The following is a 115,343-nucleotide window of genomic DNA, read 5'->3' as shown; positions in this document are numbered from 1 at the left end:
GCCGCGCTGGCGATGCCGATGATCACCAGGACCACCATCAGTTCGATCAGGGTGAAGCCCCGTTGCTGGTCCGACGGCATCGGATTGCACTCCTTGGCGATACGATCAGCCGGCTTTGCGCCGAGGATCGCGGGGTGAAATAAAACCGTGAGAATTGCTCTGTAGGCTGCGGGAACGGACAAACAGGAGGTCCCGCCAATGCTTGCCACCATGCTGCGTGCCGCAGATTTTTCCGCCCCTCGACTGGTGCAATACACCGCGCTGCTGGCGGCCCTGGCCGGGGTGGCCACCTGGTCGTCGCTGCTGCTGACCCCGGCCGAATCCCAGACCCCGGCCGTGGCGCCCCAGGTGCTCGCCGCCCGTTCCGACAGCCCGGCCCTGCAGTGGTTCGCCAACCAGCCCAGCAGCGTGGAGATCAAGGTGTCCGGGGTCATGGCCGGGGCCCGTGGCGCGGTGGCGATCCTGCGCCTGAACGACGGGCCGCCGCGCAGCTTCCTGGCCGGCGAACAGCTGAGCCCGGGCGTGCGCCTGGTCGCGGTGGAGGCCGACGGCGTGCTGATCGAGCGCGGCGCCGAGCAGTCGCGGATCAAGGTCAGCAAGCTGCCGGACTCGCCGCTGTTGCCGCGGCTGACCCGCTGACGCTCAAGGCCGTGGCCCCTGGGGCCGGCTGATCAGGGTTTCCAACCGGGCCAGGGGCGGCGCTTCGCGGCTGCGGTCGCGCACCTGGACGCTGACCCGCAGCAGCCCGGGCGCGGCTGCGGCGCCGATCGCCTGTTCGCAGCGCAGCTTCAGGCGCCCCTGGTCGCAATCGACGCTCTTCAATCCGCTGGGCAAACGGCCTTCCAGGCGCAGCTCGGCGAGCCGGCTCTGGGCCGCCAGCAGGGCCAGGGACTTGTCCCGCAACAGGCCGTTGCTCTGGGTCATCAGCGCGGCCACGCGCACCGCCGCGGACATCGCCACGGCAATGATGGCCAGGGCCACCAGCACTTCGATCAGGGTAAATCCAGCTTGTTTGCGCAGGGCTTGCATGGGCCGCTCGACACCGGGAAACAGCCTCGCAGCCTAGCCTGCGGGCTTGACCGAATGGCGACCGAAACTCCCGAGGTTTTTCAATACCACTGACATATCTTCTTGCAACACTGCGCGACGAATCGAACTCAAGCCAAGGAATGTCGAGATGGATATCGCGCCTGTAACGTCGACCGCCGCACCCCGAGGCCAGCGTGGCTTCACCCTGATCGAAATCATGGTGGTGGTGGTCATCCTCGGGATTCTTGCGGTGATGGTGGTGCCCAAGGTGCTGGACCGCCCGGACCAGGCGCGGGCCACCGCGGCCAAGCAGGACATCGCCGGGCTGATGCAGGCGCTGAAGCTGTATCGCCTCGATCACGGCAGCTACCCGAGCATGAACCAGGGCCTCAAGGTGCTGGTGGAGCGTCCGGCCAACGCCAAGGACAGCAACTGGCGCTCCTACCTGGAACGCCTGCCCAACGATCCCTGGGGCCGCCCGTATCACTACCTCAACCCGGGGGCCAACGGCGAAGTGGACGTGTTCTCCCTGGGCGCCGACGGCCAGCCCGACGGCGAAGGCGTGAATGCCGACATCGGCTCCTGGCAGCTCTAAGGCCGCCCATGAACAGTCATTCGCCCAGTGCGGCGAAGCAGCGCGGCATGGCCATCATCAGCGCCTTGCTGATCGCCGCGGTGGTGGCGGTGATCGCCGCCGGCATGCTGTCCCGGCAGACCGTCCTGACCCGCGCGGTGGAAGCCGAGCAGGCGCGGATCGTCGGCAGCGGGGTGTTGCAGGGCGGCCTGGAATACAGCCGGCAGTTGCTCTGGGAAGCCCGCCAGCGCGAGGTGCTGACCCGGCTCGACCAGCCCTGGGCGCGGCCCATCGACGACCCGGTGCCGGGCGCATCCGGCGGCCGTTTCCAGGGGCGCCTGCAAGACCTGCAGGGCAAGTTCAACCTGCGCAACCTGGTGTTCGATCAGCAGGTGGACCCGGAGCAGGTGCAGAGCTTCCAACAGCTGTGCCAGTTGCTCGGCGTCGACCCCGCCCTGAGCCGGCGCATCAGCCAGCGGGTGATCGCCTCGTACCCGCAGCGCGTGCCTGGTACGGCCGCCGCCGGCGGCGGCACCCCGGGGACATTCAACAGCGGCCGCCTGACCTCGCCGGGGGCGCTGGCCCAGACCTTGCCGCCGCGCCAGCCGATGCTGCGCGGCCTGGACGACCTGCGGGGCCTGCCGGGCGTCGATGACGCGCTGCTGGCGCGCCTTGAGCCCTACGTCGGCATCCTGCCGGGCAATACCTGGATCAATGGCAACACCGCCAGCGCCGAAGTGCTGGCGGCGGCGGTGCCCGGGCTGTCGTTGGCCCAGGCCCGGGCCCTGGTGGCGGAGCGCGACGCCGGGCACTGGTTCATCAACCGTGGCGACTTCGTCAATCGCCTGCACCTGCCCTTTGCCGCCCAGGAACGGATCAAGGTCGGCATCACCAGCGAGTGGTTCCTGCTCCAGGGGCAGGTCCGTCGCGAGCAGCGGCAGATCACCCTGCAAGCCTTGCTGCACCGCCCCGAGGACCGCATGCCCCAGGTGATCTGGTCGCGGGTGGGCGCATGAGCCGCGTGCGCCTCGCCTTGCCGCCCCTGGCCGAACTGTTGCAGGCGCCCCGGCCCCTGGCCGTGCCCCTGGAATGCGCCCGGCTCGACCGCGCCGGGCGGGTTACCGAGCTTGGCCCCAGGACGCTTGAGGCATTGGGCCAGGACGCCCGAGGGCTGGCACTGGAATGCTTTCTGCACCCGCAGGACAGTCTGCTGACCAGCATCGAGTTGCCGCCATTGCCGGCGGCGCGGATCAACACCGCGGTGGACTGCGCGGCCCAGGCGCTGATCCTCGGCGCCGGCGAGCAGATGCATGTCGCCCACGGCCCGCGGGATGCCCAGGGCCAGGTGACCTTGAGCTGGCTGCCCAAGCGCCGTTTGCAGGCCCTGGGCGAGCTGTTGCAACAGGCCGGGCTCAAGCTGTCGGGCCTGTACCCGGCGCCTTACGCCTTGGCGGTGCCGGCGCCGGGGCAGCACACCCTGTGCCTGCTGGACGGTCAGTTGCTGCTGCGCCACAGCGCCGCCCAGGCCAGCGTGCAGCCGCTGGTAGAGGAAACCCTGGAGCAGCTGCGCGCCTCCGGCATCGGGCTGGGCTGGATCGGTGACGACGCGCCCGAAGGCGTGCTGCAACGCCTGCCGATCGAACAGCGCTGGAGCGGCGCGGCGCCGGCCTGGGGCCTGCAGGCGGGGGCGACGGCGGCGCGCGGCGCGGTCCAGGGCTGGGGCCGGGCCCTGGGTTGCTGCGCCCTGGCCGTGGCCGTGTGGGTCGTGGGCCTGAACTTGTATGCCGCCCGTGAGGCCGAGCAGGGCCAGCGCCTCAAGAGCCAGATGAGCCAGCGGGTCCGGCAGGTGTTTCCGCAATTGCCGGTGGTGCTCAACCCCTTGCAACAGGCCCGCCAGCAACTGGCGGCGCAGCAGAGCGGGGCGGCGGACCCGGGCCAGGGTTTCGTCAACCTGCTGCTGCAGGCCGGCAGCGCCATGCCGTTCATGGTGGGCAGCGTGCAGAGCCTGAGTTATGCCGACCAGCGCTTGCAGCTGGAACTGCTGCCCGATACCCCGAAGCGCGCCGACAGCGGCTGGCAGGGGGCCCTGACCCAGGCCGGCTACAGCGTCCAGGCCCAGGTCAATGGCTGGACCCTGAGCCCGGCCGCGGGCGAGTCGGCCAATGGCGCCGACAACGCCCCGGGAGCTGAAGATGAATAAGGCCAGGCTGGTGCAGTACCAGGCGCGCTGGGCACGCCTGCGGACCCAGGCCCAGGGCCACTGGAACGCTCTGGCGCCTCGGGAGCGCCGTCTGCTGGGCGCCACCGCCCTGGGCGTGCTGGGACTGTTGCTGTGGTGGCTGCTGATTCAGCCGCCGCTGAAGAAGATCGACTACTGGCAAGCCGAGACGCCCAAGCTGCGGGCCCAGGCCGAGGCCCTGGAAGTGCTGTTGCACGAGGCGGCGGGCCCTGAGCGTCGCGGCGCGAGTCTTGAGCAATCCCTGCGCCAGACCCTGGACGGCGCCGGGCTCAAGGACCGCTACCAGTTGCAACGCACCGATCAAGCCGGCCCCGAGAGCTGGCGGTTGACCTTTGAGCAGGCCCCGGCGGATGCCGTGGTCGGCTGGCTGCTGGGGACGCCCCGACAGCTTTCACTGCAGGTGGTGGAGGCTCGTCTGCAACGCGCAGACGCGGCCGCCGCCCAAGACTCGGCAGGCACACTGTCCGGGACCGTTCGCATGGATCAGGCGCAGGGCGCTAAGGAAGCTTCATGAAGGGGTCAGGCTCCAACTACGTGCGCCAGTGCCGCAAGGTCGCACCGTTTCTGCTGCTGGCGCTGGGGGCCTGCAGCAACACCACCTCCACCGCGCCGCCGCCGTTGCTGGTGGACAGTGAACTGGGCCAGCCCCTGGCCGACACCCGGCGTAGCGGCGACGCCCTGGCGGACCGTGAACGCTTGCAGGCGCAACAGGCCCAGCGGCCCAAAGTCCTGCACCCGGTGACCAGCAGCAGTCGCGGCCACAGCGCGCCGCGCAGCAGCATGCCGCGCAATCCCCTGGGGGACCAGCCGGTGCAACTGAACTTCGTCGAGGCCGACATCCAGGCGGTGGTGCGCGCCTTGTCCCGTTCCACCGGCCAGCAGTTTCTGGTGGACCCGCGGGTCAAGGGCAACCTGACCCTGGTCAGCGAGGGCCAGGTGCCGGCCCATCAGGCCTACGACATGCTGCTGGCGGCCCTGCGCATGCAGGGGTTTGCCGTGGTGGACGTGGGCGGGGTGGCCCAAGTGGTGCCCGAGGCCGATGCCAAGCTGCTGGGCGGGCCGATCTACAGCGGCGACAAGCCGGCGGGCAACGGCATGCTGACCCGCACCTTCCGTTTGCAGTACGAAAACGCGGTGAACCTGATCCCGGTGCTGCGGCCCATCGTCTCGCCGAACAACCCGATCAACGCCTACCCGGGCAACAACAGCATCGTGGTCACCGACTACGCCGAGAACCTGCAGCGAGTCGCACAGATCATCGACGGCATCGACACCCCCAGCGCCATCGACACCGATGTGGTGGCGGTGCAGAACGGGATTGCCGTGGACATCGCGACCATGGTCGCCGAACTGCTGGAAACCCAGGGCGCCGACCCGACCCAGAAGATCAGCGTGATCGGCGACCCGCGCTCCAACTCCATCATCATTCGCGCCGGCAGCCCGGAGCGCACCGAGCTGGCGCGCAACCTGATCTACAAGCTCGATAACGCCCAGAGCAACCCCAGCAACCTGCATGTGGTCTACCTGCGCAACGCCCAGGCCGGCAAGCTGGCCCAGGCCCTGCGCGGGCTGCTCACCGGCGAAAGCGACAGCACCGGCAACGATGGCGCCCGGGCCATGCTCAGCGGCATGGGCGGCAACAGCCAGAGCGGCCAGAGCCCGACCCAGAACAGCAGCGGCACGCCCACCGGCAGCGGCAACGTCGGCAGCAGTGGCAGCAGTGCCTACGGCCAGGGCAGCAACTCCGGCAGCGGTTTGAGCGGCACTGGCCAGTCAGCGGACCAGAACACCGCCTTCAGCGCCGGCGGGGTCACCATCCAGGCCGACGCCACCACCAACACCTTGCTGATTTCCGCGCCCGATCCGCTGTACCGCAACCTGCGGGAAGTCATCGACCAGCTCGACCAGCGCCGGGCCCAAGTGGTGATCGAAAGCCTGATCGTCGAAGTGGGCGAAGACGATGCCAGCGAGTTCGGCGTGCAATGGCAGGCCGGCAACCTCGGCGGGCGCGGCGGCTTTGGCGGCGTCAACCTGGGCGGCAGCGGGCTGGTGGGGACACCGGCCAGCAAGACCAGCCTCGACGTCCTGCCCAAGGGCCTGAACATCGGCGTGGTCAACGGCACCGTGGACATCCCGGGGATCGGCAAGGTGCTGGACCTCAAGGTCCTGGCCCGGGCCCTGAAGAGCAAGGGCGGCACCAACGTGCTGTCGACGCCGAACCTTTTGACCCTGGACAACGAAGCGGCGAGCATTTTTGTTGGCCAGACCATTCCCTTTGTCACCGGCAGCTACGTCACCGGTGGTGGCGGCACCAGCAACAACCCGTTCCAGACCGTGCAGCGCGAAGAAGTGGGCCTGAAACTCAACGTGCGGCCACAGATTTCCGAGGGCGGCACGGTCAAGCTGGACATCTATCAGGAAGTCAGCAGCGTTGACCCCCGGGCCTCGGTGGACGCCGGCACCGTGACCAACAAACGGGCGATCGATACCAGCATCCTGTTGGATGACGGGCAGATCATGGTCCTGGGTGGGTTGCTGCAGGACGGCTACAGCCAGAGCAACGACGCGGTGCCGTGGCTGTCGAGCATCCCGGGGATCGGCGCCTTGTTCCGCAATGAGAAGCGCAGCGTGACCAAGACCAACCTGATGGTGTTTTTGCGGCCCTACATCATTCGCGACAGTGGCGCGGGGCGCAGCATTACGCTCAATCGCTATGACTTCATGCGTCGGGCCCAGGGGGCGTTGCAGCCGGAGCGCAGCTGGGCGCTGCCGGATATGCAGGCGCCGCAGTTGCCGGCGGCGAGCAAGGCGATTCCCGGGGTGGCGCCGGTGTCGTTGCAGACGCCAGGGCAGGGGCCTGGGCAGGGGCCGCGGGCGACGATTCGGGCGGTGCCGGTGCAATGAATGGGGCGTTGGTGGGGGATGGTGGGGGTATGGCGGCGGTTGCGGTGGCTGGTGGTTGCGCCTTTAGGGCACTGTGCCACGGGGTGCATATCCGTGGCTGCGGGTGCGGCTGCTGGAGGTTTCGCTCTTGCAGCGGTGGGTTGTGTACATATCCGTTGCTGCGGGTGCAGCCACTTGCGGTTTCGCCCTTACGGCGACTTACTTTTTTCAAACGCCAAAAAAGTAAGCAAAAACGCTTGCCCCTCCATACGGCCCCTCGCTGGGGCTCGGGGTGCCCGAGCTCCGGCATTGCTCCGGGGGCCCGCCGCCAACCGGCCATCCATGGCCGGGTGGCGGCTAGCTCGGCATCCATGCCGAGCTGCCCCCTACGCAACGCCTACGCTCGGCCTGCTGGGAAGGGGCCTGAAGATCAAGATCAAGATCAAGATCAAGATCAAGATCAAAAGCCAAAGCCAAAGCCAAGGTGCGCAGGCCGTCTCCTTGTAGCCGCTGCCGCAGGCTGCGAACGAGCGCTCGCGCTCGCAAAACCAGGCGGCGCGATATGTCAGGAATATCGGGGAGGCAGGTTTAGCGTCTCCTCCGGAGCCGTTCGCAGCCTTCGGCAGCGGCTACACGTAACGCTAACGGCAATGAAACAGGTCGGCCGGCAGGCCGCCGTCAGATTTTGCTTTTGCTTTTGCTTTTGATCTTGCTTTTGATCTTCCTGCCCCTTTAGACACGATGGCCGAACGCAGGCATTGAGCCGTGGGTAACCCGGCAGGACGCCGGGTTAGCCGCACTGGGCCAGGGATGGCCCATTGCGGCGGCCCACGGATCAATGCCGGAGTTCGGGCATGCCGAGCCTAGGCGAGGCACCGAGTGGAGGGGCAGAAGCGTTTTGCTTACTTTTGCGCTTTTCAAAAGTGAGTCGCTGTAAGAGCGAAACCATAAGTGGCCGTTACCGCAGAAATGGATATGTACACAGCCCACCGCTGTAAGAGCGGAACCGTAAGTAGCAGCACCCGCAGCAACGGATATGTCCCCCATCAGGAGACCCAAACAATGCTCCCCCAATCCCCCCAGCTCCCCTACGCCTGGGCCAAATCCCACCGCATCCTCCTGCGCCACAGCGAACAGGGCGCGGTCCTGCTGGTCTGCCCCTCGACCCCCGGCTGGTCCATCAGCGAAGCCCGCCGCCAGTTCGGCGCCGCGCGCCTGGAGCGCATCCGCGAAGAGGAACTCGACGGTCTGCTGGCCACCGCCTACGCCGACACCGGCAGCGCCGCCGCGGTGGTCGGGGCGGCGGAGAACGAGGTGGACCTGGACCGCCTGATGCAGGACATGCCGGAAATCACCGACCTGCTGGACACCCAGGACGGCGCCCCGGTGATCCGCATGATCAACGCCTTGCTCACCCAGGCCGCGCGGGACGAGGCCAGCGATATCCATATCGAACCCTTCGAGACCCACTCGGTGGTGCGCTATCGGGTCGACGGCACCCTGCGTGACGTGGTGTCGCCGCGCAAGGCGCTGCACGGCGCGCTGGTGTCGCGGATCAAGATCATGGCCCAGCTGGATATCGCCGAGAAACGCCTGCCCCAGGACGGGCGCATCGCCTTGCGGGTGGCCGGGCGGCCCATCGATATCCGCGTGTCCACGGTGCCCACCGGCCACGGTGAGCGGGTGGTGATGCGGCTGCTGGACAAGCAGGCCGGGCGTCTGCAGCTGGAAACCCTGGGCATGGACCCGGGCCTGCTGGCGCGCCTCGACAACTTGATCCGCCAGCCCCACGGCATCGTCCTGGTCACCGGGCCCACCGGCAGCGGCAAGACCACCAGCCTCTATGCCGCCCTGGCCCGGCTGAACGCCAGCACCAGCAATATCCTCACCGTCGAGGACCCGGTGGAATACGACCTGCCGGGCATCAGCCAGATCCAGGTCAACGCCAAGATCGACATGACCTTCGCCCTGGCCCTGCGGGCGATCCTGCGCCAAGACCCGGACGTGATCATGATCGGTGAGATTCGCGATCTGGAAACCGCGCAGATCGCGGTCCAGGCCTCGCTCACCGGGCACCTGGTGCTGGCGACCCTGCACACCAACGATGCGGTGTCGGCGGTCAACCGCCTGATCGACATGGGGGTGGAGCCGTTCCTGTTGGCTTCGTCGATGCTCGGGGTGCTGGCCCAGCGCCTGGTGCGCCGTCTGTGCCCGCACTGCAAGGCGCCCGATCCGCTTGCCCCCGGCACCTGGCGCCCGGTGGGCTGTGCGGCCTGCAACCAGATCGGCTACAGCGGGCGCACCGGCATTCATGAACTGTTCTGCATCGACGACGACATCCGCAGCCTGATCCACCAGGGCGCGGATGAGCAGGCCTTGCGCGCCGCCGCGCGCCGGGCCGGGATGCTCAGCATGCGCGAGGACGGTGAGCGCTGGGTCCGCAGCGGCGCCACCGCCGCCGAAGAAATCCTACGTGTGACACGGGACGCCTGATGAATCGCTATCGCTACGAAGCCGCCGACGCCCTCGGCAAGATCGAATCCGGGCACCTGGAAGCCGACAGCCAGGGCGCGGCCTTCGCCAGTCTGCGCAGCCGTGGCCTGACCGCGCTGCAGGTGCAGTTGGACAGCAACAATGGCGCCGGCGCAGCTGGGGGGATCTTCAGCCCCAGACTTTCGGACAACGACCTGGCCTGGGCCACCCGCCAGTTGGCCAGTCTGCTGGGGGCCAGCCTGCCCCTGGAGGCGGCGCTCAGCGCCACGGTGGAGCAGGCCGAGCGCAAGCACATCGCCCAGACCCTGAGCGCGGTGCGCGCGGATGTGCGCAGCGGCATGCGCCTGGCCGAGGCCCTGGCGGCGCGGCCGCGGGATTTTCCGGAGATCTACCGGGCACTGATCGCCGCGGGCGAGGAGTCCGGCGATCTGGCCCAGGTCATGGAGCGGCTGGCGGACTACATCGAGGAGCGCAACGGCCTGCGCGGCAAGATCCTCACCGCCTTTATCTACCCCGGGGTGGTGGGGCTGGTGTCGATCGGCATCGTGATCTTTTTGCTCAGTTACGTGGTGCCCCAGGTGGTCAGCGCCTTTTCCCAGGCGCGCCAGGACCTGCCAGGGCTGACCCTGGCGATGCTCAGCGCCAGCGACTTCATCCGTGCCTGGGGCCTGCAGTGTTTCGGCGCCATGGCGGCGGGGTTCTGGGGCTGGCGGCTGTACCTGCGCAACCCCCGGGCGCGCCTGAACTGGCACAGCCGGATTTTGCGCCTGCCACTGTTCGGGCGTTTTGTCCTGGGCTTGAACACCGCGCGTTTCGCCTCGACCCTGGCGATCCTCGGCGGCGCCGGGGTGCCGCTGCTGCGGGCCCTGGAGGCGGCGCGCCAGACACTGTCCAACGACCGCCTGAGCCAGAGCGTCAGCGAGGCCACGGCCAAGGTACGCGAGGGCGCCAGCCTGGCGGCGGCGCTGCGGGTGGAGAAGGTGTTTCCGCCGGTGCTGATCCACCTGATCGCCAGCGGCGAAAAGACCGGCGCCTTGCCGCCGATGCTGGAGCGCGCGGCGCAGACCCTGTCGCGGGATATCGAACGCCGGGCCATGGGCATGACCGCCTTGCTCGAACCGCTGATGATCGTGGTCATGGGCGGCGTGGTGCTGGTGATCGTCATGGCGGTGATGCTGCCGATCATCGAGATCAACCAGTTGGTCACTTGAACCGCACAACCCGATTCGACCTGGCCCGGTCCGATCCGATCCGGTCCGATCCCGCCGGGCCCGGTCCGTAGGAGCTGGCTTGCCAGCGAAGGCGTCGGCCCCGGCGATGCAGGTCGCGCGGGCCTCTTCGCCGGCAAGCCGGCTCCGAGGGGAGTAGCAAAGGCGGGGGCCGAAGGGCAGGGCAGCCATGAATTTTCACGCCGCTGGCTGCACTCCCGACCCGGCAAGCCGCCAACCTCGGGTTCCTCGTTCTGTCATGTTCAGACCCGGTGGCCAGCGCCGTCGGCCCTTGCCGCCCGACGCGCTTGTCCACCTTGGCAACCTGGCTGTCACCTTCCCGGGAAGGGCCGGAAAACCGGCGACAAACACCCGAGAATCTTTTGCAAAAACAGTCGGTTTCTCCCGAGGTTTTTTCCTTTATCTGTCACCGGAAACTGCGAACTTCTCTCCCCATGGCCTCACCCATCAAGCCGTCTGGATCAAGGCTTCTGGCCCGAGCGCCATGGCGTCATGCAAGAGCTATTCACCCAACGTACGAACACGACGAAAGGAGATTCTTCATGTTTAAGCGCAACGTTCTGGCGGCATCCCTGACCCTGGCTGCCCTGTGCTCGGCACAGGCGGCAATGGCTGATATCAACGGCGGTGGTGCAACCCTGCCACAACCGCTGTATCAGACCGCTGGCGTACTGACCGCCGGCTTCGCTCCCTACATCGGCGTAGGCAGCGGCAACGGCAAGGCGGCCTTCCTGAACAACGACTACACCAAGTTCGTGGCCGGCACCACCGGCAAGAACGTGCACTGGGCCGGTAGCGATTCCAAGCTCTCTGGCGCGGAACTGAGCGCCTACGCCAGCGCTCACGAAGCTGCCTGGGGCAAGCTGATCCAGGTGCCTTCGGTGGCCACTTCGGTAGCCATTCCGTTCAACAAGGCCGGCACCGCTGCGGTCAACCTGAGCGTCAATGACCTGTGCGGCGTGTTCTCCGGCCGTGTTTCCGACTGGAGCCAGATCGCCGGTTCAGGCCGTACCGGCGCCATCACCGTGGTTTACCGCAACGAAAGCAGCGGCACCACCGAGCTGTTCACCCGCTTCCTCAACGCCAAGTGCGCCGAGACTGGCACCTTCGGCGTGACCACCAACTTCGCCGCCAGCTACACCGGTGGCCTGCCGGCCGGCGCAGTGGCCGCTGTGGGCAGCCAGGGCGTGATGGATGCCCTGAACGCCGGCGACGGTCGCATCACCTACATGAGCCCGGACTACGCCGCGCCAACCCTGGCCGGTCTGGACGACGCCACCAAGGTGGCCAAGGTGGCCGGCGTTTCGCCTGCTCCGGCCAACGTGTCCGCCGCCATCGGTGGCGTTCCGGTCCCAGCCGTGGCCGATCGCGCTGATCCGGACAAGTGGGTGCCTGTATTCGGCAAGACCGGCGCCACCGGCACCGTGCCTTACCCTGATACCGGCTATCCGATCCTGGGCTTCACCAACCTGATCTTCAGCCAGTGCTATGCCGACGCCACCCAGAGCGGCCAGGTGCGTGACTTCTTCGCCCGTCACTACGGCGCGACCACCAACAACGACGCGGCCATCACCGCCAACCGTTTCGTGCCGCTGCCAACCGCCTGGAAAACCGCGATCCGCACCACCTTCGTCACCGCTTCCAACACCCTGAGCATCGGCAACACCAACGTCTGCAACAACATCGGTCGTCCGCTGTAACGGCCAACTCCACCGAGCGGCAACACCCGATCAGCAACGGTTTCGGCCGTTGCTGATTTTTTTCATCCAGCATCTGTTCAGAGCGCGCATCCAGCGGGCTTACGCCCTCCGAACGGCCAGTGACATCACCGGATAGGACAGGAGTCTTGTCATGCCCAAAGCTCAATGGTTGATCGCTTCACTGTTATACGGCGCGTTCTGCGTCCAGCAGGCCCAGGCGGATATCAACGGTGGAGGCTCGACCTTCAACCGGCCGCTGTATCAGAGCGCCGGGGTGTTGACCCCGGGGTTCGCGCCCTACATTGGCGCGAACCAGGGCCGGGAAAAAGTGGCTTTCCTGCTGAACGACTACAACGTGCTGGTGCCGGGCGCAGCCCCCAGGACCGTGCATTGGGTGGCCAGTGAGTCGAGGCTCAGCGCGGTGGAGCAGAGCAACTACGCCGTGGCCTATGGGGCGCAGTTCGGCAAGCTGATCCAGGTGCCTTCGGCCGCGACGAGCGTTGCAATTCCGTTCAACAAGCCCGGCAGCCAGGCACTGGACCTGAGCATCGACGCCTTGTGTGGGGTGTTCTCGGGGCGCCTGGCCGGTTGGGACTGGATCCAGGGTTCCGGACGTACCGGCCCGATCACCGTGGTGTATCCCAAAGGCAGCAGCGGTTTCACCGAGCTGTTCACGCGTTTCCTGAATGCCAAGTGCAATGAAACCGGGACCTTTGCCGTGACCAGCAACTTTGAGTACAGCTACTCGGGCGGGCTGCCGACCGGTGCGCTGGCGGCCAGCAGCGCGGATGCCATCATGGCGGCGGTGAATGCCCGGGATGGCGCCATCACCTTCATGAGCCCGGCCCTTGCGGCGCCGACCCCGGCCGGGCTGGATGACGGCAACAAGGTGGCCAGGGTTGCCGGGGTCTCGCCGGCGCCGGCCAACATCGTCGATGCCATCAACAGCGTTCCGCTGCCCTCCATCGCCGAGCGGACTAACCCGGACAAGTGGGTGCCGCTGTTCGGCAAGTACTGGGAGCCGGGCGTCGTGCCTTATCCGCAGACCGGCTATCCGATCCTGGGCTACACCAACCTGATCTTCAGCCAGTGCTATGCCGATGCCACTCAAAGCAATCAGGTGCGTGACTTCTTCGCTCGCCACTATGGCGCGCTTGAGGCCCGAAACAATGACCAGGCAATCAGGGCTCAGGGCATGCTGCCCCTGCACCCGTCCTGGAAAGTCGCCGTGCGTTCCAGCTTCCTGAGCGCCACCAATGCCTTGAGCATCGGTAATCCCAACGTCTGCAACGGCATCGGCCGGCCACTGTGAGCTGGCTCCGGCAGCGGCTTGGGCCGTTGCCGGAGCCCAACGTCGCCTGCATTACACCCGTTAGATGAATTTTCCGTGACATCCGTTCGGTCGCGCCCCGCGCCAACGGCCTATCCCCTAAAGCAGTGACGCGTGCCCTGGGCCCTACAAGCGTCGCGCTCCCGTGGGCGTCATAACAAAGGATGAGTAGTAATGGTTCGCTGCAAACCACCGGTCAAATCCCCAGCCCTGCGCCTTGATGGCGAGTTGCCGAGCCTGCGGCTCAAGCCCCTGGCCCAGGCCATTGCCTTGCTGATGGTGGCGGGCAGTGCCCATGGCGCCACGGCCTTCAGTTCCGGCTGGTTCGCCGACAAGGGCGCGTCCCAGGCCGCCACCGCCGCGCGCACCAACGGCCAGGTGCCGGGGATTCCGCCGCTGTCCCAGCAGACCCGGGTCAACCAGCAGTTGCAGCGTTCCCTGAGCAACCTCAATGCCAGCGTCGCCGCCATTGCCGCCCAGCAGGCCGCCCAGGCCGCCGCGCGCCAGGCGGCGTTCGGCACGGTGAGCACCATTCCCGATGGTCTCGGCGAAGGCGGGCTGAAGGTCGACAACAGCCTGACCCAGGGTTGGCTCAATGCCAAAGGCCCGGTGCAGAGCCAGTCCGGCGGCAAGACCACGGTGACCATCGAACAGACCGCCGACAAGGCCATCCTCAACTGGGAAACCTTCAACGTCGGGCGCAATACCACCGTGGATTTTCAGCAGCAGTCCAACTGGGCGCTGCTGAACAAGGTCAACGACCCCAATGGTCGGCCCAGCGAGATCCAGGGCCAGATCAAGGGCGCCGGTACGGTGATGATCATGAACCGCAACGGGGTGATCTTCAGCGGCACCAGCCAGGTCAACGTGCGCAACCTGGTAGCGGCCGCGGCCACCATCAGCGACGAGCAGTTCACCCAGCGCGGGCTCTATGTCGACGCCAACGGCACCCAGCCGACCTTCACCGATGCCTTGGGCAAGGTCCAGGTGCAGCGCGGCGCACTGATCCAGACCCATCCGGCGGCCAGCTCCACCGAGTCCGGTGGCTACGCCTTGCTCCTGGGGTCGGAAGTGGAAAACGCCGGCACCATCGTCACCGCCAAGGGCCAGACCACCCTGGCCGCCGGTGACAGTTTCTACATCCGCCGCGGGGTCGGCACCAGCGGCAACCAGCACTCCACCACCCGCGGCAATGAAGTTGCCACCTCGCTGAAGGCCGGCAGCAGCGCCGGCAAGGTCAGCAACAGCGGCCTGATCATGGCCGCCACCGGCGACATCACCCTGACCGGGCACCAGGTGCAACAGAACGGCGTGGCCCTGGCCAGCACCTCGGTGGACACCCGCGGCACCATCCACCTGCTCAACGCCGCCAGCGACAGCACGGGCAGCGTGACCCTGGGGCAGGGCAGCACCACCGCGATCCTGCTGGACAGCAGTGGCAGCACCGCCCTGGACAGCCAGCGCAACAACGGCCTGATCAACCTCGACGGCACCCCGACCAACCTGATCACCGGCCAGTTCAACAACTTGAGCAGCGTCGCCGACCGCAGCGATCAGTCGCGGGTGGAGATCGTCAGCGGTGGCACCGTGGACTTCCAGAATGGCTCCATCACCCTGGCCACCGGTGGCCAGGTGGCGGTCAGCGCTGGGCAGCGCAGCCTGGTGCGCGACGGCGCGGTGATCGATGTGGCCGGCGCGGTCGGGGTCAAGGTGGCGATGGAGTCCAACACCATCAAGATCAACGTCCAGGGCAACGAGCAGCGCGACTCGGCGGGCAACCGCGACAGCGGCCAGTTGATCAACAACGACGTCTGGGTCGACCTGCGCGAGCTGGTGTTCGTCCCGGCCGGCACCAACGGCTACGCCACCGACCGCTGGTACACCGCCGGCGGCCTGCTGGAAGTGGGCGGCTACCTGGGCACCCAGGGTCACAACATTGGCGAGTGGATGGCCCAGGGCGGCACCCTGACCTTTACCGGCAAGGAGGTGGTGACCCAGTCCGGCGCCCAGTTGAACCTGTCCGGCGGCACCGTCGACGTGCAGGCCGGCTACATCCAGCAGACCTGGCTCAAGGGCGTCGACGGGCGCCTGTACGAGCTGTCCCGGGCCCCGGGGGACCTGCTCTACACCGGCATCTACAAGGGCTACGTGGACAGCAGCCCGCGCTGGGGCCGCACCGATTACTACTACAACCCGCTGATTGCCCAGCAGCGCCGCTACGAGGCCGGTTATACCGTGGGCCGCGACGCCGGCAAGCTGGTGATCGGCACCGGCAACGCGGTGCTCGAAGGCCAACTGGTCAGCGAAGTGTTCAAGGGCGAGCGCCAGACCCAGGCGCCCAACGTCAAGCTCGACGGCTACCAGCAGTCGCACAAGGCCGCGGCCCAGCGCGCGCAACTGATCATTGGCAACTACACGCCGATCTACAACAAGGCCACCGGCACCCTGGGCTATGCCCTGGGCCCCAGCACCGATCAGGTGCTGATCGCCGGCAATCAGCAGAAGATCGCCGACGGCCTGGACCTCACCACGGCCCTGCCGGCCAACCGCCAGGGCCAGCTGGTGCTCGACAGCGATCAGCTCAACGGCTTCCAGCTGGGGGCGATCAAGGTCGGTGCCAAGCAGCAGATCCAGGTCAACGGCGCGCTGCAGGTGGCCGACGGCGGCGACATCACCCTGTTCGGGCCGCAGGTGCAGCTCAACGCCAACCTCACCGCCCACGGCGGCAGCATCAACGCCGGCAACGTGCTGAACCAGGTGGATGTGAACCGCAACTTCGTGGTCGGCGATGTGATCCTCGCGCCCAGCGGCGGCGCCCAGGCCCGGGTCGAGGTGGCCGACGGGGTCAAGCTCGATACCAGCGGACGCTGGAGCAACCTGGCCCTGGACCCATCGGACAGCAGCGGCCTGGCCTTTATCAACGGTGGCAAGGTGTCGCTGCGCAGCAGTGGCGACCTCAACCTGGGCAACGGCAGCCTGGTGAATGCCAGCTCCGGCGCCAGCCTTGGCTATGACGGCAAGGCCACGGGCGGCAAGGGCGGCGACGTGACCCTGGCGGCCGACGGCAAGCTCGACCTCAAGGGCGAACTGCGCGGCTATGGAGTCAACGGTGGCGGCACCCTGGCCCTGCAGGCGCACAAGGTGCTGATCGGCGCCAAGGACGTGGCCCCGCAAGCCGGAACCTTGCAACTGGCGGGGGACTTCTTCAATAAGGGTTTCGGTGCCTACGACATCACCGGCAATGAAGGCCTGACGGTGGCCGACGGCGCCCAGGTCGAGGTCAAGATGCCGGTCTACCGCTTCGCCGCCCAGGCTGGCAGCAGTGCCACTGGCAGCGATCCGGCCAGTGTTCTGCAGCCCTGGCTGCCGGACCTGTACCAGCAGGACGCGGCCAAGGGCGTGCTGACCCAGCGCCGCGGCGCCGGGTTGACCCTGAGCGCCGGCAATCAGTACTCCACGGCTGCCCAGCTGGCCAGCACCGCGTTGACCGTGGGGCAGGGCGCGGTGATCAGTGTCGACCCGGGGCAGGCCATCAACCTGCGCAGCGTCGGTCAACTGACCATGAGCGGCACCCTCAATGCCTGGGGCGGCAGTGTCAGCCTCAGTGGTTTGACTGTGGCCAGTTCCGAGGCGGCCAATGCCGCCGGCCACGGGCGTTCGATCTGGGTCGGCGAGCAGGCAGTGATTGACGTGGCGGCGCGGGCGCTGAGCGCGGTGGACAGCCGCGGGCGCCTTTACGGCCAAGTGCGCAATGGCGGCAAGATCGCCATCGGCGGCGAGATCGACTTGGCCAGCGGCATCGCCAAGGCCAGCGACCTGTTCGTGGTGGTGCGCGACGGCGCGCGCCTGGACGCTTCCGGCACCCAGGCCGCCCTGGACATCCCCGGCCAGGGCCGGGTGCAGGTGGCCAGCAACGGCGGCAGCATCAGCTTGGCTTCCAACAACGGCCTGTACCTGGACGGCAGCTTCGTCGCCCGGGCCGGCGGCGCGGGCGCGGCGGGGGGCAGTTTGTCCCTGGCCCTGGAAAGCCCGTATTACATCAAGAACGCGGTCAACGACCGGGTGCTCAAGGCCCGGGAGCTGGTGCTCAGCCAGATCCACCAGGGCAGTGGGCTACCCGCCAGCGCCGACGCCGCGGCCGCCAGCCTGGAATACGGCCATGGGCGTCTCGGGGTGGATCAGGTCACGGCCGGCGGCTTCGACAACTTGGCGCTGTTGAGCAACGGCTTGCTGAGTTTCGACGGCGATGTCTCGCTGCACATGGGCCAGAGCCTGCGCCTGTACAGCGGCGCGCTGAACCTCAGCGAGAGCGCTGCGGCCAACGCCCGGGTCAATCTGTCGGCGCCGTACCTGCTGCTGGCGGGCATCCTCGCGCCGCTGGAAGCCAAGGACCAGTACCTGCGCCCGGTGTCCACCGGCACGCCGTCGCAGCGGGCCACCCAGGCCCAGTTCAACGCCAGCGCCAACCTGATCGATGTGCGCGGCAACGTGGTGTTCGGCAGCAAGGGCACCTTGCGCCAGGCCGACAACAGCCTGCTGAGCGTCGAGCGCCGTGGCTTCGACCATGTGCAACTGACCAGCCAGGGCGATTTGCGCTTCCTCGCCGGGGCCGGCGCCGATGTGATCGCCAAGGGCATCAGCACCCAGTTGCTGACCCAGGGCGACATGACCCTGCGGGCGGCGCAGCTGTACCCGGCCACCGAGGTCGGAGCCCGGGTGATTGCCGGTTACCTCAACGATATCTCCGGCACCCGCATCAATTTCGACCCTGCGCGTACCCTGACCATCGGCCGTACCGGCAATGCCGAGGCGCCCGTGCCGTACTCGGCCTTCGGCCGCCTGCAACTGGGCGCGGCCAGCATCAAGCAGGGTGGGGTGGTGCGCGCGCCCCTGGGCCTGATCGAGATCGGCAACCTGGGCGCCAGCAAGGTCGAGTTGCTGCCCGGCAGCCTGACCTCGGTCAGCGGCAAGGGCCTGGTGCTGCCTTACGGCGGCACCGTCGACGGTCAGGTCTACAAGTACAACGGCAAGACCGTGACCTTCCTCGGCCAGGGCGCGCTGGTGAATGAGAACAGCGACCTGAGCGTCGGGGTGATCCTCGGCGGCCAGTCGGTGCAGGTGCAATCCGATGCCACCGTGGACCTGTCCGGTGGCGGCGAGCTGCTGGGGGCCGGGTTCATCTCCGGGCGCGGCGGTTCCACCGATGCGCGCTACAGCCCGCTGGTGCAGATCGGCGCCAACGGCAGTTTCATCCTGCCGGGCCTGGGCACTAACCCGATCTACGCCATCGTGCCCGGGGCCCAGCCGGGCTATGCGCCGGTGGCCCCGGAAGGCGGCGCGGTGGACCCGCTGATCGGCCAGCAGATCACCATCGGCAGTGGCGTGCCGGGGCTGGCGGCGGGCACCTACACCCTGATGCCGTCCACCTATGCGCTGATGCCGGGGGCCTTTCGCGTCGAGATCAACGGCCTGGCCGGGCTTGGCAGCGAAGGCGCGGTCCAGCAGCTGCGCAATGGCTCCTGGTCCACCGCCGGGCGCCTGTCGATCGCCAACACCGGGATCAGCAACAGCGTGGCCAGCCAGTTGATCCTGACTTCGGCCGATACCCTGCGGCGTTATTCCCAGTACAACGAAACCGGCTACGCCCAGTTCGCCCTGGCCGATGCGGCGCGCCTCGGGGTGCCCCGGCCGATGCTGCCGGTGGACGCCAAGACCCTGAAGTTGGCGCTGCAAGCGGGGGCCGGGGCGGAGGCTTTCTCGTTCCGCGGCATCGGTCGTTTCGACGCCGCCCAGGGCGGCTACGGCGGCACCGTGGCGATCCTCAACATGGGCAGCGGCGGCATCGAAGTGGTGACCAGCGGCAAGTCGGCCACCAGCGGCTTCAGTGGCGTCACCCTGGACGCGGACAGCCTCAATAACCTGGGCGCGGCGCGGCTGATGCTCGGTGGCCTGACGCTGGTCAAATACGGCCAGGGCGGCAACTACATCACCCTGGCCGAAGGCATCAACACGCCCAAGGGCTCCATCACCTTGCGCGAAGGCGTGACCCTGGCCGCGCCGGAAGTGTTCCTGGTGAGCAACAGCGGCGAGATCGTCCTGGAGCAGGGCGCCTCGATCAACACCCTGGGGCGCGGCAAGGCCAGCTATGACGCCCGGGACGGCTTCACCTACCAGGTGGCCAATATGCTGGCGGTGTCCAATGGCCTGCTCAATGTCATCAGCAAGGTCCAGGCCGGTGGGCAAAGCAGCGGCGGCATCCGGGTCGGCTCCTGCGCCAGCGCGCCCTGCAGCGGGCAGACCGCGCTGTATTCCGAAGGCAGCATCGTTGCCCTGACCGACAACACCTTCGAACTGGGCGATCAGGTGCGCTACGGCACCCGCCACCTGAACCTGGGCCTGAACGCCATCAACGTCGGCAGCCCCGAAGCCCTGGCGGCCGCGGCGGCGGGCAACCGCCTGCCCAGTGGCATGACCCTGACCCAGCAGGTACTGGACCGCCTGCTGCGCGGCGACACCCAGTTCGGCGCGCCGGCCCTGGAGACCCTGCAGCTCTCGGCGCGGGACGGTTTCAACTTCTACGGCAGCGCCACCCTGGACACCTACGACCCGCTGACCGGCAAGTCGCTGCTGAGCAACCTGATGCTCTCCACCCCGGCGATCTACGGCGCGGGCGGGGCCAATGACGTGGCCCGCATCCACACCGCCAACCTGATCTGGCAGGGCGCCGTGACCCCGGCCGGGGCGGTGGTGACCGGTGGCGCCGGGACCGGCAGCGGGCGCCTTGCGATCGACGCCGAGCGCATCGAGTTCGGCTACGGCGCCTTCGCCCAGCCCAGCACCACCCAGAGCTTCGACCGCCTGGCCCTGGGCTTTGCCAACGTCAACCTGAATGCCAGCCAGCGCATCACCGCCAACCACAAGGGCAGCCTGGCGGTCTACCAGAGCCAGGGCGCCTTCGACCCGCTCAGCGGCTTTGCCTACAGCGGCGGCAACCTGAATATCCTCACCCCGCTGATGACCGGCGAAGCCGGCTCGGTGAACCGCATCACTGCCGGTGGCGCCATCGATATCAGCGCCTCGGCCGGCCCCCGTGGCGCGGCCAATGGCCAGGGCGCGGAACTGTCCCTGCAGGGCGACAGCATCCGCCTGGCCAGCGCCGTGGTCCTGCCCAGCGGCAAGGTGACCCTGGGCGCCCGGGGCGATGTCAGCCTGACCGACGCAGCGCTGATCGACGTGGCGGGCCGCACCATTGCCTTCAATGATCTGAGCCAATACGGCGCCGGTGGCGAAGTGCTGCTGCAAAGCCGCAACGGCAACGTGCTGCAGGCGGCCGGCTCGACCATCGATCTTTCGGCCAGCCACAACCAGGCCGGCAAGCTGCGGGCGGTGGCGCTGGACAGCGCGGCCGGGCGGGTCGACCTGGCGGGCCGCATCCTCGGCGGCAGCAGTGGCCAGTATGATGCCGGCGGCACCCTGGTGCCGTTCCTCGGCGCCACGGTGGAAATCCAGGCCCAGCACCTGGGCAGCAGCGGCAGCCTGGACGAGCAGTTCGCCGCCCTCAACCAGCGCCTGAACCAGGGTCAGGTCTTTGGCGCCCGCAGTTTCCAGCTCAAGCAGGGCGACCTGACCATCGGCGACGGGGTCAAGGCCAGCAGCGTCAACGTCTCGCTGGACCACGGCAGCCTGCGGGTCACCGGGCGGGTGGACGCCAGCGGCGCGCGGGTCGGCAGCATCAACCTGGCGGCCAGCCAGGGCCTGACCCTGGACAGCGGCGCGCTGCTGGACGCCCACGGCAGCACGCTGCGGGTCGACAGCTACGGCAAGATCATCGATTCGCCGAACCGCGCCAGCGTGGTCCTGAGCTCGGGCCAGGGCCGCCTGACCCTGGCCGACGGCGCGCGCATCGACCTGCGCCACGGCACCGATGTGGCATTGGGCAGCGCCCCGGGGCAGAACGACGGCCGCAGCCGCGGCACCCTGGAGCTGAATGCGCCGCGCATCGTCCAGGCGGACCAGAGCAGCAACGACATCGATATCGAGGCCCGTGGCCGCCTGGATATCCAGGGCGCGCGCTCGATCGCGGTCAACGGCATGATCAGCTACGACGATGCCACGGAAAAAACCGACGCCACCGCCAGCGGGCGTCCTTACCAGGAGATCACCCAGGCCTACCTGGATGCCAAGCACCTGCAGAGCACTGCCTTTATCAACGCTGCGCTGCAGAACAACGACCTGCTGCACAACAAGCTGGCCGGCCTGAACAACGCCACCTACGCCGATGCCTTGCACTTGCGGCCCGGGGTGCAGATCGTCAGCAAGACCGCCGACGGCGACCTGGTGGTGCAGGGCGACCTGGACCTGTCCGGCTACCGGTACGCCAGCTTGAACCCCCACACCCGGAAGGACGACAACGTCTACGGTTCTGGTGAAGTGGGCAGCCTGACCCTGCGCGCCGGCGGCGACCTGAACGTCTACGGCAGCATCAACGACGGTTTCGCGCCGCCGCCGGGCACCGATGACGACAATGGCTGGATCCTGCGGGCCGGCATCGACTTCACCGGTGGCGATATCGTGATTCCGGGGGGCGGCCTGTCCCTGGCCGACGGCACCCTGTTCCCCGGGGGCAGCACCCTCAACTACGACTTGCCGATCAAGGCCCTGACCCTGCCGCAGGGCACGCGCCTGCCAGTGGCGGCGACCCTCAGCGAGAGCCTGGTGCTGCCGGCGGGCACGGTGCTGGCCGCCGCGGTGCGCGACAGCAACGGTACGCTGCTGTTCGCCGCCGGCACCCTGTTGAACCAGAGCCTGACCCTGAGCCCGGGCAGCGTGCTGGAGGCCGGCACCCTGCTGACCGCCAATACCGCGGTGAAAGCCCTGACCTGGCCCAAGGGCGTGCCCCTGCCGGGCGTTGCCGGGGCGCGTAACCTGGTGGTGCTCGACGGTGGCAAAGCTTTGTCCCGGGGGGCGCTGATTCCTTCGGGCACCGATATCAAGCTGCCGGGCGGGGTGGCCTCGGTGCTGCTGCGGCCGGAGAACGGCGGGCGCCAGGGCAAGCTCTGGGCCATCGCGCCGATGCTGACGGAGGGCGCACAGTCCTGGTCCCTGCGCCTGGTGGCCGGGGCCGACACCGAGGCGGCCGACAGCCGCGTGCTGCAGAGCCAGCCCGCGGCCGGCAACCTGCAGCTGGCGGATAGCCATTACGGGATGTTCGGTCAGGCGCAGTATGTCTGGACCGAAGAGGGCTCCCTGGACTTCTTTGGCGACGACAGCATGGTCGGCCAGCCGGTCAATTTCGACGAGTTCGGTGACCCTGCGCTGTGCGACAACACCCCCAGCTACTGCGCCGTCGGCGACTCCTACGCCCTGGTGCCCAGCAGCACCCGCTTCAGCGTCGTGCGCACCGGCGCCGCCGACCTCGACCTGCTGGCGGCCGGCAACCTGAGCATGGATTCGCTGTTTGGCGTGTACACCGCCGGCACCTCCTCCAGTGCCACCTCGGCCAGTGATCCCTACAACCTGGCGCGGGGAGGCAACGGCCAGAAGGTGCTGAACAACGTCGCTGGCGGCTACGAGTCCCTGGTGGACGGTGGCGCCAGCAGTGTCTACCGGGCCTGGTACCCGGACGGCGGCGGCAACCTGCGGATCAAGGTCGGGGCGAACCTGAGTGGCAACATTGTGACCCTGCCCAACCAATTGCCCCCGGGCCGCCCGGTGGCCGGTGACACCGGCAACGACTCCAGCAACGTGGGCAACTGGCTGTGGCGCCAGGGCAACGACCTGAGCGGCGGCGTGGCGCGAAACACCGCCTGGTGGATCAACTTCGGCACCTACACCGCCAACAGCGCCGGCGGCGCCGATCAGATGGTCGGCTTCACCGGCTTCGGCACCCTGGGCGGCGGCAACCTGGAGGTCGAGGTCGGCGGTGATGCCGGCGCCCTGGCGCCCATGGCGGCGCCGGTCTACGCCAGCTACGTCAACCCGCGCAGCACCGGGCTGATCCTGGCGGTGGGCAGCACCGGCCGGGTGGCCGCCGATGGCAGCCGGCAAGTGACCGGCGGTGGCGACCTGACCCTGCGCGTCGGCGGGCAGGTCAACCCCTACAGCCAGGTCGGCTTTGGCGTGTTCAACGGCGCCCTGGTGGACCTGCGCGGCCATGCGCAACTGAGCAGCGCGGCCCTGGGCAGCCTGGACCTGCACTACGGCGCCCAGGCGGCGGACCAGAGCCGCAGCGAAACCCGGGCCTTCGAGCCGCAGCGGGCGACCCTGGCGGTGGCCGCCGGTGGCATGACCCTGATGCCGGGCGATGCCACCTTCAGCCTGTCGACCCGTGGCGACCTGGTGCTGCAGACCGTGGCCGACCCCGGGCGCGCGCCCCTGGCCAATGGCTGGGCCTACCAGGGCGCCAACGGGGCCACGGGCATCGGCCAGAGCTGGTTCTCCCTGTGGACCGAGCGCAGCGCCATCGACCTGTTCTCGGCCGGCGGCAACCTCACGCCGTTGACCAGGGGCACGGAAACCGACATGGCCACCGTCTACCCGCCGACCTTGCGCGCCGTGGCGGCCAGCGGCAGCCTCTATTACGGCCAGTCCAGCCAGTATGAGGCGGGGGTGGCGGTGGTTCCGGCGGCACTGGTGCTGGCGCCTTCGCTGAACGGCCAGCTGCAACTGCTGGCCGGCGACTCGATCTACGGTGGCGAGCTGAGCGTCAGCCGCTCCAGCGCCTCGGCGCAGGCGCTGGCGACTCCCGAGCACCCGGCCTTCATGGCCACCAGCACCACCCTGTCGGGGATTCCCCTGGCGGCCAGCGGCAATCTCTCCGCCGACGGCAACCGGGCCCGCGGCGGGGTGTTCCCGCTGTTTGCCTTCGGCCCCAACACGGCGACCAACCAGTGGGCGAACCCCGAGCCTGCGCGGTTCTACGCCATCAACGGCGACCTGCTGGGGGTCAGCAGCGGCCGCGTGCTGACCCTCACCACGGCGTCCGACCCACGCCTGGGGCAGACCTACTATGAAGGCGGCGGCGCGGTCTGGATGCAGGCCGGCCAGGACATCGTCAGCAGCGGCACGGTTCTGGGCGGGGCCAGGGGCGGCAACAGCACCTATGGCGAATACACCTTCAGCGGCAACCTGTTCGTGCACCACAACCCTGGTGACATCTCCATCGCCCGTGCCGGGCGCGACATCCTCTACAGCAGCTTCAACGTCGCCGGCCCCGGCACCCTGGAGCTGACCGCGGGGCGCAACATCCTCATGGAGGACCGGGTCAGCGTCACCAGCCTCGGCGCGGTGGCGCCGGGGGACAGCCGGCCCGGGGCGAGCATCGTGATGCAGGCCGGGTTCGGCGCCAACGGCCCGGACTTCCGGCGTTTCGTCGCGGCCTACCTGGACCCGGCCAACCTGGCCCAGCCCGGCGAGAGCCTGGCGGGCGGCAAGGTGGCCAAGACCTACGACAGCGAACTGCTGGGCTGGCTGGCCGAGCGCTTCGGTTTCGTCGGCGACAGCGCCCAGGCCCGGGCCTACTACGCGGCGCTGCCGGCCGAGCAGCAGCGGGTGTTCGCCCGCCAGGTGTATTTCGCCGAACTCAAGGCCGCCGGCCGCGAGTACAACCAAGAAGGCGGCGTGCGCCAGGGCAGCTACGCCCGGGGCCGGGCGGCGATTGCCGCGCTGTTCCCGAGCACCGACGTGGCCGGCAACCCGATCAGCTACAAGGGCGACATCACCCTGTTCGGCGGTGCCGGGGTGCACACCGATTTTGGCGGCAATATCCAGATGCTGACCCCCGGCGGCCACCAGACCTTCGGCATCGAAGGCACCGCGCCGCCGGCCTCGGCCGGGGTCATCACCCAGGGCGCGGGGGACATCCAGCTGTACTCCCTGGGCAGCATCCTCCTGGGCCAGAGCCGGATCATGACCACCTTCGGCGGCTCGATCATGGGCTGGTCGGCGGCGGGCGACATCAACGCCGGCCGAGGTTCCAAGACCACCGTGGTCTACACCCCGCCCAAGCGGGTCTACGACACCTGGGGCAACGTCAGCCTGTCACCGTCGGTGCCCAGCACCGGGGCCGGGATCGCCACCCTCAACCCGATTCCCGAAGTGCCGGCCGGCGACATCGACCTGATCGCGCCGTTGGGCACCATCGACGCCGGCGAGGCGGGGATCCGGGTGTCGGGCAACGTCAACATCGCCGCGCTGCGGGTGGTCAACGCGGCGAACATCCAGACCCAGGGCAAGTCCTCCGGCGTGCCGGTGAGCGCCAGCGTCAACACCGGTGCCATGACCTCGGCCAGCGCCGCCGGCTCCGCCGCGTCCCAGGCCGCGGAAGACGCCGCCCGCAACCAGCAGGCGGCGGCCAAGCAGGGCAGGGCGTCGATCGTCACCGTGGAAGTGCTGGGCTTTGGCTCCGAGCCGGTGCAACGCCAGCGCGAAGAAGCCAGCCGCGCCCCGGGCTACAACCCCGACAGCCCGGTGCAGGTCCTGGGCGCCGGCCCCTTGAGCGACCAGGCGCGGGCGCGCCTGACCGATGAGGAGCGTGGGCAACTGACGTTGTAAGAACCTCTCGTGGTAGCAACGCTTGGGGGCGATCGTTGATCGCCCCCGTTTTGTTGGGCTGATGGGAATGGGGCAGGTGCAGGGCTGTATGAAAACGCGTTTATATCTTCGGCCTGCGGTCCGGGTGTTCCGCGTCGAAGCCTTGGGTGGGGTGTGGGGGGAGGGGGTGGTCTTTCATTAGGTTGGGGAAGCGCAGATTTGGATTTTTATCAAGTTGTTTGGATAACTCAGAGTAAAGCTCGTAGAGCTTTTCGTCTGGCTTATATCCAAAGTTGTGAATTGGTCTAGGGCTTTTTTTGAATACTCCTATCAGATAGTTGAATCCGGTTGAGTTTCCTAAAGATGCTGCGCGTTGATAGTAGAAAAGCGAGCGTGGTTTATTGTCCTTGGCGGTGTCGTAGAAGCTTGCGGCTTTTTAAGATTGCATCTGAATCTTCCTGAGCACCTGCACACCGATAGTAGCGTTCAGCCATGTCGTCATCTTGTTTGTGTCTAGGCAGTGCATAAGAAAAATATTGACCTATTTGAACCTGTGCTAAGGGACTGCCTAATTGTGCCGCTTGAAAAAGATATGAAGCAGCCATTCGCTCGGATTTTAGAACTCCTTTCCCTTGTTCAGTAATAACGGACCAATTGTAGTAACCCAGCGGCACTTTAAGTTTTACCATGCGCTCATAGAGATCTAGCATCTTGCCGGTGTCCTGTTCAACACCTGGCCTTCCCGGCCAACCCGTACGATAAAGCCCGGCTAAGTTGTGCATCGCTTTCCAATGATCCTTGGCAATGGCTTGCTCATAAAGGCCCACAATCTTTTTCCAATCCTTAACCCCACGTGTTTTTTCTAGAGTGCGTGCTTGTTGAAACCAGAATTCAGCCTGTGGATCCAGTGGTGGGTTGTTGTCTCGTTCATAGGCGCAGGTAAATACTGGGTAGGCCATGGCCATCGCTCCGCTCGATAGAAATGAAATAATGAAGACGCAGTAATATATGGTTTTAATCAATGGCTTTAGCATAAGGCGTCTCTATATCCCCAAAGCGAGTTAGACGGGTGGTAAGTGGGCGGTTTCGCTATTTTTTCAGTTGTCGTCCACAACTAGTTTCGAGTGCACGTAGATATCTCAGAAGTAAGCCTGTTCGCCCACGGCCAGGACGCTGCTGGGTTCGGGGCTGCAGGCGGTGAAGGTGGTGACCACCACGTTGAGCCGGGTATATCCGTGAGGTTGTAGGGTTTGCCCTTTTCGCCATCGTGCGCGAGAGCACCTCGGATCGTTTTAGTTATATACGTTGCAGATGCCGGCCTATGTCATCTGGGCTTTTCTGCAGCTGACTAGAAGTAGCATGCTTTCTGCGGCTTGATTACATACATCGCTGATAGGGAACGGGCCGGATCGTTATTTTAGTTGCCTACCGACCCCAGAATATCCCTTAGTTTTGATATGTCTTCCTCGTAGAAGGAACTGCACTGTGAAACGGCTATGAATACGTCACTTGAATTGTTTATGAAAGTACTGCAAATCACATTTGCCCCTTCCGTCCCATCTGTTTTTCCATATGTGAAATCTTTCATATCCAATAATCTCCACCCTTCTTTAACTAGCTTTAGTCTTGCCGCTTTGGATGCCTCGGTAATATGAATGATTGCACTAGGGTAAGGAAGTTTTATCAAGTTGTTATAAGGCTGGCGCACTTCTTTGCCAAGCGCGCGCATGACCTCGTCAAGTGCTTTTCCAATTACAATAAATGTCGGCAGGTTTTCCAGGTTTGTGTCATAGGTCGGCTGGTCCCTGGTAGCCAGCTTGAGTATGGTTGTATTTTCCTCCTGAAAGCAGTCCAAAACTTCAAGCTTGATCTTCGGCATGTTGGGTAAGCATCGCTGTTCGTTAGAGAAAGCCAGCAACGAAAAAGAAGCAGAACAAAACAGTGTCAGCAACCTAAGAAAAAACTTATGCCCCATCATTTAATACGCTCCAGATGGCTTTGGATGCCTGCTGTCTCTCATTGTTGTGATTCGTTATACCATGTGGATTTTTTCTGTTAGTTATCGCCCCATAATTCTAGAGATTGTTTGGGGCGAACCTTCATCTGCACGTCTATTGATTCTCTCCCTGGCCCAATAAAATCCAGATGTATCACAAGCATTGTAATTGTCTGTAGCAAGCAGGTGTGGATTAGGATCTAGTGTGAAGTTTTGAGCTCTATGCTGTTCATGATTTTTATAGTTTCGTCGCCCAGTAATTTGTAGAAAACCTCGGCCGTGAAATCGATCGCCATCTCCTAACATTCCTCCGGCCAATGCGTTGGCAACGCCGTTGTCCATGCCAGCAGCTTTCGCTGCAATCTGATTTGGGCGACTTGCTATATAGTTTTCGCAATTATAAATATATTCGTCTTCGCCCAGAGTGCTACCGGGTTCGTCGATGTCGTTGTTCCTGAGTTCGCCTCAAGTGCTATTCGACTTTGGTTGTTTCATATTCGAGCACCTCGATTCGATTTCGACTGAGCCTTTTAGAGTAAAAGCTGGCCATTCTTATATTTCCGGCCTGCGGTCTGGGTGTTCTGCGTCAAAACCCTGGGTGGGGTGTGAGGGGAGGGGGTGATCTTTCATTAGGTTGGGGAAGCGCAGATTTGGATTTTTATCAAGTTGTTTGGATAACTCAGAGTAAAGCTCGTGGAGCTTTTCGTCTGGTTTATATCCAAAGTTATACATGGGTTGAGGGGTTGGTTCGAATGCTCCTTTTAGATTGCTGAAGCCAGTAGAGTTGCCCAGGGAGGCTGCACGTTGATAGTAGAATAATGCGCGCGCTTTATTTTTTTTGGCGATTTCATAAAATGCTGCTGTCTCAATGACTGCGTCCGATGAGTCCTGAGCGCCCGCGCATCTAAAATACAACTCTGCCATCTTGTCGTCTTGCTTGTTTTTAGGTAATGAAAATGATAGGTGATTTCCAATTGCAACCTGTGCCAATGGGCTGCCCAGTCGTGCAGCCTGAAACATATAGGAACTGGCCATTCTATCTGACTTCAAAACACCTCTTCCATTCTCGGTGGTAACTGCCCAGTTGTAATACCCCAATGGAACTCCAAGTTTTATCATGCGCTCGTAGAGCTCAAGCATCTTACTGGTGTCTTGTTCAATGCCAGGTCTTCCTGGCCACCCCGTGCGATAAAGACCAGCTAAATTATGCATGGCTTTCCAATGATCCTTGGCAATGGCTTGCTCATAAAGACCCACTATTTTTTTCCAATCCTTAACCCCACGCGTTTTTTCTAGAATGCGTGCTTGTTGAAACCAGGATTCAGCCTGAGGGTCCAGTGGTGGGGTGTTGTCTCGTTCATAGGCGCAAGTAAATACTGGGTAGGCCATGGCCATCGCTCCGCTCGATAGAAATGAAATAATAAAGACGCAGTAATATATGGTTTTAATCAACGGCTTTAGCATAAGGCGTCTCTATATCCCAAAAGCGAGTTAGACGGGTGGTAAGTGGACGGTTTTGCTATTTTTTCAGTTGTCGTCCACAACTAGTTTCGAGTGCACGTAGATATCCAGGAAGTATTCCTTTTCGCCTTCGGCCAAAGTACTGCCGGTTTGGGGTGAAGGCTGGTCATCTTTATAGTTCCGGCCTGCGATCTGGATGTTCTGCGTCGAAGCCTTGGGTGGGGTGTGGGGGGAGTGGGTGATCTTTCATGAGATTCGGGAAGCGTAGTTTGGGATTCTCATCAAGTTGCTTGGATAAGCCTGAGTAAAGCTCATAGAGCTTTTCGTCTGGCTTATATCCAAAGTTATGAATTGGTCTAGGGGTTGGTTCAAATGCTCCCCGTAAATTATCGAGGGCGGTAGAATTTCCTAAAGATGCTGCTCGCTGGTAATAGAATAAGGCGCGAGGTTTGTTTTTTTTCGCGATCTGATAAAAGCTAGCTGTTTTTAGAATCGCGTCAGGGTTTTCCTGAGCCCCTGCGCACCGATAATAACGTTCCGCCATGTCGTCATCTTGCTTGTATCTAGGTAGTGTATAAGCAAAATATTGACCTATTTGGACTTGTGCTAGGGGGCTGCCTAATTGCGCCGCTTGAAAAAGGTATGAAGCAGCCATTCGCTCAGACTTTAGAACTCCTTTTCCGTGTTCAGCAATAACGGACCAGTTGTAGTAACCCAATGGTACTTTAAGTTTGACCATGCGCTCATAGAGTTCTAGCATTTTAGCGGTGTCTTGCTCAACGCCAGGTCTTCCCGGCCAACCTGTACGATAAAGGCCGGCTAAGTTGTGCATGGCTTTCCAATGATCCTTGGCAATGGCTTGCTCATAAAGCCCCACGATCTTTTTCCAATCCTTAACCCCGCGCGTTTTTTCTAGAATGCGCGCTTGTTGAAACCAGGATTCAGCCTGTGGGTCCAGTGGTGGGTTGTTGTCTCGTTCATAGGCGCAGGTAAAAATTGGATATGCCACAGCAACCGCTCCGTTCAATAGAAGTAAAACAATACAGGCGCAAAAATGTATTAACTTAATCAACTGCTTTGGCATAAGGCGTCTCCACATCCCAAAAACGTGTTAGATGAGCCATCAAAGGCTCATTTTTGTTTTTACTTTCCCAGTTTTTGTCCATGACATGATTCCATTCTTTAAAGTTTCTCGCCGAATCACACCGCCCCTTGTCATCACTAAACGATCTACCCACATGCAACTTCCATAACTCCTCCCGCCAAGTCTTCGCCAACTCCGCATCCGGTGCGGCCAGCCCCAGTTCCGAGTCGGTGTGCATGCTGCGGGTATTGATATTGGCCGAACTGAGCAGGCTGAACACATCGTCCACCACCAGCAGTTTCGAGTGCACGTAGATGTCCCGGAAGTACGCCTGTTCGCCTTCGGCCAAGGTGCTGCCGGGCCCGGGGCTGCAGGTGGTGAGGGTGGCGATCACTACCTTGAGTCCAGGCAGGTCCTTGAGGGCGTAGGGTTTGGCGTCTTCGCCTTCGTCGGCTTGGGGGTTGCCGAGTTTGGCGATGTCCTCGGGCTTGAGGCCGCCCAGTCGCGCTTCTATCTCGGGGGTGACGCCCTGGCGTTCGAGTTCGTCGATCTCGCGCTGGAGCACTTCGGCGCGGTTGAGCTGTGCGCGTCGCAGATAGGGATCGTTGTGCGGGTGGCGTTGCAGGTAGGCCAACTGGCTGCGCTTGCGCAGCATCTCTTCGGCCAGGCTGCGCTGGGCCTGGGGCATGAGTTGTTCCTGCCCCAGTTCCTGCAAGGTGGCATAGGTGGTGCTGGCATACATACCGGAGTTGGGGGTGTTGGTGACCACGAACAGGTACAGGTCCTGGTCCCGGCCGGCGGCGAGGTAGGCCGCGGCCAACTCGCGTAGCTGCTTGGCGAACGGCGGGTAGCGAAAGTACTGGTTCTCCATGTAGACGTAGTTGCGAGCATTGCCCAGGGCTTTGTGGTGCAGCTCGAGGATGGAGGTTTCAGCGTTTTCCTGGGGTTGGGTGCGGCAGATCTGCGCCATGCTCGATCCGGCCGCCTTGAAGTGGTCGGGCTTGATGGCCTGGCGCTGTTGGCGCAGGCCATCGCTGAACCATTGCTTGATCCAGAAGGTTTCCCGGTCCCAGGCGCTGCTGAAGTTGTGGTTGAGGTCATGCAGGGCGGGGCCCTGGACCTTGAGCGAGAGATCCTGCCAGGGCCCGAAGCCCGGGCTGCGTCGAGCGGCCTTGTCGTGATACAGGTGGGCGCTGGTGTCCCAGTAGTTGCGGTGCATGTTGTGGCCCATGACAAAGCCGACTGCGTTGGTGCTGTCTTCGTAGTCCACCAGAACCATTTTCTGGTGATGGCTGGCGAATAGGCTGAGGGCCAGCATATGGGCGAAATTGCTGTCGGGTGCTTCACCCTGGATCAGACGGTAGAGGGTGGCCAGTCGGCCTTTTTCCGAGGCCATTTGCGGCCCGCGAATGGCGGCGTTCAAGGGGATTTCCAGGGAAAAATCACGGGTACGAAACTCGACGTTCTGCATGCGTCCACCGTGCAGGCGGCTGAACCATTCCCGTGTGTACTCCTGATCATCAGGCGAGTAGCCGGGAGCGCCCGAGCCGTCCAGTGTCCTGTAGGCGCCTTGGGCGTTCAGTTGCGCCTCCACGTCACGCAGTATCGCCAGCAGCTCCTGTTCGCGCTGTTCATAGCGGTAGCCGCTGGAACCATAGGCCGGTAGCTCACCGGCTCGCAGTTTGTTCAATTCGTGTTGATGCACGGTGCGGCGATATTCCAGTCGCTGACGGTCTTCCAGGGTGCGGTTGGAGGCGGCGCGACCCCGGGTCATGCCCGAGCCGATAGCTGTGCCGCCCGAGCCGGCCAGGCCATCGCCGGGGATGGTGTTTTCGAGAAAATTGGCCAGGGCGTTTTTCCAGATCAGCACCCGCACCTTGACCCCGTGCCGGGCGCGTACATCCAGCAGTTCACCGATGCGATCGCCATCGGGTTTGAAACGCATCGCCGGGTCGAAGCCCCAACTGATGATTTCCACGCTGCGGTTGGCCCGCTCAATCGCGTCGTGCACGGCGGCGAAGGCGATTTCACCGTTGATCAGCGGCGTGATCTTGATTCCCGCTCGCGGTGGGAACAGCGCTTTTTTCGCGAACCATTCCATGCTCAAGCACATGAACTTGTCTTCCTTGGGCTTGAACTGAAGCACTTCCTTGCTGTAGTCGACAGGCATTGCCTGGTTCTCCGCACTTACTGGTTTTTGGGTGGGATGACCGGGTTCAGCGCGGCCATTCGATAGTCGTCCTTGGTGTTCAGGGCTTCAAGTTGATCCACTTGTCCTTGATAGTCGCGGTAGCCACGGCGGGCCAGCGGCTGGTGCGGGGACTCGGGTTCGTCGCTCTGGTCTTTGGGCTCGATCTCGAAACGGTGACCGTTGATCAGTTCAACCGCATAGGCCAGGGTGCCGGGCACATGCTCGAAGCGAATCAGGCCATCGGCACCGGTCAGGCCCTGCTGAATCAGCGCGCCATCGGCGAACAGCTGATAGGGTTCGTCCTCGTATCCCGGTACACCCGGAAGGGGGCTGATCACCGCGCTGAGACGATGGATCACCTCGGGAGCCGGCTGCGACGGTCCACGTTCCAGCAAGGTGCCGGCCTTGGCGGTGGCGGCCGGCAGGGGCACGACCGGCAACAGGCTGGCGGCGCCGCTGCCTTGCCCCGCCGAGCCCCCCGCATTCACCTTGAGCAACGCTCCATTCACGCTGACGCCGCTGGCGTCGAGCTTGATAAAGCTGCCCCCGGCTTGCACCGTCAGTTCACTGGCCGCTTCGATCACCATTTTCTGGCCCGCTTGCAGATGAATCTCACGCCCGGCCTGGAGCAGTTGTGCGTTGCCCAGCTTGATGTGCTGGTCGTGCGCCACGTTCAGGTGGTCGTCGGCGCGGATTTCGGTTTTGCGTTCGCCGTGGACGGTGCGGTGTTCCTCGGCCTTGAGTTCGCTGTAGCTGTTGGCTTCGACGCTGTCGTGACGCTCGTGGCCAACGCGAATCTTCTGGTCGTGCTGGATGTTTTCATCCCAGTCGCGCTGGGCGTGGACGAAGATCTGTTCGGCGCCTTGCTTGTCTTCGATGCGCACTTCGTTGAAGCCGGCGCCACCCGGCGAACTCAGGGTCTTGAATAGGCTGCGGGTCTTGTTGGCCGGCAGTTCGTAGGGCGCCGGGTGTTCCTGGTGATAGAGGCAGCCACTGATCAGCGGTTGGTCGGGGTCGCCTTCGAAAAAGTCCACCAGCACTTCCATGCCGATGCGCGGAATGGCGAGGGCGCCGTAGCGGTCGCCGGCCCAGCTGGAGGCGACCCGCAGCCAGCAACTGGTCCGGTCGTCGCCCTGGCCTTCGCGGTCCCAGTGGAACTGCACCTTGACCCGGCCATATTGATCGGTGTGGATTTCCTCTCCTGCCGGGCCGGTGACCACTGCGGTCTGGCTGCCGAGGACCCGGGGTTTCGGATGGTCCAGCGCGGAGCGGAAAAATACGTCCCAGGGGGTGGCGAGGAAGCGGTTGCGGTAGCCCTGCTGGAAGCCATCGCTCGAATCGCTGTCGCTGGTGATGGATTCTTCCAGCACCTGGGGCTGTTTGCCTTCGTGGGTCACCTGGGTCAGCAGCCAGAGGTCGTTCCACGCCTGGCGCGGGTGATCGGACAGTTCCAGCAAATGCCCGCTGACCAGTCGCGGTTCATCGCCCCAGCCCTCAGCTTGCAGGTAGTCGGCGCGGTGGCGTTCCAGGGCGCGCTGGCTGAGCAACTTGCCCCGTTCGCGATCAGTGAAGCGCCCGGGATAGTCGTAGTCCTCCAGGTCCGGTTGCTGGGTCTGGGCGTCGGGCTTGTAGGCGGCCTCCATTTGCAGGCGTGGTTTTTCGAAGTCGTAGTCGCGTCGGGTGACGCGGCTGCTGCGGGTTTCCAGGCGCACGTTGAAACCCTTGATCACCGGCTCATCGGCCACCAGCCCGCTGCCGCGCACATAAGCGGTGGGGCGGCCGAGCTTGCGGAACACGCTCTGGTTATCGCTGAACACCAGCAAATGCGCCTCGCGGCTGTGCTGGAAGTGGTAGTGCAGGCCTTCTTCTTCACACAGGCGCTGGATGAAGTGCAGGTCGCTTTCGTCGTACTGCACGCAGTAGTTGCGCTCGGGGCACGGCTGCTGGATCTGGAACTGGTAGGCATCGCCGAGGATGCCGTGCTCTTCGAGGATCAGGGCGATGATCTGCGGCGCCGAGAGCTGCTGGAAAATCCGCTGGTTGCTGCGGTGGCGCAGGTAGTCCAGGTGCGGCTGCAGCGACAGGCTGTAGCGGCTCAGGCGCTTGCCGGCATCACCCTGGGCGATGCGCTGGATCAGTCCATGGATGCCGTGGCCCTGAGAGTCGAAGGCGAGAAAGGCCGGTTGGTGCAGCAGCGGTTCAAGGTCGATGAAGGGGCGTTCGCTGACCAGTTGCAGGTCAAAGCGAAACGGCTGGCTGATGGCTTCGCTGCCCTGGAAGGCGAGCACCTGGAAGTCGTGCTGGATGCCTTGGATGTCCAGGCTGAAGTGGGTTTGGTCGGCCGGGCTGAACATGGGTCGCTCCTTGACGTGTTGCGGCTGAATCCATTAGCCGAGGCGCCGCTGATCAACGAAAAGATTGTCGATCAGCGGCGGACAGCTGAAAAACAGCGGACAACTTAACAAGGAGCGGGCGGCCACCGTCATCGGACTTATCTGAACGTTTTGGCGAAAAGATACTACCGTCCGCTGATTCAAATCGGCGGGTTGCCCCGGTCCCGCCTCAACGCCGGTCGCTAGTCAATGGCCGTCCCCGGCGTGGTCATCTGTTGCTCAAGGCCAGGGGACCATGCGGGTAACAACATCGGGGCAGCGCCGGGCATGGCCCTGCCTTGGCCGGCCCGTTCAAACCGTGGCGATCATGCAGCCCAGGGCCCCGGACTCCTGATAGATCACCCGTCCCTTGTGGGTGTTGGCGAAATCCCGCAGGCCGCGTTTGGCCACGTCGCTGTAACCCAGGGCGACGGCCCAGCGCGCAGCCACCGGGTCGGTGTACTGGGTCAGCTTGTCGATGTCTTTCTGGGTTTCGGCCAAGAGTTTGTTGCCGGCATTGGTGGCGCTTTCGACTTTGAGTTCGATCGCGTAGTTCTCCACGTTATGCTGCGCCAGTACGTCCAGGCGCAAGGCCTGGTTGGGCGCCGGATAGGGCACCTCGCGGGCGGCGGCCACATGGACCGAGCGCAGCAGGATCAGGAACTCCACCTGAAACCACACTTCCCAGGCCGCGCCGGTGCTGATGGCGGCCTCGATGCGCGCGTGGTCGTTGAGGATCAGGTGGCTGAGATCGGTATTTTTCATGGCGCGTTGCTCTTTGTAGGGGAGGGTACAAAGGGGAACGAACCTTCTGGGGCGATGTGAACGGCAGGTGAAGGCCCGGTTGGTCGGGCGGGATCCTCAGGGCATGGCGTCTGCCCGGGTTTCGCTCTCCGCGGGCCGGTGCAGCCTGGCCGCGCCCAGCCAGTAGAACAGCCCGCCGGTGGCAATGAACGCCGCCAGCATGTAGAAGATCCAGTGCGCCGGGTAGCTGGCCAGGACCATGCCGCAAAGCATCGGGCCCAGGGCCCCGCCGAGGTTGGAGAGGTTTTGCGCGCCGTAGTACAGGCCTCGCAGGTGTTCGGGGGCGATCAGGTCGATGAACATGTATTCAGCGGGAAACACGATGATTTCCCCCAGGGTGAACACCACCATCGACAGCACCCACAGCGGCAGGCTGGTGGCCAGGCCGAACCCGGCGACCCCCAGCAGGAACAGGCTCAGGCCCGCCGCCAGCCACTGTTTCAGGTATCTGGCGGTAATCCTGCGGCCAATCGCGTACTGCAGGGCAATGACCAGCAACGCATTGGTCGCCACCAGGGTGCTGATGGTGCTGTAGGCGACTTGCGCGGATTCGGTGACCACCAGGTACTGGGACAGGTAAGCCGAGAACTGGCCAAACACCACCGCGCTGAGCAAGCCGCCGAGGGTGAAGCAGATCAGCCGGTAATCCCGCAGCAGCTGGCGGCCCAGCGCGGGAAAGGACAGGGGTTGATGGGGGCTGGCGCCGGACTGGAGCTGCCTGTCGCCCTGTGTCAGGTACAGGGCAAGGAATCCGCCTCCCAGGGCGCTCGACGCGATAAAGGGCAGGCTGATGCCTTGCTGGGCCAGCCAGGCGCCGAGCAACGGGCCGACGGCATAACCGATGTTGGTCAGGGTGTACTTGATCGAGAACGCTTCACTGCGTTCGCTCACCGTTAACTGCTGGGCAAAACCGGCTTTGGCCGCGATATCGAACACTGCGTAGGCAAGGTTGATCGACACCAGGCACAGGTAGAGCAGCCACAGGCCGGGGGCGGCAAAGGCGCCGACAAAGCCCAGGGTGAAGATTGCGACGCAGGCCAGGATCAGCCGGTAGGTGGCGATCCGATCCACCAGGTAACCGCCGTAGAGGCTCAACAGCGAGCCGACGATCAGGCTGCTGCCGATCACCAGGCCGATATCGGCGACGCTCAGGGCGTAGCTGGCGGACAGGTAGATCACCAGATAGGGCAGGGTGATCGCCCGCGCCAGGGTCAGGATCAGCGACCCCGACAGCAACAGCTTGATGGTGCCCGGGTAGTGTTTCAGGGTGCGCAGCATCCATGCCTCTTCAAAGGGTGCAGGTTGAGTCGGGGGGATTGAGCTTACTGAGGAATTGGCTTCTGTTTTATGATGATTTTTCTTTAGTGAAGGGAAATTGATTCATGAATAAGGACGCGGCATGTTTGCTTCCGAACGCCTGAAGGGCATCGATGTTTTTGTCTGTGTGGCCGACTCCGGCAGCTTCAAGGCCGCTGCCGAGCGCCTGAACCTGACGCCGTCCGCCGTCAGCAAGGCTATCGCCCGCCTGGAAAGCCGCCTGCAGGCCCGGCTGTTGCAGCGCACCACCCGCCGCCTGGCGCTGACCGATGCGGGGCAGGCCTTCTATCGCACCTGCACCGGGGTACTGGCCGATCTGCAAGAGGCCGAGTGGGCGTTGCAGGCGGAAAACACCGAGCTGCGGGGCAAGGTGCGCATCGATCTACCGGGAGCCTTTGGCCGCACCCAGGTGTTGGAATTGATCTTGCGCTTTGCCCGGGAACACCCCTTGCTGCAACCCCACGTGACCTTTGCCGATGCTTTTGTCGATCCCCTTGAGGCTGGTGTCGATATTGCCGTGCGCCTTGGCGGACCCGCGCAGTGGCTCGCCGCGTTGGGGCATCGTCAGCTGGGCCATGAGCGGCATCTGTTCTGTGCCTCGCCGGCGTACCTGCAGCATCAGGGCACGCCCTTGACCGATGCCGATCTGCTGCGGCACCGCTGCATCGCCTACGGCTGGGTGGATGGACGGGTCAACCCGTGGAGCTTTCCCGGCAGCCGGTCAGGGGAGATCGAGCGTCGGGTGATGCCGGCCGCTTGCGTGGTCGGGGATGGCCAGGGGTTGTTGATGGCGGTGATGGCGGGCTACGGGATCGCCCAATTGCCGTCGTGGCTGGTCAAGCGCCAGCTGGAGGAGGGCAGTCTGGTGCAGGTATTGCCGCAGTCGGCAACCCAGGGGCAGGCCATCCATCTGTTATGGATGAAGAATCGTCAGGCATTGCCCAAGGTCAGCGCCTTGCTGGAGCTGTTGGCCGAACACTTGATGGGATAGACAGAAAGAAAATGGCAGGGGCGGCTGGATTCGAACCAACGCATGGCAGGATCAAAACCTGCTGCCTTACCGCTTGGCGACGCCCCTGTAGTTGTTGCGAAGTTACTTGCTTTGACTGCCGGACCGGGGAGGTCCGCTGCAAGAACGGGCGCAAATTTATCAACTTATGTGCCGGCTGGGAAGCCCCCAATGCAAAAAAATGAGTTTGAAAACAGCTGCTTAGTCTTTTTCAGGGCATTTTTATCCGTCCCGGGGTTCAAGGGACCAGGTAGCCGGGCTGTGAATCCTTCAGCGGCTGGGCCATGTCCAGTGCGCGGCGGATGGCCCGCAACTCCGCGCCTTCCAGGAGGCGCCGGCCAAAATCATAGTCGTCGCCCCCCGGGCCCAGGTGCACCGAAAGCAGCCCGAACAGCTCCCCGTCCACCTCTTCGATGAACATTTCCATATAGGTTTCGTGGCGGCGGTAGGCGCTGAGGTAGATCAGCCCCTGGACCTCGGCGCGACTGCAGTTGTCGATGGCCTCCCAGGTCAGGCAACTGCCCTGTCCATTCTCGATCAGCGGCATGTGCCAGGCCTGCGGCGCCAGCGGTTGGGCGCGCAGGGCCGCGGGCAGGGGCTGGCAGGACAGGACCAGGAAGCGGTACCGGTGCCGGCCATGGTAGAGGGCGTTTCGGGGCGGCTCGGGCGCCGGGCCGGTGATGCGCACCCGCAGCAGCTGGCTCAGGGCGATTTCCGAAGGCTGCTCGTTCCAGCCATTGAGGTCGGCAACCGGCGGGCACCAGATCAGTTGCAGGGTGTCGCCGATCAGGAGGCGCTCCTGCTGCTCGAAGAAGGCCGAGCTTTCCTCGCCCACCACGGGCAGCAGGTCGCTCAGGCGCAAGGTTGGCGCGCCGTAGTCGATGCCCAGGTCGGTGGACCAGAACAGCGGGGCGCAGGTTTTCAGGGTTGCCGGCATGGACGCGAGCCTGTGATGGGGAGGGGGAGGATTCTTCGGTAACTGGCGCCGGATGTCACCTGTGTCTGACTCAATCGGCTACATCCTCTGGCGCGATGCGACCGTGACAGCGTTCAGCCGCGCACTAGTATAGGGAGCCTCGATAGCGACTCAATTCCTGTAAGAACGGCAGAAGGACACACGCATGCGACGCTGGAACGGCTGGGGGGATGCATCCACGGTGGTCGAATTGCCGGCCCAGGGCGCGGGGTTTCTCGCCGAGCGCCTGGGGCCGGGACGCCGCTTGCCGGAGGCGACCCTGGAGCAGGCGCTGGCCAAGGTCCCGGCTTCACGCCTGGCCGCCCACCCGCTGTATTGCATCGATCCCCAGGAACGCCTGCTGCACGCCCGCGGCCAGAGCCTGGCGGACTGGTTGGCCCTGCGCGAAGGCGCACTGGGGGTTTATCCGGATGCCGTGGCCTTTCCGGAAACCGCCGAGCAGATCCGCCAATTGCTGGCCCTGGCCGAGGACCGCGACCTGTGCCTGATTCCCTACGGCGGCGGTACGTCGGTGGCCGGGCACATCAACCCGCCCTGGTCCGAACGCCCGGTGCTGACGGTGTCCCTGGCGCGCATGAGCCGCCTGCTGGAGCTGGACGAAGACAGCCTGCTGGCGACCTTCGGCCCCGGTGCCAGCGGTCCGCAAGTGGAAAGCCAACTGCGCGCCCGGGGCTACACCCTGGGGCACTTTCCCCAGTCCTGGGAGCTGTCGACCCTGGGCGGCTGGGTCGCCAGCCGTTCCAGTGGCCAGCAGTCGCTGCGCTATGGGCGCATCGAGCAGCTGTTTGCCGGCGGCACCCTGGAAACCTTTGCCGGGCCGATGCCCATCGCCAGCTTTCCGGCGTCCGCCGCCGGGCCGGATCTGCGCGAGGTGGTACTGGGCAGCGAAGGGCGCTTCGGGATCATTTCCGAGGTCAAGGTGCGGGTCAGCCGCCTGCCGGATGACGAGCGTTTCTATGGGGTGTTCCTGCCGGACTGGACCCAGGCCCTGCAAGCGGTGCGCGCCCTGGCCCAGGCCCGGGTGCCGCTGTCGATGCTGCGCCTGTCCAACGCCCTGGAGACTGAAACCCAACTGGCCCTGGCCGGGCACCCGACGCAGATCGCCTGGCTGGAAAAATACCTGGCCCTGCGCGGCGCCGGGGCGGGCAAGTGCCTGCTGACCTTCGGTGTGACCGGCAACCGCCAGCAGAATGCCTTGTCCCTGCGTCATGCACGCCAGCATCTCAAGGCCTTCGGCGGGGTGTTCACCGGCACCTTGCTGGGCAAGAAATGGGCGCAGAACCGCTTTCGCTTTCCCTACCTGCGCGAAAGCCTGTGGAACGCCGGTTACCTGGTGGACACCCTGGAAACCGCCACCGACTGGAGCCATGTCGACCGCCTGATGCAGCGTATCGAGGGCAGCCTGCGCGACGGCCTGGCCGCCGAGGGCGAGCAGGTGCATGTGTTCACCCACCTGTCCCATGTCTATGGCCAAGGGTCGAGCATCTACACCACCTACGTGTTCCGCCCGGACGCCCAGTACCCGGCGACCCTGGCCCGCTGGCAGGCGCTCAAGCACGCCGCCAGCCAGACCATCGTCGATCACCACGGCACCATCAGCCACCAACATGGGGTCGGCAAGGACCACGCGCCTTACCTGCTGCGGGAGAAGGGCGCGCTGGCGATCGACACGTTGCAGGCGCTGAGTCACCACTTCGACCCGGCCGGGCGTCTCAACCCCGGCACCTTGCTGGAGCAGTGAGTCATGAGCCAGGACTGGAACGCCCAGTGGCGGCAACAGGTGCTGCCGGAACTGGCGGCGCAACCCTGGGACTTGATCGTGATCGGCGGCGGCATCAGCGGTGCCGGCATCCTGCGTGAGGCAGCGCGGCGCGGTTGGCGCTGCCTGCTGCTGGAGCAGCGGGACTTTGCCTGGGGCACCTCCAGCCGTTCCTCGAAGATGGTCCATGGCGGCTTGCGCTACATCGCCAAGGGCCAGTGGCGCCTGACCCGGGACTCGGTGCGCGAGCGCCAGCGCTTGCTGCAGGAGGCCCCTGGGCTGGTGGAACCCATGAGTTTCCTGATGCCGCATTACCGCGGCCAGTTTCCCGGGCCCAAGGTGTTTGGCGGCTTGCTGAGCCTGTATGACGCCATTGCCGGGCGACGCAATCATCGCTTTCACGACGCCCAGCAACTGCAGTACCTGGCCCCCGGGGTCAAGGAACCGGGGTTGCTCGGTGGCACCAGCTTTCTCGATGCCCTGACCGACGACGCGCGCCTGGTGCTGCGGGTGCTGGCCGAGGCCCGGGCCGATGGCGCCGTGGCCATCAATGGCCTGCGAGTGACCCGCCTGCTGCGAGAGAACGGGCGGGTGTGCGGGGTGGCGATCGAGGACAGCGAAACGGGCGCGGTGCAAACCCTGGACTGCGCGGTCCTGGCAGTGGCCACCGGGGCCTGGGCCGAGCGCCTGCGCCCGGCGAGCAACGGTCGGCAGCTGCGCCCGTTGCGCGGCAGTCATTTGCTGCTGCCGGGCTGGCGCCTGCCGGTGGCCCAGGCTTTGAGCTTCATGCATGGCGAGGATCGGCGGCCGGTGTTCGTCTTCCCCTGGGAAGGCGCCACCGTGGTCGGCACCACCGACCTCGATCACCGCGACGACCTGGACCAGAGCGCCAGCATCAGCCAGGAAGAACTGCGCTATCTGCTGGCCGCCTGCGCCCAGCAGTTTCCTCAGGCGCAGATCGGTCCCGGGGACGTACTGTCGACCTGGGCCGGGGTGCGCCCGGTGGTGGCGGGTAGCGAGGGGCAGCAGGGCAAGCCGTCCAATGCCACCCGTGAACATGTGCTGTGGCAGGAGCCCGGCTGCGTGACCCTGGCCGGTGGCAAGCTGACCACCTTCCGCCCCCAGGCCATCGAAGTGCTGCAAGCCTGCGGGGCGATGCTCGGGCGTGACGTGGTGGATGACGGCGCCCCGGTGTTGGCGCCCGTGGCAGCGCTGGACATCCCTGGCCTGAGTCGCGCCCAGACACGGCGCCTGGCCGGACGCTACGGTCGCGACCTGCCGCGCCTGGCGCAACAGGTGGCGACCCTGGGCAGCGACTGCATCGGTGCCAGCGACACCCTGTGGGCCGAGCTGGCGTTGGCCGCCGAGACGGAGATGGTCCTGCACCTGGACGACCTGCTGCTGCGCCGCACCCGGATCGGCCTGCTGCTGGCCGAGGGTGCGGCCCAGTACCTGCCGGCCATTCGCCGCCTGTGCCAGCCTCGACTGGGCTGGGACGATGGCCGCTGGCAGGCCGAGGAACAGCGCTACCGGGCCTTGTGGCAACGCCATCACAGCCTGCCGAATGCCTAACGATGCTCAACCAAGAGAGCCCCATGGATAACCACGACAACAAGAAGCAGGACTGCCTGCTGGCCATCGACAACGGCACCCAGAGCGTCCGCGCACTGCTGTTCGACCTTGAAGGCAACCTGTTGGGCAAGGGCAAGATCGAGCTTGAGGCCTATTACTCGACCCAGCCCGGCTGGGCCGAACAGGACCCGGACTACTACTGGGCCAAGCTCGGCGAAGCCTGCCAGCTCTTGTGGCAGCAGACCGGCATCGACCGCTCGCGGATCCGCGGCGTGTCCCTGACCACCCAGCGCGGCACCCTGATCAATGTCGACGCCCAGGGCCGCGCCCTGCGTCCGGCGATTCTCTGGCTCGACCAGCGCCAGGCCGCCGTCGAGGGGCGCATCAAGGGGCCCTGGGGCTGGCTGTTCAAGCTGATCGGCGCCGAGGCCACGGTGGACTATTTTCGCGCCCAGGCCGAAGCCAACTGGGTGGCCCAGGAGCAGCCCGAAGTCTGGGCCGCCACTGACAAGTTCCTGCTGCTCTCGGGCTTTCTCACCCATCGCCTGACCGGCAATTTCGTCGACTCGGTGGGCTGCTCCGTGGCCTACCTGCCATTCGACTACAAGCGCCTGCGCTGGGCCGCGCCCAGCGACTGGAAGTGGCAGGCCCTGGCGGTGCGTCGGGAACAGTTGCCGACCCTGCTCAAGCCCGGCGAAACCCTGGGCCGGATCAGCGCCCAAGCCAGCCGCCACACCGGCATTCCCGAGGGCTTGCCGCTGATCGCCGCCGGCGCCGACAAGGCCTGCGAGGTGCTCGGCTCCGGCGTCCAGGACTCGACCACCGCCTGCCTGTCCTACGGCACCACGGCCACCATCACCACCACCCGTTCCCGTTACCTGGAAGTGGTGCCGCTGATCCCGCCGTACCCGGCGGCAGTGCCGGATCACTACAACTGCGAGGTGATGATCTTTCGCGGCTACTGGATGGTCAGCTGGTTCAAGCAGCAGTTCGGCCTGCGCGAAGTGCAGCAGGCGGCGGAGCAGGGGCTGGAGCCGGAACAGCTGTTCGACGCCCTGGTCCAGGCGGTGCCGCCCGGGTCCATGGGCCTGACCCTGCAACCCTACTGGTCGCCGGGCATCCGCGAGCCGGGCATGGAAGCCAAGGGCGCGATGATCGGCTTTGGCGACGTGCACACCCGGGCCCATATCTACCGGGCGATCCTCGAAGGCCTGGCCTATGCCCTGCGCCAGGGCATGGAACGCATGGAGAAACGCTCCAAGCTGAAGATCACCCGCCTGCGGGTGGCCGGCGGCGGCTCGCAGAGCGATGCGGCGATGCAACTGACCGCGGACATCTTCGGCCTGCCGGTGGAACGCCCGCATGTCTATGAAGCCTCGGGCCTGGGGGCGGTGATTGCCTGTGCGGTGGGCCTGGGGCTGTACCCGGACTTTGCCACGGCGATCAGCGCCATGACCCGGGTCGGCGCGGTGTTCGAGCCCCAGCCGCAGGCGCAGCAGATGTACCAGCGGCTGTACCGCGAGGTCTACCTGCGCATGTACCGCCAGCTCAAGCCGCTGTACCAGAGCATTCGTGAGATTACCGGTTACCCGGCCTGAGGGCGCGGGCCAGGAGGGGTAAGGGTTCCCGGTCGAAAAAAACCGCTTGCGCGGCACGGCTCAACTATCGTCACCCAGGTGGACGGAACCCTATGACAACCTGAACCGGTGAGCCGAACATGAACCGCCAGGACGCGCTGAACATCCTCTGGAAGCGACTGTTCATCATCTTTGTGCTGCTGTTGGCGGCGTCCCTGGGGGCGGTCGCCATGGCTGACGGCTACACCATTCCCTCGGTGGTGTTCATCGTCGGCAATATCGGCGGTTACGTAGGCTTTCACCGGCAACTGTCCCACCTCTGCGAGGAGGAAGTCCTCAGCCTGTGCAGCTCGTGGTTCAACGTGCTGCTGCCGTCGTTCATCGGCGGCATCCTCGCGGGCCTGCTGTACATCCTGTTCATCTCCGGCGTGGTGCAAGGTGAACTGTTTCCCCATATCGTCGACGACAAGATCTGCCGGTACCCGGACAACAGTTTCTATGTGATTCTCTGCCAGCACGCGGACGGCTATGCGTCCTACGGCAAGCTGCTGTTCTGGTCCTTTGTCGCGGGTTTCAACCAGAACTACGTGGTCGATCTGATCGAGAACATCAAGGGCAGCAAAAAAGCACAGGGTGAGGCGTGAGCGAAGACAGCAAGAGCAAAGCCGGCCAGGTCAAGGGCCCGGCGTCGTACGTTCCGTCGCCTTGGTGGCGCACCTTCTGGCGGGAACCAAGAACCCTTAACGCTGCTTGCCGGACGCTGTGGCTTCGCCAGTGAAGGCGTGACTGCCGACATCCGCTTTCCTGGCGAAAAAAAGCCCAATTCCCCTGTGTTCTCTTGGTCCTTTCCTGCGTCGCACCTTGCATTGCCCCCTTTCTGCCTGTCGGAGTTTTCTCGATGTCGTCGCCCAAATCCCTGCCCGCAGCCTTGCTGGGCCTGGCCCTGGCCTGCCCGGCGTTTGCCGAATCCCGCGCTGTGCAGCTGGCCCCGGCGCAGGTCCTGGGGCAGGACCAGGGGGGCGAAGGGCAGGGGATGGAAGAGGCCGAGGCGCAGCTGGCCCAGGTGCCGGGCGGGAGCAATCTGGTGGACATGCGCCAGCCGCTGCAGGGCCGGGTGGCCAGCAATCAGGATGTGCTGGCCTACCAGCCTGGGGTTTACGCTCAGTCCGCCGGCAACGAAGGGGTGAAGATCTCGATCCGCGGCTCGGGCATCAACCGCGCGCCGGGCGCCCATGCCTCGGGGCTGTACACCATGCTCGACGGCTTGCCCCTGACCGGCCCCGGGGGTACGCCTTATGAATTGCTGGAGCCGTTGTGGGTCGATCACGTAGAGGTGCTGCGCGGCGCCAATGGTTTCGACCGTGGCGCCCTGGCCCTGGGCGGCGCCATCGATTACGTCAGCCATACCGGCTACGACGCACCGCGCTTGCAGGTGCGCTACGCCACCGGCAGCCACGGTTATCAGCAGCGTCAGGTCAGCTCCGGGCAAGTGCTGGGGGATTTCGATTACTACGTCTCGCTGACCGATGCCAACGCCGACGGCTATCAGGACCACACCCGCAGCCAGAGCAAGGGGGTGATCGGCAATTTCGGCTATCGCTTCAATCCGAACCTGGAAACCCGTTTCTACCTGCGCTACCGCGAGACCGACAACGATCTGGCCGGGCGGGTCAGCAAGCATTCCATCGAGCACGACCCGCGGGCAGCCAATCCGGCCTACGTCAGCCGCGACGACCGTCGCAAGCAGCCGGGCAGCACCTTTGTCGGCAACAAGACCACCTACTACATCGACGACGATTCAAGCATTCAGACCGGTCTGGTCTACCACGACTACCCGATAGACCTGCGCGAAGGCCCCAACCGCCTGAAGGTGGCCTACAGCGACGTCAGCGGCACCTTCGACTACAAGCGCCGCGACACTCTCTGGGGCCGGGAAAGCCGCAGCACCCTGGGCCTGCGGGTGACCAAGCACCTGCCCAATGACGGCGCCAGCGAGTTCGTGCGGATTCCCACCGGCAACACCGCCAACTATGCGCCAGGCACGCGAATCCGCAACTTCACTTACCAGGGCTCGGATACGGTCCTGCACTTTGGCAATGACCTGGAAATTGCCGATGACCTGTGGCTGACCACCGGGCTGGCGGCCATCTACACCCGTCGCGAAAGTGCGGTGACCTACCCCGAAGGCGGTGGCAAGACCAGCCTTGGCGACTGGGACTACGCGCCGCGCCTGGGCCTGCGCTACCAGTTGACCTCGGATGTGCAACTGTTCGGCAACCTCAGCCGCTCGGTGGAAGCACCGCACCCCTGGTCGCTGATCTACAGCTCGAACCTGCGTTTCCCACCCACCAGCGGAGTGGCCAGCGGCGCCCAGCGCGATCCGATCAAGCTGCGCAACCAGACCGCCACCACCCTGGAACTGGGCGGTCGCGGCGACAGTGGCTTGGGTCAGTGGAGCCTGGCCTGGTACTACGCCCAGGTGCGTCATGAGCTGCTCTCGGTACTGCCGGACCCCAGCGCCACCACGCCCTATGAACTCAACGCCAGCCCCACGGTGCACCAGGGCGTGGAAGCCAGCCTGCACAGTGAACTGTGGTCGCGCCCGGGCGTGGGCCGCCTGAGCCTGCGCCAGGCCTACACCTTCAGCGACTTCCACTACCGCGACGACGCGCGCTTTGGCGACAACCGCCTGCCGGGCCTGCCCATGCACTACTACCAGGGCGAGCTGCGCTACGACTGGCCCCTGGGCTTCTTCGCGGCGGTCAACACCCAGTTGGTGTCGAAGGTGGCGGTTGACTACGGCAACAGTTACTACGCCGACCCTTACGCGTTGTTCGGCGCCACCTTGGGCTACAACGCGCCGAAGAACGACTGGCAGACCTGGATCGATCTGCGCAACCTCACCGACAAGCGCTACGCCGCCACCGTGACCCCAGGCTATGACGACAAGGGGCTGGACGCGGCGCGCTCGACACCGGGAGAAGGCTTGGGGGTGTACCTGGGGGTGTCCTGGAGCCTGCGCTAAAGGGCTAGGTGGTGAATCCGCACGATCGCTGCGGGCCCAGGCTCAATTGCGGAAATACAACTCGTCCAGCTGCCGTCGGCGGATCACCAGGTACTCGTTCCAGACCTTGGGGAAATCCTCGTCCCGGGTGAAGGGAAAGGTCAGGTAGACGGTGCGACCGATGACACTGATGTACTCCCGCATGCGCTTGTACGCCGGTTGCTCCAGCAGCGAGATGTACTCGTCATAGGCGTGGTGGTAGTGGGTAATCGTGACCCGGTGGGGCGCGATCATGCAGCGGGAAAAGTCGATCACCCAGCCGTGACTCATGCCGTTGCCCAGGTACCCGTAGACCCCGTCCTCGGACAGGCTGATGTGATTGCGTGCCTGCTCGCCATCCTCGTCGTTGACCAGCACGATCTGGGTTTCGAAATAGCGGATGACCTGCTGCTCGGGGCCGCGCAGGTGCAGGTTCCAGCTGATGGCGCCCATGCGGAATTCACCTTGTTCGGCAAATTCGGCAATCCAGCCGTTGGCGAGGGTAATGCGGTGTGTGGTCATCGTTGTCCTGGTGATGGCTGTCCCTGAAGGTCGGGGATTGTACGTCAGCCTCTGTGCGAAACGGCAGGGTCCGTGGCGAGCCGTTGTTCATGCCGGCATGCGGACCGGTGTGGCCATTGCGGATCAGGGCATGCAGCACGCAATGAATGTCCTTGAGGGGAAGCGCTTCAGCGCAGTGTTCGGCCAATCAGACCGTGAGCGGCCATGCAGGGTACGGCATAATGCGCGGCCGTTTTGGCTAAACCCAGGAATTGATCAGGAGGATCAGGCCGGCTATGTACAGACTTGGGCACATGATAGACAACCAGTGGGTGGAGCACAGTTATCCGCCTGTATTCGTGGTGGCCCCCATTGGCGAAGGGCAGCGTGTGGTGGCCGGCGTTCCAGGCTCGGACCCGCAGGTCCTGATCAGCCTGCTGCGCTGCCTGACCGAGCCGCTGGTCCTGCTGTTCGTGCTGCACACGCCTCGGGACGACTCGCAAGCGGGCCGCTACTGCAGCCCGCAGTTGTCGCGTGAGGAGGTTGAAGATTTCATCTATGACTTCAAGCCATTCCTGTGTGGCGATAGCCGCTTTGATCTTTGGGTTCACTCGCCGGAGCAACAGGCCACTGTGGTCTGGGACCGGCACAATCTGATCTACGCCTACGGCCCGCTTGACGAGTACGCCAGCGCCTTGCGAGCGCTTGGCTTCAGCCATGGCAAGCCGCAACTGCCGGTGCCCCATACGCATTACTACCATCCGCAGCTGGACGACCTTGGCAGGCAACTGCTCGACCGGTTCGACTGGGAACACGCGCCATTGCGACCTGAGGATGAGCAGTGATGGTGCAATCAAGCCCACTCATGCTCGGTCAATCTTTTGAATTCAGTGCAGGCCTCATCAAACTGCTGCCTGGAGAATTCGGCGCGTTGAGCGTTGCTGTTCCAGGCGACCGCAGTGACCAGTCCGCCGATCACTGCGACGGCTCGTCCAAAACGTTCCCAGATCAGTTTGTCTCCCCGTACCACCTGCTCGACCACGGCCACTGTGCAACTGAGATCCATGTCGTCGGGGCAGATCAGCAACGGGACGATGCTTGAGCAGTCCTCGCTCGCGGGAGCCAGCAACTGCCAGGCAAGTTCTGCGTGCTCGTCATCGATCAGCCAGCCCTGGGCCGGTACCAGCCCCTCGGTGCTGTCTGCCCCCGAGCCATCGTAGACAACGCCCTTGATCCAACTGTCCAGGGGGACGCCGTCGACGGTGAAGACGGGGTGGGGAGCCTTGGTGTATTTCGATTGATGCATTGCAGCGCGAAGGTTGTTCATGGGGCTCTCGCCAACGGGTTGAGCGCAAAAGGTCGTGCGCAGTGGGGGGACTCGAAGGGGCGGCGTTGAGGATCGGGGCCGTTGCGGCCCCGATCCGGTTTGTCAGTGACCGCTGTGCAAGGCCGGTGTCCGTGGCGGAATCAGGCGCTTGTTGCCGGTGGACTCGAAGGCCGATGCCAGGCGCAGCAGATTCGAATCGTCATAGGCGCGCCCGGCGAAGGTCAGGCCCACCGGCATGCCGATGTCCGCCATCACCCCCATCGGTACGGTCACCGTGGGCACGCCCAGATGGCGGATGGCGAGGTTGCCGTTGGCCACCCACACGCCGTTGCTCCAGGCGATGTCCGCCGACTCGGGATTGATGTCGGCATCCGCCGGGCCAACGTCGGCCACGGTGGGGAACAGCACCGCGTCCAGCCCCAGGTGGTCCATCCACTCTTCCAGGTCGATGCGCCGGGTCTGCTCCAGGCCGCGCAGGCCGTCGGCCAGGGAGGCGATCTGGTCCCAGGTCTTGAGCCCGCGCTTGGCCATGGTCACGTACTGGTCCATGCCGGCGGCCAGGTCGTCTTCGCGGTTGGGCAGGGTGCCGGGGTCGTGGGGGAAGATCTTCGGCCCGTCGACATCCGCCAGGCGGTTGAGCTTGGGATCGTTGTTGGCCCGCAGGAAGTCGTCGAAGGCCCAGCCCGAGAGTTCCCACAACTCGTCATGCAGGAACTCCTGGCTCACCAGGCCGCGGTTGTACACGGTCGGCGCGCCGGGGCGGTCGCCTTCGCAGTTGGACACCAGGGGGAAGTCCACTTCCAGCACTTCGGCGCCGGCGGCTTCCAGGGCCTGGCGCGCCTGCTGCCAGAGGTCGATCACCGAGGGCCGGGTGTGGATGCGCTGGCCGGTAGGGCCGCCGATACCGGGCTTGTCGCTGGTGCCGGCTTCGGGGTCGGCGTTGATGTACATGCGCGGTACGCCCAGGCGCTTGCCCTTGAGCGCCGTGGCGTCGGCTGCCAGTTGCGGGTAGGACGCCGGGCGCACCGAGCTCACGCTGGGGATCGGCACCCAGGGTTGCAGGCGCCACAGGTCACCGCGGGTGTCCGGGTCCTCGGCCACCACCACGTCCAGCACTTGCAGCAGGTCGGCCATGGTCCGGGCGAAAGGCACCACCACGTCCATGGTCGGGGTCAGCGGCCAGTTGCCGCGCACCGAAATCACCCCGCGCGACGGCGTGTAGGCGCACAGGCCGTTGTTGGAGGCCGGGCCACGACCGCTGGACCAGGTTTCCTCGGCCAGGCCGAAGGCGGCGAAGCTGGCGGCGGTGGCGGTGCCGGCGCCATTGGACGAGCCGGAGGCGAAGGGCGCGGTCAGGTAGTTGGCGTTATAGGGGCTTTCCGCGCGGCCATACACGCCGCGCTGCATGCCGCCATTGGCCATGGGCGGCATATTGGTCTTGCCCAGGCAGATGGCCCCGGCAGCCCGCAGGCGCTCGATGGTGAAGGCGTCGCGGTAGGCCACCAGCTCGGCAAAGGCCGGGCTGCCCGAGGCTGCCGTCAGGCCCTTGACCAGGTAGCTGTCCTTGGCGGTGTAGGGAATGCCGTCCAGCGGGCCCAGGGTCTGGCCCTTGGCGCGACGCTCATCGGACGCTGCGGCCTCTTTCAGGGCCTCGGGGTTGCGCACCACCACGGCGTTGAGCGCGGTGGCAGTCTCCGGGCCATCGTAGGCGTCGATCCGCGCCAGATAGGCCTGGACCAGCTCCACGGCGGTGGTCCGGCCCGATTCCAGAGCGGCGCGCAGGTCGGCAATGGACACTTCAGTGACTTCGATCATGCTGCTACCGCCGCTGGCTGGTGGGTGAGGAGGTCAAGCGGGCGCAACGGGGCGCGGGTCTTCGGGTATTGGCTGTGCATGGTGATTCTCGTGGTGCGGTTCGGCACGACAGGGATGGCCTGGAAAGCAGGGGGCCTTTTTAGCATTTAGCGCGGGGCAGAGGAATGGTTGAACTCGCCGAGGTAATCAAGAGTTGCGGTGTTTTCGGGTTTGAGCCGGTTGGGACCGGGGGCATCCGATTGCCGGTCGCCATGGATCGAGTCACTGGCGATGAGGATGTAGTGGCTGTAGCCGGGGTTGATGCGCGTGCGCAGTTGCTGTTTTTCGGCGTCGCTGCGGATCAGTGATTGCAGGTATTGCGGGCCGTCTTCACGCTCGATCAGTTCGACGAAATCGGCGTCCATGTCATAGCCCAGCTCCTGTTTGAGGCGCCAGCTGGGGTTGCGGGCTTCCCAGGCGCTGAACTCGGCGGCGCTGGCATCCGCCGCAGGTTCCGGTTCCCACTGTTCGAAGGTGAACAGTTCGGCCTCGGCCTGGTTCGGGAAGCGCGCGGCGAACAGGTGAAAGGCAAAGTAGGCATCGGCTGCTTGCATCGGCTAAATGGCTCCGTTGTTCAGACTACGCTGGCGCGCTGCAGGTGGCTGACATGACCCAGGCCAGCGGCGTTAAGGCGCGCGGCCAGGTCTTCCCGGGCCTGGGCGCCGCCGTTGCGCACGTAGTCCAACTCCGCGGCGGTGATCAGCACCACCGGCACCAGGGTCACCGGCGACAGCGGCATATCGTCCAGGCGGGTCGGGAAGTCCGGGGCCGGGCCGCCGATCAGCACCCCGGCGCAGTCGTCGGCGCTGACAAAGTGCGCCGGCAACTGCTCGCTCATGGCCCGCGACTGGCTGACCCCGGGCAGTTCCAGGGACAGCACGCCGTAGCGCTCCAGGCGCGAGCGGTAGCCACCGGCATCGGCCACGGTGCCGGCCACGCAGCGCAGCAGTTCGAAGGTCCAGCTGTCGGCAAAAGGCGAGACGTCGCCAACCGCGCCCTGGGCGTGGGCCGGGATGTCCGGGGTTTCGATGAACAGCTCCATCTCGAAACCGTTGCCCAGGTCGTCGCCTTGCACACCATCGAACGGGTCGGACAGGCCCTCGGTGGCGAGGAGGATACGCTCGTTGCGGCGCACGATACGGTAGGCCTGGCGGGTGGAAGGCCAGTGGGGCCCGCCCATGAAGCTGGGGCTGATGGCAAAGCCCAGGACATCCTGCTCGCAATGGCCGACCGCTTGCCAGTGACGATCGAGACAGGCGGCGCCGGCCTCCATCAGGGCAATACCGGCCAGGTCGGTTTCGCTTGGCGAGTACTGGGCGTCGGGCGCCTCGGCAGCGGCCGGCTCGTGGGCGGGCAGGGCGGGCTCGGCTTTTTGTGGCGCCGGCTTGTTAAAGACGCTGAGCAGCTTTTGCAGGAAGTTCATCGAGCGATCCTTGCGGGGGCCAGTGCGTTGCATGCGGGGCGCAGCGCACGGCTAGAAAGACAGGGGCGCGCATTGTGACGGGTTTGCCATGCCCGTGGAAACCAACGGCTGCGCGTTGCGTTAAGCCTTGCCTTGCCGAAGCCGCGGCCCGAGAATCCGCCCCGGTCCGCTAGCAAGGAAAGTGATCTGCATGCCTTACCCGAAAAAGCTCAGCCCGGAGTTTTCCGGAGCCCTGAGAACCTTCAGTTTCTGGGTCGCCAACGGCACCCTCGGCTACCCGCTGCTCGAAGGTATCGACTACCGGAGTGACCTCGGCGAAGAGCCGAGCATGCTGGAGATGGCCTACGCGATTTTTGCCAATGTGCTGGAGCTGGACGAAGAGGGCGTACCGCTGAATGCCAAGTACGCCGAGTACCGGGCGGCGCAATACATTCGCCAGTATTGCGATCCGGGCTACACCGTCGTGCCGGCATTCGAGGAATGGGAGCAGGAGCTGTACGGCCCGCCCGAGCGAGAAGACCGCAAGCCCTGGCCACCCGGGGTGCGCAAGGCCTGACGCGTCACTGTAGGAGCGAGCTTGCTCGCGATGGTCGCCAACGAAAACGCCGCGTTCACTGGGGAACGCGGCGTTCTTCAGGGCTTCGCGAGCAAGCTCGCTCCTACGGGTACAGGCAGGTACGGGGCGCGGTGTCAGCGGTTGGCGGCGGTCCACTTGGCCCGTGCCGCGTGCAGCTTCTTGTAGCTGTCGATCAGCCGCAGGTGGCGGTCCAGGCCTTCGAGTTGCAGGTTGGTCGGGGTCAGGCCGTAGAAGCGCACGCTGCCTTGCACTGAGCCGATCACCGCGTCCATCCGTTCGTTGCCGAACATGCGCCGCAGATTGGCCTCGTAGTCCGCCAGCTCCAGCTCGTCGTCCAGCTCCACTTCCAGCACCGCGTTCAGGGCCTGGTAGAACAGCCCGCGCTCGACGGTGTTGTCGTTGTATTGCAGGAACATCTCCACCAGCTCCTTGGCCGGGTCGAACTGCCCCAGGGCCACGTGGATCAGCAGCTTGAGTTCGAGGATGGTCAACTGGCCCCAGGCGGTGTTGTCATCGAACTCGATGCCGATCAGGGTGGTGATGTCGGTGTAGTCGTCCAGCTCGCTCTGTTCCAGGCGCTCCACCAGGTCCCGCAGGCCGTCTTCGTCCAGGCTGTGCAGGTTGAGGATGTCTTCGCGGAAGAACAGCGCCTTGTTGGTGTTGTCCCAGATCAGGTCGTCCACCGGGTAGATTTCCGAGTAGTCCGGCACCAGGATGCGGCAGGCGGTGGCGCCCAGGTGCTGGTACACCGCCATGTAGACTTCCTTGCCCAGGCCTTCGAGGATGCCGAACAGGGTGGCCGCTTCCTCGGCGCTGGCTTTTTCCCTTTCGCTGAAGCCGCTCTGGCTGGTGAAGTCCCACTCGACGAACTCGAAGTCCGCCTTGGCGCTGAAGAAGCGCCACGACACCACGCCGCTGGAGTCGATGAAGTGCTCGACGAAGTTGTTTGGCTCCATCAGCGCCTGGCTTTCAAAGGTCGGCTGCGGCAGGTCGTTCAAGCCTTCGAAACTGCGGCCCTGGAGCAGTTCGGTGAGGCTGCGCTCCAGCGCCACCTCGAAGCTTGGGTGCGCGCCGAAGGACGCAAACACGCCGCCGGTGCGCGGGTTCATCAGGGTCACGCACATCACCGGGAACTCACCGCCCAGGGACGCGTCCTTGACCAGCACCGGGAAGCCTTGCTCTTCCAAGCCCTGGATGCCGGCTAGAATGCTCGGGTACTTGGCCAGCACTTCCTGGGGCACGTCCGGCAGGGCCAGCTCGCCTTCGAGGATCTGGCGCTTGACCGCGCGCTCGAAGATCTCCGACAGGCACTGCACCTGGGCTTCGGCCAGGGTGTTGCCGGCGCTCATGCCGTTGCTGAGGAACAGGTTCTCGACCAGGTTGGAAGGGAAGTACACCACCTCGCCATCGGACTGGCGCACATAGGGCAGGCAGCAGATGCCGCGCTCGATATTGCCCGAGTTGGTGTCGTACAGATGGGAGCCGCGCAGCTCGCCATCCGGGTTGTAGATGGCCAGACAGTGCGCGTCGAGGATCTCCTTGGGCAGCTCATCCTTGCGCCCCGGCTGGAACCAGCGCTCGTCCGGGTAATGCACGAACTCGGCGTTGGCGATCTCTTCGCCCCAGAACTGATCGTTGTAGAAGAAGTTGCAGTTCAGGCGCTCGATGAACTCGCCCAGGGCCGAGGCCAGGGCGCTTTCCTTGGTTGCGCCCTTGCCGTTGGTGAAGCACATCGGCGACTGCGCATCGCGGATGTGCAGCGACCAGACGTTGGGCACGATATTGCGCCACGAGGCGATTTCGATCTTCATCCCCAGGCCGGCGAGGATCGCCGACATGTTGGCGATGGTCTGCTCCAACGGCAGGTCCTTGCCGGCAATGTAGGTGCTCTGGGTCGCGCTCGATTGCGGCATCAGCAGCGCCTGGGCATCGGCGTCGAGGTTTTCCACTTCCTCGATGATGAACTCGGGGCCGGTCTGCACCACCTTCTTCACCGTGCAACGGTCGATGGAACGCAGGATGCCCTGGCGGTCCTTGTCGGAGATGTCCGCCGGCAGTTCGACCTGGATCTTGAAGATCTGGTTGTAGCGGTTTTCCGGATCGACAATGTTGTTCTGCGACAGGCGGATATTGTCGGTGGGGATGTTGCGGGTCTGGCAGTACAGCTTGACGAAGTACGCTGCGCACAGCGCCGAAGAGGCCAGGAAATAGTCAAACGGCCCCGGCGCCGAGCCATCGCCCTTGTAGCGAATCGGCTGGTCGGCCACCACCGTGAAGTCGTCGAACTTGGCTTCAAGTCGAAGGTTGTCGAGAAAGTTGACCTTGATTTCCATGGGGGCACCGGCATCGCGAAGCAAAAAATGGCGGGCATTATCCGGGATTTTGCGCGGCAGTGGGGCGGTTTTTGGACGCAAACGGACGAACTCAACCCGTTTTGCCCTACTGCTCAAGCATCAGGCTGCGCCAAACGATCGCTCGCGGTTCAACAGGCACAACGTCCGGTTGCGGTGCCTGCCTGTCGCGCTCCGGTGCTGACGCCGTCGGATTTTGTTCTGGCGATGACTGGCAAGGCGATAGAAGGTGCTCAGCCTCGGCCCGCTCGGTTGAGTCATCGATAGATGGAATCGTCATTTGATCCTGACCACCACCTTGCCCTTGGCCCGTCCCTGCTCGACGTACTGCAATGCTTCTGCCGTGTCTGCAAAGGCAAAGCTGCGGTCGAGCACCGGCTTGATGATTCCGGCCTCGATCAGCGCGGTGATCTGTTGCAGCTGGGCGCCATCGGCCCGCATGAACACAAAGGCGTAGCGGATGTCCCGCTGGCGCGCCTTGCGCCGGATACCCCAGCTCAAAAGCCGCATGACCTGCTGCAACGGCCAGGCCAGCCCTTGCTCTTGGGCGAATTGCAGCGTGGGTGGCCCGGAGATGGAAATCAGCTGGCCGCCGGGCTTGAGGACCTTGAGGGACTTTTCCAGTACGTCGCTGCCCAGGCTGTTCAACACCAGGTCGTAGCCATACAGGACGCTTTCGAAGTTCTGCTGCTTGTAGTCGATCACCTGATCGGCCCCCAGGGCCTTGACCCACTCGACGTTCGCCGTGCTGGTGGTGGTCGCGACGAAGGCGCCAAGGTGCTTGGCCAACTGGATGGCTAGGGTGCCGACACCGCCTGCGCCGGCGTGGATCAGCACTTTCTGGCCCTTTTTCACCTGGGCGGTTTCCACCAGCACTTGCCAGGCGGTGAGCGCGACCAAGGGGATCGACGCGGCCTCGATCATGCTGGTGTTGGCCGGTTTCAGGGCGACGGCCTGTTCGTTCACGGCGATCCATTGGGCGAACGTCCCGATCCGTGTTTCAGGTGGGCGCGCGTAGACTTCGTCTCCCGGCTTGAAGCGTTGCACCTGGTGGCCAACTTCAACCACGACGCCCGCCAGGTCATTGCCCAATATCAGCGGCAATGCATAGGGCAGGATCAGTTTGAATTCGCCTGTGCGGATCTTCGAGTCCAGCACGTTGACGCTGCTGGCGTGGACCTCGATCAACACGTCGTGGGCACCTACCGTTGGCGTGGGCGCTTCGCCAATGCGCCCGCTGTTCTTGCCATAGCGATCAATTAGAAAGGCTTTCATCGTGGTGCGGCTCTTGTCGGTTGGAATAGGTGTGGGCGGTGCTTGGGTGGGGTTGCTGTCATGGGGGCTCAGTCGTCAAGGAACGCCCGGGCCTTGGCCACGAAGTCCGCGTGGTACTGGAAGATGCCGCCGTGCCCGGCATCCTCATACATCACCAGCTGTGCGTTGGGGATCCGCTTGGCCAGGGCATGAGAGTTGATGCTGGGCACCATGATGTCGTTGTCGCCATTGACGATCAGCGTCGGCGCCCGCAAGCGCCCCAGGTTCTGCGGCGCCTGTCTGCCCCAGGCAGTGATGGCTTGCAACTGCCGCAGGAAAGCGCCGGGCGTCGGGCTCTTGTCGCGATGCTTGCGGCGAGCTTTCAGGCGTTGCAGATACTCCGAGGCGGCTCGGCGACCATTGGCTGTCGAGGTGAAGAATAGGTAGACCTTGGGATCGCGCAAGGTCAGCAAGCCTTTGAGCATCAAGGGCCAGGTCACCGAGCCGACCTTGTCGATACCGCTGCCGCCGGCCGGCCCGGTGCCGGTGAGAATCAAGCGGCGCACCAATTCGGGGGCCTTGAGGGCGATGTCCTGAGCAACGAAGCCGCCGAGTGAAAAGCCCAGCACATCGACGCTCTTGAACCCCAGGGCCTGTATCAGCCCAATGGCGTCTTCTGCCATTTCGCCGACCGTCCGGGGGGCGACGCCACCCGAGCCGCCGATGCCGCGATAGTCGGTGGTGATGACTCGCCGGGTCTGTGCCAGCCCATCGATGATCGCCGGGTCGAAGTTGTCCAGCACCGCGCCCCAATGGTTGAACAGCACCAGGGGCACGCCGTCCGCGGGACCGGTATCGCGATAGGCGAAGGGAATGCCCCTGACCATGATCGACTGGTTCGCCGCGTTGACGAACGAGGTCTGTACAGCCGGGGCGAGAGTTGTCTGGGTTGGATTCATTGCTACTCCGAACAACGGACCGGATTCGTCGCAGTGCCTGCCGCGAATCCGCCGCCAATGCTCGTTACCTGAGGATTACTGTTGGGACTGGTAACGCTGGGCAACCTCGGACTGGCGGATGTGCCCCAGCAGGGCCTGCCGCGCGTTCTGCAGGTCATCCCAGGGCTGTGCCTGTTGCAGCGGCGGGATGGTCACCGCTTCGCGCCGATCAAAACCGACCAATGCGGCGTCTACCAGATCGCCCACTTCCATGACTTCGTCCAGGGTGTTGATGTCGACGCCGGAGCGGTCCCAGATTTCCGTGCGGGTGGCGGCCGGCAGCACGGCCTGCACGTACACGCCCCGGGGCGACAGTTCCAGGCTCAGGCCTTGGGACAGGAACAGCACAAAGGCTTTGGTCGCGCCATACACCGTCATGCCGAACTCCGGCGCCAGGCCCACCACCGAACCGATGTTGATGATCGCGCCGTCGCCGGCCTTGGCCAGGCGCGGGGCAATGGCACTGGCCAGGCGCACCAGCGCCGTGGTGTTGAGGGCAACCAGTTGCGCAACGCTGTCGGTGCTTTGCTCGATGAAGCTGCCGGACAGGGCGGCGCCGGCGTTATTGACCAGGATGCCGATACGGGCGTCGTCGCGCAGGCGGGTTTCAACGGTGGTCAGATCGCTGAGTTGGGTCAAATCCGCTTTCATTACCTCGACGGCGACCCCGTGTTCGCTGCGCAATCGGCCTGCAAGTGCATCCAGGCGTGCCTGGTCGCGGGCCACCAGGAGCAGATCGTGGCCGCGTTGCGCGAAGCGCTCGGCATAGGTGGCGCCAATGCCAGTGGAGGCGCCAGTGATGAGAACGGTAGGGCGTGAGCTCATGGGCTTATCTCTCTTTCGTAATGGGTGAAAACGGACAGCTCGGTTTGTGCTTGCTCAGCTTGCGCTGGCGTTCGATTCAACCAGCGTCGGGTAGTCGATGTAGCCCGCCGCGCCGCCGCCGTAGAGGGTGGCGGGATTGAATGCGGACAAGGCGGCGCCGGTCTTGAGGCGCTCCACCAGATCCGGGTTGCCAATGAACGGACGACCGAAGGCGATCAGGTCGGCCTGGTCTTCGGCGAGCCGCGAGGTCGCCAGCTCCAGGTCATAGCCGTTGTTGGCGATGTAGGTGTTTTTGAAGCGCTGGCGCAGGGCGGCGAAATCCAATGGCGCCACGTCGCGCGGGCCACCGGTCGCGCCTTCGACCATGTGCAGGTAAACGACGCCGAGGGCATCGAGTTGATCGACGACGTAATCGAATTGCGCCTGCGGATCGCTGCTGGAGACGCCGTTGGCCGGCGATACCGGCGACAAGCGCACCCCTGTGCGATCCGCGCCGATTTCATTGACCACGGCTGCGGTGACTTCGAGCAACAGACGCGCACGATTTTCAATCGAACCGCCGTAGGCATCGGTGCGCACGTTGGCGCTGTCCTTGAGGAACTGATCCAGCAGATAGCCGTTCGCGCCGTGAATTTCCACACCGTCGAACCCGGCGGCGATTGCGTTCGCCGCGGCCTGGCGGAAATCGGCGACGATCCCCGGCAGTTCGTTGATGTCCAGTGCACGGGGCTCGGAGACGTCGACAAAGCGGTTGTTGACGAACACCTGGGTGGCCGCGCGCAGCGCGGAAGGGGCCACCGGGGCGGCGCCGTTTTCTTGCAGATCAACGTGGGACACGCGGCCGACATGCCACAGTTGCACAAAGATCTTGGCGCCCTGGGCGTGGACCGCGTCGGTCACCTTGCGCCAGCCATCAATCTGCGCCTGGGTGTAGATCCCGGGGGTGTCCTGATAGCCCTGGCCCTGTCGGGAAATCTGCGTGGCTTCGCTGATCAGCAAGCCTGCGCCAGCGCGTTGGCTGTAATAGGTGGCGGCGAATTCGCGGGGAACAAAGCCTGCGCCCGCGCGGTTGCGGGTCAGTGGCGCGAGGACGATGCGGTTCGCCAGCGTGAGGGCGCCAAGGGTGTAAGGGGTGAACAGATTCTGATCGGTCATCTGGTGTCTCTTCCGTGCCCGTGAGTGGAGATCGGTGGTGCGTGCAATTAGGATGATGATCGAAATCTAAACTGTCAACGGTTTTGATTATGGTCGACATCTATGTATGATTGGGCCGCTGATTTCCCAATCAACATGAGGTATTGCACGTGAGAGTGAGCAAGGCCCAGGCGCAGGCCAATCGAGAGCACATCGTTGAAACGGCCTCAGAGTTGTTCCGTGAGCGCGGTTTCGACGGTGTGGGTGTGTCGGATCTGATGGCGGCGGCCGGTTTCACCCACGGCGGCTTCTACAAGCATTTCGGCTCCAAGGCCGACCTCATGGCCGAGGCCTCGGCCTGCAGCCTGGCCAAGTCGCTGGCAGCGGCGCAGGCGCTGGATGTACCGGGTTTCATCGACGTCTATGTGACCCGAGAACATCGCGACGGACGCGGCAGCGGTTGCACCATGGCCGCGTTGTGCGGCGATGCGGCGCGTCAATCGGATGAGGTAAAAGCGAGGTTTGCCGAAGGGGTCGAGCACACCCTGCAAAGCCTGGGTGACAAATACCCGACAGGGCCGGATGCCGCTCCGGGGGAGGGCCGGCGGAAAATGATCGACCTGCTGGCCCGGGCGGTGGGTGCGATCATGTTGTCCCGCGCCTGCCCGGATGATTCCGCGCTGGCGGATGAGATTCTTCAGGTGTGCCGCGCTGAGATGCTGGCGTCGTTGGCGGTGGCGGATGGCGAGCCTGTGTGATGCAGGTCGAAGCGCTTAAAACTGCCTGGATAGCGGGGATGCTGCAAGACCAGGGACGATTCAGAAATCACATTGACCTTCACCAGAGAAAACAAGCAGCACATGGAAGATATTTCTGAATTTACCGAAGCCCAATTCATTGCCTTCGTCAACAACATACGGCTCGTCAACAAGGGTGGGACGGATGATGAGCTCGGTGAGCTGCTTGAAAAGTTCAGCAAGCTCGCCGGTCATCCAGATGGCTATGACCTGATTTTCCACCCCGAACCCGGTGCGGATAACTCCGCCGAGGGTGTTACCCAGGCAGTGAAAGCATGGCGCAATGCCCAGGGACTCTCGGGATTCAAGAGCGACTGATTGAAGCGCCACCCACGTCAAGCGACCTGCCCACGGTCAAGGACGATACGAAGCTCCCAGGCTTGCTTTAAGTATCGTCGTGGCGCGTGAGTCACTCCCTTGTTCTTGGGACCTCGAAGAGCCGCTCCTGGTCATTAGTCGCTTTGCTGATCCGACATCCCCGAAGGAGGGTGGCAGGCCCTTCAGTTGCCGTTCAGCCCGCTGTCGCGGGTCAGAAGGCGGCGTTTCCAATGAATTTCCTTCTGCATCATTTCTTCCTTGCCGGTGTGCTTGTCGGCAATTTCAAGGATGCTGAACCTGAAGTTTTCCGCGAAATTATCGCCACGCCGGGTGTGCAGGTCACGTAGGCGGGTGTTTCCGCCATGTCCGTTATGGGCGTAGGTGACCCAGCGGTCCCACAGGCCGCCAGTGCCGGTCGCGGAGCCTACGTAGAGCTGATGCTCGCCTTCGGTGCGGTCTGAGATGAGGTACACGCCCGCTACGCTGGAAAGCGCGGTCTGCCAGGACTCCAGTCCTTGTTTGACGATGATGTTCAGTTCCCGATGGGAGATGTCGACTTCCTTGAAGCCAGGAAACTTGCCGACCGTCATGGGCTTTTCCAGGATCGAGGACACCACCATGCTTTTCAGGCAGGTTTCCAGCCACAGATAGTTCCCCCGCGGCTTGGTGTAGTCGAGTATCAAGCGACCTTCCAGCTCGGCAAATTCAGGCACGCGGCGGTAGTCGTAGACGAAGTCATGCTTGTCTTTATCACTCTTCGACTCGTTGAGTTTGAGTGAGTCGTAAACGCCAGCCAGCAGCCATTTCTTGCTGCCGGGCAGTTCCACCAGGCCGATCACGTACTCGCATTCGAAGTTCCTGCGCGACTGCCACGACTGCCAGACGTCGAACTCGCCGGCCAGGTAAACGTCCATCGGGTGGTCAATCCCGTTGTGTTGGGCTAGATGCACCTTGGTGTTCTGTGTGTTGAGTGACGGCAGGAGGCTGGTCAGAAGCTGTATAAGCATGAGGGATTGGCTCGGTTGAGAAATCACGTAGCGAAGCCACGGATGTGCGCGCTCGCCTGAAACGGGGTGACGTTGCGCATCAAGCGTCTTTGCGCTCCGCCGGTAAGCCTGGGAGGCTGTCAGGAAAGGCGCTGGCGACGCTCAATCTTTCTGCGCGCCAGCGCACCTCCGGCTAGCACCGCCGGCAAGATGACCAGGCAGCAGGTGAAATGCACCCAGCCCATTTGGTTCCCCAAGAAGATTCCCACCGGAACGCCCCAGACCAGCAGGATGATGACCCCGACCCAGATGGCGGGACGCAAGGTGCGGGTCGCCTGGATTCGGGTGCCGACAAATCCTCCGACGCCTGCCGCGATGGCCCAGCCAAGCACCGTCAGCCATTGGACGGTGTCGATGCTGACCAGTTGATTGTGCTGTTGTCTCCAGCCCGGTTCGCCAGGGGCCACGAACACAGGAGGGAGAAACTGTGAAATGACCAGCCCGAAAACAGGCAGCACCAAAGCGCAGGACAGCAGGCCGAAGAGAATGGCTTTGAACATGGGGGGACTACATCCGTGTTGAGAGAGGCTTGGAAGGTGTTGCTGATGGGATGCGGGTAGTGTGAGGCATCCTGGCGCAGCAGCGGTGTGTTTAGGGTGCGGGAGGGAGCGTCAGCGAGGTCGTTGGCATCAAGAGAGCACCTCCTGTTTGGGCATGAAGAAGCGAGCGAAGAGTTCGGATTGTGACTTGATGTTCAGCTTGGCGTAAATGTTACGGCGGTGAACCTTGATGGTTTCTGCCGAGAGCGAAAGTTTGCCGGCGATCTCCTTGTTGGAAAAACCGCTGAGCAACAGCCGGAGTACATCGCTTTCCCGCGTGGTGATCTGCGTGCCCAGTTGGCCGATGGTTTCCGGCCATTGCGGCGGGGCGGCCAGGCTCTTTTCCAGATCGTTCTCAAAACACATGCGCTGATGCATCAATGCGATCACCCAGGGCTTGATAAGGTCGAGCATGGTGATTTGTTCTTGATTGAAATGCACACGGCTGCCGATGGAAATGCACAGGGTTCTGTCGGCATCGAGTTGCACGTTGTATTGCACTTCATCCATGGAAATGTATTGGGCGAAGTACTGGTGGTAGTACTCGGTTTCAACAAAGTATTCCGGGGCAATGTCCAATAAGTGAAAGAAGCCGCTTTGCGGGTTTTCCCGGTTGGCGATGTAAAAGGGGTCCAGTAAGTAGAGTCCCTTTACATATAGATGAGTGAAGGCGTCCACCTCTTCCACATCGGCGATCTCGGGAAGGCTGATCACTTGCACCTGTTGATGGCTGAAGATCAGTACCACCCAATTGTCGATCTGCACGTATTCATTGAGGGTACGAATCAGTGAGCTCCAGAAGTCTGGGCGGTTCAGTTGCATGATCAACTTTCCAATCGATCGATGCCAGGCCAGGCTATGAAGGTCGAGCGGCATTTTCTACCCCTTTAGGGTTAGGGAATCGTAGGTCCAGGGTAAGTAATTGGAGGTATTTACTCTTGGCTAAGGCTCGGTATATTCGCTTGCAGGATTTACGACAGCCATGAGGGCACGTCGTCTGGACAAGGATGTTGCATGAGAAAATCACCTTTGCGAACCGTTTTTTCCGCCGCGCTTCTCTGGGCCGGGATCAGCTCATCGGCAGGGGCGGTAGAGCCCGGGATGTACTTGTACAACTGGTTCGGGCTGCTCGCTCCGGAAACCCCGAAAGAGTTCGAACAGGCCACTGGCACCCGCATTCACATGGATGCTTTCGACAGCGCCGAGATCATGCAGAGCAAGGTCATGGCCGGGCGCACAGGCTATGACGTGGTCGTGGCGACCTCCAATGTGCTGCCCAGCCTGATCCAGGCCGGAGTGCTGCAGCCGCTCGATCCTGCCCAACTGAGTAACCTGTCCCACGTCGACCCGGACATCCTGGCCCAGCTTGCGGTCAATGATCCGGGCAATCGTTACGCGGTGCCTTACCTGTGGGGCACCACCGGGATCGGCTACGACGTGGACAAGGTCAAAGCGGCCTTGGGTGACAATGCGCCGGTCAATAGCTGGGACCTGATCTTCAAGGAAGAGAACATCAGCAAGTTGCAGTCCTGTGGCGTGGCCATGCTCGATTCTCCCAGCGAGATCATTTCCATCGCCCTGAACTACCTTGGACTGCCGAGCAACAGCAAGAACCCGGATGACTACCAGAAAGCCCAAGCCCTGCTGTTGAAGATTCGCCCCTACATCCTTTATTTCGACTCGTCGCGCATCGACGCCGACTTGGCGGACGGCAACATCTGTGCGGTTGTGGGCTGGGCCAACGGTGCGCTTGCCGCGCAGGCCATCAATGAAAAGTCCAACACTGGACGGCGGATTACTTACAGCCTTCCCCGTGAAGGCGCGCTGGTCTGGTCGGAGAATCTGGTGCTGTTGAAAGATGCCCCGCATCCCAAGGCAGGCCTGGCGTTTATCAACTACATGTTGCGGCCGGAAGTGATTGCCAAGACTTCAAATCACACGCTGTATCCCAATGCCAACAAGGATGCCACGGAGTTTGTCCAACAGAAGTTGCGCGACAATCCGTGGATTTATCCAGACAAGCAAACGGTTGCCACACTGGTTCCGCTAGAACCGCTGCCATTGAAACTGGAGCGGATCCGCACACGGGTCTGGACCAAGGTGAAGAGCAGCATCTGATTTAGTTCGGCTCTTTATCGCCAGCGCTGCGCAAGTTTCATCGCCAGTGCGGGCTCATTATTTAAAACATTCGATGAAATGTACTGGCCATGCGCAGAGCAACTCCTGCGCATGGCGGTATGTGCCTGCGTCCATTCAACACCTCAAGCAACAGGAGAACAGTGGATGTTCAGCCCAGCCCCTCAAACGCACTTCAACTTGACACTCGACGCACTTGATCAGGATGTACAAGTGCTTGCCTTCACTGGCGAGGAGGCGATCGGCAAGCCTTACTTCTTCAGGGTGGAGTTTGTCTGCGAGCGGCCAGAGCTGGAGCTGCAAAGCCTGGTCGACAGCGAGGCCTTTCTGGCCTTCGACAGCCAGGGCAACGGCATTCATGGACGCCTCTATCACATCGGCAAAGACGCGGAGCATTCACATCCGCAGCGCTACAACCTGGCCCTGGTCCCGCATTTGTCCTACTTGCGCCATCGCACCAACCAGCGCATCTACCAACAGTTCTCGGTGCCAGCCATCGTCGCCTTGATTCTCGAAGAACACGGGATCCTGGGCGACGCCTACCGCTTCCAGCTGGGTTCCAGCTACCCCAAGCGCGACTGCTGCACCCAGTTCGGTGAAACCGATTTGCACTTTATTCAGCGCCTGTGCGAGGAGGAGGGGATTCACTTTCACTTCCAGCACAGCGCTCAAGGACACGTGCTGGTGTTTGGCGATCATCAGGCGGTCTTCCCGCGGATCGAGCCAACCACGGCTGCCATGCCCGAGCCCAGCACCGCGAGCAGCCCGCCGACCGGCGATAACCGCCGCGCGGCTTATCGTCAGCGGGAGGGGCAGGGCGCGTGCAGCGCACTGCACAGCGGCCATGTCCTGAACCTCGCCGGCCCGTCAGGCCAGGCGGACAATGAGGCATGGCTGGTGACTCGGGTCATCCACGCAGGCGGACCAGCGCAAAGCTCGGCCGAGCCCGCCGCCAACCCGGGAGGCGCGGACGACTGGCAGCCGGGTTACCGCAATCGCTTCACGCTGGAGCCATGGGACCTGGCCTACCGTCCGCCTTCGGCGCACGAAAAGCCCCAGGTCAGCAGCCAGACCGCAGTGGTCATCGCGGTGGACGACGAGGCACTGCGCGGTGATCGGCGCCTGGCAAGGCTCAAGGTCAAGTTTCCCTGGGACCGCGAAGGTCGGTTCGATGACAAAAGCAGCTGCTGGCTAGGGGGCGCCGCCAATTGGCACTGCGCAACGACCCCGCTGCGAGCGGGCGTGGAAGTCAGGGTCACCTTTGTTGAAAGCGATCCCGATCAGCCCCTGATCAGCGGCTGCCTGTGCTGTGGCTAGCGCCCGGTCATTGCCCGGCGTTTTTGGCGGCGAAGGTTTCGCCGGTCAGGATGATGACGTTTTCTCTTGAGTGGACGCTGGTGACGCTGTTGATCACCACCTTGAGTGCGCTGGGGTTGGGGAACAGCGCAAACAACAACTCGAAATACAGGTAGTCCTGGATCAAGCGTGCCGCCAGGTCCGGATGGTCTTGCAGCAGCGCCCTGAAGCTTGGGTAGCCCAGCTCCGCCAGTTCCGGGATGTCGACAAAGCCCTGGGCCAGATCGTCGGTTCTGCATTCGGCGTTGAAGGTGTCGGCGACCTCCAGAAAGCCTGGCGGCAGATCGCGGTGGCTGATGCGCAGTTCATAGGGCGTTGCCGGGATCGACAGCGCCTCGCCGAAGCCCAGGCTGCGATAGCCGACGGTTCGCGGGTCGATGAGTTGGCCGGCTGAGGTGAACTTCATGGGGATTGGCGTCTGAATTGGCAGGGGCAGGGCGTCAGTTTGTTTTCGCAGGTTCAAGAGCTAACCTCCTTTCGGTCGCTGCAAGCGCCCGCGGCCGTGGTAGTTCAGGAAGTCCCACATCGGTGCGGTGAGCGTTTCCTGTGAGGCAATGCGCCAGAAGGTTGTTTCCCCCAGCAGCGGTTGCAGGTGATTGATCAGTTCCTGCGCCGCATTGTGGTGCCCGGTGTGCAGCCAGTACCTGAACAGTTGCTGGTTTTCCTGTCTGGGTAATTGCGCCGCCTGGAGCAGTATCAGTGAATATCGAAAATCAAGGGTCCACAGACGCTTGAGGAAGTCGACCCGCTCGGGGATGGGCAGGCTCACCAGCCATTTTCGCGCCTGATGGTCCACGTCGGCTGTGCTGGTTCTATTGGCCAGTTGTTCGGGAGTGAAGTGAGTGTCATCCATGATTTGCAATCGTCAGAGAAGCCGAGAAGGGACTGTATTGTGTCCGATGTGATGCGGTAACACGCGGCGCTATTTCTTTGCATCATCTTCAAGGTAAACCTCGGAGCCTGCGGGTATGGATTCCTTCTTGATCATGCTGGGTAGCGAGAACGGGGTATGGCTCAAGAGCTGTGTTTTCTTGACTGAAACAAAAAAATCAATGTGTGTATAAATGTGCTCGCCTTGTGGTGTGCAGATGAGCAACGGGGCCCCGTTTTTGAGTTCGCGCATAAAGGCCTGGGGGACACCAGGAGCGAGCACGCAACCTTGGCCCGTTATGCTGAAAACGTCTTCAACTTCAAAAAGAAATTGCATCGGGTGCGCCTGATCTGGTCATTCTTTCATGTGATCCGACTCTATCTTTTAGTGGCGGCGCTTCCAACTGCTTCATGCGCTACTCAGGTTTGAACTATATGGATTTGGAGCTTGGAAATGGGGTTCTCCACCACTGTCTGGGAATGGTACGGGCAGGATGAGTACAAGCGGGTGCTGGCGGTGGGCGAGGCGATTGATGCCCTCGGATTCCTGGTATTGGATTCCGGCGCTCAGCAGGCCAGCATTCCCGATTGCGCCGCCTGTGAAGCCTGGTCCATGGCGATGTTGCCATTGGAGGCGCTGCTTGCAACGTGCGCGAGCGCTTTGCCGGATGAGGTTCGGGCTGGAGTGCAAAACCTCTGGGAGCAATGCAATGGGTTGTCCGAGGCGGCCTTTCATTGTGGCGATCGGGGGATCGTCGAGCATAGGCAGTGGCAATCGCTGCGGGAGGCCGCTAGGCAGTTGCTGGCGGTGATGGAGGAGGCGCAGTTGCGCCCCTTTCTGGAGGAACTGATGGTGGATTGTGGGCGTGCAGTGTATGGCGTGAAGTCTTGACCCAAGTATTGGCCAGAGGCTGTTAACGAATGCATCGACCTGTGACTGAGTGGAAAGAAACGGATGTTTGACGAGCTGATATTTACCGGTAAAACGCCCGCAAAAGATGATGCCTATGTCGGTGGCGGGGCCTGTCTGCCGACTGATCTGGCATGGCCCTGCTCGCCTGATGGAGTCCCACTGACACATCTGATGGCCTTTCCTGGGCGTTGGTTCTCAGAGGCCTTGATCGATAGGAATTACTGGGTTTCGGTTTTTGTGCCGTACTGGCCGGGCGAGGTCGGCCACTATCGAAAGTTGCGTGCCGTCCAAGGACGCTCGGAAGCGGTTGTCATGGGCTATTCGCGAGCCGGTTCCGAGCGGAATGAGGCGGTTCAGCCGATTTCAGATCGCGGGACAGTGCGGCTGGGGGTGAACGCCGACGTGGACGATGATGAAAACCTGGCCTCGAAGTTGGATGGCGTGGACGCTTGGCTGCAGTCGCCTGTTTCAGCGGGAGCAGGGCGTAGAAGGGTTTCCATTTATGGGGGCGATCTGGATAGAGCGCTGCCTGAGCATAAAGGCGTGCTTTCGGATGGCATGGGGTATCTGTTTCTGGATGAGGACTTTTCAGAGAGGACAGGCGCGGGGATTGGTCGGTTCTTTTTGCAGTTGGGGTAGGGCGATACGGCGCTATTGAACTGATGCTCAGAAAGGCAGCATGGAAACGCCCTGTCACTTGGTAGGAGCTTTGCCTAAGTGTCTGCGGTTCTTGGAAGCTACCCGTTTGGACTCGCCGGTGTCGGTACCTTTCTCAGGGAGCAAGTTCCAGGAAATTTTGCGACCGCTGTTCTCGTCAAAGGCATAGGACGGATGTGCTAGATAGCCCTTTGCTACATGTTCAGGGTGCGAAGCTGTTGCCTTCAAAAATAACGGCAAAGGACCGGCCCCATGATCGCTTTTACAAGGCATCTCTTGCCTGCCGCATTACTGTGTAGTGCCCTCGCTGCCCAGGCGAGCGAAGTGCTGAAGGGCGACTTCTGGGTCGTTCACTACCAGGGCGTCTTGGGCAAGAATCAGGTGTTCATCGCCGACGGCGACCCCACTCACATCATCAATCGTCCAGGTGGCGCGAAATCATTGGGTGTCTATCAACTTTACGAAGAGCCCGGTAAACCCAACTTCACCGCTTACGATGTCGAAATCGATTGTGCAAAGAACCGCATGCGCATCATGGGTGCGGCGGATTTCCGCAGCGTGTTCAATGATTTTCGCAATGTGAAGTATTCCAGCCAGTGGCAGAGCAAACCTGACGCCTGGCTGGCACAAAGCCGTGACTTTGTCTGTAAGCCGACTGAACGCCAAGCCAAGAAGATGGAGCACTTGGGTGTGATGTCCGCGCCGCAAATGAGCAAGGCAGGGCCGCAGTTCTTCGAGATATTGAACCGCGAGGCGGCCAAGGCGGCCATCATGCAGAAGATAGATGAAGGGTTCGCGCAGATGTCTGCCAAGTAACCTGGCCTTCAGGGAGAAGACTTTATGAACCGATTGTTTATGTTGGCCCTGCTCGCCACCTTGCTCAGTGGCTGCGCATCATTGTCGGCCAGCAGTGCCTGGAAAGATCGCCCGGTGGGCGAACTGATCGACTTCTTCGGCGTGCCAAGGCAGATCATGGTAGCGCCGGAGGAAGATATGGTCGTGCTCAGATATGTACGTGACAGTAGCTATGTTTCACGTGAAGCCGCGGGTACTTACACGGGGCCGCAGAACGGGCAACTTGTGCACGCAGAATACTGGGAAGACGTGCAGCACTCAGGCAGTTGCGAAATCAATGTGTTCGTCAACAGAGCGCGACTGGTGGAGAAGGTGCGAACTAAAGGGCGTTGTGTAGCGGTCGAGATGGGGCCGGCAGGGTAGGAATGGGCCACTGGCGAGGGCAGATTCCACGAACAGGCACATCAAGACAGTGGTCGTCGACCTGCGCTACGGGCGCGTGCATGGCCCACTTTGGGGTTTGAAGATATCGGCAGCCCTGTACTAGGTCTCATCCGAGAACTCGTAAGGTTTTGCAATTGCAGAACTCCTTCTTGTAGAGGAGTAGGGGCTCTACAAAAACTGAGCCAGCGAGGGGCCATGATTGGAGTTCCGGGGTTTCGTACAGAGTCTCCCAGAGCTGCACTTCACGAAGGGCAGGAACCGGCAAAGCGGACGTTCGTAACTGGCCGCTAACGGCCGAAGCGGGCAGTTACGCAGGCTTAGCAGCACTTCCTTGAAGCTTGAAGGCATCAATAGAAGCAGGGGTGATTCTCAATGACAAAACAACAGTCGTACAGACATCACTATGTGCCCCAGTGGTATCAGAGAGGATTTCTTCTAGAGGGTCATACCGCGTTCAAAATATTGGACTTGCGGCCAGAGGTTTTCCGCGACGCTAAAGGAGTAGTTGTCGGTAAAGCGCGTGCAATACTAACCAAAGGACCGGATGCTTGGTTTTTTGAGCGGGACCTATACACCACTCGCGTGTTGGGCGAACCAAATGATGACATCGAAAGATTTCTGTTTGGAGCAATAGACAGGACGGGAAAGGAAGCAATTCAGGCGTTAGTCGAGAGCGACTGGGACAAAGTGCACTTCACATACACCCAAGTTTTCGAGTTCCTCGATGCACTCCGATTGCGTACACCCAAAGGCCTCCGATTCCTTCAATCAACGCTTGCGACGGAAAATCAGCAGGAACTCATGGTTCGCATGCAGGAAGTTCGCAGGATGCACTGTGTGATGTGGATGGAAGGCGCCATAGAGATTTTCGAAGCTGCCCAATCAGAGATCAAGTTCATTTTTTCAGACCACCCTGTAACATTTTTCAATCCTCATGTTTTCCCGAAAGATCGTGCCATACCGGAAGGTTTAGACGTTCCCCAGCACTGGTTGGGGACCCAAACCTTGATTCCACTCGATAGCAACCGTTTGATGGTGATCACACATAGGGAGTGGGGTCGCAAGCAAGGCGAAATTCGAGCTAGAAAATCACGCACCAATCCAAGACTTTTTGATAACCCGCTAATTACTTACGATGGCATTCAAAGAGGAAGACAACTTTCTGAGAAGCAGGTGCGAGAGGTCAATTACATAATCAAGACTCGGGCGGAGCGTTACATCGCCAGCTGCAACGAGCAACACTTGTTTCCTGAGCGCCATCTTAAAACTACTCTGTGGAGCAAGCTGGGGAACTTTCTACTGCCTCGGAGCTATGCGACAGCGCTTCAGAGCGGTTTCATGACAGTAAAAATGAAAGACGGTTCTTACTACTTTCAAGATGAATTTGGCCGGCGCCCAAACAGCAAAACCGAATTTGATAAAGCAGTACAAGACGCAAAATCAATGGAGGCAATGATGAAAAGGGTTCTAGGCAAGAGGTATTGCGACGAAGAGTGAGAGGTCGCTCTACTCTTAGCCTAGCAAGCCCTTTAGGCTGTTCGAATGCTCAGTAAAAACGATTCCACCCCCTTTTCGGTTCTGCTTTTCTTATTCTTCAGCCTATTCGCTCTTGACCGATTGCTGCCTTTACAAGAGGCCGCAATCGGCCAAAAGAGGTCGTTCTCTGACAATAAAACTGCGTGATTCAGTCAGAGAAAAGCATTGCAAGGCGACGCATTTTATACTAATGGAACCCAACAATTAATTGAGTCTCAAAGCGCGTTATTTTTTAATCTACTAAGTTGCAATGATTGCATTTGTCTTGGTGCCAGCCAAATCCCGGTGTTTTCTATATCCCTCGGGTAGAAATACTGCGGGGCTTTCTTCGCTTCCTGAGCTGCCTAGCAAGGTCGCCAATAGCATCCGTTCGATCCCCCGCTGCCTGAAGGAGTACATCCATAGTTTTCTTACTTCCGCGCCCCGCACTTATGGCAGCCTTCCAACCAATCGCTGCCTTTTCGGCGTTCATCATGTCAAGGACTCGCTGAAGACTTTCTGGCGCATGTGCCAGCATGGCTTTTAGCATTGGTGAGGACTCCTTGTACCAGCTTGGGTGAGCTTCAGAGAGAGTCTTAGCGATGGTTGGAATGCACTGAGCGAGCACAGATGGCAACAGTTCAGGTGCTTTTTCCATGAAGAGTGCGATGACAAACTCGCCATAGGTCCATGCAACATTCGAGTAATTAGCTAGAGCAATGGATTTGCCTACACGTACAAATTCTACAGCCGCATCTGGAGCCACCACCGCCAATCGCGGGGGCATAGTTTCCATATGCGCGAGGTTCCTTTGGATAAAATTAGCCATTGTCATCCAGGACTCACTCGTGCCAGCGGCTACCCCGATAAGAGTCTCTGCTTCATGGGGCAGGTGGCTCCAATGTGCACCGATAGTTGCACCGAGTCCATCCCAGTCAATCAGTCTAACAAGCCGTTTGAACTTAGCTCGTGATACACGGTGTAGCAGCGCTAGCAAGAATGTTACTTGCTGAAACATACGAAGCGGTGCCAGGGATAGCTTTCGAGCCAGATCATGCAGGTCAACATTGTCAAACAGCGCGCGTGCAAGATAGATATGTCGAGTAGTAGGTGCATACTTTCCTGTGTATACACCCAGAGGGTCCAGAACTCTGAGAACGTGCCACGCAAGATCATCAAGATCTCGAAAATTGAGTACAGGATCTGCTATTAACTTCTTCCTCGCGACGGGTAAGAATACCTCAACCATGTCTAAGGTTAGTGTCTCACATGGCCAAGCCAACGCCTCCATGAGAGAGATAACTCGATACAATGGTGCTTCCGGTGGCCACGATGCCGCTAACGCTAGTAGTTTTTCCTTATCTAGATTTTCGAGCACTATTTGCGCCCACGGATCCCCTTGTCCTAGCCTTAAGCTCTTTGCCAAGTCAGCGACATGCCCAGCGCTTGAAGGGTCTACATTAGAAATCAAACCGGAGATCACTGTCGGATTCACCATGCGAATCAGTTCGATGGCTAACTCTTCTTTACGATTCAATAAATCGTTCAGTAGTCGCGCGAGTCCATGTCCCATAGGATTTATCGCTCCCTCAATCCACGAAACGATTGTGGATTCATTTTCTCGAAGAGCGATTGTAATTCCCTCTTCGGGATACGAGGAAATTTCAGTCAGTACAAAGCATGCCGTCATCACTTCATCCGGATCGCTTACTTTCCAGCAGCGAGCAAGAAGATGTTCAATCGACTCTCTCCTGATCAGTTGCCGCCACTTGCCGTGGTTGTTGAAGCAAAGTTCATGCAACAGTGTTCTCAGGCCCGCAAGGGGGAAAGAGTGATCTGTAACTACACGGTTTAGTATTGCAGCTACAACAGCTCTGGATGCCTCGTCTTCGCGCTCCAAGATGCGTCCAAGTAACACGGCGGCAAATCGTTGATGAGGGCATCGCAAGTCATTGGCAGATATCACTAATCGCTCTGCGACGAGTGCATCTAGCAAAGCACCTAGGTTGCTGGTGTCGACTGTTGTACTGGATAGCAGTTCCGTGATGTCCGTCGCTGAGCAGCTTGAATCACGGGAAGCTAGCTGCCTAATGGCCACCGCGGCCAGAGGCAGCGCAGCACCAAGTGCACCGGCCGTGCTAGTAGCTTCGTTCGCTCGCCGCCAACCGCCTCCGAGCACAAAGCAGAATTGCCACGGAACCGCTGCATACTTGGCTGCATGCTCGATGCGCTCTTCGAGTGAAGTATCCATCATCAGATCGCCCACATGGCCATCCGCCCGCCGCACGGCTTCCAACGTAGCGCGGCGATCCGCGAGCAGACCTGACGCAATAGCACGAATGGCCGCTTGTGGGTCCATTCGCACTGCTCCTCGCAGAGCGGCTCGACCCTCTATCGCGCTGTGTGTAGAGAGGATAAGCCGCTGGGAAGTTGCCCGGCCTTCCAGTACCTTTAGGTCACTGTCGGTGATCAGATGCGCGTCATCCACCAACAATAGGACGCCATTGTCATCAGACGAGGGGAGTTCTTCCGGGAGCATGTCGTCACCACGGAGCGTAAAAACCCTCCAACCACGTGTTGCAAAAGTATGTGCTGCTTGGAAAGCACAAACTGATTTCCCTGTTCCTGGTTCACCGATGAGCCGTGCTGAGTATGCCATTTCCATCTGCCGGGTTACCAAGTCGGCTTCAGGAAGGCGCGGGCAAGCGAGTGCATCTGTCGGTCCGAGTGGCCTCCCCAGAAGGGCAGGACCTAGGTCGCGGCTAGTATCAAAAATCACTTCGCGCCATGCTGGTGTATTCAATCTTTGGGTGATTAAAGGTTGAGCACCATTAATTGAAGACCCCACGACTGTGAATACGTTAACTGCTTCCGCAAGTCTTGCAGCGTCCACCCCAAGTTCCGGGTAAAAGTTCTCAACCACGGTTGGGTGGTTGAAGAGTAGGGACTCGATGTCACCCCAACCCATGACTTGGACGGTAAATTTTCCTTGGCGCTCTCTCTCGACGGAGATCTCACGTGCAATTCGCTGTAAATCTCCGTCCGTAGGTGCGGTGGTAGCCAACACCCAATGTTCCAGTGCGGGGCTAAATTTATCCGCCTTGGCTATCTCGGCTAATAGCTCGGCTTCACTAACGCTCGAGCCAAGCGATTCATCCTTCCCCTTACATTGAACGCCTTGAAAACGAGAACGACTGCCATCGACTCCTGCCCACACATCAACACCATGTTGAGGTTGTCCTGCGCGACCATTCTTTTGAGCGAGCCTGTCTTTCCAGACGTCGCTGAAAAGGGCAAGGCATAACTCCTCAAATTCCTGCCAATGTTTTGGCCTGGGGATTTGCTTGTTTCTAAGGTCCATTAAGGATGGCAGCTCGCGTTAATAGGTCTAGGGATTGCTCTTAGCTGAATAAAAATTCTTGGCCACCGGGAATATTAGCGCTAGTCAGCATTGTGAGTCTCCTCTAGTGCTGTAGACGAATTCGAGCGACTGCTCTTGGCCAATTGCAGCCACTTTTAAAAGACTTCTTCCTCCCTAAAAAGTCTAAGACTCCATAAGAAACACTCCGCGCCGCCCAGCAGCGCGGAGCGCAACGCGTCAGGCTTGCAGTCGCCAGCCGACCACACCCAACAGGTCGCAGCTGTCACGCAGCAGAATCGCCGCTGCGTTGGAGATATGTTGCAGATCGGTGTCGTCAGCACTCTTGAACTCTGCGCGGGAGAGGCTTTCCAGCAGTTGAGTTACTGCCAGTAAACGTGCGGTGCCGTTGGCATGCAGCACGTCCAATGGTGCGGTCTTGTCGATAAACAGGCAGGGGATCAGGCAGTCGATGCCGGTGATTGGGATGTATTGCTGAGTCATGGGAACCTCCGCTTGTGGGTAAGGGAGCTGTCCTGTCGTCGCCAGTCGAATAGGTGGCAGCTATACGCGGGTTGGCGAGCCGACTCATCCCACAATAATCGGCAGATCCGAGGATCTCCCGCGTACAGCCGCCATGAAAGATCGCCGTGAACATAAAGGGTCCTCGGCAAAGCTTGCAAGCGGAAGTGCCTGTGGGTGAGTTGCCAGGTCGCCAAACCCGGTCGCCATTGGGGCGAGTGGGGACTATGGGCGTTGGGTCTTGGGGGGGGCAAGTCAGACGCGTCTGCAAGTTTTGTAGGATTGCGGAGGGGGACTTGGCGGCCTGCGAGCCGGCCAGTTTTTTTGGGGGGTTGGGGTAAATATCCATTCCTGCGGGTGCGGCCGCTGGCGGTTTCGCTCTTACAGCGAGTCACTTTTACCAAACGCCGTAAAAGTAACCAAAAGGGCTTGCCCCTCCATGGGCCCCTCGCTAGGGCTCGGGGTGCCCTCTCTCCGGCATTGCTCCGGGGGCCCGCCGCCAACCGGCCATCCATGGCCGGGTGGCGGCTAGCTCGGCATCCTTGCCGAGCTGCCCCCTACGCAACGCCTGCGTTCGGCCGGCTGGGAAGGGGCTTGAAGATCAAGATCAAAAGCCAGAGCCAGAGCCAGAGCCAGAGCCACGGCAAACGGCGCGCCCGTCCGGGCGGCGCATTTTTAAGCGTTCTCCAGCACAACAATTCCCTCTCGTAGGAGCCGGCTTGCCGGCGAAGAGGGCGGTCTGGTCGTGCGCGGAATAAAGACAGTTCAGCGTTGTCCGGCCGGCTGTCTTCGCCGGCAAGCCGGCTCCTACAACGTTTGCGCGTTCCTCTTGTGAATGAAGCTTTTATGACAAAAGTTCGGTAGCACATGGCCACGCATGTCTTGGGTATGTAACGCGCTTGAGGGGGCCGCCAGGCCACTTTTTTAAGCCGAGGCGGGACGCCGGGAGTGAGGCTATGGGGACTATGGAACGCTACTCGAAAGTGGGCATGCAGGAGCTGGATCAACGGCTGTCGAAGATTGTCGAGGCCGCGCGCAAGAAGCCGGTGTCGGTCTATCGCTATGGGGCGCCGTGGGTCTGGATTGTGTCCCAGGATGATTGGCAGGGCGCCTTGAAGGAGGTGTCGAGCTATATCCCGCCCGGTCATTCGCTGGTGCTGCTGCGTCCGCAGATCGATGAGTTGCTCGATCAGCACGGCGATCTGTTGCAGGGCCTCAATGCCGAGCCGGGGCTGCTGATTGCGCCGCGCACTGTGGTGCAGATTCTGTTGTTGCAGTTGCTGTACTCGGTGCCAAGCGAGCAGCAGTTGTATGAGCAGCTCAGCTACAACCTGCTGTTTCGCTGGTTCGTCGGTCTGGATCTGAACCAGAAGGTCTGGGCCTTCAATGTCCTGAGTCGTGATATCGCCACCTTGTTGAACGATCCGCGGGCGGTGCGCCTGATCCAGAAAATCATCGGTGAAGTGTTTTGCGGCGCTCTGCTGCAAATGCCCGAGTTCTCGCTGAATTTTGCGCTGTTGCATACCTGGCTGGCGCGCCACGAAAACACCTCGATCAGCAGCAATTGAAGCGGCCAAACGCTGTGCAGACGGCGACGGCAATGCGCGTACGCGCGCCAATTTTCAGTTTTTTAGGGGGCGGTGTGGAGCATCTGGGCAAATCAGGGCGACCCGGCAGTGGCGGGCGCTGGTGGCCGTTGTGCGGCTGGTTGGCGCTGCTGGCGCTGGCGCCAGTGGTGCAGGCCGAGGAGGGCGAGCCGGTTGCGGTCGAAGCCACGGCGGCGCGGTTGGTGGACGTCAATGAATACTTCGTGCGCGGCAATACGGTGCTCGATGCCCGGGCCATCGAGGAGGCGGTGTACCCGTTCCTCGGCCCGCAAAAAGCCCTGGCCGATATCGAAGGCGCCCGCGATGCGCTGCAGAAGGTCTATCAGGAGCGCGGCTACCAGTCGGTGTTCGTCGAGCTGCCGGAGCAGAAGGTCGAGGACGGCATCGTTTATCTGCAGGTCAGTGAAACCAAGGTCGGCCGGGTGCGGGTGGTGGGGGCCAAGCATTACTCGCCGGTGGAAATCCGCGATCAGGTGCCGGCGCTGCAAGAAGGCCAGGTGCCGGACTTTGCCACGGTGCAAAGCCAGCTGGCCGGGCTCAATCGTGGCGCCGGGCGCCAGGTCATGCCGCTGGTGCGCGAAGGCCAGCGCCCGGGGACCATGGACGTGGACCTGCAAGTGGAAGACCAGAACCCCTGGCACGCCAGCGTCGGCCTGAACAACGACTACAGCGCCGACACCGAGAAGCTGCGCACGGTGGTCAATGTCGGCTACGACAACCTCTGGCAGTTGGGCCACAGCATTTCCCTGACCTATTTCACCGCGCCCCAGGACACCGACAACGCCAAGGTCTGGTCCGGTTCCTACACCGCGCCCCTGAGCGAGCGCTGGGCCCTGCAGTTCTCCGGTTACCAGTCCGACAGCAACATCGCCACCATCGGTGGCAGCAACGTGCTGGGCAAGGGCCATTCCTACGGGGTGTCGGCGATCTACACCTTGCCCGCGGCCGGCAACTGGGCCAACTCGCTGTCGGTGGGGGTGGACTTCAAGGACTTCGAGGAAGAGATGCGCTTTGGCCGTAGCAGCGACCAGATTCCGCTGAAGTACGCGCCAGTGACCTTTGGCTACAACGGCTACCGCTACAGCGAAAAATCCCAGCTCGGCCTGGGCCTGAACCTGATCGTCGGCACCCGGCGCTTCTTCGGCTACGGCAGCGACGCCGAGGAGTTCCACTACAAGCGCGACGAGGCCAGCGCCAGTTTCTCGGTGCTCAAGGGCGACCTGAATTTCACCTACACCTTCGCCAACGATTGGCAGTCGGCGTCCAAGACCGCCTTCCAGCTGGCCTCGGGGCCTTTGGTGTCCAACGAGCAGTATTCCGCCGGTGGCGCTACGTCGGTGCGCGGCTACCTGGCCGCCGAGCGCACCGGGGACGAGGGCTATCTGTTCTCCCAGGAGCTGCGCACGCCGTCTTTGGCCAAGTTCCTCGGCAGCTACGTGCAGGAGTGGCGTTTCTACGCCTTTGCCGAAGGCGCGCACCTGTCGCTGCACGAGCCGCTGCCCGAGCAGGAAGACCAATACAGCCTGGCCAGCGTTGGCCTGGGCACCCGCGCCAGTTTGAGCAAGTGGCTGTCCGGCAGCCTCGACTGGGGCTACCCGCTCAAAGACGGCCCCAACACCCAGAAATACGACCCGCGCCTGCACTTCAGCGTGCAAGCGACGTTCTGACTTTACGGAGACCCTTCCCATGCAACGCTTATTCCTGAGCCTGTTGATCTGCCTGGGCTTCGTGCTCCCGGCCACGGCCCATGCCTGGTGGCAGGACGACTGGCATTACCGCAAGCAGATCAGCGTGGACACCACGCCCCAGGGCGCCGCCATCAACGAGGCCCTGGGCCGCACCGCGCTGCTGGTGCGCCTGCACACCGGCAACTTCACCTTCGACGGGGTCAAGGAAGACGGCGCCGACCTGCGCTTTGTCGCCGCCGATGACAAGACCGTGCTCAATCACCAGATCGAAAGCTTCGACCCGCTGATGGGCATGGCGCTGATCTGGGTCGATGTGCCCAAGGTCGAAGGCGGCCAGCGCCAGGACATCTGGATGTACTACGGCAACCAGAAGGCGCCGAGCACCGCCAATGGCCAGTTGACCTTCGACCCCAGCTACACCGCGATCTACCACTTCGACGGCAGCAACGGCACGCCGGCCAAAGACACCACGGCCTACGGCAACACCGCGCAGAACGCCACCGGCGCGGCGATTGACGGGGTCATCGGCCGGGCCTTGCAGTTCAGCGGCCAACCGCTGCTGCTGCCGGCCAGCCCGTCGCTGCAGCACAACGCCGGCGGCGCCTTCAGCTTCAGCGCCTGGGTGCGCCTGGATCAGGCCAGCGGCGAACAACTGCTGCTGGCCCGCCGCGAAGGCGCCGGCAGCTTGCTGATCGGCATCAACCAGGGCATGCCCTTCGTCGAAGTGGACGGCCAGCGCGCCGCCTCCACCCAGCCGCTGAACCCGGGGCAGTGGCAGCACCTGGCCCTGAGCGGCGAGGGCAGCCGGCTGGCGCTGTACGTCAATGGCCGGGAAACCGCGAGCCTGGCCCAGGCCATTCCGACCTTCAATTCGGTCATGGCCATCGGTGCCGATTTGCCCGCGGTCGCCGGGGCCGAGGCCAGCCACTTCCTGCCATTCACCGGCGCCCTGGACGAGCTGCGCCTGTCCAAGGTGGCGCGTCCGGCGGCATTGATCCTGGCCGATGCCAGCGCCCAGGGCGCCGAGTCGAAGCTGGTGGTCTATGGCGTCGATGAAGAGCAGTCGGGTTTTGGTTTCGGCAGCCTGGGCTTCCTGCTCAAGGCGGTGCCGGTGGATGCCTGGGTGATCATCCTGGTGCTGGTGGGGATGATGATCCAGTCCTGGGTGATCATGCTGCGCAAGAACCGCATGGTCGGCCGGGTCAGCGCCGCCAATGCGCTGTTCCGCGAGCAGTTCGCCAAGGTCGGCACCCGCCTGGAGATGTTCGCCGACGATCAGGTCCTGGCCAATCGCCTGGAGCACTCCTCGCTGTGGCGCCTGTACCTGGTGGCGGTGAAAGAGATCCGCACCCGCCGCGAGCAGGGCGCCGATACCTCCTCGGTGTCGGCGGCCACCATCGAAGCCATCCGCTGCTCCATGGATGGCGTGCGCACCCGGGAAAACCAGCAGCTGAGTTCCAAGCTCTCGACCCTGTCCAACGCCATTGCCGGCGGCCCCTACATCGGCCTGTTGGGCACGGTGCTGGGGATCATGGTGGTGTTCCTCGGCACCGCCATGGCCGGTGACGTCAACATCAACGCCATCGCCCCGGGCATGGCCGCGGCCTTGCTGGCCACCGCCATGGGCCTGTTCGTCGCGATTCCGGCGCTGTTTGGCTACAACCGCCTGATCACCCGCAACAAGGAAGTCGGTGCCGACATGCGGGTGTTCGTCGACGAGTTCATCACCCGGCTGGCGGAGCTGCATGGCGAGAGCCAGCACAGCGAGAACGCCCACTGGCGGGTCAGTCACAGCAACGCGTCGGTTCCGGCCTGAGGAGAACTGCCATGGCTTCCGTGAACGCCTCCCATGACGACGAAGACGACGCCGCCGTCGACAGCATCAACATCACGCCCCTGGTGGACGTGCTGATGGTGGTGCTGGTGATGTTCATCCTCACCGCCACCGCCCAGGTCTCGGGCATCCAGATCCACTTGCCCAAGGCCAGTGCCTCGGTGTCGCTGTCCGAGGCCAAGACCAAGGCCATTTCGGTGAACGACGGTGGTCAGGTGTTTCTCGATGCCTACCCGGTGACCCTGGGCGAGCTGGAAGAGCGCCTGCGCATCGAGAAGGCGCAGAACCCGGACTTCCCGATCATCGTCCGTGGCGATGCCACGGTGCAGTACCAGAAGGTCATCGAAGTCCTCGACCTGCTGCGCCGCCTGGAGTTGTCCCAGGTCGGCCTGGTCACCGGCAAACCGAGCCAGGGCTGAGCCATGACTGCACAACAACCCATCGAACTGCCTCCGGTGCAGAACAAACCGCGAGCCGTGCAGCTGCTGAAGTGGGGCGCCGGATTGCTGCTGGGGGCCGTGGCCGCCTGGTTTTTGTGGCAGTGGGCCAATGACATGGCCGGGGTGCGCCGGGAGGCGCCCAAAGTGCCAACCATCATCCCGCTGCCGCCACCGCCGGAAACGCCGCCACCGCCGCCGGAAAAACCCAAGGAGCCGGAGCCGGTGGAAGAAAAGATCCCGGAACCCGAACCCACGCCGACCCCCGAGGAGGTCAAGCCGGAGGAGGAAGCACCACCTTCGCCGGCGGATGACCTGGCCAACCCGATGCAGATCGATGGCGACGCCCAGGCCGGCAACGACGGTTTCAACGTCGGTGCCGGCAAGGGCGGCGGCATGGCCGGCGCCGGTGGCGGCGGGCTGGGCACCGGCACCTACAAACAGTACCTGGCGGCGACCTTTCAACGGGTGCTGCGCGAGGACCCGGAGCTGCGCAAGAAGGCCTATGCGCTGCAGGTGGACCTGTGGCTCGGCGCCGACGGCCAAGTGACCCGCGCCGAACTGGCCGGCTCCAGCGGCAACCCCGAGACCGACCAGCAGGTGCTGGCGGCGCTGCGGGCCACGCCGCGCCTGAAAGAACGTATGCCGGCGTCCCTGACCTTGCCGGTGCGCCTGTCCCTCAAGGGCCGGCGCCCGGAATGAGCGAACCCCTATTTGCAGTTTCTACAGGAGTTGTGTGCAGATGATTTCCACCGTGAATCGATTGACCCTGGCGCTCGGCATGGTCGCCCTGACCCTGGCCGGACAGGCCGCGGCTGCCGCCGCGCCTTCGGAGAACGCCACGATCAACCTGATCCGTCTGTTGGTGCAGCAGGGGGTACTGCCGCAGGCCAAGGCCGAGGCGCTGATTGCCCAGGCCGAGCAGGAGGCCCAGCAGGCCCGGCAGGCCAGCGCCGCCACCGTCGTGGCGGCCCCTGGCCCCGCGGCGGCGCCGGGGGATGTGCGGGTGCAATACGTACCGGCGATCGTTCGCGAGCAGATCCGCGATCAGGTCAAGGCCGAGGTCATGGCCACCGCCAAGCAGGAAAACTGGGCCCAGCCCAACACCTTTCCGGACTGGGTGTCGCGCATCAGCTTTGACGGCGACATCCGCCTGCGCGAGGAATCGCGGTTCTTTGCCGACAACAACAGCAACGAGATCGTCGATTACGCCAAGCTCAACGACAGCGGCCCCTACGACGTCAACAAGGACACCAACAGCAAGCTGCCGCCCTTGCTCAACAGCCGCGAAGACCGCGACAACCTGTTCCGCCTGCGGGCGCGCCTGGGCATGAAGGCGGTGATCTCGCCGGAATGGACCGCCGGTATCCGCATCGGCACCGGCTCGGACAACAACCCGGTGTCCACCACCCAGACCCTGGGCGGCGGCTTTGGCAAGAAGGACATCTGGCTCGACCAGGGCTACCTGACCTGGAAGGCCAGCCAGGACCTGACCCTCACCGGCGGGCGCTTTGCCAACCCGTTCTATTCCACCGACATGCTGTATTCCAACGACCTGAACTTCGACGGCGTGGCGGCGCTGTTCAACCACAAGCTCAGCAGCGACTGGGGCCTGTTCGGCACCCTCGGCGTGTTCCCGGTGGAGTACACCAACGACACCGCCACCAGCAACGGCTTCGACAAGAACGAGAGCGACACCAAGTGGCTGTTCGGCGGGCAGATCGGCGCCAACTGGAAGATCAACCGCAGCAACAGCCTCAAAGGCGCCTTGGCCTACTACCGTTTCGACGACATCGAAGGCCAGCGCTCCAGCCCTTGTGCGCCTTGGGCCGGGGCCCCGGGCTGCGACACCGACGGCTCGCGCGTGGCCTTCATGCAGAAGGGCAACAGCGTGTTCCTGCTGCGCGACATCACCCCCAACCCGGCCACCCCGGGCCTGACCCCGCAGCCGCAGTACGTCGGCCTGGCCTCGAAGTTCGACGTGCTTGACCTGAACCTGGCCTGGGACACCGAGCTGCCGGACGACCTGCACCTGCGCAGCCAGACCAACTACATCCGCAACCTGGCCTACGACAAGGGCGAGATGCTCAAGCGCAGCGAAGGCGAGATCGTCAACAACATCAACCGCAACGGCCAGTTTGAAAGTGGCGGCAATGCGCTGCTGGTGCAGTTCACCCTGGGCAACGCCCTGGAGATGAAGAAGTCCGGCGACTGGAACCTGCTGGCTGGCTACAAGTACATCCAGCCCGATGCCTTGCCCGATGGCTTCAACGATTCCTCGTTCCACCTGGGGGGCACCAACGCCAAGGGCTATTTCGTCGGCGGCAACTACGGCATCGACAAGAACATCTACGCGACGGCCCGCTACATGAGCGCCTCGGAAGTCTACGGGCCGCGCTACGAGGTGGACGTGATGCAGCTTGAACTCAACACGCGCTTCTAAGTGCAGGGAGGAAGGTTATGAACAGCCGAGCGAGGGCAGGGGCGGTCAGCCTGTTAGTGGCCTGGGGCGTGCTGGCCAGCGCCAGTGCTAGCGCCGAAGGCATGGAGGAACGCCTGCGCACCCAACTGCGCAGCACCACCCAGCAGTTGCAGGCCCTGCAAAGCGAGCAGGCCCAGGCCACGGCCGCGCGGATCGCCGCCGAGAACGCGGCCAAGCAAGCCCAGGCCGAGGTCAAGCAATTGACCTCCGAGCTGGCCAAGACCCGCGGCGTGGCCGAGCAACTGGCCGGCCAGCAGCAGAACCTGCAAAGCCAGGCCCAAGCCCAGGCGGCGGCCAGCAGCGAGCAGGTGGGCAAGTTCAAGAAAGCCTACGAAGACTTGCTGGTGCTGGCCCGGGGCAAGGAAGCCGAGCGGGCGAAATTGCAGGCGCAATTGAGCGAACGTGACACACAAGTGCAGCAATGCGCGGTCAAGAATCAGCAGATGTACGGCATCGCCAAACAGATTCTGACGGCCTACGAAAAGATCGACGTGGCCGAGGTGGTGAACATCCGCCAGCCCTTCGCCGGCAAGGCCCGGGTCAAGTTCGAAGAGCTGGCCCAGGGTTTTGGCGACGAGCTTTACCAGACCCAGTTCGACGCCCCGCGGGCGGCGAGCACCCACTGATCACCAGGGAAGAGATGACCATGACTTTGATTACCAGCGTCACCACCGACAGCCTCACCGACCTGCTGCAAGGCGCCGGCTACCGGGTCAACCAGACCGAACAGAACGGCATCGTGCAACTGCTCAGCGCCAGCCAGGGCATCGGCTATGCCGTGCGCTTCGGCAACCCGGGCAGCGAGGCCGGGCACTACGTGGACTTCACCTACAGCTGCGCCCTGCGGGTGCAGGGCGAGCTGCCGGCGGGGCTGGCGGAGCTGTGGAACGCCTCGCGGCGCTTTGCCCGGCTGTCGCTGCAGGGCGAGTTCCTGGTGATGGAGATGGACGTTGTGGTGGCCGGGGTCGGCGAGACTCACCTGCGCAGCCAGCTGGAACTGTGGGATCGGTTGCTGCAGGAGTTCATCGTCTACCTGCGCGAATACAGCCAGCAGGCGGCCCAATTGCAGGCCCAGGCCGAGCAGCCTCAGACGTCGGCGGAGCAACCCCGTGAAGAGGCGGTGAGCCTGTGAAAAAGCCGACCCTGGTGGTCGGTGCCGGGGCACTGACCCTGCTTGGCCTGGCGCTGGGGCTGGCCCTGCGCCCGGGCAACGACCCGGTGGCGGCGCAGCAGTCGGCACCGGCCGTGCTGCAACAGTCACTGGCGACAACACCGACCGTGGCGCGCCTGGGCAATCAGCAGGTGGCGGCCGAGGAACTCAAGGCGCTGTTCGCCAGCCTGCCCGAGGAGTCCCGGGGGCAATTGCGTGGCAACCGCCCGGCGCTGGAAGCCTGGATTCGCTCGCGACTGGCAGAAAAGGCCGTGCTGGAACAGGCCGATGCCCAGGGCTGGCGCCAGCGCCCGGAGGTGGAGCGGCAGACCCGCGCCGCCACCGAGCAGATCGTGTTTCGCGACTACCTGCAGTCGGTCAGCCAGGTCCCGGCGGACTACCCCAGCGCGGCGGAATTGCAGCAGGCCTATGACAGCGGCAAGGCGGCCTGGATGACCCCGCCGCTGTACCGGGTCAGCCAGATCTTTCTCGCCGTCACCGACCCGCAGGCTGTCGAGCCGGTACGGCGCCAGGCCCAGGAGTTGAGCCGTAAGGCCCAGGCCGCGCCGGCAGAGTTCGCCGCGCTGGCGGCGCAGTACTCCCAGGACCGCGATAGCGCCCAGCGCGGCGGCGACTCGGGGCTGCAACCTTTGCAGCAACTGGTGCCGGAAGTGCGCAGCGCCGTGGCCCGGCTCAAGGTCGGTGGCGTCTCCGAGGTGGTGCAGAGCGCGGCGGGATTCCACGTGCTCAAGCTCACCGAACAGCAACCGGCGCGCACCGCGACCCTGGACGAGTTGCGCGAGCGCCTGACCCAGGCCCTGCGCGCCCAGCGCCAGGAACAGATCGCCAAGGCCTACCTGGAAGGCATGCTCAACACCGCGACCCTGAGCATCGATGGCGCCGTGTTGAATCAGGTCCTGGAGGACAAGCTGTAGGAGCTGGCTGGCCAGCGAAAGCGATCTCACGGTCCTCTTCGCCGGCAAACCGGCACCCACGGGGCAACACGCAGCATCGGGCAAACGTCGGCGCCGGCTGGCCAGCGAAGGCGATCTCACCGGCCCCAACGCCCGCCAGTCAAGGAAGCAACAGTCAACAAGACAGGGAGTCACCGATGGCATTTCTCGAACCCGCTCCACTTCAGGGGGTAGCCCCCTACATCGCACCTCAGGAACCCCGCGAGGCCTGGCTGGCCCTGGCCGCCGGGATCGATCCCGAGGTTGCCCAGTATTTTCTGGTCAGTGCCCGCTGCGGCTGCTTTATGCAGGCGGCGCGCAGCCTGAACATCAAGGCCACGCTGTTGCGCAAGCAACTGGCGCTTTTGGAAGAGCACCTGCGCCGTTCGCTGTTCTGTTATCAGGGCAATGTCCTGAGCCTGAGCCGCGAAGGCCTGCAACTGCAGGGCCAGTTACTGGCCCTGGCGCACCAGCGTCGGCTGCCGGTGGTGGAGCAGCCGTTGATTCGCCTGGCCGTGGCGCAAACCATCCTCCACGACATCCTCGGCCGCGACCTGATCGCCTTGCTGCGGCGCAACGCCAGCGCGCGTCTGGAGATCATCTCTATCGACAGCGACCTGTCCCTGCAGGCCCTGAGCGCCGACCTGGTGCTGTGGCTGGCGGCCGAAGACTCGCCGCTGCCGGGTCCCAGCTTCGCCACTGGCGAACCCGTGCCCCTGGCGCGCATCGACTACCTGCCGCACATCGCCAAGCGCTACTCACGGGTGGCGGCGCGTCCCGACAGCCTCGACGACCTCAGCGACTACATGCTGGTGCAGTGGCAGCACGACCGTCAGGTAGAGCCGTTCCGGCCCTGGAACAGCCTGGTGGAACAGCGCCTGGGCGGGGTGGTGCAGGTGCACTCCTATGAACTGATGCTGGAGATGATCCGTTGCAGCGCCTGCATTGGCTTGCTGCCGCGGTACATGAGCCACTTCGACCGCGGCCTGACCGCCTTGCCGGGGCTGTTCCAGGACAGCATGCAGCGCCGCGCCTGGCTGGCGGTGAATGCCCGGGTGGAGCATGAGGAACAGGTGCAGCAACTGGTGGAGCTGATCCTCAATACCTTCAGCGAGCGAGAGGACTGGTTCGCCTGATCCGCCTTCGCCTAGGCGCCGGATCTGCCGACGCCTTCGCTGGCAGGCCAGCTATTGCGGGCGAGCATCCCCCTCGTCATGCAGAGGCTCATGCCCTTACACTCGATGGCCATTTCCACTTCAAGGAAGACTGGCCATGCCTAACGCCAATCCCACTATCGTTATCGAGCGTTGCACCGAAGCCCATATCGATGGCCTCGCCGCTTTGTACAGCGAGCCCAGCGTGGCCGCCCAGACCCTGTTACTGCCTTATCAGTCCCGCGAGTTGTGGCGCAAGCGGGTCGGACCGGGGCAGGAAAATGAAGGGCTGGTGGCCCTGGTGGCGCTGCATCAGGGCGCGGTGATCGGCAGTTGCAGCCTGAGCCAGGTGGCGCGGGTGCGTCGCGCCCATTGCGCGGACGTGGCCATGGGCGTGTCCCCGGCCTGGCAGCGCCAGGGCGTCGGCAGCCGGCTGCTGGCGGCGGTGCTGGAGGTGGCCGACAACTGGATGAACCTGCGCCGGGTGGAGTTGACGGTGTATGCCGACAACCAGGCTGCCATTGCGCTGTACCAGAAATTCGGCTTCGAGACCGAAGGCCAACTGCGCGACTACGCCGTACGCGACGGCGGTTATGTCGATGTGCTGAGCATGGCGCGCTTGCGTCGTTGATGCCGGGTTTGTGTAGCCGCTGCCGCAGGCTGCGAACGGCTTGGGCGGCATTCCGACGCAGGAGACGCAGGGATCTTCAGGCCGCCCGAGGTCCGTCAGGCGATCGCCAAGCAAGGCCTCAGGTGCCTTGACGTTCACTCCCGCAAAGCGAAATCCACCGCCGCCCGGGCATGCAGTTCGGTGGTGTCGAGCAGGGGCAGGGGGTTGTGCTCGGGTTTGAGCAGCAGGCCGATTTCCGTGCAGCCGAGGATGATGGCCTGGGCACCACGGGCCCTGAGTGATTCGATCACCTGCTGGTACACCCGGCGCGACGCGTCGCTGATGATCCCCACGCACAATTCCTCATAGATGATCCGGTGCACCGCCTGGCGCTCCTGCGCATCGGGCACCAGCACATTCAGTCCTTGTTGGCTCAGGCGGCTCTTGAGGAACTCCTGCTCCATGGTGAAGGCGGTGCCCAGCAGCCCGACGTTCAGGGTGCCGGCCGCCAGAGCGGCCCGGGCCGTGGGGTCGGCAATATGCAGGAAGGGCACGGCAGTGGCCGCCTGAATCTGCTCGGCCACCTTGTGCATGGTGTTGGTGCAGAGCACCAGGCACTCGGCGCCGCCGTCCTGTAAGCGCTGGGCGGCGTCTATCAGAATCCGCGCCGCTTCATCCCAGCGCCCGGCATGCTGGGCCTGTTCGACAGGCCCGAAGTCGACGCTGTACATTAGCAACCGCGCCGAGCGCAGCGGCCCCAATTGATCGCGGACCTGCTGATTGATCAGGCGATAGTATTCGGCGCTGGACTCCCAGCTCATGCCGCCAATCAGGCCGATGGTGCGCATGGGCATCTCCTCTGTGGTGCTGTTGGGTAAGCCTCAGTTTCACGCCGCCACCGGTGGCGATCTATCAGGAAATTTCACATGCCCCAGGTGCTCGAACATCGCCTGCTGGACGGTCGCTTGCTGCTGCAACTGCTGCCGGCCGCGGCCTACAGCGCCCGTGATCCGGTGCAGTGGCAGACTTTGGGGGTCGCCCTGGAGCGCCAGCGCGGGGTGCATGCCATCGATTCCGATCGGCGTGAGGATTTTGACACCTGGCCCGGCACCCTGGCCCTGACGCCCCAGGGCGTCGAGGTGTTTTCCGAGTCGGCCCGTGGTGGTGAATACCTGCTGGCGCGCTGGCAGGCGCGGACGCCGCTGATCCCCGGCGAGCGCCGTCTGCAGAGTTCGGGGCATGCCGAGGCCCTGGCCCTGGGGCGTGAGGCCCGGCGCCTGTTGTTGGCGCCTGCCACCGATGAGTTGGCCCTGGAGCACTGTGCCCTGGCCTTTGTCGGCCTGTCCCAGTCCCGCCGCATTTCCACGGCGCCGCTACCACGGCTGGGGCAGGTGCTGGAGCAGATGGTCGACCAGTACGCCCAGCCCTTGTCCCTGGCGCAATTGGCACTCACTTACGGTCACAACGAACTGCGACTGCTGCGGGACTTTCGCCGCGCCGTCGGCATGACGCCCCATGCCTGGATCACCGAGGTGCGGCTGCAGGCAGCCCGGCGCTTGCTGGAGCGCACGGACCTGCCGCTGGCGGCCATTGCCCACGACAGCGGCTTTGCCCACCAATCGCACCTGGGCAGCGCCTTGCGCAAAAGCCTCGGCCTGACCCCGCGCCAGTACCGGCTGCGTTTTCACTCGTGTCTCCCTGCACCTGTCCGGTATCCCAGCCGCGGGCAGTAAACGGCCCGCAGCGACATGGCGGGGCAAGGCCGGTGCCATGCCCGCCGACGCCAGCGGCTAGAGGAACGGGCCGGCCCTGGGGTAAACACCCCAACGCCCGGCACCGGCATCTGCCATGATCAATACCGGCGACCTGCAGTTCCCAAGGGTCGATGCCAGGGACACACCGCAATGGACGATATCCAGCAATTGGGCGAGATGCTCCGGCACTATGCCGCCAGCGAAGCCCACAAGAAGCAGCTGTTCGACAGCCAGTCATTGGTCTGGGCCCGGCGTATTCATGAGCTGTTCGGGCAGATTGAAGAGTGGCTGGCACCGGTGCTGCAGCCGGACCTGCTGGAGCTGCATCGCGAGCCTTATGTGGCCTTCAGCGCGGCATTGCCGGTGCAAAGCTCCACCTTCAACAGCGAGAAACTGACCATCACCATTGCGGGCAAGCCGGTGGAGTTCGTCCCGGATGTGATGGGGGCCAATGGACAGATATCCCTGGCGGTGATCGGCCTGACGGCGGCGCGCCTGGGCAGTGTTTCCCTGGTGGGCGAGGCCTCCGGCAGTTGGCAATGGCGCAAGACCAATGGCCTCAAGGACCCTGACACCTTCGTTTTCGACGGTAACTTTCTGGCCGCCCAATTGCAGAGCCTGATCCCCCGCGAGCGCGCCTGATGTAGGCGCCGGCTCGCCGGCGAAAGCGATCGCCGGCAAGCCGGCTCCTACGGGGCAACACGCAGCGCCGGCAACTGTAGGAGCTGGCTTGCCAGCGAAAGCGGCCACCGGTCATGTGCACGTCTTGCGGGCCTCTTCGCCGGCAAGCCGGCTCCTACGGAGTGCATTACATGTCCAGGTTGATCCATCCCGGCTTGGGCTCTTCCGGCGCCACGGCATTGATCTTCTTACCCGTGGCCAACTCCACCCGGCGGGCCACGTCGGGATCATCGGCAAAGGGAATCAGGCTGGCGTCATCCAGGCTCTTGGCGCTCTGGTGGCGCAGGCAGTACTCGATGCAGAGGTAGAGAAACGCCACCCCCAGCAGGTTGAACAGAATATCCATCGGTCGTCCGGCTCCCTGAAAAAAAACGCCGGTCACTGGGACCGGCGTGGACTGGTTGGGTCAGGCGATCTGCGCGTCGCTCAGGGCCAGTTTTTCATCGGCCACGCGTACGGTGCGCCAGGTGTTGTAGGCCATCAGCAGCATGCCGCTGAGGAAGAACACGCCACCGGCAAAACGCACCACGAACCCCGGATGGCTGGCCACCAGGGCCTCGACGAAGGAGTAAGTGAGGGTGCCGTCTTCGTTGACCGCACGCCACATCAGGCCCTGGGTGATGCCGTTGACCCACATCGAGGCGATGTAGAGCACTGTGCCGATGGTGGCGAGCCAGAAGTGGGTGTTGATCAGGCCGATGCTGTACATCTGCTCGCGACCAAATACTTTGGGCACCATGTGGTAGATGGCGCCGAAGGTGATCATTGCCACCCAGCCCAGGGCCCCGGCGTGAACGTGGCCGATGGTCCAGTCGGTGTAGTGGGAGAGGGCGTTGACGGTCTTGATCGCCATCATCGGGCCTTCAAAGGTGGACATGCCGTAGAACGCCAGGGACAGCACCAGGAACCGCAGGATCGGGTCGGTGCGCAACTTATGCCAGGCCCCGGAGAGGGTCATCATGCCGTTGATCATGCCGCCCCAGCTGGGGGCCAGGAGAATCAGCGACATGGCCATGCCCAGGGACTGGGCCCAGTCCGGCAGCGCGGTGTAGTGCAAGTGGTGCGGGCCGGCCCAGATGTACAGGGTGATCAGCGCCCAGAAGTGCACGATGGACAGGCGATAGGAGTACACCGGGCGTCCCACTTGCTTGGGCACGAAGTAGTACATCATCCCGAGAAAGCCCGTGGTCAGGAAAAAGCCCACGGCGTTGTGCCCGTACCACCACTGGACCATGGCGTCGGTGGCCCCGGAATACACCGGGTAGGACTTGAACCAGTCCACCGGGATCGACAGGTGGTTGACCACGTGGAGCATGGCGATCACCAGGATGAAGGCGCCGAAGAACCAGTTGCCGACATAGATGTGCTGGCTCTTGCGCCGCACCACGGTGGTGAAGAAGACGATCGCGTAGGCTACCCAGACCACCGCCATCCACACCGCGCCGGCGAATTCGATCTCGGCGTATTCCTTGGTGGTGGTGTAGCCCAGGGGCAGGGTGATCAGCATGATCACGATCACCGACTGCCAGCCCCAGAACGTGAAGGCGGCGAGGGTGTCGGAGTACAGCCGTACCTGGCAGGTGCGCTGTACGGCGTAGTAGCTGGCGGCGAACTGGGCGCTGCCGGCGAAGCCGAAGATCACCAGGCTGGTGTGCAGCGGCCGCAGGCGGCCGAAGGTGCTCCAGGGCAGATCGAGGTTCATCTCCGGCCACACCAGTTGCGAGGCGATCCACACCCCCATGGCCATGCCGATCACGCCCCATACCACGGTTGCGACGACGAATTGGCGAACCACCTTGTAGTTGTAAGCCTGTCCGATTGTTGCTGAGTTCATGGTCAATGCTTCCACGGTTGCAAAGTCTTGCCAGGCCACCCGGTCTGGCACGGGGTGCACTGTAGGAATCAGCGGGGAAACAAAACAGGCTCAGAAAAACTGCATTAATACGGATCAGATTTATCTCGCGTATACGGGATCGCCGTGATGGCTGATATGGTTTTTTAGTTTTTACCTGAATCTGTAACGTTCTGCGCCGCACGCGCATAGTCGCCCCCTCACAGCACGCGCCGTTAGAGCACGACCAGTTTCGATGAGGTAGGGATATGTATCAGTACGACGAATATGACCGGGCCCTGGTCTTTGAGCGGGTGGCACAGTTTCGCGATCAGGTCGAGCGCTTCATGGGCGGCCAGCTGAGCGAGGAGGAGTTCCTGCCTCTGCGCCTGCAGAACGGCCTCTATATGCAGAAGCATGCGTTCATGCTGCGGGTGGCGATTCCCTACGGCACCCTGAGTGCCCGGCAGATGCGCACCCTGGCCAGCATCGCCCGGGACTTCGACCGCGGCTACGGCCATTTCACCACCCGGCAGAACCTGCAGTTCAACTGGATCGAGCTGGCCCAGGTGCCGGACATCCTGCAGCGTCTGGCCGAGGTCGAGATGCACGCCATCCAGACTTCCGGCAACTGCGTGCGCAACATCACCACCGAGGCCTTCGCCGGGGTCGCCGCCGATGAATACCTGGACCCGCGCCCGCTGGCCGAGATCCTCCGGCAGTGGTCCACCATCAACCCGGAATTCCTGTTCTTGCCGCGCAAGTTCAAGATCGCCATCTGCTCGGCCAGGCAGGACCGCGCGGCGATCATGATGCATGACATCGGTCTGTACCTGTACCGCGACCGCCGTGGCCAGATGCTGCTGCGGGTGATCGTCGGTGGCGGCCTGGGGCGCACGCCGATCCTCGGCCTGCAGATCCGCGACGGCTTGCCCTGGCAGCATCTGCTGTCCTATGTCGAGGCGGTGCTGCGGGTCTACAACCGCTACGGCCGGCGCGACAACAAGTACAAGGCGCGGATCAAGATCCTGGTCAAGGCCCTGGGCATCGAGGCCTTCGCCAAGGAAGTGGAGGAGGAGTGGCAGCACCTCAAGGACGGTCCGGCGCAGCTCACCGACGAGGAGTACCAGCGGGTAGCCAGCGCCTTTGTGCCGCCGATCTACGAGCGCCTGGCGGACACCGACCTGGACTACGGCAGTCACCTGGCCGAGTCGCCGGCCTTCGCCCGCTGGGTGGCGCGCAATGTGCACCCGCACAAGGTGCCGGGCTACACCTGCGTGGTGCTGTCGACCAAGCCGGGGCCCAGCTCGCCGCCGGGGGACGTCACCGGGCAGCAGATGGAGGCAGTGGCCGACTGGTCCGAGCGCTTCGGTTTCGGCGAGATCCGCATCGCCCATGAACAGAACATCGTCCTCCCGGATGTGCCCAAGTCGCAGTTGTTCGAGCTGTGGCAGCGGGCCTCTGAGCACGGCCTGGGCACCGCCAACGTCGGCCTGCTGACCGACATCATCGCCTGCCCGGGCGGCGACTTCTGCGCCCTGGCCAACGCTCGCTCGCTGCCGATTACCCTGGCCATCCAGCAGCGTTTCGACGACCTGGACTACCTCCACGACCTGGGGGACATCAGCCTGAATATTTCCGGCTGCATGAATGCCTGCGGCCACCACCACATCGGCAATATCGGCATCCTCGGGGTCGACAAGAACGGCAGCGAGTGGTTCCAGGTCACCCTGGGCGGCGCCAAGGGCACGGACAGCGCCCTGGGCAAGGTGATCGGCCCGTCCTTCAGCGCCGAGGAAATTCCCGAGGTGATCGAACGCATCATCGCCACCTTCGTGCGTTACCGCGAAAGCGACGAACCCTTCGTCGACACCCTGCAGCGCATCGGCCTGGAGCCGTTCAAGGAGCGGGTCTATCCCAAGGCTGCGGAGGCGCTGGCATGAACAATCTGCTGCGTCTGCATGAAGGTGAAGCCCAGTTGGTGGAGGACGATGCCTGGAGCCTGGTGCGCGAAGTCGACGAGGCGCTGCCCGAGGGGCCGTTGATCCTGCCCCTGGCTCTGTGGCTGATGCGCCGTATCGAGCATCACCCGGCCCGGGACGGGGTGTGGATCGGGCCGGACGACGAGGTGGAAAGCCTCAAGCCCTGGCTCAAGCTGATCCCGCTGATTGCCGTGGACTTCCCGAGCTTTCGCGATGGCCGGGGCTACAGCCAGGCTTACCTGCTGCGCACGCGGCTGGGCTGGATGGGCGAGTTGCGCGCCATCGGCGACGTGCTGCGCGACCAGCTCAGCCACATGCGCCAATGCGGCTTCGACAGCTTTGCCGTGCGCGAAGACAAATGCGCCCTGGATGCCCTCAAAGGGTTGGCGGGCATGAGCGTGCTGTATGGCCGTTCGGTGATCGAGCCGCGCCCCTTGTTCCGCCGCCGCTGACCGCCCTGGCGCAGGAGCCGGCTTGCCGGCCAAGGGGCCGGCGAACCTTGCGCCGGCCTGAGTAGCACCCGCTCCTGCGGGTTTTACGCCACGCGGTTTGCCCTGCAGGAGCCGGCTTGCCGGCGAAAGGGCCTGCGAGTCTCGCGCCTGGCTGACGTCCTTGAAGGCGCGAGGGCGCTCCAGGTCGCCCGGGGCAGTGGCCGATAAAAAACACGCCTTCGCCGATCGGCCTTGGCTATACCTGTAACTCCCCCTGGCCAGTTCCTGGCTGCTTCACCTACAGGAGTTACCCATGAAGCTTGTACTGATGATTGGCACGGCGTGCCTGGCCTCCCTGGCACTGGTCGGCTGCTCCAGCAACCTGACTCAGCCCGACGAGTATTCCGGGTTTCTCCAGGATTACAGCCGGCTCAAGGAGGCCAAGTCGCCCTCCGGGGTGGAGGTGATGCGCTGGATCGATCCCAAGCTGGATGTCAGCCGGTACCGGGCCATCTATATCGAATCCACCCAGTTCTACCCTCGGCCCCAGGCCACGACGAAGATTCCCCAGAGCACCCTCAACGCGATCAATCAGTACTACGACCAGGCCCTCAGGCGCGAGGCGGCCCGCAGCCTGCCCCTGGCCCAGGGCCCCGGTCCGGGCGTGGTGGTGGTCCGGGCGGCAATCACTGCGGTCAGCAGCAAGACCGAAGGCCTGAAACCCTATGAAGTGATTCCCGTGGCGCTGGTGGCGGCGGCGGTGAGCACCGCCGCCGGGATTCGCGACCAGCAGACCACCCTCGGCACCGAGGCGGTGTTTCTCGATGGCAGCAGCGGCCAGGTGATTGCCCAGGTGGTGCGCAAGGGCACCGGCAAGCCCCTGGCGAATGACAGCCAGGTGATGAAGGCCGAGGACGTGAAAAACGTCATCGACGGCTGGGCGGCGGACTTTCACCAGTCGTTCGCCAAGCTCAAGGCGCGCTAGCCGCGGTTCATCCGGCGGCGGTCCAGCGCACCGCCGCCCCGTTCAGTAATCCACCTGGGCCTGCTTGTTGTAGTAGCTGAGCAGCGAGTCGTAGGCCCGCACCACGGCGTGATAGTCCTCGCTCAGGCGCTCGGGCGCGGCCTGCTCCTGCCAGTCCTCATGCAAAGTGCGCAAGGCCCGCTGGTAGTGCAGGGCCGGCCGGGTGATCTGGCTCCACAGGTAATGGGCTGGCTGGGTGCGGCCGTTCTGCGGCCAATTGCGCAAGGGCTGCCCGGCCTCCCAGGCCTGTTGCAGATCCTCGCTGGCCTTGGCCAGTTGCAGCGGGGTCAGGGTTTTCTCGCGCACGCCCTGACTGAGCTGCTCCACCGTGAGCCGCGCCTGGATCATGTAGTTGAGCAGGTGCCAGTGGATGTCCTGTCCCAGGCGTTGCTCAAGCAAGCGCTGTTGTTCGCGGCGGGCGCCGATGTCGGCGCTGGCCAGGGCGGCGCGCAGGTCGGCGGAGGCTTGCAGGTAGCGGTCGAAGTCGGGCTGGAGCCGGGCCACGGTGGCCGGATCCTCCTCGGCCGGCATGTAGGCGCCGGGCACTGCGCTGGAATGGGCGCGACGGGCCAGGTTGGCCTGGTGCAGGGCGTCTATGTAGCGCTCGGCCAGGCCGATCAGCGGCGCATCGGGTTGCAGGTGGCGCAGGCGATAGAGCATGCGCGGTTCGCATTCGCGCGCGGGCAGGGCGTCCATGTTGGTTTTCGCGCTGTCGGCGAAGTCCCGGGCATTGTTCATCAGGTCGTCGAATGCCAGGCGCCAGGCCGATTGCGCGCCGTAGGTGTAATAGCCCAGGCGCCAGGGCACGTCGTACTGGTTGACGCAGTCGATCAGTGGCGCTCGGGCCGCGGCCTCGGCGCTGGCGCGGCTGTCCAGGCCGGCCAGCCAGAGTTCGAAGCGGGCGATCGGGGCGCCGGCGCCCAGGAGGGCAAACAAGCCGAAAATCAGCGCGCAGCCGAAAATCAGCAAAGGACGCTGGCTCATGGCTGGGCCTCCTGGGGGTACCACTGGGCTTTTGTGGCTGGCGCCGCGCACTCGGCGACCTGGGCCGGCATGCGTGCGCACAGGCGCTCGGTCCAGGGCTGCAGGCCCTGATAGCGCCCGGCGGTGTGGCGTTCGTCGAACCATTTGAAGGTGGCAAGGGCGGTCACCAGCAGTATCAGCGCCGCGCCCAGCAGCAGGCGGCGCGGCCAGGGGTTGATGCGTTGCCAGGCGCTCAGCGGGTCGATCTGCCGTTGGCGGCCTAGGGCGACCAGTAGCTGGACCGCGAGATAAGCCGGGGCGGCCGCCGGGTGGATCACCACGCCCAGCAGGCCGCCGAGCAGCGCGGCGGGCAACAGGTCGCGGATCAGTTGCATGGAGTGATAGGGCGCGTGGCGCCACGGCAGGCGCCGGCTGAGGCGTTCGTCCCACAGCAACAGGCGCTGGCTCAGGGGCTGCCAGAGCCGCTGCAGCCCTTCGCCCGCGGCGCAGAAGCACAAGGACCAGACCAGCGTCACCCCGATCATCTCCCAGTGGCTGGTGTCTTGCCCGCTGTACGTGCTCACGGCGCCGACCAGGCAGGCCAGGACCACGCCCAGGAGCATCGGCCAGCTGTCGATGGCGTGCTCCCAGTCACGCCAGAAGTAGGGATTGCCGGCCGGCATGCCGGCGGCGATGTCCGGGTAGTCGGCGGACAGGCTCGCCGCCAGCTTGTGGCAGGCCTCCCAGTCCTGGCTGCCCAGGTGCCGGGCCCAGGCGCGGCGCTGACTGAAGCTCAGGGGCGCCAGCAACAAGCGCGCGGCGCGGTGTTGCGGGGTCATGGGCGGTTCGCTCGCCAGTTGTTGCTGGCGGGCCAGGTACAGCGGGGCCTGATGGCGTTTGAGCAGGCGCGGCCACAACAGGTCCGGGCAGCTGTTGTCGGCCGCGGATCGCCAACCCTGGCCGGCGCACAGCGCCTGGAAGATCGCCACCGACCAATAGGGGCTGTCCGCCAGCAATTGCGCGAGCCAGTGGTTGAACCATTGTCGATGTTGCAGGTGCAGCAGCCAGGGATGCGCCGAGCGCTGGGCATAGGCCTGCAGGAACGCGGTTTCATCCCTGGCCTGCAGGGCCGCGGCCAGTGGTGCCTGGACCTGTTGATACAGCTGTTGCTGCAGTTCCAGCACCAGGTATTCCGGCAGGTCCAGGCGTTGCCAGGCGCTCATCCAGCGCAGATGCTCCAAGCCCCAGCGCAGAACCGCGTCGGCCCGTGTCGTGCGTTCGACGCAATGGCGCAGCAGGGCCAGTTCGAACTCATAGGCGCAGTCCTGCTCCTGGGCCTGCTGATAACGCTGGTCGAGCTGCTCGACGTGCAGCTCCTTGAGCAGGACGGCCACCCTTTGCACCGGCGACAGCGCCCGGATCAGCGGCTCGCTGGCGGTCGGGCTGTGGCCGGCGTCGGTTTCCAGGGGCGGGTCCTGCTCCCAGTCCTTGTGGGCCAGGGCTTGTTCATAGGCCTCGCGCAAGCGCTGGAAACCTTGCGGATCTTCGTCCGGGCGGGTCTGTTTCAGCAGCTTGGCGTAGTGGCGCTTGATGGTGCGGGTGTCAGCGGTGACCGGCAGGCCGAGTAGGGTCCAGCAACTCATTGGGCGATAGAACTCCATGCGACCCGTGGCAACATCCAGACATGACTGGAGGAAAGGGCGCACCCTACCGGTTTCCAGGGTAAAAGTCCCCCGACTCGAATCCGTCTATTGAACAGCGGGAGGAGGCTGGGCCATTCAGTGCGGGTGGCATGGGGGGCGCGCGTTCTAGTCTTCTGCGCAGGGCAAGTCGCAGCGGCGTCCCCGCAAGCGGAGATGGTTGTTCAAGTGATTTGTAACTATATCCATGCTTTTTACATGGTTTAGTTAAAGTGATTTATAGATTAAAAAATACTAATAAAAACATAGCCTTACAGATGATTTGTAATGTTTAATGTGAAGTTAATGCTGGTTAAGCAAGGAGCTGTCAGCTATGCCTGTAGTGGAACGCACGACTTTTCTGCCGGGCCGCAGTCCGGCCCAGGTGCTGGATTTCTGCCTTGAAGGGGTCAATTTTCCGAAGATCTTTCCCGAGCGCGTGACGCCCTTGGGCGGCATCGACATCAATGACCTGCGCATCAGTGTCGGGCGCCAGTTCAGCTTCCTGCACTGGATGTTCGGTGTCATACCGGCGAAATGGACGGTGGTTATACGTGAGGTCGGCGAGCGGCATTTTGTCGATGAAATGCTCAAGGGACCGCTGCGCGCCTTTCGTCATGAACATCGGGTCGAGGCCGCCGAAGGGGGCACCCTGTACACCGATCGGGTGACTTATCGGGCCATCGGTGGCGCACCTTTGGAATGGTTGGTGGTCAACGCCTACATGGCGCGGATTTTCGATGCCCGGCACCGCAACATGTTGCGCTTGCTGGGCTGATCGCGTCGCTGCATTGCTGTGTTCTGTTTTCCGACTCCAAGGAGCATGCCCATGAGCAAGAAGATACTGGTGGTCCTGACCAGCGTGGCCAAATACCCCAACCTGAACCGAGCCACCGGCCTGTGGCTGGGCGAGGCGGTGCATTTTGTGAAGAAGGTCGAGGCGGCGGGCTTCGCGGTGGATTACGTCAGCCCCAAGGGCGGCTACGTGCCCATCGATCCCCACAGCCTGGCCATGGCCGACGACACCGATTGGCAGTGGTACCAGGACAGCGCCTTCATGAGCCGCCTGGGCGCCACCTTGAAACCCTCGCAGGTCCAGGCCCGGGACTATGTGGCCATCTATTACGCCGGTGGTCATGGCGTGGTTTGGGATTTCCCCGACAACCCTGAGTTGCAGGCCCTGAGCCGGGACATCTACGAGCAGGGCGGTTACGTCAGCTCGGTCTGCCATGGCGCGGTGGGTTTGCTCAACATCAAGCTGGCGGACGGTTCGTTGCTGATCGCTGGCAAGCAGGTCACCGGGTTCTCCAATGAGGAGGAGAAGCTGGTCGAGCTTGACCAGTACGTGCCCTTCCTGACCGAAACCGAACTGCTCAAGCGCGGTGCCCTGTACCAGAAGGCCGCCGCGCCCTGGGCGCCGTTCGCCGTGGAGGACCAGCGGGTGATCACCGGGCAGAACCCGGCCTCCGGCGGCCCGGTAGCGGACCTGCTGCTGGCGCACCTGTAGGAGCCGGCTTGCCGGCGAAGACGGCCGTGAGCCGGATGCAAGCTTGCAAACCGCCTTGACTGGCAAGCCCGCCCCTGCAATCGGCCTGGTTGTTGGACAATTTATCCGTGGGGCAATAGGTGCTCGCGCCGTTTCATGCTTAACTTCGGCCTCTCAAGAATTTCCCATTGCTGTTCCATCATCACTGTTCAATAAGGACTCCGTTCATGGCTCAAGTCACTCTCAAAGGCAACCCGGTACAGGTTAATGGCCAACTGCCGCAAGTCGGCTCCAAAGCGCCTGCGTTCACCCTGGTGGGCGCCGGTCTGGCCGACGTTTCCCTGAGCAGCCTCGCCGGCAAGCGCAAAGTGCTGAACATCTTCCCAAGCGTCGACACCCCGACCTGCGCCACTTCGGTGCGCAAGTTCAACGCCCAGGCCAATGAACTGGCCAACACCGTGGTGCTGTGCATCTCCGCCGACCTGCCGTTCGCCCAGGCGCGCTTCTGCGGTGCCGAAGGCCTGGAAAACGTGCAGAACCTGTCGACCCTGCGCGGCCGCGAGTTCATCGAAAACTACGGCGTGGCCATCGCCGACGGCCCGCTGGCCGGCCTGACCGCCCGCGCGGTGGTGGTGCTGGATGAAAACGACACCGTGCTGCACAGCGAGCTGGTCAAGGAAATCGCCGAGGAGCCGAACTACGACGCGGCCCTGGCCGTGCTCAAGTAACAGCTTTTACAATTATTCACGGCCTGGCTCTGTCCAGGCCGTTTTTATTTGTGCTTCAGTGGCTTAGCGCCGCACCTTAAAACGTCAGTCAAAGGTAAATTGCCGGTAAAGGCGCTTTGCTAAAACCGCTCTAGTGCTTATCTTTCAGCCTTCCCCAAAGAAGACTCCCACGCGCCCAATGGTTGATCACTCCATGCAATCCTCTGCTCCCCGCAACTCTCGTCGCTGGCTGTTCGGCCTGTTTGTCCTGCTGCTGGTGGCCGGCTTGTGCTGGAAATTCTGGCCCGCCGGCAGCGCCCCCAAAGAGGCTGCACAGGTGAAGGCCGCGGCCGGGCATACAGGACGCAGCGGCAGCCTGCGCCCTGGCTTCGGCAGTGCCAGCGGGCCGATCCCGGTGCGCGTGGCGCCGGTGACCCAGGGGGATTTCGCGGTGTACTTCAAGGCCCTGGGCACGGTGACCGCGTTGAACACCATCAATGTGCGCAGCCGGGTAGCGGGGGAGCTGGTCAAGGTCAATTTCGAGGAAGGGCAGATGGTCAAGGCCGGCGACCTGCTGGCGCAGATCGATCCGCGTCCCTACCAGAACGCCTTGCTCCAGGCCGAAGGCACCTTGCTGCAGAACCAGGCCCAGCTGAAGAACGCCCAGGTCGACCTTGAGCGCTACCGCGGCCTGTATGCCCAGGACAGCATCGCCAAGCAGACCCTGGACACCGCCGCGGCGCTGGTGGGCCAGTACCAGGGCACGGTCAAGACCAATCAGGCGGCGGTCAACGACGCCAAGCTCAACCTCGAATTCACCAATATCCGCGCGCCGATCGCCGGGCGCGTGGGCCTGCGCCAGCTGGACGTGGGCAACCTGGTGTCGGCCAATGACACCACGGCGCTGGTGATCATCACCCAGACCCAGCCGATCAGCGTGGCCTTCACCTTGCCGGAGAACAGTCTGGACACCGTGCTCAAGCGCTACCACAGCGGCGCCAAGCTGCCGGTGGAAGCCTGGGACCGGGGCGATGTGAAGCTGCAGGCCAGCGGCGTGCTGCAGAGCCTGGACAACCAGATCGACACCACCACCGGCACCCTGAAGTTCAAGGCGCGCTTCGATAACCGCGACCAGGGCCTGTTCCCCAACCAGTTCGTCAATGTGCGGCTGCTGGCCGACACCCTGAAGAACGTGGTGCTGGCGCCTTCGGCGGCGATCCAGTTCGGCACCAATGGCACCTTCGTCTACGCCCTGGATGGCGACAACAAGGTGAAGATCCGTCAGCTCAAGGTGGGCGACAGCAACGGCGAGTCGACGGTGATCAAGGACGGCCTCAAGGCCGGTGACCGGGTGGTGATGGAAGGCACCGACCGTCTCAAGGACGGCAGCGAGGTGGAAGTGGTCAACGACAGCGCGGCTGTGCCCACCACCCCCACCGAACACCTGCAGGGCAAGCCCGCCGGTGCGCCGGCCGCGGATGGCAAGCCGGCTGATGGCAAGGCGCAAAAGGTCGGCGCATGAATTTCTCGCGGCTGTTCATCCTTCGCCCGGTAGCCACCACCCTGAGCATGCTGGCCATTGTCCTGGCCGGCCTGATCGCCTATCGCCTGTTGCCGGTGTCGGCCTTGCCCCAGGTGGATTACCCGACCATCCGGGTCATGACCCTGTACCCCGGGGCCAGCCCGGACGTGATGACCAGCGCGGTCACCGCGCCCCTGGAGCGTCAGTTCGGGCAGATGCCGGGCCTGACCCAGATGGCCTCCACCAGCTCCGGTGGCGCTTCGGTGCTGACCCTGCGCTTCAGCCTCGACATCAATATGGACGTGGCCGAGCAGCAGGTGCAGGCGGCGATCAACGCCGCCACCAACCTGTTGCCCAAGGACCTGCCGGCGCCGCCGGTGTACAACAAGGTCAACCCGGCGGACACCCCGGTGCTGACCCTGGCCATTACCTCCAAGACCATGCTGCTGCCCAAGCTCAACGACCTGGTGGACACGCGCATGGCGCAGAAGATCGCCCAGATCAGCGGCGTCGGCATGGTCAGCATCGCCGGCGGCCAGCGCCAGGCGGTGCGGATCAAGGTCAACCCCGAGGCCCTGGCGGCCAACGGCCTGAACCTGGCGGACGTGCGCACCTTGATCGGCGCGTCCAACGTCAACCAGCCCAAGGGCAACTTCGACGGCCCGACCCGGGTGTCGATGCTCGATGCCAACGACCAGCTGACCTCGCCCAAGGACTACGCCGAGCTGATCCTGGCCTATAAAAATGGCGCGCCCCTGCGCCTGAAGGACGTGGCCGAGATCGTCGACGGTGCCGAGAACGAGCGCCTGGCGGCCTGGGCCAACGAAAACCAGGCGGTGCTGCTGAATATCCAGCGCCAGCCCGGGGCCAACGTGATCGAGGTGGTGGACCGGATCAAGGCGCTGCTGCCGAGCATCACCGACAACCTGCCGGCGGGCCTGGACGTGACCGTGCTCACCGACCGCACCCAGACCATCCGCGCCTCGGTCAAGGATGTGCAGCACGAACTGTTGATCGCCATCGCCCTGGTGGTGATGGTGACCTTCCTCTTCCTGCGTCGGGCCAGCGCCACCCTCATTCCTTCGATTGCCGTGCCGCTGTCGCTGATCGGCACCTTCGGCGTGATGTACCTGGCCGGTTTCTCGGTGAACAACCTGACCCTGATGGCCCTGACCATCGCCACCGGTTTCGTGGTGGACGACGCCATCGTCATGCTGGAGAACATCGCGCGCTTTATCGAGGAGGGCGACAGCCCGCTGCAGGCGGCGCTCAAGGGTGCTAGGCAGATCGGCTTCACCCTGATCTCCCTGACCCTGTCGCTGATCGCGGTACTGATCCCGCTGCTGTTCATGGCCGACGTGGTCGGGCGGCTGTTTCGCGAGTTCGCCATCACCCTGGCGGTGGCGATCCTGATTTCCCTGGTGGTGTCCCTGACCCTGACCCCGATGATGTGCGCGCGGCTGCTCAAGCGTGAGCCCAAGCCTGAAGAGCAGGGGCGCTTCTACCGCGCCAGCGGGGCCTGGATCGACTGGCTGATCGCAAGCTACGGGCGCAGGTTGCAGTGGGTGCTCAAGCACCAGTTCCTGACCCTGATGGTCGCCGTCGGCACCCTGGGCCTGACTGTGTTTCTGTACCTGGTGGTGCCCAAGGGCTTCTTCCCGGTGCAGGACACCGGGGTCATCCAGGGCATTTCCGAGGCGCCGCAGTCGGTGTCCTTCGCCGCCATGAGCCAGCGCCAGCAGGAACTGGCCAAGATCATCCTGCAGGACCCGGCGGTGCAAAGCCTGTCGTCCTACATCGGTGTCGACGGCGACAACGCCACCCTCAACAGCGGCCGCCTGCTGATCAACCTCAAGCCCCACAACGAGCGCGACCTGAGCGCGGCCCAGGTGATCGCGCGGATCCAGCCCGAGGTCGACAAGCTGCTGGGCATCCGCCTGTTCATGCAGCCGGTGCAGGACCTGACCATCGAAGACCGGGTCAGCCGCACCCAGTACCAGTTCAGCCTGTCGTCGCCGGATGCCGAGCTGCTGAGCCTGTGGAGCACTCGCCTGGTGGAAGCCCTGGCCCTGCGCCCGGAACTCACCGACGTGGCCAGCGACCTGCAGGACAAGGGGCTGCAGGTGTACCTGGTGATCGACCGCGATGCCGCGTCCCGGGTCGGGGTTTCGGTGTCCAACATCACCGACGCCCTGTACGACGCCTTCGGCCAGCGCCAGATCTCCACCATCTATACCCAGGCCAGCCAGTACCGGGTGGTGCTCCAGGCCCAGGCCGGCGAGCGCATCGGGCCCCAGGCCCTGGAGCAGATCCACGTCAAGACCACCGACGGCGGGCAGGTGCGGTTGTCGAGCCTGGCCCATGTCGAAGAGCGTCAGGCGCAACTGGCCATCGCCCATATCGGCCAGTTCCCGGCGGTGATGATGTCCTTCAACCTGGCTCCGGGCGTGGCCCTGGGCAAGGCGGTGAACGTCATCGAGCAGGTGCAGCAGGAGATCGGCATGCCGGTGGGCGTGCAGACCCGCTTCCAGGGCGCGGCGGAAGCCTTCCAGGCCTCGCTGTCGAGCACCTTGCTGCTGATCCTGGCGGCGGTGGTGACCATGTACATCGTGCTCGGCGTGCTCTACGAGAGCTACATCCACCCGATCACCATCCTTTCCACCCTGCCTTCGGCGGCGGTGGGGGCCTTGCTGGCGCTGATCCTCAGCGGCAACGACCTGGGCATGATCGCGATCATCGGCATCATCCTGTTGATCGGCATCGTCAAGAAGAACGCGATCATGATGATCGACTTCGCCCTCGACGCCGAACGCCACCAGGGCATGGCCCCGGAGCAGGCGATCTATCAGGCGGCGCTGCTGCGCTTCCGGCCGATCCTGATGACCACCCTGGCGGCGCTGTTCGGCGCCGTGCCGCTGATGCTGGCCACCGGCTCCGGCGCCGAGCTGCGCCAGCCCCTGGGCCTGGTGATGGTTGGCGGCCTGCTGGTGAGTCAGGTGCTGACCCTGTTCACCACGCCGGTGATCTACCTGTACTTCGACCGCCTGGGTCGGCGCTTCGGCAAGCACGAAGTCCTCCAGGAGGAGCGGGTATGAAGCGGCGCAGCGGCAAGCTGCAAGCCGCAAGCTGCAAGTTAAAGCAGAAGCAAGAGTGCGCACCGATCCCGCTTTTCTCTTGCAGCTTGAGGCTTGAAGCCTGGAGCGGTCGCCCATGAATCTCTCAGGTCCTTTCATCAAGCGCCCGGTGGCGACCATGCTGCTGTCGCTGGCGATCATGCTGCTGGGCGGTGTGAGCTTCGGCCTGCTGCCGGTGGCGCCGCTGCCGCAGATGGATTTCCCGGTGATCGTGGTCCAGGCCAGCCTGCCGGGGGCCAGCCCCGAGGTCATGGCGTCCACCGTGGCCACGCCGCTGGAACGCTCGTTCGGCGCGATTGCCGGGGTCAACACTATGAGCAGCCGCTCCAGCCAGGGCTCGACCCGGGTGATCCTGCAGTTCGACCTGGACCGGGACATCAATGGCGCGGCGCGGGAAGTGCAGGCGGCCATCAACGCTTCACGCAACCTGCTGCCCAGCGGCATGCGCAGCATGCCCACCTACAAGAAGGTCAACCCGTCCCAGGCGCCGATCATGGTCCTGTCGCTGACCTCCGATGTCCTGGAGAAGGGCCAGTTGTACGACCTGGCCTCGACCATCCTGTCCCAGAGCCTGTCCCAGGTGCAGGGCGTGGGCGAGGTGCAGGTCGGCGGCAGCTCCTTGCCGGCGGTGCGCATCGAGCTGGAGCCGCAACTGCTCAACCAGTACGGCGTGGCCCTGGATGATGTGCGCAATGCCATCGCCAACGCCAACCAGCGCCGGCCCAAGGGCTCGGTGGAAGATGACCAGCGGCTGTGGCAGATCCAGGCCAACGACCAGCTGGAAAAGGCCCGTGACTACGAGCCGCTGATCATCCACTACAAGGACGGTGCGGCCCTGCGCCTGAAAGACGTGGCCAAGGTCAGCGACGGCGTGGAAGACCGCTACAACAGCGGCTTCTTCAACGATGACGCGGCGGTGCTGCTGGTGATCAACCGTCAGGCCGGGGCCAACATCATCGAGACGGTGAACGAGATCAAGGCCCAGTTGCCGGCGTTGCAGGCGGTGCTGCCGGCCAGCGTCAAGCTCAACCTGGCCATGGACCGCTCGCCGGTGATCAAGGCCACCTTGCACGAGGCGGAGATGACCCTGCTGATCGCCGTGGCCCTGGTGATCCTGGTGGTGTTCCTGTTCCTCGGCAATTTCCGCGCGTCGGTGATCCCGACCCTGGCGGTGCCGGTGTCGCTGGTGGGCACTTTCGCCGTCATGTACCTCTATGGCTTTTCCCTGAACAACCTGTCGCTGATGGCGCTGATCCTCGCCACCGGGCTGGTGGTGGACGACGCCATCGTGGTCCTGGAGAACATTTCCCGGCACATCGACGAAGGCATCGCGCCAATGAAGGCGGCGTACCTGGGGGCCAAGGAAGTGGGCTTCACCCTGCTGTCGATGAACGTGTCGCTGGTGGCGGTGTTCCTGTCGATCCTGTTCATGGGCGGGATCATCGAGAGCCTGTTTCGTGAATTCTCCATCACCCTGGCGGCGGCCATCGTGGTGTCCCTGGTGGTGTCCCTGACCCTGACCCCGATGCTCTGTGCGCGCTGGCTCAAGCCCCATGTCCCGGGCCAGGAAAACGCCCTGCAACGCTGGAGCCGCCGCAGCAACGAGTGGATGGTGGGCAAGTACGCCACCAGCCTGGACTGGGTGCTGCGGCACAAGCGCCTGACCCTGTTCAGCCTGCTGGTGACCATCGGCGTCAACGTGGCCCTGTACGTGGTGGTGCCCAAGACCTTCATGCCGCAGCAGGACACCGGCCAGTTGATCGGCTTCGTGCGCGGCGACGACGGCCTGTCCTTCAGCGTGATGCAGCCGAAGATGGAGATCTTCCGCCGCGCCGTGCTCAAGGACGCCGCGGTAGAAAGCGTGGCCGGCTTTATCGGCGGCAACAACGGCACCAACAACGCCTTCATGCTGGTGCGCCTGAAGCCGATCAAGGAGCGCGACATCTCGGCGCAGAAGGTCATCGAGCGCCTGCGCAAGGAAATGCCCAAGGTGCCCGGCGCGCAACTGATGCTGATGGCCGACCAGGACCTGCAGTTCGGTGGCGGCCGCGAGCAGACCACCTCGCAGTATTCCTACATCCTGCAAAGTGGTGACCTGGGCGAGCTGCGCCAGTGGTACCCGAAAGTGGTCAGCGCGCTGCGCGCCTTGCCCGAGCTGACCGCCATCGACGCCCGCGAAGGCCGTGGCGCCCAGCAGGTGACCCTGGTGGTCGACCGCGACCAGGCCAAGCGCCTGGGGGTGGACATGGACATGGTCACCGCGGTGCTCAACAACGCCTACAGTCAGCGGCAGATTTCCACCATCTACGACAGCCTCAACCAGTATCAGGTGGTGATGGAGGTCAACCCGAAATATGCCCAGGACCCGATCACCCTGAATCAGGTGCAGGTCATCACCAGTACCGGGGCGCGGATTCCGCTGTCGACCATCGCCCATTATGAAAACAGCCTGGAAGACGACCGGGTCAGTCACGAAGGGCAGTTCGCCTCGGAGAGCATTTCCTTCGACATGGCCGAAGGCGTGACGGTGGAGCAGGGCACCGCGGCCATCGAGCGGGCAATCGCCAAGCTGGGCATGCCCGAGGACGTGATCGTCAAGATGGCCGGCACCGCCGACGCCTTCGCCGCCACCCAGAAGAGCCAGCCGTTCATGATCCTCGGCGCCTTGCTGGCGGTGTACCTGGTGCTCGGGGTGCTCTATGAAAGCTACATCCACCCGCTGACCATCCTCTCCACCTTGCCCTCGGCCGGGGTCGGCGCCTTGCTCTCGATCTACGTGCTGGGCGGCGAGTTCAGCCTGATCTCGCTGCTGGGGCTGTTCCTGCTGATCGGCGTGGTGAAGAAGAACGCCATCCTGATGATCGACCTGGCGCTGCAACTGGAGCGCCACCAGGGCCTGGACCCGCTGCAATCGATCCGCAGCGCCTGCCTGCAGCGTCTGCGGCCGATCCTGATGACCACCCTGGCGGCGATTCTCGGCGCCTTGCCCTTGCTGCTGGGGGGCGCCGAGGGCTCGGAAATGCGCCAGCCCCTGGGCCTGACCATCATTGGCGGCCTGGTCTTCAGCCAGGTGCTGACCCTTTACACCACCCCAGTGGTCTACCTCTACCTCGATCGCCTGCGCCACAAGTTCAACCACTGGCGTGGGGTCCGTACCGATGCCGCTCTGGAAACGCCGCTATGACCGACCAATCGTCCCGTCCCGTTACTCTGCTGTCCGCCCAGCGCCTGGCCATGGCCCGGGGTTCGCGGGCCTTGAGCCTGGGCCTGTGCGTGGCGCTGCTCAGTGCTTGCGCCATCGGGCCCGATTACCAGCGCCCGCCAGTGGCCGAGCCTGTGCAGTACAAGGCGGCCGAGGGCTGGCGTCAGGCCAATCCCAGCGATGCCCTGGCCCGGGGCGCCTGGTGGGAGCTGTACGGTGACGCCCAGCTCAACGGCCTGATCGAGCGCCTCAACCATTCCAACCAGAGCGTGGCCCAGTCCGAGGCCCAGTACCTTCAGGCCCAGGCCCTGGTGCGCAGCTCCCGCGGGGCGTTCTTCCCCAGTGTCGACCTCAGCGCCGGCAAGACCCGCGCCAGCCAGGGCACCGGCAGCAGCAGTTCGGGGCTGAGCAGTTCCAGCAGCGGCATTCGCGACACCTACAACACCCAGTTGGGGGTGAGCTGGGAGGCGGATGTCTGGGGCAAGCTGCGCCGTGGCCTGGAAGCCAACGAAGCCAGCGCCGAGGCGAGCTTCGCCGATCTGGCGGCCATGCGCCTGAGCCAGCAGTCGGAACTGGTGCAGAACTACCTGCAATTGCGGGTGATCGACGAGCAGAAGCGCTTGTTGGAAGCCACGGTGGCGGCCTATCAGCGCTCCCTGACCATGACCCAGAACCAGTATCAGGCCGGGGTGTCCGGCAAGGATGCGGTGGCCCAGGCCCAGACCCAGCTCAAAAGCACCCAGGCCGACCTGATCGACCTGATCTGGCAGCGGGTGCAGTTCGAAAACGCCATCGCGGTGCTGATGGGCGTGCCGCCGGCCGAATTCAACCTGGCAGAAACCCCGCGGATTCCGGCGCTGCCCCAGGTGCCCCTGGCTGTGCCCTCGCAGTTGCTGGAGCGGCGTCCGGATATCGCCTCGGCGGAGCGTTCGGTGATGGCCGCCAACGCCAATATCGGCGTGGCCAAGGCCGCCTATTACCCGGACCTGACCCTGAGCCTGGCCGGCGGCTACAGCAGCAGTACCTACGCCAACTGGATCAGCCTGCCGAACCGCTTCTGGTCGGTGGGGCCGAAACTGGCCATGACCCTGTTCGACGGTGGCCAGCGCTCGGCGGAAGTGGATCGCACTGAAGCCGCCTACGACCAGACCGTGGCCAAGTACCGACAGACCGTGCTCGACGGTTTTCGCGAGGTGGAGAACTACATGATCCAGCTCAAGGTCCTGGAGGACGAGGCGGGGGTGCGCCAGCAGGCCCTGGATTCGGCCCGCGAGGCCCTGCGCCTGACCGAGAACCAGTACAAGGCCGGACTCATCGGTTATCTGGACGTGGTCACCAGCCAGACCACGGCCCTGAGCAACGAACGCAGCGTCCTCAGCCTGCTGCAGAGCCGGCTGATTGCCAGCGTGCAATTGATCGCCGCGCTGGGCGGCGGCTGGGACGGCCAATTGCAGGTCGGCGAGCAGAAATAGGCCGCCATCCGGGCCTCGCGCAGGGGCGCGCGAGGGCCCTCGACCACACCGCGCAAAGCCCATGCCCACAAGGGCTGTAGGGGCATCAAAGGCCCGGGCCAGACGTTCTGTCTGACTACTGGCTTTTTGCTCACTTTGTAGATGCGTTCTTCTGCGCAATCAGTACAATCTGCGCTTTTGCCCGCCGGGCAAACATCGGCACAACGGCCAAGAGATGCCCCATGCTCATCGGTAGTTATTCCCCCGCCCTGGTCGTGATCTCCATTTTCGTGGCGATCCTCGCTTCCTATACCGCCCTCGATCTCACCGGACGCATCACCACCACCAAAGGCCGCGCGGCCTACCTGTGGATGTGCGGCGGCGCGCTGGCCATGGGCATTGGCGTGTGGTCCATGCACTTTATCGGCATGCTCGCCTTCGAGCTGCCCATCGAGCTGGGCTACGACGTTGCGCTGACCGCCTTGTCGCTGCTGATCTCGATCCTGTCCTGCGGCTTCGCCCTGTGGCTGGTGAGCCAGCCGCGCCTGCCGCTGGGGCAACTGCTGTTTGGCGCCTTGATCATGGGCGTCGGTATCAGCGGCATGCATTACACCGGCATGGCGGCCATGCGCATGCAGCCGGGTATCGACTACGACCCGAGCCTGTTCAGCGCCTCGTTGCTGATTGCCTTCGGTGCTTCGCTGGCGGCGCTGTGGATCGCCTTTCGCCTGCGCCAGAACACCCCCCATGTGCGCCTGGCCCGCGCCGGCGCGGCGATTGTGATGGGCTTTGCCATCGTCGGCATGCACTACACCGGCATGGCCGCGGCGCGTTTCAGTGACGGCAGTTTCTGTGGGGCCCTGGGCAACGGCCTGAGCGGCAGGGGCCTGGACAATCTGGTGCTGATCACCACCCTGGCGGTGCTGATCATCGCCTTGCTGACCTCGGTGCTGGACGCGCGCCTGGAAGCCCGTACCGCGGTGCTGGCGCAATCCTTGACCGAAGCCAACAAGGAGCTGACCCAGCTGGCGCTGCACGACACCCTGACCGGTTTGCCGAACCGCATTCTGCTGGCGGACCGCATCGACCAGGCCATGCACCGGGTCACCGCCCATGGTGGCTGCTTTGCGCTGATGTTCATCGATCTGGATGGCTTCAAGCCGGTTAACGACGCGTTTGGCCATCACATGGGCGACCAGTTGCTGCGGGAAGTGGCCTTGCGCCTGCGCGAGGACCTGCGCAGCGAAGACACCCTGGCGCGGATCGGCGGCGACGAATTCGTACTGCTGGTGCAGCTCGCCGAGCCGGATGATGCCCTGCGCCTGGCGGCGCGGCAGGTGAGCCTGGTGTCCCGCTCGTTTCGCGTGGCCGACCACGAGTTGCAGATTTCTGCCAGCATCGGCATCGCGGTGTACCCCGGCAATGGCCTGACCGCCCAGGAACTGCTGATGAATGCCGACGCGGCGATGTATCACGCCAAGGCCACCGGCAAGAACGGCTACAGCTTTTTCGACGCGTCGATGAACAGCAACGCCCGGCGCCAGCTGCAGTTGCTTCAGGACCTGCGCAATGCCCTGGAACACAATCAGTTGCGCCTGTACTACCAGCCCAAGTTCGATGCCGGCGACGGTCGTCCGGTGGGCGCCGAGGCGCTGTTGCGCTGGGAGCATCCGCAGCACGGCCTGTTGCTGCCGGACAAGTTCATCGAGCTGGCGGAGAAGAGCGGGCTGATCATCGCCATCGGCGACTGGGTGCTGCACGAGGCCTGCCGGCAGATGCGCCAGTGGTATGTCCAGGGCTACACCGACTGGCGCATCGCGGTGAACCTCTCGGCCTTGCAGTTCTGCCATGTGGGGCTGGTCAAGAGCGTGGCCCAGGCCCTGGAGCGCAATCAGCTGCCGGCCAACAACCTGACCCTGGAAATCACCGAGACCACGGCGATGAACGACGCCGATGTCAGCATGATCGTTCTGCAGCAGCTGTCGGACATGGGGGTGGACCTGTCCATCGATGACTTCGGCACTGGCTATTCGAGCCTGATGTACCTCAAGCGCCTGCCGGCCAACGAGCTGAAGATCGACCGTGGTTTTGTCCGCGACCTGGAGCACGACAGCGACGACGCCGCCATCGTCTCGGCGATCGTCGCCCTGGGCCAGGCCCTGGGCCTGCGCATCGTTGCCGAGGGGGTGGAGAGCGGGGTGCAGCAGAGCTTCCTCACCCAGCTGGGCTGCGACTCGCTGCAAGGCTATTACCTGGGCCACCCGCTACCGCCCGAGAGCTTCATGCAGGGCATCCACCAGGCGGAACAAAAGGCCCGGCACGACGCCTGAGGCCGGCCTCGGCCGGTTATCGCCAGGGGCGAGGTCCTGTCTCGGAATAGAGGCTGTTTGATGTCACTGCGGTTTTCATCGCTGCCCGTGGGGTGTTTAATGGCGGGCGTTGAAATGATCAGTCAGGGAGTCGGCAGTATGGACAAAGTCATCGTCATCACCGGTGGCGGGCGGGGAATCGGTGCGGCCACGGCATTGCTGGCCGCGCAGCAGGGTTTCAAGGTGTGCATCAATTACCAGGCCGACGAGCAGGCGGCGCATCAGGTGCTGGAGCAGGTCCGCGCCCTGGGCGTCCAGGCCATCACCGTCCGGGCCGACGTCAGCATCGAAGATGAAGTCATTGGCCTGTTCCAGCGGGTCGACAGCGAGCTGGGCCGGGTCACCGCCCTGGTCAACAACGCCGGGACCGTGGGGCACCAGTCCCGCCTCGATGAAATGTCCGAATTCCGCATCCAGAAGATCATGAAGACCAATGTCATGGGGCCGATCCTCTGCGCCAAGCACGCCGTGCTGCGCATGTCGCCGCGCCATGGCGGGCAGGGCGGTAGCATCGTCAACGTGTCGTCGGTGGCGGCGCGCCTGGGTTCTCCCGGCGAATACGTCGACTACGCCGCGTCCAAGGGCGCCCTGGACAGCTTCACCATCGGCCTGTCCAAAGAAGTGGCGGGCGAGGGCATCCGCGTCAATGCGGTGCGCCCGGGCTACATCTACACCGACTTTCATGCCCTGAGCGGCGACGCCGACCGGGTCAGCAAACTGGAATCGGCGATTCCCATGGGCCGCGGCGGACGTCCCGACGAAGTGGCCGAAGCCATTCTCTGGCTGCTGTCGGACAAGGCCTCCTACACCACCGGCAGCTTCATCGACCTGGGCGGCGGCCGCTGAGCCCCCGCAAGTCTGCGGCCTATCCCGCAGGAGCCGGCTTGCCGGCGAAGAGGCCCTTGAGTCTTGCGCCGCGCTTGCGAACGCCTTCGCTGGCAAGCCAGCTCCTACGGTTTCCTCAGCGGGCGCGGCGGCGGCCGGGGCCGATCAGCAGGGCCAGCAACAGCCCCAGTACGCTGATGCCAAAGCTCATCAACTGTGGCATCAGGAACCCCAGGGTTTCCCCCGGGCGGTTGCAGCTGTAGCCATATCCATCGCCTTGTTCATGGGCCCAGACGCCCGGTGTGGCGCTCACGTCCACAGGCGCCGAAGGCGCGGGTTCCTCATTGGAGAACCCCAGGTTCGAATGGCTCGCGCTGCGCCTTTCCAGCTGTTCGATGGCCTGCAACTGGGCGTCGTTGCAGCGGTTCTGCGCCCAATTGCCGACCACCACCAGGACGGACAGCAGAAGCAGCAGCGGCACCGGGTAATAACGCCGGGTCCGCAGCAGGGGTGCCACCACCAGCCCGGCCAGGAAACCCGCCAGCAGCAGATTGACCCAGAACCACGGGCCGCCTTCCCAGCTCGGCGGTATCAACTGCACCAGCAGCGGGGGCAGCACAACGCGGGCGAACAGCAGGCACAGGGCGGCTGCGAGCAGGGTGATCAGCAGGGTCTTGATCCAGGATTTCATGGGCAATGCATAACCTTTAAGAAGGAGCGGTAAACGGGGGCTATCAGTGCTGCGCCAGCTATTGGGGCATCGGCGGCGGGGTAAAGCGCCGGGCGTAGTCGAGCAGGTCCCGGGGGAAGACCATGTGCTTGACCGCGCTGTCGTCCAGGCCGTACAGGTAGGCCACTGCCGCGGCTTCAAAGGCCCAGTAGCCGAAGTAGGATTCACCGTCCAGGTGGGAGTCGTGCCATGGGGCCTGTTCGAACGCTTCATACCACTGGTCGCAGTACTCCACCAGCAGCTCCCGGGCCTCGTCTGCTTGATCGGCGTAGATGGCCCTGATCAGCGGCGTATAGACCGGGTGGTACCACTCATCGATGTCTGCGCGGCCCGGCAGGCAGGGCTTGAGCAGGTCCTCGATCAGGGTGTCCTCGGCGTGGTAGCCGGCGCGGTCCTGCAGCGCCACCATGCGCGGCAGCAGGTCGCGGCGTTGCAGCAGGATGCACAGGCTGATGACCTGCACGTACTCCTCGTACTGGTCGAGGTAGTCCTCGATGTTCAGCGGCGCGATATCGGGCACCTCGTTGCACAGGGCCAAGGTGCGCTGATGCTCCTCGTAGCTGGCGATCAGTGCGTCCAGCTCTTGGGCCAGCTCCGGCATGGCCTTGCCGCCGGTGTAGCCCAGGATCAGATGGTCCAGGCGTGCTCGCTTGACCTCCCAGGCCTTGAGCGAGGCTTCCTGCCCGGGGTAGTCCTCTTCCATAGAGTGTGTCTGCCAATGGGCTTCGGTACCCGCCAGGAACTCCAGGAGGATGGGGTACTGCTTCGGGTCGAGAAACACCTGCCTGCGTTGCATGTCAGTATCCGGCCTCAGTGGAAGGGCATCGGCGGCGGGGTAAAGCGCCGGGCGTATTCGAGCATCTCCCGGGGGAAGACCATGTGTGTTACCGCGCTGTCGTCCAGGCCGAACAGGTAGGCCACTGCCGCAGCTTCAAAGGCCCAGTAGCCGAAGTAGGAACCCTCGTCGCCGTCCAGGTGGCTGTCGTGCCATGGGGCCTGTTCGAACGCCTCGTACCACTGGTTGCAGTACTCCACCAGCAGTTCCCGGGGTTCATCCGGATCTTCGGTGTAGATGGCCCGGATCAGGGGCGTGGAGACGTCGTGGAACCACTGATCAACGTCTTCACGATCCGGCAGGTAGGCCTTGAGCAGGTCCTCGATCAGGGTGTCCTGGCCGTTAAAGCCGGCGCGGTCCTGCAGCAGCACCAGGCGCGGTAGCAGGTCGCTGCGTTGCAGCAGGATGCACAGGCTGATGACCTGGACATATTCCTCGTACTCGTCGGGGTAGTCCTGGATGTTCAGCGGCGCGATATCCGGCCGTTCTTCGTAAACCCCCATCTTGCGCTGGTAGTCCTCGTAGCCTTCGATCACCCCATCCAGCTCCCGGGCCAGTTGCTCCATGGGTGCACCGCCGGTGTAGCCCAGGATCAGGTGGTGCAGGCGCGCGCTGCGCACATTGGAGGCCTTGAGGGAGGCTTCCTGCTCGGGGCTGTCGGCCATCATCGAGTGGGTCTGCCAGTGCGCCTCTTCGCCGGCCAGGCTTTCGAGGAAGTCGTGGTACTGCTTGTGGCTGAGAAACACTTGTCTGCGGTTCATGTCGGTGCCTTGTCTCAGTAGACGGGAATCAGGGTGAAGGGCGCCTTGCGCTGCGAGGTTTCCAGCAGCAGGGTCGCCAGGTCGACTTCGGCGGGCTCCAGGTCGAGCTGCTCCAGTTCCTCTTCCAGCTGTTGTGCATTGGCGGGCAGGGCAACGATCGGACGGCGCAGGTAGGGCCGTGGGTCTTCGCCGTAGTAGACCTGCGCCGGGCCCTCGGGGATGCCTTCCAGGCGGGCAAAACCTTCCTGGTCGAGGTTGCCCTCGGCTTGCGAGCCGTCACTGAACACCGCGCGGTAGGCGGCGCCGGACACCGGCTCCAGGTTCGGGTAGTGCAGGTTCAGTTCCAGCCAGTGGCCCTCACCGCTGAGGTGTTCCAGGCCCTGGTTGACGTCCTGGGCGAGGCTTGCGGCATCGGGGGCGCCGGGTTGTGGCGCGGCGCTGATGGTCGTTGGCCGCGGTTCCAGGGACGACTGCGGCTTGGGCGCCAGGGCCGGGCCGCGGCTGTGGGCGGCGGCCGAGTTGTTGCGCTGTTCGGCGATCCACGGGGCGATGCGTTCTTGCACCGTCACCATGAGAAATTCGGTGTGTTCGCAGGCTTCGTTGAGATTGTGCAGCACCAGGCGCTGCTGCTCGGGCGTGAGGCCGTTGAAGGTGCTGGAGGCGCTCACGCCGCGGATGATCTCGGGCAGTTCTTCGGCCAGGCGCACTGGGTCCAGGCACTTTTCCAGCAGCTGTTCGGGGCTGGTTTTCAGGCGGCAGGCCAGCAGGGTGTGGCGGATCAGGTCGAAGAGCTTTTCGGCGTGGCGTTGGGGCGCGCGGTTGATCAGGCGCAAAAGGATCTTCAGGCCGTGCCCGGGGCCGGGGATCCAGCCGATCAGGGCCAGGGCCAGGTCGAAGAAGGCGTCTTCCTCGTCCTTGGGGTTGTTGATGGCGTCCAGTTCGAAGATCGCCTGGATGCAGTCGTAGGCGTTGAGTTCCTGGGTCAGCAGTGGCAGGCGGCCGCGTTCGATGGCCTTGATCAGTTCGGCCTTGGCCTCTGGGTAGTCGTCGTAATACAGGTCTTCGACCATGACGTGTTCCTTTCCCTGGAAAAATGGAGCGCGGATGCTGAATGAATTGAGGGGGTGGGGCAAGGGAATTTGGTTCTTTCATGCGGTGCTTGGGATGGGGGGCATATCCGTTGCTGCGGTCAGGGCTGCTTAGGGTTTCGCCCTTACGGCGACTCACTTTGGAAAAGCCCCAAAGTAAGCAAAGGGCTTCTGCCCCTCCACTCGGTGCCTCGCCTAGGCTCGGCATGCCCTTGTAAGCTAATTTCTACCTGCCTCAGATCGCGGTGCCCTCGGATTTCGAGATCGTGAGTGAGCATGGGTCGAGGCAGGTTC

Annotated in this window: 91 protein-coding genes and 1 tRNA gene (1 of these 92 running past the window's edge); 53 read left to right on the top strand and 39 right to left on the bottom strand. The window is 63.6% G+C overall.

Annotation, left to right across the window (positions count from 1 at the left end; all coding sequences use genetic code 11):
* On the bottom strand, nt 1–80 hold the 5' end (the start) of the coding sequence (gene gspH, locus GWQ44_RS28255; RefSeq protein ID WP_275928825.1) for a type II secretion system minor pseudopilin GspH. 382 nt of this gene lie to the left of the window's left edge; only the first 80 of its 462 coding nucleotides appear in the window; its start codon is at nt 78–80; its stop codon lies beyond the left edge, outside the window.
* Between the two features lie 130 nt (nt 81–210).
* On the opposite strand from gspH, the gene GWQ44_RS28250 reads away from it, so the two are divergent.
* Nucleotides 211–639: a type II secretion system protein N gene (locus GWQ44_RS28250; RefSeq protein ID WP_275928836.1), complete on the top strand. Its 429-nt coding sequence runs from the start codon at nt 211–213 to the stop codon at nt 637–639.
* A 3-nt stretch (nt 640–642) separates the two neighbouring features.
* Here GWQ44_RS28250 and gspI read toward each other — a convergent pair whose 3' ends face one another.
* Entirely contained in the window at nt 643–1,029 is a 387-nt protein-coding gene (gene gspI / locus GWQ44_RS28245; RefSeq protein WP_016965882.1) for a type II secretion system minor pseudopilin GspI, read from the bottom strand.
* Nucleotides 1,030–1,177: 148 nt separating this feature from the next.
* Between gspI and gspG the strand changes: the two genes are divergently transcribed.
* From gspG to GWQ44_RS28195, 10 genes are all read left to right on the top strand, one after another.
* A complete protein-coding gene (gene gspG, locus GWQ44_RS28240; protein ID WP_047304124.1) occupies nt 1,178–1,624 on the top strand; it encodes a type II secretion system major pseudopilin GspG in 447 nt (148 codons plus the stop codon).
* 8 nt (nt 1,625–1,632) lie between these two features.
* Nucleotides 1,633–2,619, top strand: coding sequence for a type II secretion system minor pseudopilin GspK (gene gspK, locus GWQ44_RS28235; protein WP_016965881.1), 987 nt, complete (start codon nt 1,633–1,635; stop codon nt 2,617–2,619).
* Nucleotides 2,616–3,803, top strand: coding sequence for a type II secretion system protein GspL (gene gspL, locus GWQ44_RS28230; RefSeq protein WP_275928824.1), 1,188 nt, complete (start codon nt 2,616–2,618; stop codon nt 3,801–3,803). Before gspK ends, gspL begins: the two co-directional genes overlap by 4 nt.
* Entirely contained in the window at nt 3,796–4,356 is a 561-nt protein-coding gene (gene gspM / locus GWQ44_RS28225) for a type II secretion system protein GspM (RefSeq protein ID WP_275928823.1), read from the top strand. Before gspL ends, gspM begins: the two co-directional genes overlap by 8 nt.
* Nucleotides 4,353–6,746, top strand: a complete 2,394-nt coding sequence (gspD, locus tag GWQ44_RS28220; protein ID WP_275928822.1) for a type II secretion system secretin GspD — start codon at nt 4,353–4,355, stop codon at nt 6,744–6,746. Before gspM ends, gspD begins: the two co-directional genes overlap by 4 nt.
* 1,041 nt (nt 6,747–7,787) lie before the next feature.
* Nucleotides 7,788–9,218, top strand: coding sequence for a type II secretion system ATPase GspE (gspE, locus tag GWQ44_RS28215; protein WP_275928821.1), 1,431 nt, complete (start codon nt 7,788–7,790; stop codon nt 9,216–9,218).
* Nucleotides 9,218–10,429 (top strand): type II secretion system inner membrane protein GspF, encoded by a 1,212-nt coding sequence (gspF, locus tag GWQ44_RS28210; RefSeq protein WP_047304137.1) that lies wholly within the window; start codon nt 9,218–9,220, stop codon nt 10,427–10,429. The genes gspE and gspF overlap by 1 nt, the downstream gene beginning before the upstream one ends.
* A gap of 560 nt (nt 10,430–10,989) precedes the next feature.
* Complete coding sequence (locus tag GWQ44_RS28205; protein WP_016963087.1) at nt 10,990–12,147, top strand: substrate-binding domain-containing protein; 1,158 nt, start codon at nt 10,990–10,992, stop codon at nt 12,145–12,147.
* Between the two features lie 151 nt (nt 12,148–12,298).
* Complete coding sequence (locus GWQ44_RS28200; RefSeq protein ID WP_275928820.1) at nt 12,299–13,459, top strand: substrate-binding domain-containing protein; 1,161 nt, start codon at nt 12,299–12,301, stop codon at nt 13,457–13,459.
* Between the two features lie 192 nt (nt 13,460–13,651).
* Entirely contained in the window at nt 13,652–26,029 is a 12,378-nt protein-coding gene (locus GWQ44_RS28195) for a filamentous haemagglutinin family protein (protein ID WP_275928819.1), read from the top strand.
* 377 nt (nt 26,030–26,406) lie between these two features.
* Here GWQ44_RS28195 and GWQ44_RS28190 read toward each other — a convergent pair whose 3' ends face one another.
* The 8 genes from GWQ44_RS28190 to GWQ44_RS28155 all read right to left on the bottom strand — a co-directional run bounded on the left by GWQ44_RS28190 (nt 26,407) and on the right by GWQ44_RS28155 (nt 37,194).
* On the bottom strand, nt 26,407–27,042 hold the full coding sequence (locus GWQ44_RS28190; RefSeq protein WP_345894558.1) for a tetratricopeptide repeat protein: 636 nt from the start codon (nt 27,040–27,042) through the stop codon (nt 26,407–26,409).
* 383 nt (nt 27,043–27,425) lie between these two features.
* Nucleotides 27,426–27,986 (bottom strand): hypothetical protein, encoded by a 561-nt coding sequence (locus GWQ44_RS28185; RefSeq protein WP_275928818.1) that lies wholly within the window; start codon nt 27,984–27,986, stop codon nt 27,426–27,428.
* Nucleotides 27,987–28,556: 570 nt separating this feature from the next.
* Entirely contained in the window at nt 28,557–29,468 is a 912-nt protein-coding gene (locus GWQ44_RS28180; protein ID WP_275928817.1) for a tetratricopeptide repeat protein, read from the bottom strand.
* Between the two features lie 169 nt (nt 29,469–29,637).
* Nucleotides 29,638–30,549 (bottom strand): tetratricopeptide repeat protein, encoded by a 912-nt coding sequence (locus GWQ44_RS28175; protein WP_275928816.1) that lies wholly within the window; start codon nt 30,547–30,549, stop codon nt 29,638–29,640.
* Complete coding sequence (locus GWQ44_RS28170) at nt 30,530–32,719, bottom strand: phospholipase D-like domain-containing protein (RefSeq protein ID WP_275928815.1); 2,190 nt, start codon at nt 32,717–32,719, stop codon at nt 30,530–30,532. The genes GWQ44_RS28175 and GWQ44_RS28170 overlap by 20 nt, the downstream gene beginning before the upstream one ends.
* A 17-nt stretch (nt 32,720–32,736) precedes the next feature.
* Nucleotides 32,737–35,094 carry a type VI secretion system tip protein TssI/VgrG gene (gene tssI / locus GWQ44_RS28165; RefSeq protein ID WP_275928814.1) on the bottom strand — a complete coding sequence of 786 codons (2,358 nt, stop codon included), beginning with the start codon at nt 35,092–35,094 and terminating at the stop codon, nt 32,737–32,739.
* A 330-nt stretch (nt 35,095–35,424) separates the two neighbouring features.
* Nucleotides 35,425–35,877, bottom strand: coding sequence for a hypothetical protein (locus GWQ44_RS28160; protein WP_110724508.1), 453 nt, complete (start codon nt 35,875–35,877; stop codon nt 35,425–35,427).
* 96 nt (nt 35,878–35,973) lie between these two features.
* Complete coding sequence (locus tag GWQ44_RS28155) at nt 35,974–37,194, bottom strand: MFS transporter (protein ID WP_275928813.1); 1,221 nt, start codon at nt 37,192–37,194, stop codon at nt 35,974–35,976.
* A gap of 121 nt (nt 37,195–37,315) precedes the next feature.
* Here GWQ44_RS28155 and GWQ44_RS28150 point away from each other — a divergent pair, with 121 nt between their 5' ends.
* The gene (locus GWQ44_RS28150; protein WP_275928812.1) at nt 37,316–38,224 is read left to right on the top strand and encodes a LysR family transcriptional regulator; all 909 of its coding nucleotides are present in this window, start codon (nt 37,316–37,318) and stop codon (nt 38,222–38,224) included.
* A 12-nt stretch (nt 38,225–38,236) separates the two neighbouring features.
* Here GWQ44_RS28150 and GWQ44_RS28145 read toward each other — a convergent pair.
* Nucleotides 38,237–38,311 (bottom strand) — tRNA-Gln (locus GWQ44_RS28145).
* A 169-nt stretch (nt 38,312–38,480) separates the two neighbouring features.
* Nucleotides 38,481–39,179, bottom strand: a complete 699-nt coding sequence (locus GWQ44_RS28140; protein ID WP_275928811.1) for a hypothetical protein — start codon at nt 39,177–39,179, stop codon at nt 38,481–38,483.
* Nucleotides 39,180–39,363: 184 nt separating this feature from the next.
* On the opposite strand from GWQ44_RS28140, the gene GWQ44_RS28135 reads away from it, so the two are divergent.
* The 5 genes from GWQ44_RS28135 (at nt 39,364) to GWQ44_RS28115 (ending at nt 47,151) form a co-directional block, all read left to right on the top strand.
* The gene (locus GWQ44_RS28135; RefSeq protein ID WP_275928810.1) at nt 39,364–40,959 is read left to right on the top strand and encodes an FAD-binding oxidoreductase; all 1,596 of its coding nucleotides are present in this window, start codon (nt 39,364–39,366) and stop codon (nt 40,957–40,959) included.
* Nucleotides 40,960–40,962: 3 nt separating this feature from the next.
* Nucleotides 40,963–42,549, top strand: coding sequence for a glycerol-3-phosphate dehydrogenase/oxidase (locus GWQ44_RS28130; RefSeq protein ID WP_275928809.1), 1,587 nt, complete (start codon nt 40,963–40,965; stop codon nt 42,547–42,549).
* A 23-nt stretch (nt 42,550–42,572) separates the two neighbouring features.
* Entirely contained in the window at nt 42,573–44,147 is a 1,575-nt protein-coding gene (locus GWQ44_RS28125; RefSeq protein WP_275928808.1) for an FGGY-family carbohydrate kinase, read from the top strand.
* A 119-nt stretch (nt 44,148–44,266) separates the two neighbouring features.
* Nucleotides 44,267–44,770: a hypothetical protein gene (locus GWQ44_RS28120; protein WP_103740316.1), complete on the top strand. Its 504-nt coding sequence runs from the start codon at nt 44,267–44,269 to the stop codon at nt 44,768–44,770.
* A 254-nt stretch (nt 44,771–45,024) separates the two neighbouring features.
* Nucleotides 45,025–47,151, top strand: a complete 2,127-nt coding sequence (locus GWQ44_RS28115) for a TonB-dependent receptor (RefSeq protein WP_275928807.1) — start codon at nt 45,025–45,027, stop codon at nt 47,149–47,151.
* A gap of 42 nt (nt 47,152–47,193) precedes the next feature.
* On the opposite strand, the gene GWQ44_RS28110 is transcribed toward GWQ44_RS28115, so the two are convergent.
* Nucleotides 47,194–47,691, bottom strand: a complete 498-nt coding sequence (locus GWQ44_RS28110) for a hypothetical protein (protein ID WP_016964185.1) — start codon at nt 47,689–47,691, stop codon at nt 47,194–47,196.
* A 293-nt stretch (nt 47,692–47,984) separates the two neighbouring features.
* On the opposite strand from GWQ44_RS28110, the gene GWQ44_RS28105 reads away from it, so the two are divergent.
* Nucleotides 47,985–48,515 carry a hypothetical protein gene (locus GWQ44_RS28105; RefSeq protein WP_047304173.1) on the top strand — a complete coding sequence of 177 codons (531 nt, stop codon included), beginning with the start codon at nt 47,985–47,987 and terminating at the stop codon, nt 48,513–48,515.
* An 8-nt stretch (nt 48,516–48,523) separates the two neighbouring features.
* Here the strand turns inward: GWQ44_RS28105 and GWQ44_RS28100 are convergent, their stop codons facing one another.
* The 4 genes from GWQ44_RS28100 to GWQ44_RS28085 form a co-directional block, all read right to left on the bottom strand.
* Nucleotides 48,524–48,997 (bottom strand): hypothetical protein, encoded by a 474-nt coding sequence (locus tag GWQ44_RS28100; protein ID WP_047304174.1) that lies wholly within the window; start codon nt 48,995–48,997, stop codon nt 48,524–48,526.
* 102 nt (nt 48,998–49,099) lie between these two features.
* Complete coding sequence (locus GWQ44_RS28095) at nt 49,100–50,812, bottom strand: amidase (protein ID WP_275928806.1); 1,713 nt, start codon at nt 50,810–50,812, stop codon at nt 49,100–49,102.
* A gap of 146 nt (nt 50,813–50,958) precedes the next feature.
* Nucleotides 50,959–51,405 carry a hypothetical protein gene (locus GWQ44_RS28090; RefSeq protein ID WP_275928805.1) on the bottom strand — a complete coding sequence of 149 codons (447 nt, stop codon included), beginning with the start codon at nt 51,403–51,405 and terminating at the stop codon, nt 50,959–50,961.
* Between the two features lie 20 nt (nt 51,406–51,425).
* The gene (locus GWQ44_RS28085) at nt 51,426–52,274 is read right to left on the bottom strand and encodes a suppressor of fused domain protein (protein ID WP_275928804.1); all 849 of its coding nucleotides are present in this window, start codon (nt 52,272–52,274) and stop codon (nt 51,426–51,428) included.
* A 190-nt stretch (nt 52,275–52,464) separates the two neighbouring features.
* On the opposite strand from GWQ44_RS28085, the gene GWQ44_RS28080 reads away from it, so the two are divergent.
* Nucleotides 52,465–52,830, top strand: coding sequence for a hypothetical protein (locus tag GWQ44_RS28080; protein ID WP_103740307.1), 366 nt, complete (start codon nt 52,465–52,467; stop codon nt 52,828–52,830).
* 134 nt (nt 52,831–52,964) lie between these two features.
* Here the strand turns inward: GWQ44_RS28080 and GWQ44_RS28075 are convergent, their stop codons facing one another.
* The 5 genes from GWQ44_RS28075 to GWQ44_RS28055 all read right to left on the bottom strand — a co-directional run bounded on the left by GWQ44_RS28075 (nt 52,965) and on the right by GWQ44_RS28055 (nt 59,434).
* Entirely contained in the window at nt 52,965–55,184 is a 2,220-nt protein-coding gene (locus tag GWQ44_RS28075) for an OsmC domain/YcaO domain-containing protein (protein ID WP_103740306.1), read from the bottom strand.
* A 294-nt stretch (nt 55,185–55,478) separates the two neighbouring features.
* Entirely contained in the window at nt 55,479–56,477 is a 999-nt protein-coding gene (locus tag GWQ44_RS28070) for an NADP-dependent oxidoreductase (RefSeq protein WP_275928803.1), read from the bottom strand.
* A 68-nt stretch (nt 56,478–56,545) separates the two neighbouring features.
* Nucleotides 56,546–57,415 (bottom strand): alpha/beta hydrolase, encoded by an 870-nt coding sequence (locus GWQ44_RS28065; RefSeq protein ID WP_275928802.1) that lies wholly within the window; start codon nt 57,413–57,415, stop codon nt 56,546–56,548.
* Between the two features lie 75 nt (nt 57,416–57,490).
* Nucleotides 57,491–58,279, bottom strand: a complete 789-nt coding sequence (locus tag GWQ44_RS28060; RefSeq protein WP_275928801.1) for an SDR family oxidoreductase — start codon at nt 58,277–58,279, stop codon at nt 57,491–57,493.
* A 54-nt stretch (nt 58,280–58,333) separates the two neighbouring features.
* Complete coding sequence (locus GWQ44_RS28055; protein ID WP_275928800.1) at nt 58,334–59,434, bottom strand: alkene reductase; 1,101 nt, start codon at nt 59,432–59,434, stop codon at nt 58,334–58,336.
* A gap of 149 nt (nt 59,435–59,583) precedes the next feature.
* Here GWQ44_RS28055 and GWQ44_RS28050 point away from each other — a divergent pair, with 149 nt between their 5' ends.
* Both GWQ44_RS28050 and GWQ44_RS28045 read left to right on the top strand, forming a co-directional pair.
* Nucleotides 59,584–60,171: a TetR family transcriptional regulator gene (locus GWQ44_RS28050; RefSeq protein ID WP_275928799.1), complete on the top strand. Its 588-nt coding sequence runs from the start codon at nt 59,584–59,586 to the stop codon at nt 60,169–60,171.
* 102 nt (nt 60,172–60,273) lie between these two features.
* Nucleotides 60,274–60,528 (top strand): bacteriocin immunity protein, encoded by a 255-nt coding sequence (locus GWQ44_RS28045; protein WP_047304215.1) that lies wholly within the window; start codon nt 60,274–60,276, stop codon nt 60,526–60,528.
* 182 nt (nt 60,529–60,710) lie between these two features.
* On the opposite strand, the gene GWQ44_RS28040 is transcribed toward GWQ44_RS28045, so the two are convergent.
* The 3 genes from GWQ44_RS28040 to GWQ44_RS28030 form a co-directional block, all read right to left on the bottom strand.
* Nucleotides 60,711–61,442, bottom strand: a complete 732-nt coding sequence (locus GWQ44_RS28040) for a GIY-YIG nuclease family protein (protein WP_275928798.1) — start codon at nt 61,440–61,442, stop codon at nt 60,711–60,713.
* Between the two features lie 212 nt (nt 61,443–61,654).
* On the bottom strand, nt 61,655–62,074 hold the full coding sequence (locus tag GWQ44_RS28035; protein ID WP_275928797.1) for a hypothetical protein: 420 nt from the start codon (nt 62,072–62,074) through the stop codon (nt 61,655–61,657).
* A 129-nt stretch (nt 62,075–62,203) separates the two neighbouring features.
* On the bottom strand, nt 62,204–62,989 hold the full coding sequence (locus GWQ44_RS28030) for a LuxR C-terminal-related transcriptional regulator (RefSeq protein WP_103740297.1): 786 nt from the start codon (nt 62,987–62,989) through the stop codon (nt 62,204–62,206).
* A gap of 138 nt (nt 62,990–63,127) precedes the next feature.
* On the opposite strand from GWQ44_RS28030, the gene GWQ44_RS28025 reads away from it, so the two are divergent.
* The gene (locus tag GWQ44_RS28025) at nt 63,128–64,231 is read left to right on the top strand and encodes a polyamine ABC transporter substrate-binding protein (RefSeq protein ID WP_016966847.1); all 1,104 of its coding nucleotides are present in this window, start codon (nt 63,128–63,130) and stop codon (nt 64,229–64,231) included.
* 165 nt (nt 64,232–64,396) lie between these two features.
* Nucleotides 64,397–65,566 (top strand): contractile injection system protein, VgrG/Pvc8 family, encoded by a 1,170-nt coding sequence (locus GWQ44_RS28020; protein ID WP_275928796.1) that lies wholly within the window; start codon nt 64,397–64,399, stop codon nt 65,564–65,566.
* A 7-nt stretch (nt 65,567–65,573) separates the two neighbouring features.
* Here the strand turns inward: GWQ44_RS28020 and GWQ44_RS28015 are convergent, their stop codons facing one another.
* From GWQ44_RS28015 to GWQ44_RS28005, 3 genes are all read right to left on the bottom strand, one after another.
* Nucleotides 65,574–66,011 carry a hypothetical protein gene (locus GWQ44_RS28015; RefSeq protein ID WP_275928795.1) on the bottom strand — a complete coding sequence of 146 codons (438 nt, stop codon included), beginning with the start codon at nt 66,009–66,011 and terminating at the stop codon, nt 65,574–65,576.
* 60 nt (nt 66,012–66,071) lie between these two features.
* Entirely contained in the window at nt 66,072–66,458 is a 387-nt protein-coding gene (locus tag GWQ44_RS28010; protein WP_103740294.1) for a hypothetical protein, read from the bottom strand.
* A 69-nt stretch (nt 66,459–66,527) separates the two neighbouring features.
* Nucleotides 66,528–66,812, bottom strand: coding sequence for a hypothetical protein (locus tag GWQ44_RS28005; protein WP_103740293.1), 285 nt, complete (start codon nt 66,810–66,812; stop codon nt 66,528–66,530).
* Between the two features lie 117 nt (nt 66,813–66,929).
* On the opposite strand from GWQ44_RS28005, the gene GWQ44_RS28000 reads away from it, so the two are divergent.
* The 5 genes from GWQ44_RS28000 (at nt 66,930) to GWQ44_RS27980 (ending at nt 70,781) form a co-directional block, all read left to right on the top strand.
* Nucleotides 66,930–67,367 carry a hypothetical protein gene (locus GWQ44_RS28000; RefSeq protein ID WP_275928794.1) on the top strand — a complete coding sequence of 146 codons (438 nt, stop codon included), beginning with the start codon at nt 66,930–66,932 and terminating at the stop codon, nt 67,365–67,367.
* Between the two features lie 63 nt (nt 67,368–67,430).
* Nucleotides 67,431–68,027 carry a hypothetical protein gene (locus GWQ44_RS27995; RefSeq protein WP_275928793.1) on the top strand — a complete coding sequence of 199 codons (597 nt, stop codon included), beginning with the start codon at nt 67,431–67,433 and terminating at the stop codon, nt 68,025–68,027.
* Nucleotides 68,028–68,297: 270 nt separating this feature from the next.
* Nucleotides 68,298–68,861, top strand: a complete 564-nt coding sequence (locus GWQ44_RS27990) for a hypothetical protein (protein ID WP_275928792.1) — start codon at nt 68,298–68,300, stop codon at nt 68,859–68,861.
* Nucleotides 68,862–68,885: 24 nt separating this feature from the next.
* On the top strand, nt 68,886–69,263 hold the full coding sequence (locus GWQ44_RS27985) for a hypothetical protein (protein ID WP_110653312.1): 378 nt from the start codon (nt 68,886–68,888) through the stop codon (nt 69,261–69,263).
* Between the two features lie 393 nt (nt 69,264–69,656).
* A complete protein-coding gene (locus GWQ44_RS27980) occupies nt 69,657–70,781 on the top strand; it encodes a DUF4238 domain-containing protein (RefSeq protein WP_275928791.1) in 1,125 nt (374 codons plus the stop codon).
* Between the two features lie 331 nt (nt 70,782–71,112).
* Here GWQ44_RS27980 and GWQ44_RS27975 read toward each other — a convergent pair whose 3' ends face one another.
* Together GWQ44_RS27975 and GWQ44_RS27970 are read right to left on the bottom strand one after the other, a co-directional pair.
* On the bottom strand, nt 71,113–74,160 hold the full coding sequence (locus GWQ44_RS27975) for a hypothetical protein (RefSeq protein WP_275928790.1): 3,048 nt from the start codon (nt 74,158–74,160) through the stop codon (nt 71,113–71,115).
* A gap of 237 nt (nt 74,161–74,397) precedes the next feature.
* A complete protein-coding gene (locus GWQ44_RS27970) occupies nt 74,398–74,661 on the bottom strand; it encodes a short-chain dehydrogenase (RefSeq protein WP_275928789.1) in 264 nt (87 codons plus the stop codon).
* Nucleotides 74,662–75,644: 983 nt separating this feature from the next.
* Here GWQ44_RS27970 and GWQ44_RS27965 point away from each other — a divergent pair.
* The 11 genes from GWQ44_RS27965 (at nt 75,645) to GWQ44_RS27915 (ending at nt 86,615) form a co-directional block, all read left to right on the top strand.
* Nucleotides 75,645–76,247: a transposase gene (locus GWQ44_RS27965; protein WP_047304612.1), complete on the top strand. Its 603-nt coding sequence runs from the start codon at nt 75,645–75,647 to the stop codon at nt 76,245–76,247.
* 32 nt (nt 76,248–76,279) lie between these two features.
* Complete coding sequence (locus GWQ44_RS27960; protein ID WP_275928788.1) at nt 76,280–77,953, top strand: ShlB/FhaC/HecB family hemolysin secretion/activation protein; 1,674 nt, start codon at nt 76,280–76,282, stop codon at nt 77,951–77,953.
* A 19-nt stretch (nt 77,954–77,972) separates the two neighbouring features.
* Nucleotides 77,973–79,790 carry a MotA/TolQ/ExbB proton channel family protein gene (locus tag GWQ44_RS27955; RefSeq protein WP_275928787.1) on the top strand — a complete coding sequence of 606 codons (1,818 nt, stop codon included), beginning with the start codon at nt 77,973–77,975 and terminating at the stop codon, nt 79,788–79,790.
* Between the two features lie 11 nt (nt 79,791–79,801).
* Nucleotides 79,802–80,227: a biopolymer transporter ExbD gene (locus GWQ44_RS27950; RefSeq protein WP_011061113.1), complete on the top strand. Its 426-nt coding sequence runs from the start codon at nt 79,802–79,804 to the stop codon at nt 80,225–80,227.
* A 3-nt stretch (nt 80,228–80,230) separates the two neighbouring features.
* On the top strand, nt 80,231–80,947 hold the full coding sequence (locus GWQ44_RS27945) for an energy transducer TonB (RefSeq protein ID WP_253165355.1): 717 nt from the start codon (nt 80,231–80,233) through the stop codon (nt 80,945–80,947).
* Nucleotides 80,948–80,987: 40 nt separating this feature from the next.
* Complete coding sequence (locus GWQ44_RS27940; protein ID WP_275928786.1) at nt 80,988–82,688, top strand: putative porin; 1,701 nt, start codon at nt 80,988–80,990, stop codon at nt 82,686–82,688.
* Nucleotides 82,689–82,705: 17 nt separating this feature from the next.
* Nucleotides 82,706–83,353, top strand: coding sequence for a DNA repair protein (locus GWQ44_RS27935; RefSeq protein ID WP_275928785.1), 648 nt, complete (start codon nt 82,706–82,708; stop codon nt 83,351–83,353).
* 20 nt (nt 83,354–83,373) lie between these two features.
* Entirely contained in the window at nt 83,374–83,859 is a 486-nt protein-coding gene (locus GWQ44_RS27930; RefSeq protein ID WP_016965946.1) for a YbjN domain-containing protein, read from the top strand.
* Nucleotides 83,856–84,812 carry a peptidylprolyl isomerase gene (locus GWQ44_RS27925; protein WP_275928784.1) on the top strand — a complete coding sequence of 319 codons (957 nt, stop codon included), beginning with the start codon at nt 83,856–83,858 and terminating at the stop codon, nt 84,810–84,812. Before GWQ44_RS27930 ends, GWQ44_RS27925 begins: the two co-directional genes overlap by 4 nt.
* A gap of 176 nt (nt 84,813–84,988) precedes the next feature.
* Nucleotides 84,989–85,966, top strand: a complete 978-nt coding sequence (locus GWQ44_RS27920) for a LysR family transcriptional regulator (RefSeq protein ID WP_047304604.1) — start codon at nt 84,989–84,991, stop codon at nt 85,964–85,966.
* Between the two features lie 136 nt (nt 85,967–86,102).
* A complete protein-coding gene (locus GWQ44_RS27915) occupies nt 86,103–86,615 on the top strand; it encodes a GNAT family N-acetyltransferase (RefSeq protein ID WP_275928783.1) in 513 nt (170 codons plus the stop codon).
* A 134-nt stretch (nt 86,616–86,749) separates the two neighbouring features.
* Here GWQ44_RS27915 and GWQ44_RS27910 read toward each other — a convergent pair whose 3' ends face one another.
* Complete coding sequence (locus GWQ44_RS27910; protein WP_275928782.1) at nt 86,750–87,442, bottom strand: aspartate/glutamate racemase family protein; 693 nt, start codon at nt 87,440–87,442, stop codon at nt 86,750–86,752.
* A gap of 78 nt (nt 87,443–87,520) precedes the next feature.
* Between GWQ44_RS27910 and GWQ44_RS27905 the strand changes: the two genes are divergently transcribed.
* A complete protein-coding gene (locus tag GWQ44_RS27905; RefSeq protein WP_275928781.1) occupies nt 87,521–88,327 on the top strand; it encodes a helix-turn-helix transcriptional regulator in 807 nt (268 codons plus the stop codon).
* Nucleotides 88,328–88,498: 171 nt separating this feature from the next.
* Nucleotides 88,499–88,990, top strand: coding sequence for a hypothetical protein (locus GWQ44_RS27900; RefSeq protein WP_179601458.1), 492 nt, complete (start codon nt 88,499–88,501; stop codon nt 88,988–88,990).
* Nucleotides 88,991–89,156: 166 nt separating this feature from the next.
* On the opposite strand, the gene GWQ44_RS27895 is transcribed toward GWQ44_RS27900, so the two are convergent.
* Both GWQ44_RS27895 and ccoN read right to left on the bottom strand, forming a co-directional pair.
* A complete protein-coding gene (locus GWQ44_RS27895; protein WP_060843700.1) occupies nt 89,157–89,375 on the bottom strand; it encodes a hypothetical protein in 219 nt (72 codons plus the stop codon).
* A gap of 60 nt (nt 89,376–89,435) precedes the next feature.
* Nucleotides 89,436–90,863 carry a cytochrome-c oxidase, cbb3-type subunit I gene (ccoN, locus tag GWQ44_RS27890; RefSeq protein ID WP_275928780.1) on the bottom strand — a complete coding sequence of 476 codons (1,428 nt, stop codon included), beginning with the start codon at nt 90,861–90,863 and terminating at the stop codon, nt 89,436–89,438.
* Between the two features lie 266 nt (nt 90,864–91,129).
* Here ccoN and GWQ44_RS27885 point away from each other — a divergent pair, with 266 nt between their 5' ends.
* The 3 genes from GWQ44_RS27885 (at nt 91,130) to GWQ44_RS27875 (ending at nt 94,258) form a co-directional block, all read left to right on the top strand.
* On the top strand, nt 91,130–92,803 hold the full coding sequence (locus GWQ44_RS27885; RefSeq protein ID WP_103742336.1) for a nitrite/sulfite reductase: 1,674 nt from the start codon (nt 91,130–91,132) through the stop codon (nt 92,801–92,803).
* Nucleotides 92,800–93,294 (top strand): DUF934 domain-containing protein, encoded by a 495-nt coding sequence (locus GWQ44_RS27880; RefSeq protein WP_047304598.1) that lies wholly within the window; start codon nt 92,800–92,802, stop codon nt 93,292–93,294. Before GWQ44_RS27885 ends, GWQ44_RS27880 begins: the two co-directional genes overlap by 4 nt.
* A gap of 292 nt (nt 93,295–93,586) precedes the next feature.
* Nucleotides 93,587–94,258, top strand: a complete 672-nt coding sequence (locus GWQ44_RS27875) for a DUF3313 domain-containing protein (RefSeq protein ID WP_275928779.1) — start codon at nt 93,587–93,589, stop codon at nt 94,256–94,258.
* A 42-nt stretch (nt 94,259–94,300) separates the two neighbouring features.
* Here the strand turns inward: GWQ44_RS27875 and GWQ44_RS27870 are convergent, their stop codons facing one another.
* Nucleotides 94,301–95,281: a DUF3829 domain-containing protein gene (locus GWQ44_RS27870; RefSeq protein ID WP_275928778.1), complete on the bottom strand. Its 981-nt coding sequence runs from the start codon at nt 95,279–95,281 to the stop codon at nt 94,301–94,303.
* Nucleotides 95,278–96,903 carry a J domain-containing protein gene (locus tag GWQ44_RS27865; protein ID WP_275928777.1) on the bottom strand — a complete coding sequence of 542 codons (1,626 nt, stop codon included), beginning with the start codon at nt 96,901–96,903 and terminating at the stop codon, nt 95,278–95,280. The genes GWQ44_RS27870 and GWQ44_RS27865 overlap by 4 nt, the downstream gene beginning before the upstream one ends.
* A gap of 370 nt (nt 96,904–97,273) precedes the next feature.
* On the opposite strand from GWQ44_RS27865, the gene GWQ44_RS27860 reads away from it, so the two are divergent.
* The 9 genes from GWQ44_RS27860 to GWQ44_RS27820 all read left to right on the top strand — a co-directional run bounded on the left by GWQ44_RS27860 (nt 97,274) and on the right by GWQ44_RS27820 (nt 111,656).
* Nucleotides 97,274–97,717 (top strand): polyketide cyclase, encoded by a 444-nt coding sequence (locus tag GWQ44_RS27860; RefSeq protein ID WP_016963122.1) that lies wholly within the window; start codon nt 97,274–97,276, stop codon nt 97,715–97,717.
* A gap of 51 nt (nt 97,718–97,768) precedes the next feature.
* Nucleotides 97,769–98,446 carry a type 1 glutamine amidotransferase domain-containing protein gene (locus GWQ44_RS27855; protein WP_179601470.1) on the top strand — a complete coding sequence of 226 codons (678 nt, stop codon included), beginning with the start codon at nt 97,769–97,771 and terminating at the stop codon, nt 98,444–98,446.
* Nucleotides 98,447–98,652: 206 nt separating this feature from the next.
* Complete coding sequence (gene tpx / locus GWQ44_RS27850) at nt 98,653–99,153, top strand: thiol peroxidase (RefSeq protein WP_016963124.1); 501 nt, start codon at nt 98,653–98,655, stop codon at nt 99,151–99,153.
* Between the two features lie 178 nt (nt 99,154–99,331).
* Nucleotides 99,332–100,654: an MdtA/MuxA family multidrug efflux RND transporter periplasmic adaptor subunit gene (locus GWQ44_RS27845; RefSeq protein WP_275928776.1), complete on the top strand. Its 1,323-nt coding sequence runs from the start codon at nt 99,332–99,334 to the stop codon at nt 100,652–100,654.
* The gene (locus GWQ44_RS27840; RefSeq protein WP_275928775.1) at nt 100,651–103,749 is read left to right on the top strand and encodes an MdtB/MuxB family multidrug efflux RND transporter permease subunit; all 3,099 of its coding nucleotides are present in this window, start codon (nt 100,651–100,653) and stop codon (nt 103,747–103,749) included. Before GWQ44_RS27845 ends, GWQ44_RS27840 begins: the two co-directional genes overlap by 4 nt.
* Nucleotides 103,750–103,864: 115 nt before the next feature.
* Nucleotides 103,865–106,972 (top strand): efflux RND transporter permease subunit, encoded by a 3,108-nt coding sequence (locus GWQ44_RS27835; protein WP_016966402.1) that lies wholly within the window; start codon nt 103,865–103,867, stop codon nt 106,970–106,972.
* Nucleotides 106,969–108,462: an efflux transporter outer membrane subunit gene (locus GWQ44_RS27830; protein ID WP_275928774.1), complete on the top strand. Its 1,494-nt coding sequence runs from the start codon at nt 106,969–106,971 to the stop codon at nt 108,460–108,462. The genes GWQ44_RS27835 and GWQ44_RS27830 overlap by 4 nt, the downstream gene beginning before the upstream one ends.
* Before the next feature lie 221 nt (nt 108,463–108,683).
* Entirely contained in the window at nt 108,684–110,771 is a 2,088-nt protein-coding gene (locus GWQ44_RS27825) for an EAL domain-containing protein (RefSeq protein ID WP_275928773.1), read from the top strand.
* 138 nt (nt 110,772–110,909) lie between these two features.
* Nucleotides 110,910–111,656: an SDR family oxidoreductase gene (locus GWQ44_RS27820; RefSeq protein WP_016966398.1), complete on the top strand. Its 747-nt coding sequence runs from the start codon at nt 110,910–110,912 to the stop codon at nt 111,654–111,656.
* 115 nt (nt 111,657–111,771) lie between these two features.
* On the opposite strand, the gene GWQ44_RS27815 is transcribed toward GWQ44_RS27820, so the two are convergent.
* Genes GWQ44_RS27815 through GWQ44_RS27800 form a run of 4 tightly spaced genes read right to left on the bottom strand, consistent with a single transcriptional unit; the run spans nt 111,772 to nt 115,031 of the window.
* Nucleotides 111,772–112,326 (bottom strand): hypothetical protein, encoded by a 555-nt coding sequence (locus GWQ44_RS27815; protein ID WP_125063530.1) that lies wholly within the window; start codon nt 112,324–112,326, stop codon nt 111,772–111,774.
* Nucleotides 112,327–112,384: 58 nt separating this feature from the next.
* A complete protein-coding gene (locus GWQ44_RS27810) occupies nt 112,385–113,161 on the bottom strand; it encodes a PoNe immunity protein domain-containing protein (RefSeq protein ID WP_169891695.1) in 777 nt (258 codons plus the stop codon).
* A gap of 14 nt (nt 113,162–113,175) precedes the next feature.
* On the bottom strand, nt 113,176–113,961 hold the full coding sequence (locus GWQ44_RS27805; RefSeq protein WP_275928772.1) for a PoNe immunity protein domain-containing protein: 786 nt from the start codon (nt 113,959–113,961) through the stop codon (nt 113,176–113,178).
* A 14-nt stretch (nt 113,962–113,975) separates the two neighbouring features.
* Nucleotides 113,976–115,031: a hypothetical protein gene (locus GWQ44_RS27800; RefSeq protein WP_275928771.1), complete on the bottom strand. Its 1,056-nt coding sequence runs from the start codon at nt 115,029–115,031 to the stop codon at nt 113,976–113,978.
* Nucleotides 115,032–115,343: the final 312 nt, after the last annotated feature.

This window comes from Pseudomonas sp. 3MA1 (assembly GCF_029237275.1).
GTDB lineage: Bacteria > Pseudomonadota > Gammaproteobacteria > Pseudomonadales > Pseudomonadaceae > Aquipseudomonas > Aquipseudomonas fluorescens_AP.
Note: the sequence above shows the minus strand (reverse complement) of the source record. Positions and strands in the feature narration are given on the sequence as shown.

Coding starts and splice junctions, on each gene's coding strand:
- GWQ44_RS27870 (WP_275928778.1), bottom strand. CDS start 95,281: ATGAGCCAGCGTCCTTTGCTGATTTTCGGCTGCGCGCTGATTTTCGGC.
- GWQ44_RS28250 (WP_275928836.1), top strand. CDS start 211: ATGCTGCGTGCCGCAGATTTTTCCGCCCCTCGACTGGTGCAATACACC.
- GWQ44_RS27950 (WP_011061113.1), top strand. CDS start 79,802: ATGGCTTCCGTGAACGCCTCCCATGACGACGAAGACGACGCCGCCGTC.
- gspD (WP_275928822.1), top strand. CDS start 4,353: ATGAAGGGGTCAGGCTCCAACTACGTGCGCCAGTGCCGCAAGGTCGCA.
- GWQ44_RS27975 (WP_275928790.1), bottom strand. CDS start 74,160: ATGGACCTTAGAAACAAGCAAATCCCCAGGCCAAAACATTGGCAGGAA.
- GWQ44_RS28075 (WP_103740306.1), bottom strand. CDS start 55,184: ATGGAAATCAAGGTCAACTTTCTCGACAACCTTCGACTTGAAGCCAAG.
- GWQ44_RS28100 (WP_047304174.1), bottom strand. CDS start 48,997: ATGAACAACCTTCGCGCTGCAATGCATCAATCGAAATACACCAAGGCT.
- GWQ44_RS28025 (WP_016966847.1), top strand. CDS start 63,128: ATGAGAAAATCACCTTTGCGAACCGTTTTTTCCGCCGCGCTTCTCTGG.
- GWQ44_RS28155 (WP_275928813.1), bottom strand. CDS start 37,194: ATGCTGCGCACCCTGAAACACTACCCGGGCACCATCAAGCTGTTGCTG.
- GWQ44_RS27855 (WP_179601470.1), top strand. CDS start 97,769: ATGAGCAAGAAGATACTGGTGGTCCTGACCAGCGTGGCCAAATACCCC.
- GWQ44_RS28170 (WP_275928815.1), bottom strand. CDS start 32,719: ATGCCTGTCGACTACAGCAAGGAAGTGCTTCAGTTCAAGCCCAAGGAA.
- GWQ44_RS28005 (WP_103740293.1), bottom strand. CDS start 66,812: ATGCAATTTCTTTTTGAAGTTGAAGACGTTTTCAGCATAACGGGCCAA.
- GWQ44_RS28110 (WP_016964185.1), bottom strand. CDS start 47,691: ATGACCACACACCGCATTACCCTCGCCAACGGCTGGATTGCCGAATTT.
- GWQ44_RS28045 (WP_047304215.1), top strand. CDS start 60,274: ATGGAAGATATTTCTGAATTTACCGAAGCCCAATTCATTGCCTTCGTC.
- GWQ44_RS27945 (WP_253165355.1), top strand. CDS start 80,231: ATGACTGCACAACAACCCATCGAACTGCCTCCGGTGCAGAACAAACCG.
- GWQ44_RS28040 (WP_275928798.1), bottom strand. CDS start 61,442: ATGGACGTTTACCTGGCCGGCGAGTTCGACGTCTGGCAGTCGTGGCAG.
- GWQ44_RS28060 (WP_275928801.1), bottom strand. CDS start 58,279: ATGAGCTCACGCCCTACCGTTCTCATCACTGGCGCCTCCACTGGCATT.
- gspK (WP_016965881.1), top strand. CDS start 1,633: ATGAACAGTCATTCGCCCAGTGCGGCGAAGCAGCGCGGCATGGCCATC.
- GWQ44_RS27900 (WP_179601458.1), top strand. CDS start 88,499: ATGGACGATATCCAGCAATTGGGCGAGATGCTCCGGCACTATGCCGCC.
- GWQ44_RS28125 (WP_275928808.1), top strand. CDS start 42,573: ATGGATAACCACGACAACAAGAAGCAGGACTGCCTGCTGGCCATCGAC.
- GWQ44_RS27970 (WP_275928789.1), bottom strand. CDS start 74,661: ATGACTCAGCAATACATCCCAATCACCGGCATCGACTGCCTGATCCCC.
- GWQ44_RS27985 (WP_110653312.1), top strand. CDS start 68,886: ATGAACCGATTGTTTATGTTGGCCCTGCTCGCCACCTTGCTCAGTGGC.
- GWQ44_RS28190 (WP_345894558.1), bottom strand. CDS start 27,042: ATGCTAAAGCCATTGATTAAAACCATATATTACTGCGTCTTCATTATT.
- GWQ44_RS28175 (WP_275928816.1), bottom strand. CDS start 30,549: ATGCCAAAGCAGTTGATTAAGTTAATACATTTTTGCGCCTGTATTGTT.
- GWQ44_RS27800 (WP_275928771.1), bottom strand. CDS start 115,031: ATGGTCGAAGACCTGTATTACGACGACTACCCAGAGGCCAAGGCCGAA.
- GWQ44_RS27865 (WP_275928777.1), bottom strand. CDS start 96,903: ATGAGTTGCTGGACCCTACTCGGCCTGCCGGTCACCGCTGACACCCGC.
- GWQ44_RS27815 (WP_125063530.1), bottom strand. CDS start 112,326: ATGAAATCCTGGATCAAGACCCTGCTGATCACCCTGCTCGCAGCCGCC.
- GWQ44_RS27965 (WP_047304612.1), top strand. CDS start 75,645: ATGGAACGCTACTCGAAAGTGGGCATGCAGGAGCTGGATCAACGGCTG.
- GWQ44_RS28140 (WP_275928811.1), bottom strand. CDS start 39,179: ATGCCGGCAACCCTGAAAACCTGCGCCCCGCTGTTCTGGTCCACCGAC.
- ccoN (WP_275928780.1), bottom strand. CDS start 90,863: ATGAACTCAGCAACAATCGGACAGGCTTACAACTACAAGGTGGTTCGC.
- GWQ44_RS27980 (WP_275928791.1), top strand. CDS start 69,657: ATGACAAAACAACAGTCGTACAGACATCACTATGTGCCCCAGTGGTAT.
- GWQ44_RS27830 (WP_275928774.1), top strand. CDS start 106,969: ATGACCGACCAATCGTCCCGTCCCGTTACTCTGCTGTCCGCCCAGCGC.
- GWQ44_RS28035 (WP_275928797.1), bottom strand. CDS start 62,074: ATGTTCAAAGCCATTCTCTTCGGCCTGCTGTCCTGCGCTTTGGTGCTG.
- GWQ44_RS27940 (WP_275928786.1), top strand. CDS start 80,988: ATGATTTCCACCGTGAATCGATTGACCCTGGCGCTCGGCATGGTCGCC.
- GWQ44_RS27885 (WP_103742336.1), top strand. CDS start 91,130: ATGTATCAGTACGACGAATATGACCGGGCCCTGGTCTTTGAGCGGGTG.
- gspG (WP_047304124.1), top strand. CDS start 1,178: ATGGATATCGCGCCTGTAACGTCGACCGCCGCACCCCGAGGCCAGCGT.
- GWQ44_RS27905 (WP_275928781.1), top strand. CDS start 87,521: ATGCCCCAGGTGCTCGAACATCGCCTGCTGGACGGTCGCTTGCTGCTG.
- GWQ44_RS27835 (WP_016966402.1), top strand. CDS start 103,865: ATGAATCTCTCAGGTCCTTTCATCAAGCGCCCGGTGGCGACCATGCTG.
- gspE (WP_275928821.1), top strand. CDS start 7,788: ATGCTCCCCCAATCCCCCCAGCTCCCCTACGCCTGGGCCAAATCCCAC.
- GWQ44_RS28205 (WP_016963087.1), top strand. CDS start 10,990: ATGTTTAAGCGCAACGTTCTGGCGGCATCCCTGACCCTGGCTGCCCTG.
- GWQ44_RS28115 (WP_275928807.1), top strand. CDS start 45,025: ATGTCGTCGCCCAAATCCCTGCCCGCAGCCTTGCTGGGCCTGGCCCTG.
- GWQ44_RS27810 (WP_169891695.1), bottom strand. CDS start 113,161: ATGCAACGCAGGCAGGTGTTTCTCGACCCGAAGCAGTACCCCATCCTC.
- GWQ44_RS27910 (WP_275928782.1), bottom strand. CDS start 87,442: ATGCGCACCATCGGCCTGATTGGCGGCATGAGCTGGGAGTCCAGCGCC.
- GWQ44_RS27875 (WP_275928779.1), top strand. CDS start 93,587: ATGAAGCTTGTACTGATGATTGGCACGGCGTGCCTGGCCTCCCTGGCA.
- GWQ44_RS28070 (WP_275928803.1), bottom strand. CDS start 56,477: ATGAAAGCCTTTCTAATTGATCGCTATGGCAAGAACAGCGGGCGCATT.
- GWQ44_RS28195 (WP_275928819.1), top strand. CDS start 13,652: ATGGTTCGCTGCAAACCACCGGTCAAATCCCCAGCCCTGCGCCTTGAT.
- GWQ44_RS27805 (WP_275928772.1), bottom strand. CDS start 113,961: ATGAACCGCAGACAAGTGTTTCTCAGCCACAAGCAGTACCACGACTTC.
- GWQ44_RS27825 (WP_275928773.1), top strand. CDS start 108,684: ATGCTCATCGGTAGTTATTCCCCCGCCCTGGTCGTGATCTCCATTTTC.
- GWQ44_RS28010 (WP_103740294.1), bottom strand. CDS start 66,458: ATGGATGACACTCACTTCACTCCCGAACAACTGGCCAATAGAACCAGC.
- GWQ44_RS27880 (WP_047304598.1), top strand. CDS start 92,800: ATGAACAATCTGCTGCGTCTGCATGAAGGTGAAGCCCAGTTGGTGGAG.
- GWQ44_RS28090 (WP_275928805.1), bottom strand. CDS start 51,405: ATGCAAGCAGCCGATGCCTACTTTGCCTTTCACCTGTTCGCCGCGCGC.
- GWQ44_RS27820 (WP_016966398.1), top strand. CDS start 110,910: ATGGACAAAGTCATCGTCATCACCGGTGGCGGGCGGGGAATCGGTGCG.
- GWQ44_RS27960 (WP_275928788.1), top strand. CDS start 76,280: ATGCGCGTACGCGCGCCAATTTTCAGTTTTTTAGGGGGCGGTGTGGAG.
- GWQ44_RS28200 (WP_275928820.1), top strand. CDS start 12,299: ATGCCCAAAGCTCAATGGTTGATCGCTTCACTGTTATACGGCGCGTTC.
- GWQ44_RS27915 (WP_275928783.1), top strand. CDS start 86,103: ATGCCTAACGCCAATCCCACTATCGTTATCGAGCGTTGCACCGAAGCC.
- GWQ44_RS27840 (WP_275928775.1), top strand. CDS start 100,651: ATGAATTTCTCGCGGCTGTTCATCCTTCGCCCGGTAGCCACCACCCTG.
- tpx (WP_016963124.1), top strand. CDS start 98,653: ATGGCTCAAGTCACTCTCAAAGGCAACCCGGTACAGGTTAATGGCCAA.
- GWQ44_RS28160 (WP_110724508.1), bottom strand. CDS start 35,877: ATGAAAAATACCGATCTCAGCCACCTGATCCTCAACGACCACGCGCGC.
- GWQ44_RS28180 (WP_275928817.1), bottom strand. CDS start 29,468: ATGCTAAAGCCGTTGATTAAAACCATATATTACTGCGTCTTTATTATT.
- GWQ44_RS28030 (WP_103740297.1), bottom strand. CDS start 62,989: ATGCCGCTCGACCTTCATAGCCTGGCCTGGCATCGATCGATTGGAAAG.
- GWQ44_RS28080 (WP_103740307.1), top strand. CDS start 52,465: ATGCCTTACCCGAAAAAGCTCAGCCCGGAGTTTTCCGGAGCCCTGAGA.
- GWQ44_RS28095 (WP_275928806.1), bottom strand. CDS start 50,812: ATGATCGAAGTCACTGAAGTGTCCATTGCCGACCTGCGCGCCGCTCTG.
- GWQ44_RS28130 (WP_275928809.1), top strand. CDS start 40,963: ATGAGCCAGGACTGGAACGCCCAGTGGCGGCAACAGGTGCTGCCGGAA.
- GWQ44_RS27935 (WP_275928785.1), top strand. CDS start 82,706: ATGAACAGCCGAGCGAGGGCAGGGGCGGTCAGCCTGTTAGTGGCCTGG.
- GWQ44_RS27860 (WP_016963122.1), top strand. CDS start 97,274: ATGCCTGTAGTGGAACGCACGACTTTTCTGCCGGGCCGCAGTCCGGCC.
- GWQ44_RS28015 (WP_275928795.1), bottom strand. CDS start 66,011: ATGAAGTTCACCTCAGCCGGCCAACTCATCGACCCGCGAACCGTCGGC.
- GWQ44_RS27930 (WP_016965946.1), top strand. CDS start 83,374: ATGACTTTGATTACCAGCGTCACCACCGACAGCCTCACCGACCTGCTG.
- GWQ44_RS28055 (WP_275928800.1), bottom strand. CDS start 59,434: ATGACCGATCAGAATCTGTTCACCCCTTACACCCTTGGCGCCCTCACG.
- GWQ44_RS27995 (WP_275928793.1), top strand. CDS start 67,431: ATGTTTGACGAGCTGATATTTACCGGTAAAACGCCCGCAAAAGATGAT.
- GWQ44_RS27845 (WP_275928776.1), top strand. CDS start 99,332: ATGGTTGATCACTCCATGCAATCCTCTGCTCCCCGCAACTCTCGTCGC.
- GWQ44_RS28120 (WP_103740316.1), top strand. CDS start 44,267: ATGAACCGCCAGGACGCGCTGAACATCCTCTGGAAGCGACTGTTCATC.
- GWQ44_RS28020 (WP_275928796.1), top strand. CDS start 64,397: ATGTTCAGCCCAGCCCCTCAAACGCACTTCAACTTGACACTCGACGCA.
- gspI (WP_016965882.1), bottom strand. CDS start 1,029: ATGCAAGCCCTGCGCAAACAAGCTGGATTTACCCTGATCGAAGTGCTG.
- gspF (WP_047304137.1), top strand. CDS start 9,218: ATGAATCGCTATCGCTACGAAGCCGCCGACGCCCTCGGCAAGATCGAA.
- gspM (WP_275928823.1), top strand. CDS start 3,796: ATGAATAAGGCCAGGCTGGTGCAGTACCAGGCGCGCTGGGCACGCCTG.
- gspL (WP_275928824.1), top strand. CDS start 2,616: ATGAGCCGCGTGCGCCTCGCCTTGCCGCCCCTGGCCGAACTGTTGCAG.
- GWQ44_RS28000 (WP_275928794.1), top strand. CDS start 66,930: ATGGGGTTCTCCACCACTGTCTGGGAATGGTACGGGCAGGATGAGTAC.
- tssI (WP_275928814.1), bottom strand. CDS start 35,094: ATGTTCAGCCCGGCCGACCAAACCCACTTCAGCCTGGACATCCAAGGC.
- GWQ44_RS28185 (WP_275928818.1), bottom strand. CDS start 27,986: ATGATGGGGCATAAGTTTTTTCTTAGGTTGCTGACACTGTTTTGTTCT.
- GWQ44_RS27990 (WP_275928792.1), top strand. CDS start 68,298: ATGATCGCTTTTACAAGGCATCTCTTGCCTGCCGCATTACTGTGTAGT.
- GWQ44_RS28105 (WP_047304173.1), top strand. CDS start 47,985: ATGATAGACAACCAGTGGGTGGAGCACAGTTATCCGCCTGTATTCGTG.
- GWQ44_RS28065 (WP_275928802.1), bottom strand. CDS start 57,415: ATGAATCCAACCCAGACAACTCTCGCCCCGGCTGTACAGACCTCGTTC.
- GWQ44_RS28135 (WP_275928810.1), top strand. CDS start 39,364: ATGCGACGCTGGAACGGCTGGGGGGATGCATCCACGGTGGTCGAATTG.
- GWQ44_RS28085 (WP_275928804.1), bottom strand. CDS start 52,274: ATGAACTTCCTGCAAAAGCTGCTCAGCGTCTTTAACAAGCCGGCGCCA.
- GWQ44_RS27955 (WP_275928787.1), top strand. CDS start 77,973: ATGCAACGCTTATTCCTGAGCCTGTTGATCTGCCTGGGCTTCGTGCTC.
- GWQ44_RS27920 (WP_047304604.1), top strand. CDS start 84,989: ATGGCATTTCTCGAACCCGCTCCACTTCAGGGGGTAGCCCCCTACATC.
- GWQ44_RS27895 (WP_060843700.1), bottom strand. CDS start 89,375: ATGGATATTCTGTTCAACCTGCTGGGGGTGGCGTTTCTCTACCTCTGC.
- GWQ44_RS28150 (WP_275928812.1), top strand. CDS start 37,316: ATGTTTGCTTCCGAACGCCTGAAGGGCATCGATGTTTTTGTCTGTGTG.